Consider the following 112,656-nt stretch of genomic DNA (forward strand, 5'->3'; position numbering starts at 1 on the left):
GCCGCGTGGCGCGCGGCTCGGATCGGCCACGCGGCGACCTCGAAGATCAACGGGCAGAGACCATCTCGGGTAACGCACGGCCGTCGGCACTGCACGGTAACGCCGATGAGCGCGCCCCGCGAGGATTCCCACGCTGAGCGGAACAAATACGGCCATTTGCTTCAAATGCCCTGTGGCCGATCACATCATCCATGCGCGCCCCATTCGAAAGGACGATGCCCGACATTATCGAGTGCGATCGGGCGGGCCGGGCGCATGAGGTTGTTAAGGATCTTGAAAGCTGGCCTGGATACTTTCACTTCGCGTCGGACGGAAGATGTTCGGCTACAACGGAAGTCGCTCCAGATGTTGGTTGCGATGCGGAGGGGAACGATATGAAGAAGTCGCTAGTTACTCGAGTGGGTCAGTCGGCGGACGATTCGTCGGCGCAGCGGGGAAGTCGACAGCCGGTGCGGCTGCTCGGGACAGGAGCCGCGCTGGCCGCCGCGGCAATGGTGATCTGCGCGCCGTCGGCCTCGGCGGCGAGTATGACGCTGGTCAATGGGCTCGTTCAGGGCACGTGTCTGGACGCGCAGACGATGGACGGTGTCACGCTTACGGGGGTCGCTCAAGTCATTACCTGCAACAGTGGACCCGCGCAGCAGTGGATCAGCGGATCCGCCAACAGTCTGCGCAACGGCCTCAACCCGGGTATGTGCCTGGACGCGCAGACGATGGACGGCATCTCCCTGACCGGAGTCGCTCAAGTCATCCCGTGCAACGGCGGCCTCGTGCAGGAGTGGTTCACCGGGCCCGGCAACACTCTCCACAATGGCCTCGACGGAGCCATGTGCCTGGACGGGCAGACGCTCGAGGGTAGGACGCTCACGGGAGTGGTTCAGGTCATCCCCTGCAACGGTGGACCCGCGCAGCAGTGGTGACCGCATACTGCCAGACGTACTCTTCTGCCGCATGGCGCGCTGACCGAACCGGCCAGCGCCGGGAATCGAAAGATCAACTGGCCGTGCCGATCCAAGGCCCGCGGAACGTCCGCTCCTGCCGAATTGCGCGTATCGGACGGGTGTGCTGGTAAACGTGAGTCATGACGGCTGTGACGAGATGACTGCGTGAGGGGCTACCGACCTTGTATTCGCGATGTCGTCATGGTGGTTCGATGAGGCGTTGTCGGCGGGTGCGGCTCGCCCGGTCGGCCGCTATTGCAGACAAGGGGTGGTGGTATCGGAAGCGCTTACGACCATCGTCTCCACCGTCGCATCGGGCGCTCGGAACATGCTGCTGCCCGAGACCAGTTCCGAGCTGCCGAGAAAGGTCAATGTCGAACCGAGTTCGGTATCGTCGCCGGACAGCTTCAAGGTGTGGCGACCCGTCGTGGTGGGCGTCCATTGGACCCAGCCATCCCCGTGGTCGGGGGAGACGATCCGAATCGGCACGCCGTTGTCCGTGAAGGTGAGTTTGCCGTTGCCGGCGTAGCCCTGCGAGTTGTGCGCGATGCCCAGTTCATATGTCTGGTTGACATGGCACGGCCCGTTCTGCACCGCGTAGGTGCGGATCGCGGTCTCCGCCCCAGCCTGCGGTGCGGCAACAACCAACCCTGCTGTAGCGGCAACGAAGGCCGTTACAGCCATTGACTTCACGGAGATCTCCTTGCTTCGGATCCGGCGTCAGTCAACCTAGCATTTGTGAAACATATCTGTTTCGAATTGGAGTTCCGTTGGGGTCGATTGTCGGTGGCGGTTTCGGCGATCGCGTCGACGAAGACGCGCAGGGATGGGCAGCCAGTACCTCGAACACGCGATGTTGCTCCCGCACAAGCGAACTCCACCAGAGGCCATACCATCGTCCGTCTCCAGCACCGACAAGTTCAGCCTCGCCACACGTTTCTGCACCCAACCCAAGTCACTGGCACCAGAGGGCGACTGACAGAATTGGTTAACCAAACCCCCTGGTGTCGACTGGAATCTACCGGAAGTCGCATGCGCGGAACGCACTATCCTGCCGCATACCGCGCTGACCTGATCGGCCAGTCTGAGGACTACGCGGAATGACTTGTCGCCGAGGGCATTGTTGGGCCGAGTAGTCGGCGATGGTGAGAGTGACGACGGTGCGACGGGGCGGCCCGGTCTGGATGGCCGGGCCGCATGGTCAGCGGGTGGTTAAGCGCCGAAGTCGGCGCGGTGGTCTTCGGCCCACTCGGCGAGGGTGCGTCCGGGCTTGCCGGTCACCACGGTGGCGGGACGCACCCGGTCGGGGGTGGTGAGGGTGTCGCTCCAGTAGTCGAGCAGCATCTTCATGATCGGCTCGGGAATGAATTGCGCTGTCTCGGAGCGGAATTCGTCGGCGGTGATCTCGATCAGCGGGATCTCCCGGCCGAGCGCGGCGCTGAGGGTGGCGACCTGCTCGGCGCGGGTGAGCGCCTGCGGGCCGGTGATCGGGATGATCCGGCCGATGTGCTCGTCGGACAGCAGCGTCTCGGCGGCGGCCTCGGCGACGTCGAATTCGTGGATCGGGGCCTGAGCGGACGCCAGGTACGGTGCCCGGATCGGCGCACCCGAGCTGATCTGCCACCGCCATTCGAGCAGGTTGTTGGCAAAGGTGCCGGGGCGCAGGATCGTCCACCCATCGGTGCGCTCGGTGACGGCGGCTTCCACGGCACTGTGGTGCAGGTGGCTCGCCGAGCCGTGGTCACGGGGGAATTCCATCGCCGCGGCCAGCGAGGACAACACCGTGAACCGGCGCACTCCAGCGGCCACAGCCGCGTCCATGAAAGTGTCGACGCCCCGCGCCGGGAATACGAAGGCGCGATCAACACCCTCGAACACCTGCGCCCCGAGGGTCGAGGCGTCAGCGAGATCACCCGCGACAACCTCGACCCCCTCGGGCAGGTTGGCGTCCTCGGGCTTACGGGTCAGCGCGCGGACCGCGACGCCGCGAGCGAGGAGGGTGGAGACAAGGTGACGACCGACGCCCCCGGTCGCTCCGGTGACGAGAACGGTCGGGCGGGAGTTGCGAATCTCTGTGCTGCTCATGACATGAATACTTCCGCTGAAGACCACCCCGCCACATCACGAGAATTCGTTATTTCCCGTACTACCTCGGGGCGCTCAGCTGCACGAGTATCGCGCCGATCAGCATGATCACCGCCCCGGCTATTTGTGTCGGCCCAAGCGACTGGCCGAGCAGTAGCCAGGCCAACGCGGCGGCGACCAGAGGTTCGGCCACGGCCAGCACGCTGGCCGGAGCTGAGGGCAGGTCGCGGAGGGCTCGGAGTCCGGCCAGGTAGGGCAGCACGGTGCCGGCGACGGCGAGGGTCAGCAAGAGCAGCCACACCGGAGCCTGCAGACCGCCCAATACAGCAGGGGCGGTGAGTAAGTGGGTGGGTAGCGTCCACGGCGGGGTGAACACTGACACCACTACTGCGCCGACGGTCAATCCGAGGGCAGTCAACCCGGCCGGGTCGTGCCTGCCGGCACCGTGTTCGCCGAGCAGGAAGTATCCGGCCGAACAGATCGCCGAGCCCAGACCGGCGGCAAGACCGAGCATGTTCAGGTGGGTGCTGTGCCCGAGTTGTGCGACCAGGGCCAAGCCGGTCAGCGCCAATCCGATGCCGAGCCAAACCGGTGCCGGCAGCCGAGTGTGCCGTGTTGTCTGCACCCAGAGCGCGATCAGCACGGGCGCGAGGTTGACCAGCACCATCGCCACTGCGACTGGAATCCGGGCCACCGCAACGAAGAACAACAGTTGCACCCCGGCGACGCCGAGCACCCCATAGCCGAGCAACAACCACAGGTCGGCACGGCGGAACCGCAGCGCCCGCGGCCGCAATACGGCGACGGCCGGGACGAGGAGTATCGCGGCCAATGTGATCCGAACCGACGTCACCGCCTCCGGGGACCAGCCCGTCGCCATCACCGCCTTGGCCACCGGCCCGGAACTCGCGAACAGTGCCCATGAGGTCAGAGCCCACCCGGTCGCCTGGACTCGGATCGGAGGCCGCCCAACCCTTTCCGTCGTCGCCACCGCCGCAGTCTGACCGCGGGATCGCGTACCTGACCACAGAATTTCTGAGGTGCGTCATCGAAGTCGGCCGTTGCGACGCCTACCGGTACGGCCGCTGCTCGACCGAAGGCTCATCGCCGTCGGGCGGGTGGCACCTGCCTGTGGTGGAACTCGGTGACCGGCGGGGCTGGTTCAGACGGTGATGTGGAAGGGCTTGTCGCCCAACGCGTTGTCGGGGGTCAGGGCGTTTGCGAAGGCCGAGGTGACGATCGTGTCCGGAAGCTGAGGCGCGTCGGCCTTGGACTTGCTGCTCTTGATGATCACCGCGATCACGATGATGACGATGACCAGGACCGTGACGATGGCGGCGATCAGCCAGGCCGTCGTGTTCGAATTACGTTGCGGGGGAGTGTAGTTCGGGGGTGGGTTGGTGCGCGGTGCGTAGGCCTGCGGTTGGTTGTACGACGGGGCCGGGGCCACAGCCGGATTCGAAAAGGTTTGCGGCGCGGGTTGATTCGGGTACGCCGGGGTCGATCCCTGCTGATTCGGAGTCGGCTGGTTGGGGAAGGACGGGTTCGACGTGGGCGGGACCGGGTACGCCGGGCCCGGGCTGGGGTAGGACGGGCCCGGGCCCACGAGCGGGCGCGGCGTCGACGGTGTCGGATTCGGCGGCTGCTGGATCACCGGCTGTGGCCGGACGGGAGTCGGTGGGCGCGGGGCGACGACGGGCTGCGGATGCGCGGGGGTCGGCGGGCGCGGGGGCGCGGCGGGGCGGGGCGCCTGGAGGGCGCGTTCGGCGGCGGCGGCGAATTCGACGCAGGAGCGGTACCGGTCGGCCGGCCGCTTGGAGAGCGCCTTGGTGAGGACCGCGTCGATGGTGCGCGGCAGCGCCTGGCGGAGCGGGCTCGCGGGCGGCGGGGGCTGTTGGAGGTGGCCGCGGATGACCGCGGCGGGGCTGGTGCCCTCGAACGGGACTGTGCCGGTGAGGAGTTGGAAGAGCGTGCAGGCCAGGGAGTACTGGTCGGAGCGGCCGTCGAGGGACGCACCGGTCAGCTGTTCGGGCGAGGCGTAGGCGAGCGTGGCGGTGACCGTGCCGGTCTGGGTGAGGTGGCCGGTGTCGTCGCGCAGGCGGGCGATGCCGAAGTCGGTCAGGTAGACACGTTCGCCGGAGCCGGTCTTGGACGACGAACGGGCCAGCAGGATATTGGCCGGCTTCACATCGCGGTGCAGGACGCCCAGACCGTGCGCGTAGTCGAGCGCCTTGGCGGTCTCGCCGATGATCTGGGCCGCGCGCAGCGGCGGCAGCGTGCCGGGGGTGATCGAGGAGGCGTTGATCCCGTCGATGTACTGCATGGAGATCCACAGCTGTTCGCCCTCGTCACCGCGGTCGTACACGGTGACGATATTCGGGTGGTCCAGCCGGGCGACCAGATCCGCCTCGCGGATGAAGCGGGCGCGAATCTCGTCGTCGGCGAACATCTCCTGATTCAGCAGCTTCAGCGCCGTCATGCGCGGCAGCCGCGGATGCTTGGCCAGATACACCGAGCCCATACCGCCGCGACCGAGCTCGCGTTCGATGACGTAACCGGCGAACACATCACCAGAGCGCAAATCAGCCCTCCGAATCTTTTGCCCTCCGCTTCGCTCCGGGCGGGTTCGCGGCGCTGGAGGTCTCGTTCCGCCCTCCTCCGCTCCTCCGCCTCGCTCCCCCGCTCCGTCAGTCCAGAACGAGACGGGCCGCGAACCTTTGGGCTTCCATCATCCAGTGCACCTTATGGCTGGGTCGCCATGTGGTGCGTGCCCATTATGTCTGGCAGTGCAGAGCCTTGTGTGCCCACGTCCCAACATCGCCGCGATCCAGAGCCACCGCGAGCAGGTCGGGGAAGCGGTCCGGAGTGCAGGCGAAAGCGGGCACGCCCAGCGCGGTCAGCGCCGCCGCATTGTCGCGGTCGTAGGCCGGAGCGCCCTCGTCCGAGAGCGCCAGCAGCACCACCACCTGCACCCCGGCCTCCTTCATGGCGCGAATGCGCCGCAGCATCTCCGCGCGGACGCCGCCCTCGTACAGGTCGGAGATCAGCACGAACAGCGTGTCCGCCGGCCGGGTGATGAGCGACTGCGAGTAGGCGATGGCGCGATTGATATCGGTGCCGCCGCCCAGCTGCGTGCCGAACAGCACCTCCACCGGATCCGCCAGCTTCTCGGTGAGATCCACGACGGCCGTATCGAAGACCACCAGCGAGGTGCGCAGCGACCGCATGGACGCCAGCACCGCGCCGAACACCGAGGCGTACACCACGCTCGACGCCATGGATCCCGACTGATCGATGGCCAGCACCACATCCCGTTTGACCGCCTGCGCCTTGCGCCCGTACCCGACCAGCCGCTCGGGCACCACGGTCCGATGCTCGGGCAGATAGTTCGCCAGGTTCTTGCGGATGGTCCGGTCCCAGTCGATATCCCGCAGCTTCGGCCGCGACACCCGCGCCGCCCGGTTCAGCGCCCCGCCCACCGCGGCCACGGTCGCCGCCGCGATCCGCCGCTCGATCTCCTGCACCACCTTCTCCACCACCGTGCGGGCGGTGGCCTTGGTGGTCTCCGGCATCACCCGGTTCAGGCTCAGCAGCGTCCCCACCAGATGCACATCCGGCTCGACCGCCTCCAAAAGCTCGGGCTCGAGCAGCAATTCGGTGAGCTCGAGCCGATCCACCGCGTCCCGCTGCATCACCTCCACCACCGTCGACGGGAAGTACCGGCGGATATCGCCCAGCCACCGCGACACCTGCGGCGCGGAACCCCCCAGGCCGCCCGAGCGCCGCCCGCTCCCGCCCTGCCCGCCGGAATCGTAGAGCGCCCCCAGCGCCCGATCCATCGCCTGATCGTCGGCATTGCCCAGCCCGCCGCCCCCGAGTCCGGCCTCACCGGCGCTGCCGAGCACCAGCCGCCACCGCCGCCCCTGTGCCTCGTCCATCTCGTTCATGACAATCCCCTCGAAAGTTCGGCAACGCCCCGGTTTCGATGTGCGGTCATCCCGCCACTCCGAGGATCTCGGCCGCCCCGCGCATGGCGAGCTCGCCGCGGCCGGTGTCGTAGTCGGTGCCGTGCGCGCCCGAAGCCGTTGGCGCGCCGTGCCGTACAGCCTGGCCGATGGCCTGCCGCTCGCCGGATTCGAACGCTCCGAAGGTCCGGCGCAGCAGTGGCAGGGTCGCGACGAACTGCGCCTCGTCGAGCCCGCACAGCCAATCGTCGATGAGCGACAACAGGTTTCGATCGTGGACCAGGAGCAGCCCGCGCCCGCCCAGGAAGCCGTCGATCCAGGCCGCCTTGTCGGGAGCGGTGCGCCCGACCGACAGCGCCGCGGATAGTCGGCGCCCGGATTCCGCGCCGTCGATGCGCTCGGCATCGCAGAGCAGGCGGACCGCGCGCCCGACGATCCCGCCATTGACGTCATCGCGACCGGCCAGGGTCTCCAGCGTGGACAGCCAAGTCCCGGTGGCCCATTCGTCGTCCCGCGCCGACAGCGCCAGATGCACCGCATCGAGCTGAGCCCGCAGCGCGGCGGACGCGTCGGCATCCAGCCCGGTCACCGCGCCCGGCAGGCCCGCGCAACTGCGAACCAGCAGACTGTCCGCCACCCGCGTCAGCGCCGCGCTGTCCGTGCCGCGCACATCGCCGTAGCGCACGATCCGCAGCAATCTGGGCAGCGCGGACATCAGATGGGTGACGTCGTGATCCAGTGCCGCAACCGATTCCAGCCGCGCGATGAGCCCGTCGGTGGCCCCGCCGAGATCGGCCAGCAGCGCCTCCTCCAGCGCGGACGCCACCTTCCCGACCGTCGCGTCCGGATCCTGCGCCGTATCGAGGATTTTCGCCTCGGCGGCCGACCGCAGCGTGGTGCCCCAGCGCGACGCCTCGACGATCGAGATCGCCAGCTCCGGCCGCCATCGCAGCGTCCAGGTCTCCCGGAAGGTGCCGGTATTGCGCACCTGGCTGTCGGTCAGCTTGCCCCACCCGATACCCAGCAGCCGGAGCCGGTGCAGCAGGCGCGATCTCGCCAGCCCGCCGTCGGTGCGCAGATCCAGATCCACCGTCCGTTCCAGGGCCTGCTGCTTCAGCCGCAGCGTCCTGATCTGGGCCCGCAGATCCGCCTCCAGCGGCACCGTCGGCGTCCCGTCCGGGACCGTCCCCAGCGCCTCGCCCACCACCAGTTCGGTACTGACCAGCCGCAACAACGTCTCGTCACCGTCGCACAGCACCGACCGGGTGGCCTCGGTGACCTCCGACAAACCGGCCAGCGGCCGCCCCCGCAGGGTCGCGAGAGTGTCGGCCAGCCGGACGGATTCGATGATGTGCGCGCTGGACACCGGCAGATCGTGGGCCCGCAGCGTGCCCGCCACCTTGGTCAGCCACCGCGCGATGGGCTGCTCGGTCTCGGTGAACAGGTGGTGGTACCAGCCCGGCGAGGTGATGCCCGCGCCGTAGCCGGACGAGCTCGCCAGCCGCGAATGCGTCCACGGCACCCAGGTCAGCGTGGCCTTGCTCTTCGGCATGCCCTTGAGGATCCGGGCATCGGCCGCGGCCGGGCCCAGCTTGCCCTCCAGTGCCGGCGCGTGCCACGCGCCGCACACCACGGCCAGCCGCCGTGCGCCGTCCTTCAAGGCCTTTCGCATGATCTGCCGCATGTGCGCCTCACGCCGCAACGTGTGCGCGTCCACCGTGATTCGTACCGACTCGATGGAGACCGGTCCGTCCTCCGAGAGCGGTTCGTCCTCCGCCGCTGTCCCGGACCCCTCGACCGGGACAACGGAATCGGATTCCCGGCCGGCGGTCGCGCCGCCCAGGTGCTCGGCGTGCTCCCGCAAGGCGCCCATGGCCTCGTTGACGGCAGCGAAGATATCGGCGTCCGAGGCGGATTCGACGATGGCGTCCCACCAGCGTTCGGCGTCGTCGTACCCGGCGGCGGCCGCCAGGATGGCCAGCGGATCGGTCCGGTCACCGGGCTCGTCCGCGACCGCGAGCGCGACATTCGCGGGCAGATCGCAGAAGCCCACGGCCACATCGTTGTCCACCGCGTACCGCAGCGCCACCCACTCCGGCGAGAAGGTCGCGAAGGGCCAGAACGCGGCCTCGGCCGGGCTGTCGGGCTGATAGGCGAGCAGCGCCACCGGCGGCGACATCCCCTCGGCCGCAAGGTAACCGATGAGCGGATCGGCGTCGGACGGCCCCTCGATGAGGATGGCGTCCGGCCGGAACCGAGCCAGCGCCAACGCGAGCGAGCGCGCCGAACCCGGGCCATGGTGGCGGATGCCGAACACCCGCGTCTCGGTCGATACCGCGACGGCCGTGGTCATTCGTGGACCTCGCGGCAGGCCCGGTAGAAGTCGGCCCAGTCGGGGCGCTGCCGCACCACGGCCTCCAGGTATTCCGTCCACACCACCTGGTCGGCGACCGGATCCTTGACCACCGCGCCCAGCACCGCGCCCGCGATGTCGGCGGGCCGCAGCACGCCGTCGCCGAAGTGCGCGGCCAGCGCGATGCCATTGGTGATCACCGAGATCGCCTCGGCCGTCGACAGCGTGCCCGTCGGCGACTTGAGTTTGGTGCGCCCGTCCTCGGTCATGCCCGAGCGCAGTTCACGGAAGACCCGCACCACGCGCCGAATCTCCTCGGCCGCCGCGGGGACGGCGGGCAATTCCAGTGCGGCGCCGAGCTGTTCGACGCGGCGGGTCACGATGGAGACCTCCTCGTCCTCGCCGGCCGGCAGCGGCAGCACCACGGTGTTGAACCGGCGGCGCAGCGCGGAGGAGAGCTCGTTGACGCCGCGGTCGCGGTCATTGGCGGTGGCGATCACATTGAATCCCTTGGCCGCCTGCACCTCCATGCCCAGTTCCGGCACCGGCAGCGTCTTCTCCGACAGCACCGTGATCAGCGCGTCCTGCACATCGGAGGGGATGCGGGTGAGCTCCTCGAGCCGCGCGATGGAGCCGGTGCGCATGGCGGTCATGATGGGCGAGGGCACCAGCGCGGCCTCGCTCGGACCCTCGGCCAGCAGCCGGGCGTAATTCCAGCCGTAGCGGATGGCCTCCTCGGCGGTGCCGGAGGTGCCCTGCACCAGCAGCGTGGAATGCCCGGCGATGGCGGCCGAAAGGTGTTCCGACACCCACGTTTTCGCAGTGCCGGGCACGCCGATCAACAGCAGGGCGCGATCGGTGGCGAGGGTGGCGACCGCGACCTCCATGAGCCGGCGCGGGCCCACGTACTTGGGGGTGATCACGGTGCCGTCGGCCAGCGTGCCGCCCAGCAGGTAGGTGACCACCGCCCACGGCGACAGCTTCCAGGAGGGCGGACGCGGGCGATCGTCGGTGGCGGCCAGGGCCTTCAGTTCGTCGGCGAAGGCCTGTTCGGCGTGCGGGCGCAGCAGGGCGTCCCGTTCCTGAGTCATGGTCACTGCAGCTCCTCGAGCATTGTCTTGCGGTCGATGAGGTCATGGGCGAGCTGGTCGAAGGCCTGCTCCCAGTACGGATCCGCGCATCGGCGGGCGATGCCGGACACCATGCCCGCCACCGCCACCGGGAAGTGAGCGGACGCCGCGCGGAACAGCGTCCGATAGGAGCCGGGCACCAGGCTTGGCGCACCCGGCCGGTCGGCGCACAGCTGGGCGCGCTCGGTGAGCAGCCGCAGCACGTGCTCGGCCATCGGGCCGGGCCACGGATGCGGCATGGCGCGCAACATGGATTCGATCTCGGCCAGCCAGCTGGAATCCAGGCCACGCAGGTAGCGCACCTGATCGGCCTCCGGCTGGAGCGCGAACAACTCGCGCAGCTTGTCGGTGTCGGCGTCGCGGGCGTCCGAGCCGGAGACGGCCCCGAACAGCGCCCGGGCCCACTCCGGATTCCGTTGTGCCAGCGCGGCATCCGACCAGCCCGCGATCATGGGACCGCGCATGCCCTCGGCCATGGGCACCCGCACCGCCTGCTCGGCCGGGCCGAGCAGCCGCTCCCAGTGCCGCAGCGGCGTGGCGGCCACCACCCGGTGCAGCCATTCGGTGGACAGATCGGGGGCGCCGTCGGCGCGATAGGCGGTGTAGCCGAAGGAATCTCCGACACCGTCGCGCCGGGCCGCCTCGTCGAGGACGCCCGGACCGGTGGTGACCAGCTGCGGCCGCACCGGCCGGGAACCGAAACTCAGCCAGGCCGCGGCCCGGTCGGCCATCCGCCGCGCGAAGGCCGAATCCGGCAGCCGCCCCAGCAGATCCGCGGCCAGCCGGCGCACCTCAGCGCGCCGGTCGTCGAGGGCGGTCTCCAGCAGCGCCTCGTCGTCGAGCGAGAGTCCGTCCGCCAGCACCGCCAGCAGTTCGGCCTTGCCCGGCCCGGACTCGGTGCTCCAGGACGCCGCGAGCGCGGCCCGCGCGGCCGCCGCATCCCGCTGCCGGAGCTGCGACAGCCAGCTGCGCCGCTCCGCGGCCCGGCCGTGCGACCACACGCCCTCGTCCTCGGCGGCGGCCCGCACCAGCGACTTCCAGCCGGGATGCTGTGCGGCCAGCCAGCGACCCCGCGCACCCGCCAGCCGCAGCAGCGGTTCCCGATGCGATGCCAGCGCCTTGGCCCGATCCAGCAGGCCGCTGACCATTCCGTCCGGAGCGCGGAAGTCCCGCGGCCCGGCCAGCGCGAACCACTCGTCGAGGAACGGCGAATTGTCGGCCAGCAGGTGGGTCAGCCGCGCACCCGCCGCGACCGGCAGCAACCGCCGTTCGTCATCGGCCGCGGCCGCACTGCGCTCCGCCGAGGTGGCCGAGACACCGCCGCGTGCGAAACAGTCCTGCAGCGCAATCGATTCCAGCAGGACCGCGGCCCGATCGCCGGTCAACGCGGTCGTCGCGGCGGCGACCGGCGACGCCAATCCCGACAGGTCGGCCTGGCGTCGCGCCGTGCCGACGAGCGCCGCCGAGACCAGCTCGGCACTCGCGGAATCCTCGACGCCACCCCGGATCGGCATCGGATTTCCCTGTGCCACACCAACATCCACCATGGTCCCGGCGGCGAGCGCCGCAACCGGCACCAACCCGCCCACCGTCCACTCGCCGATCACCGTGACCGGATGCCCGCCGGAGAGCCCGAGCAATCGCCACGGCTCGCCTTCGGCGGTCGACACCGGCAGCGCATCGCCACCGGACTCCACGATGTACCAGCCCTTTTCACCCCGAACGGGCACGACCTCGGCAAGGAGCACCGGCCACGACCGCAGGAACGGATCGGCCCCCAGCGCCCGCGCCTGCTCGACGAGAGCACCGGCAATCGTGCCGTTCCGGTCCGGGGGACCGGCCGTGTGCAGCGGGATGGTGGTGAAGGGTTCGGGGATGTCTTCGTGGCGGTCGCCCCAGAGGGCGCGCAGGGGTGTGGCGCTGGGGTAGAAGTGCAGGTTCGCGTCCACCTGGAAGCCGGGGGCCGGGGTGTCGTTCGGGAAGGCGGGGCTGCCGTAGTGGTGGTCGACGAGCAGGGCCCAGCGGCCGGATGTGCGGCCGCGCAACCAGACTCGGCGGGTGTAGAGGCCGTCTTCGGTGGTGATCCGGATGCCCAGGACCAGCCAGCGGTCGCGGACCGCGGGTTCGGCGCGGACCGTGTCGGCCGGCGTGGGGTACCCGATGTGGGTGCGCACGCTGGCCCGCAGGCCGGGGGAGAGGGTGTCGAGGCGGGCGTGCGCGGCGGTCAGCAGGTGCAGGCGGGCGTATTCGCGCAGCAGTAGCCGAGGCCATTCGGAATGGGTGGTGGCGAGCGGCAACTGGCGCAGGGTCGCGGCGATGCCGGGAGCCTGCGCGTCGACCATGCGGGCCGCCACCGTCTCGAAGGCCCGGATCGACCGATCCGACTGCGCGAGGCCGGTGCGCACCTGGTCGGTGAGCCAGATGTCCAGATCGACCAGACCGGCGGCGACCCGGGCGCGGCGCTGATCGGCGGCGGCCCCGGCGCCGCGCGCGGGCTTGGCCTCGGGCGCGGCCTGCTTCTCGGCGCGGGTGGCCCGGCCGGCCAGCCAGTCGGCGGCGAAATCGGCCACGGTGTCGGCGGCGGGCACGTCACCCGCACTCCACGACAACAAAAGGGACAGTGCGTGTTTGCACGGAAACTTGCGACTCGGGCAGGTGCATGTGTACGCGGGCCCCGACAGATCCACGATGGTCTGATACGGTCGGCTGCCGCTGCCCTGGCACCGCCCCCACAGCGCGGTGTCGTGAATGCCGGTGCCGCTCCACTCGCCACGGAGCTTGCGCGCGGCGGTCAGCGATGCGGCGTCCGGTGCGAGCGATCCGACATGATCGGCGGTCCAAGCGGTGGTCATCCATCCCCCCTTCCTCGGTTGAGCAAAGTTGTATCCGAGGGCACCGACAGATCCGAGCCATGAGCGGGCCCGCTCCGACAACCACGAGCGGGCCCGCTCCGACAACCACGAGCGGGCCCGCTCCAACGGCCGCGCGGGGCCCGCCCGGTAAGGTCGCGGACATGCCCCGCGTCGCGATCGAATACTGCACGCAGTGTCGCTGGCTGCTCCGCGCGAGCTGGATGGCGCAGGAGTTGCTCACCACCTTCGCCACCGACCTGTCCGAGGTCGCCCTCATCCCCGGCGAGGGCGGCGTCTTCCGCATCACCGTCGACGGTGACCAGATCTGGGAACGCAAGGCCGACGGCGGTTTTCCCGATATCGCCATCCTCAAGCAGCGCGTCCGGGACCGGGTGGCGCCCGGCCGCTCGCTCGGCCACGCGGACAAGAAGGACACCGAACCGGCGAGCTAGCGGCTCGAGCGGGGTGCCATCGCGAGTTCCCCTCGTCGGGCAGCCCGCCGCCACCGCTGTCCGGAGTCGATGGCACGGCGGATCCTGCGCACCGTGGGTACCTGTGTGAGCAGGTGCAGCTGATACCGCCACGGCATTTGCAGCCCGTGCCGGACCGACATCGCATAGGCGAACTGCACGGCGCCGCGGTCGAGGTACCGGTCGGCGTGTTCGAACCAGACCATGCTGGTACGGGCGGCGGCCTGTATCGGGCGCAGCGCAGCGCGTCGCTGCGCATCGTAATTCTTCAGCGCGTCGGCGACCTCGGCATGCTCGTACAGGTTCTGTGCGAGCACGACAGCGTCGACGATTGCCAACCGGGTGCCCGAGCCGATGGTGAAGTGCGTCGTGTGCGCCGCATCGCCGAGCAGCACCACGTTGCCGTGATACCAGGTCTTGTTGGTCACCTCGGGAAAGCGGCTCCACCTTGCGAATTCGCCTCGTGTCTTGCTGATCAACGAGTGGCCGTCGAGAGGGCGGCCGAATATGTTCTCCAGAACCCGCACGTTCTCCAGGTTGTCCAGAGAATCGAATCCCAGTCCATGCCAAGTCTGCGGTTGGCATTCGACGATGCAGGTGCTGATTCTTCCGGCAATCGACGGGTAGGCATGGAACCAGATCCAACCGGCCGAGGTGTGTTCGAAGGCGAAGGTGAATCGGGTGAAGACCTTGTCCGTACCGAGCCAGATATATCGATTCTCGCCGAGTGTGACCGACGTGCCGAAACGATGATCACCCAGCTGTCGTATCCGGCTGTTCGCGCCGTCGGAGGCGACGATGAGATCGACATCGTCGAAGCCGGTCAGATCATCCACGTCTCGCCCGTGCTGGACGTCGACGCCCAGGTCCCTCGCCCGTCGCGAAAGGACGTCGAGCAAGGCCGCGCGCCCCATGCTGAAGCCGTAGCCCGCGAAATGCGCGGTCTCGTTGTCGCGCACATGGATTGCCTGTTCACGCCATACGACCGACCCGGCACGCACCGCCTGGGCGCTGTCGGGGTCATTCCGATACAGAATGTCGAGCAGGTCGTCCCAATACACGACGCCCCAGCCGTAAGTGGACCCGGGAGGATCGCGGTCGATCACCGTGATGTCATGGGCCGGGTCGCGTCGCTTCATCGAAATAGCGAAGTACAACCCGGCCGGCCCGCCACCGACACACACGATCTTCATCTCGTCACCGGCTTCAGCCGAGTTGGTCGAACCTGGCTTCACAGGGGTGGTACTCGATGCGACCGAGCCCGGCACGCTGTGCGTGTCCGGGCTCGATCACCGGCGCTAGAAGCTGCCCCAGCCACCCCAGCCACCCCAGCCGGGTAGCCACCAGCCGGGATTCCATCCCCAGCCATTGCCGCCACCCCAGCCATTGCCGCCACCCCAGCCGTTGCCGCCACCCCAACCCCAGCCGCCACCGCCACCCCAGCCGTGGCCGCCACCCCAGCCGGGGCCATTTCCCCAGCCGTGGCCGCCACCCCAGCCACCACCGCCACCCCAGCCGCCACCGCCACCCCAGCCGTGGCCGCCGCCCCAACCAGGGCTGTCGACTTGCTGGGTTGCAGACGTTGGCGTCGTTGCTTGCGCGGTAGGCGCTTTTGCCGCGGCTGCGGCGGCCGGAATCGCGGCGAGCACGGCTATACCGGCGGCAGCCGCCAACCGGGTGAACCTTGTGCGTGAACTCTTTCTCTCGGTCATGATAGGGCTCCAGAAATGCTGTCCCGACCTGCTGGAAGTCTACGCGGTTTCGCTGAACTCCAGAAGTCATCGCATTGGCCCATCTATAATGCCCGCCGCGTCCCGCAGGCCGCCGGGTCAGCTACAGCAGCCGCCCCCACAGCAGCCGCCACCGCTCGACGGGGCCGGCGCGGGTGCGGGGGCGGTGCCGCCGCGGGTCACGGTCCCGAAGGTGGTCAGGAGTTTGACGGTGTCATCATGGCCCTCCGGGCACGTCGCAGGGGCGGACGCCTCGGCCATGGGACGGGTCAGCTCGAAGGTGTCGCCGCAGCTGCGGCATCGATACGCATAGCTCGGCACCCGCCCAGCGTAAACGACGCCCGGGCGTACCGGCGGCGCGCTGAGGTCGATCCCGCGGTGCACCGGGGACCACCCAGTACCCTCGATTTACGGAGTACGAGGAGGTGTGGTGTGAGCACTCGATTCTTCGGCAGGCTGTCGGAACGTGATGGCGCGCCGGTTGCGCGGACCGCGAACGGCGAGGTGTCCGGGGTGCTGGACGGTGCAGTGGCGCTGTGGCGCGGCATTCCCTACGGCGCCAGCACGGCCGGGCCCAATCGCTTCCGATTGCCCCAGCCCCCGCAATCCTGGACCGGCGTCCGCGAATGCGTGCGCGTCGGGGACGTCGCCCCGCAGACCCCGGGCTTCGTGCCCGTCGACGCCAACCTGCGCATGGGCGAGAACTGTCTCTGGCTCAATCTCTGGGCCCCGGTCGCCGACGCGGACGAACTCCGCCCGGTCCTGGTGTGGCTGCACGGCGGGGCCTTCTGCTTGGGCACCGCCGCCCAGGCCATCTACGACGGGCGGCGGCTGGCCGAGACCGGTGACGTGATCGTGGTCGCGGTCAACTACCGGCTCGGCGCACTGGGCTTCCTCGACCTGTCCTCGCTCGGTGAGGAATTCGTCCCGAATCTGGGCCTGCACGACCAGATCGCCGCCCTGCAGTGGGTGCGCGACAATGCCGCGGCCTTCGGCGGCGATCCGGGCAATGTCACCGTCTTCGGCGAATCCTCCGGTGCGGGCTGCGTCACCGCGCTGCTCACCTCACCGCTGTCGGCGGGCCTGTTCCACCGCGCCATCGCCCAATCCCCGCCCGCCACCACGGTTTTCGGGCCCGAACGCGCCGCCGTGGTGGCCAAGCGCTATCTGGAACTGCTGGAGCTGACCCCCGACCATTCGGCCGAGCTGCTCACCATGCCCATCGAACGCATCGTGACCGCGGCCGGCGCCCTGCTCGACGAGGTGCCGCTGCGCGAACCCGGCCGGCTGGCCGCCGCGCCCGTGGTGGACGGCAACCTGCTGCCCGCGTACCCGAGCGAGCGCTTCCAGCAGGGCCGTTCGCACCGGGTGCCGCTGATCATCGGCACCAACAAGGACGAGGCCTCGCTGTTCCGGCTGTTCCGCTCGCCCATCATGCCGGTCACCCCGGATGCGGTGAACGCCATGCTGCGCGGGGTGGCCGCCGAACACCCCGGCCTGTCACCGGAGCGGCTGGCCGAGATCGCCTCCGCCTACGAGTCCAGCACCCCGCGCGGCGCGCTCACCATGTCCACCGACGCCGCCTTCCGCATGCCCTCGCACTGGGTGGCCGACGCGCATTCGGCGCACTCGCCGACCTGGATGTACCGCTTCGACCACGCCACCCCGATGCTCAAGGCCGCCCGGGTCGGCGCCGGCCATGCCACCGAATTGCCCTATGTCTTCGGCAATTTCGGCTCCTTCGACTACGACCCCACCTTCTGGCTGGGCGGACGCAAAGCGGCACAGGAGGTTTCGGGCCGGATGATGCGCCGTTGGCTGGCCTTCGCCGAATACGGCGTGCCCGCCGCGATCGACGGCTCCAAGCACTGGCCGCCCTACAGCGCCGCGACCCGCACCACCCTGGTCATCGACAATATGGACCGCGTCATCGACGACCCCGACCGCGATCGCAATACCGTGTGGGGCGACGACGTGGTCGGGTTCTACTGAGCCACAATCGATCACACGGTAGGCCGCAGTCGGTCACACGGTGGCGGTCGCGCGCCGCCCCAGCCGGGCGGGCATGTGCGCGTAGCCGTGCAGGGTGTAGAGCCGGCGGCGTTCGGGCGAGCCCGCCAGGGTGAGGTCGGGGAAGTTGTCGAACAGCGCGCGGAGCGCGTACGCGCCCTCCATCCGGGCCAGGCTCGCGCCCAGACAGGTGTGGATGCCGCTGGAGAACGTCAGGTGCTCGCGGGCGTCGGCGCGGGTGATGTCGAAGCGGTTGGGGTCCTCGAACTTCTTCGGATCCCGGTTCGCGCCCGCCAGCGACATCACGAGCACCGTGCCCGCCGCGAGCCGGAAATCACCGACCTCGGCGTCGCACAGGGCGATTCGCGCGGTCATGGTGACCGGCGGGTCGAAGCGCAGGATCTCGTCCACGGCCTGCGGCCACAGGTCCGGGTCCGCGCGCAGCATGGCCAATTGATCGGGATGCGAGAGCAATTGGACGACGCCGTTGCCGATCAGGTTGACGGTGGTCTCGAACCCCGCGCCCATCAGCAGGCTCGCGGTCGCCTTGAGCTCGCGCTCGTTCAGTTCCCCGGCCGTCACCAGGCTGGAGAGAATGTCCTCGCCGGGCGCGCGCCGCAGCTCGGCCAGGTGCTCGTTCAGATAACTGTCCATGACGCCCATGGCCGTGTAGGCATCACGCCAGGACCGCCAGGAGATGCCGATGTCCAGCAGTGGGCTGGCCGCGTCACCCCAGCTGAGGAACTCGTCGCGGGAAGTCTGCGGGAAGCCCAGCATCTCGGTGATGATGGCGATCGGCACCTGCTGGGCGAATTCCGCGATGAGATCGGCGGAGCCGTTCGGCGGCAGCGCGTCCAGCAGTTCGGCGGTCACCGACTCCACCCGATCGCGCAGCCGGCCGACGGCGCGCGGGGTGAAGGCCGCCGAGACCGACTTGCGGATGCGGGTGTGATCCGGCGGATCGATCATCAGCATCGACGGCGGTTCGACCGGATTGGGCGGGGTCTGCGCCCGCTTCAGCCGATCGCGCAGCCACGCCGGCATATCCACGCCATCGGGCCCGAATGCGCCGAAGCGATTGTCACGCAGGATGGCCCGGGTCAGCTCGTAGTCGGCGGTGGCCCAGGTGTACGGGTTGTGCACCAGGCGGCCGCGGCGGCGAATCTCCTCGATCTGCGGGTACGGGTCGTGCAGCGCGTCCGAGGTGGTGATCAGTTTCGCGAACGGGTTGTCCTGCCGCGCCTGCAGTCGCAGCGCCCACCGCGGGGCGCCGTGCTCGACCAGCCACCGGGTCCAATATCGCGGGCTCATCATCGCGGGACTCCCTCGTCGTCGGATGACTCCACCGTACGGAAATCGCCGCGGACGAGAAACATCCTGAAGAGGGAAAAGGCCCTCCTACCGCGGTAGGAGGGCCGTACTCGGAAAGGCGTGCTCAGCGGCGCTGGGCGGTCACCCGCTCCGACGTCAGGCGGCGTTCCTGGGAGGCCGGGTCGGGATTGGCGACCTGGACCAGCGAGGCGCCCGCGGCCAGCACCGCCACGAACCCGTCGACGAGTTCGGCCGGGGTGTCCCAGGACGCGGTCGACAGCACCCGGTCCTCGGTGGTGAAGCCCTGGCGGGCAGCGGATTTGCGGGCCTCGTCGAGGACGGCGGAGACCGAGGTGCCGTCGAGCGCGCAGCCGATGCCACGCGGATGGAACTGGTCGCCGTGCACGCGCACCGAGGTGGCGTAGTCGGTGACGCCGATCGGCAGATCGCGCACCGGCAGGCCCATCGGATCCAAGGAGAGGGCGGCGACCTCCGCGATCCCGTCGGCCTCGTCGATGCGGTCGGCGGTGACCAGCGCCAGCTCGGCGTCGGGATCGGCGTGCAGCACCACCTCCACACCCGCCCACCAGCAGCCCAGCAGCACGGCCGCGGTCTGCCAGTGCGCCGGGAGCAGCACCGCGACCCGGGCGCCGGAGGACAGCCCGAATTCGTCGCGAATCATATTGGCGGTCTTGGCCGCCCAGTTGGCCAGCGTCAGCGCGGACAGCTCGATTCGCGCGCCGGTGGCGTCGTCGTAATAGGTGATGCGCGGGCCCGCGGGGTCACGGGCGAGGATGGGGTCGAGTACCGCTTCGGTGAGGGTCTCGTTCAGTTCACGCATTTCGGTCCGTTCGTACCGGCGTCGATGGGTGGGGCGGGCGGCACCGGCGTCGCGGTCGTACTGCTTCCGGAGAAGTCGAAGGTGGCGCTGCCGGTCGCCGAACCCGGACCAGCGTAGTCAGTCGCCAGCACCACGCGAACCGCGCCCTCGGGCAGTCCCGACTCCGCCATCACCGGCACCCCGCCCAGCGCCTGCGCCACCGCCCGCGCCTTGGCGTCGCCGCTCGAGGCCGCCAGCACCCGGCTGCTCTGGATCGGGCCGCCGATCCAGTTGTCCACCGTGCCGGTGCGGAATCCCTTGGCCGCCAATGCCTGCGCCGCCTGCGCGGCCAGGCCGGCGGTGCCCGAGGCGTTGTAGACGTCGACGGTCACCGTGAACGGGTCCACCCCGCCCTCGCTCGGGGCGTCGCCGACCGCCTTGGCCACGTACTTGTGCACCGCCGCCGGATCCACCCGGACCACGGATTCGCCGTTCTCGGTCCAGCCGTTGAGGTCCTTGACCGGGATGGTCTCGAACTTCACCTGGCCGCCGGACAGGTCCTGCAGCTCGTGCAGGAAGCCGAGCACATCCCAGCCGTCGTCGAGCACGACGGTGCGGCCGACGGCATCGCTGAGATCCTTCAGCCGGCTGGGACTGGTGAGCGTCTTGGCACTGAGCACCTGGTGCACGAGCTGCGCCATGTACACCTGCTGGCGCACGATCCGGTCCACGTCGCCGCGTGGCAGCTGGTGGCGCTGGCGCACGAAGCTCAAAGCGTGTGCGCCATCGAGCTTCTGCTCCCCGGCGGGGAAGTCCGCGCCCGAAAGCGGTTCGTCCACCGGATTGTTCAGGCACACCTCGACGCCGCCGACGGCATCGGTGAGCAGCACGAACCCCAGCAGCCCGACCTCGGCGTAGTGGTCGACGGTGATGCCGGTGAGGTTGGCCACCGTCTTGACCAGCGCCTGCCGCCCGGCCTGCGTCGACTGACGATCGGCCTCGGCCGGATCGGTGCCCTTGTCGATCAGCTTCTGCTCCGTGGTCGCCTTGGTGATGCCATAGGCGGAGTTGATCTTTCCCAGGCCCAGCCCAGGGATGTCGACGTAGGAGTCGCGGGGGATGGAGATGGCGGTCGCCGAGCTGCCGTCGTTGGGCACTCGGATGAGCACGATGGTGTCGGTGTTGAGCCCGCCCTCGCCGTCGTCGCCGGCGTGCAGCATGGCCAATTCGTCGGCGGTGAGCGAGTTTCCGTGGGCGTCGGTGCGGGAGTCGATGCCGACCATGAGGATGTCGGTCGCGCCGTCGGCCTTGTCGCCGCCGAGTCCCAGATTGCCGATTCGCTCGATGCCCGCCACCAGCTGATCCACGCTGTGCCAGCCCAATCCGGTCACCGTCAGCACCAGCACCGAGAGCACGGCGGCCACCACGCGGCCCGGACCGCCGCCCCATAGCTCGCGCGATCCCCTGCCGGAGCGCGGCGATAGCGGCGCGGATGCCCAGGTGCGGTCCGGCAACCCGATCTCCCTTTCGCGTTTTCGGCCGAGCGGACCCCGACGAGCGAGGTCGCGTCGATGGGAAGGCCCCCGCCAGTCAGGCTAGTGGCGGTAGCGGTGATGTTGCAGTATCGCCGGCTCCGTGAGTCGTGCGGGGTCCGTGCCAGACTGAGAGCCGTGACCGCCCATGACGTGAGCCCGCCCACCGGCCGACCGCGCCCGGATTCCGCGCGACTGCTGGTGACGGGGGCGCGCGGTCAGCTCGGGCGCGCAGTGATGACGCTCGTGCCCGGCGCGCGTGGCGTGGCCCACACCGATCTCGACATCACCGACGCCGATGCCGTGCGCAAGCTGGTGAATCCCGGTGACGTGGTGATCAACTGCGCCGCCTACACCGCCGTCGACCGGGCCGAGACCGACGTGGACGCCGCCTTCGCGGTGAACGCCACCGGGCCGGGCGTGCTGGCGCGGGTGTGCGCCGAGAACGGCGCGCGGCTGATCCACGTCTCCACCGACTACGTCTTCCCCGGCACCGGCACCCACCCGTACGAACCCGACGATCCGACCGGACCGGCCACGGTCTACGGACGGTCGAAACTGGCTGGGGAGCAAGCGGTTCTGGAGTTCGCGCCCGAGGCGGACATCGTGCGCACCGCGTGGGTCTACACCGGCGCGGGCACCGACTTCGTGGCCACCATGCGGCGGCTGGAAGGCGAGCGCGACACCATCACCGTGGTGCGCGATCAGATCGGGTCGCCCACCTATGCGCGCGATCTCGCGGCCGGCCTGCTGGAATTGGCGGGCCGGCCCGGCAATCCCACTACACCCCGAATCCTGCACGCCACCAATGCCGGACAGGCCAGTTGGTTCGAGCTGGCCCGGGCCGTCTTCGCCGGCCTCGGCGCGGACCCGGAACGCGTACTGCCCTGCGGCACCGAGGATTTCCCGAGACCCGCTCCGCGCCCGGCATATTCGGTCCTTTCAGGCAATTCGTGGGCCGCCGCGGGCCTGTCGCCGCTGCGTCACTGGAAGCAGGCACTGAACGACGCACTGACCGCCATCTCCGACTATCCTGGGCCCCCGTGAGCCCCTCGGATTCTGTCGGACAACCCCCCGCCGCGGAGAAAAAACCGCAGCTGGCCGTCGTCACGGTGACCTACTCGCCCGGCGAGCACCTGGAACACTTCATCAGCACACTGGCCACCGCCACCGGTGAGAAACCGCAGGTCATCCTGGCCGACAACGGCTCGGTGGACGGCACCCCGGAAATGGCCGCCGAGGCCAACGCCCATGTACGCCTGTTGCGCACCGGCGGCAATATCGGCTACGGCGGCGCCATCAACCGCGCGGTCGCCGAGATCGACCCGGACATCGAATTCATCGTCATCGCCAACCCGGACGTGCGCTGGGGCACCGACTCCATCGACGAGCTGCTGGCCGCGGCCCGCCGCTGGCCGCGCGCCGGGGCCCTGGGCCCGATGGTGCTAGAGCCGGACGGCAGCACCTACCCGTCCGCGCGCTCGGTGCCCGGCATCGCCGACGGCGCCGGTCACGCCATCCTGGGCAGCATCTGGCCCAAGAACCCGTGGACCCTGCGCTATCGCCAGGACAACGAGGAGATCTCCGAGCGTTCGGTCGGCTGGCTGTCGGGCTCGTGCCTGCTGGTGCGCCGGGCCGCCTTCGACTCCATCGACGGTTTCGACTCCCGCTACTTCATGTACATGGAGGACGTCGACTTCGGTGATCGGATGGGCAAGGCCGGCTGGCACAATGTCTTCGTGCCGTCCGCGGAGGTCACGCACGCCAAGGGGCATGCCGCGGGTCGTCACCCGGAGACCATGCTGCCCGCGCACCACGCCAGCGCCTATCGTTTCCAGGCCGACCGGCATCCGCACTGGTGGCAGGCTCCGCTGCGCATCGCGCTGAAGGCTGGACTTGCGATCCGATGCCGGCTTGCGGTTCGATCCGCACTGCGCGAACGTGATCGAAATGAGAGTGTTTAACATCACGGGCGCGCATTCCTGACAACCTGACAACAGGGGAGAAGATGGCGAACAGCGGTAGTACCGCCGGGTCGACGGACGCGGTGATCCTGGTCGGAGGCCAGGGCACCCGCCTGCGTCCGCTGACCTTGTCCGCCCCCAAGCCGATGCTGCCCACGGCCGGACTGCCGTTCCTGCAGCATCTGCTGGCCCGCATCGCCGATGCCGGCATCACCCACGTGGTGCTCGGCACCTCCTACAAGGCGGAGGTGTTCGAGGAGCACTTCGGTGACGGCTCCGACCTCGGCCTCGAGCTCGAATACGTCACCGAGACCGAACCGCTGGGCACCGGCGGCGGCATCCGCAATGTGCTGCCCAAGCTGCGCGCCGACACCGTCCTGGTGTTCAACGGCGACGTGCTCGGCGGCACCGACCTCGGCAGCGTCCTCGAGACCCATCACACCTCCGGCGCGGACGTCACCCTGCACCTGGTGCGGGTGAGCGACCCCCGCGCCTTCGGCTGCGTCCCCACCGACGAGAACGGCCGGGTCACCGCGTTCCTGGAGAAGACCCAGGATCCGCCGACCGATCAGATCAACGCGGGCTGCTACGTCTTCCGCCGCGAGTACATCGAGAAGATCCCCGCCGGCCGTCCGGTCTCGGTCGAGCGGGAGACCTTCCCGTCGCTGCTCGCCGAGGGCGCGCACATCCAGGGCCACGTGGACATCTCCTACTGGCGTGACATGGGCACCCCCGAGGACTTCGTCCGTGGTTCGGCCGACCTGGTCCGCGGCATCGCCCCGTCCCCGGCCCTGCCGGGTCAGCGCGGCGAATCCCTGGTCCACCCCGGTGCGGGTATCGCCCCCGGCGCCCTCCTCATCGGCGGCACCGTCGTCGGCCGCGGCGCCGAGGTCGGCGCGGGCGCACGTCTCGACGGCGCGATCCTCTTCGACGGCGCGCGCGTGGAAGCCGGTGCCACCGTGGAGCGTTCGATCATCGGCTTCGGCGCCCGCATCGGCCCGCGCGCCCTGGTCCGCGACGCCGTCATCGGCGACGGCGCCAACGTCGGCGCCCGCTGCGAACTCCTCCGCGGCGCCCGCATCTGGCCCGGCGTCGACATCCCCGACGGCGGCATCCGCTTCTCCACCGACGTCTGACCGCCACGAACCCCTCGACCGGCCGTCCACCTCCGAGGTGGACGGCCGATCAGGTTCCGGCAGTTAGACATTCGCGGTGACCGTAAACGTAAGCCGCTGCTGTACGCCGAAGCCGGGATTCCACACCTCTGGCGCGTGGAGAACTGCGACGACCGCGTCGTGGTCTATGTCTGCGAACTTGATCCGGCCATCAAGACGTACGAGCCCACTGGCATCTATCACGACCGGCTCGAGGTCAGCGTCCCGTTCACCATCACGTTGGATCTCGCGCAGGCGTTGCAGCGGAAGGGCTCTCGCGAAAAGTAGTCTTCCGTAGGTGAATTCGACGGACGCTCGCGTCAGGCTTCCATCCGGCTTTCGGCGTTTCTCGTGATCCGCGCGATCTCGCTGGCAGGGAATGCGATGACGCCGGTGGCGTTGGCGCTCGCGGTGCTGGGGGATTCGGGGCCGGTCTGCCGATGCTGCTGGGGTGTGCCGTCCTGGCGGGGGTCGGGTTCACCGCCCTCGATATCGCTTCGGAAGTCTCACTGCAGCAGCATGTTCCGCGTGACGTGCTCTCGCGGGTCACCGTCTACGGCGATCTGCTGTCCTATGCGGCGATCCCGGGCGGGCAGCTGATGGTGGGGCCGCCGGCCGCCCGCTTCGGTGCGTCGCCGGTGGCGCTGGTGGGGGGATTCGCCTTCGCCGCAGTGTCGCTCGGCCCGCTGCTGGTGGCCGAGGTGCGTGACATTCCCGGGTAGGGGCGGGTCAGCGCTCCCACTTGCCGGGGTTGAGGTGGAACTGGACCAGGGCGGTGGCGTGGCCGTGGCCCAGCTCGTGTTCGGTCTTCAGCCAGTTGACCAGGTCCTTGTGGCCGGTGCGGCCGGAGGCGGTCAGTGTGGCGAACCATTCGTCCACGGGGCGGCCGTATTTGGCCTCGATGGAGGGGAAGTACGAGGCCGGGCCGTGGGGCTTGGTGGTCGCCATGATCATCTCCTTGCGCTGTGGTGTCGAAGGGATCGACGGTGCCGCGCGAGCGAATTCATCGCGGTGTGAGGCGGGTCACTCGGTGATGGCGCGGCCTGCCGTGGCGGTGCGCTCGTTCACCAGGAGCAGGCCGGTGGCGGCGACCAGGGCGGCGGTCACGCCGTGGACGCCGAAGGCCGTGGCCGTCGAGCCGTCGTGGCGCAGGATGGTGAGCATGTCGCCGGTGGGGATGGTGGCCATGACCAGCATGACGATGCCGAGTGCGTATCGCTGGCGGGCGGCGAGCAGGGCCACGATGAGCAGCGCGCAGGCCGCATCGCGGACGCCCTTGACGTTCAGGAAGTCGGCGGCTTCGCCGGTGGGGGAGACCCGCATGCCGAAGGTGGGCGCCATGGCCTGCGGGTCGGCCAGGTAGCGGACGCCGATGTAGGCGATGAAGCCGGCTCCGGCGACGGCGAGGGTGGTGGCGATGCGGGAGGTGAGGCGCGAGGTGATCATGTCCGGTGCTCCAAGTTCTAGCAGTGCTAACTGATGAAGCAACGCTAAATCATTCGTCGGTAGTTTGTCTAGCGATGCTAGAGTTTTCGTATGAGCGTTATCCAGACCCGTAAGGAACGCGAGCGCGCCGAGCGCCGGCAGCGCATCGTCGACACCGCCCGCGAGATCGCCGAGACCGACGGCTGGGACGCGGTCACCGTGCGCAAGCTCGCCGAGCGCATCGAATACAGCCAGCCCGTGCTGTACAGCCATTTCGCGGGGAAGGACGCCATCGTGTCGGCTGTCGCCGAGGCGGGCTGCACCGAATTCGCCGCGGTCGTCAAGCAACTGCGCGCCTCCGCCGCCACCCCGGAAGAGGCGTTGCGCGCGGTCGCCCAGGGCTTCCTCGACTTCGCCCGCGACAGCGCCGCCCTCTACGACGCCATGTTCCTGCTGCACACCGACCTGAAGTTCGGCCCCGAGGCGCCGCCGGCGTTGAAGGACGCCTTCGGCGAGCTGCTGCAGACCTTCGCCCCCTTCGCCCCGCCGCACGATCCCGAGACCTTCACCGAGGTCGGCTGGAGCAGCCTGCACGGGCTGGCCACCCTGGATCGCAGTGGCCGCCTGCGGCCCGGCTTCCGGGACCAGCGGCTGGAAATCCTGGTCGCGCAATGGGTTCGCGGTGACTGACCCCATGGTTGCGCCACCACCGGCCGTGTCCGGCCTACCCTGAATTCATGGCTGACGCGGTGGTGGTCGGATCCGGGCCCAACGGGCTGGTGGCGGCGGTGATCCTGGCCCGGGCCGGGCTCGAGGTGGAGGTGTACGAGGCCTCCGACCACATCGGCGGCGGCTGCCGCACCGGCGAGGTGACCCTGCCGGGCTTTCACCACGACCTGTGCGCGGGCGCGCATCCCATGGCGGTGGCGTCCCCGGTCTTCCGGGCCTTCGATCTGAAGACGCACGGCGTCGAACTGCTCACTCCGCAGGTTTCCTACGCGCATCCGCTCGACGGCGGGCACGCCGGTCTGGCCTGGCTCGATCTCGACCGCACCGCCGATGGCCTGGGGCGCGACGGCGGTTCCTGGCGGCGGCTGTTCGGCCCGCTGGTGCGCAAGTGGGAGGACCTGGTCGGGCTGGCCATGTCGGACCTGCGGCATCCGCCGATCGACCCGGCCGGCCTGCTGCACCTGGATCCGGGCATCGAACTGCGCTTCGTCCGCCGGCTGCTCGAACAGTCGACGCCGTTGTGGAACATGCGTTTTCGCGAGGACATCGCGCCCGCCCTGCTGACCGGCGTGGCCGCGCATGCCATCCGGCCCCCGCGGGGCGTGCCGGGCGCGGGCGTCGCGATGCTGCTCGGCACCCTCGCCCATGTGAGTGGCTGGCCGGTCCCGCGCGGCGGCAGCCAGGCCATCGTGGACGCGCTCGCCGATGATCTGAAAACCCATAGCGGCCGCATCTTCACCGGCCACCGCGTGGATTCCCTCGACGAATTCGACGAGGTCCGGGCCGTGCTGCTGGATGTCGCGCCCGCCGAACTCCAGCGCATCGCGACCCTGCCCGCCCGATACAACTTCGCGCTCAACAGGTTCCGCTACGGCGGTGCGGCCTGCAAGGTGGACTTCGCGCTCGCCGGACCCGTCCCGTGGCAGGCCACCGGCTGTGATCGCGCTGGCACTCTGCACCTGGTCGGCACCCGCGCCGAGGCCGTCGCCGCCGAAAAGGCCGTGGCCGCAGGGCGGCACGCCGACCGCCCCTACGTGCTGGCCATCCAGCCCGGCGTCGTCGATCCGACCCGGGCCCCGGAGGGCAAGCACACCCTCTACACCTACGCCCACGTCCCCAACGGTTCCGCCGAGGATCTCACCGAGGCCGTCACCGCCCAGGTCGAACGCTTCGCCCCTGGTTTCCGCGACCTCGTTCTCGGCACCCATGTCCGCACGGCCGCCACCATGCCCGCCCACAACCCGAACTACATCGGCGGCGACATCTCGGCGGGCGCGATGACCTTGCGCCAGACCGTCTTCCGCCCCGCGCCCCGCTGGAATCCGTACGCGACCCCGCTGCCCGGGGTCTACCTGTGCTCCGCGGCCACCCCGCCCGGCCCGGGCGTGCACGGCATGAACGGCTACTTCGCCGCCCGCCACGCCCTGCGCACCGAATTCGACGTCCGCACCGACCCTCTCGAACTACTCACCGACCACTGGCGCATCTGATTGCTACGCTCCGGGGCATGGCCGGATATTCGGGCACGCCCCTGCCGCGCAAGCTCGGCATCAAGGCCGAGAGCCGGGTACTGCTGGCCGGTGCGCCGGCGGGTTTCGAGCTGGGTGAACTGCCCGGCGGGGTCGAGGTGCATCGCCGGGCGGCCGCCGGGCCCTACGACGTGATCCTCGGGTTCTGTCCGGACCGGGCCACCCTGACGCGCCGGTTCCCCGGGTGGCGGCAGCGGCTGGCGGTCGACGGCGGCCTGTGGCTGGCCTGGCCCAAGAAGGCGAGCGGCGTGCCCACCGATCTCGGTGAGAACGCCGCTCGGGAATACGGTTTGGCTCAGGGGCTGGTCGACAACAAGGTCGCCGCCATCGACGACACCTGGTCGGGCTTGCGATTCGTCATCCGCCTGGCCGATCGATAAGTGACAACTGATTTCGTGCCGGTCGGGGTAACTCGTCGGGTACCTCCGAAATCGGTGGGGCCGCCAACCGCCGGCACGGGTTCCCAACTGTCAACGGCACCTGAGCCGTCCGCTAAAGGCTCGGGGAGGCGGGGGAGTGCGTCCGGTACAGATCCGGCTCCAGGTAGATGACCCGGGCGGCCGGGACCTCGGCGCGCACCCGCGCCTCGGCGTCGTCGATCGCGGTGGCGATATCGGCGATCGTCAGGCCGGGCACGATGGAAACCTTTGCGGCCACCAGCATTTCCTCCGGACCCAGATACTGGGTGCGCAGGTGGATGACCCGGTCGATGCGCCGGTCGTCGACCAGTGCGGTGCGGATCGCGGCGTCCTCCTCGGGCGTCGCGCCCTCGCCGATGAGCAGGCTCTGCATCTCGATGATGAGGATGACGGCGATGACGCCGAGCAGCAGGCCGATGGCCAGGGTGCCCACGCCGTCCCACACCGGATCGCCGGTGATCATGGTCAGGCTGATGGCCGCGAAGGCGAAGATCAGGCCGATCAGCGCGCCCGAGTCCTCCAGCAGCACCACCGGCAGCTCCGGTTTGCGCGAGTTGCGGATGAACCGCCACCAGCTCGAATTGCCCTTGAGCGGCTTGGATTCCCGCATGGCCGTGATGAAGCTGAAGCCCTCCAGGCAGATGGCGAGGCCGAGGATGACGATCGCGACGATCGGATTGGACAGTTCCTCGGGATGCTGGATCTTGTGGATGCCCTCCCAGATCGCGTACAGCGAGCCGAGCGCGAAGATGACCAGCGCGACCACGAACGAATAGAAGTACCGGTTGCGCCCGTAGCCGAACGGGTGCAGCTGGTCGGCCTCCTGTTCCGCGCGGCGCTGGCCGAGCAGCAGCAGCCCCTGGTTGGAGGTGTCGGCCACCGAGTGCACGGCCTCGGCCAGCATGGACGCCGATCCGGTGATCGCCGCGCCCACGAATTTGGCCGCCGCGATACCGGCGTTCGCGCTCAGCGCCGCCAGGATGGCCTTCTTACCGCCGCCCGCAGACAATGAACCGCCCCTTCCCGAATCCTCTGTCCGTTTTGTCCTAAAACGCCTTTGACCGGGAGAGCCTACTAGAGCCCGGGCGTCACTCCTCGCCGACGGCCGCGCAGAACAGCTGCGCCGAGCCGTCCGCGTCCCCGTCGCCATCCTCGTCCACCGCGATCGCCTGCGCGCGAATCCCGCCGTCGGCGGCCGAGATCCACGCCGCGCGCCCGCGTTCCACGATCAGCTCGTGATTGCCCTGGGACAGCTTCACCCGCCCGTGCGTGACCACCGCGATCCCCGGTCCCGACTGCAGCACCGGTACCGGCTCGCCCCCCGCGGCCAGTTCGAAACGGCTGAGCGCGAATTCGGGCGCGGGCGTGTGGTAGCGGAACACACTGTCCGACACCCGTTCCGCCGTCACGACCGGCAGGTCCAGCGGCTCGAAGTCCAGCACCCGCAGCAGCTCCGGCACATCCACGTGTTTGGGCGTGAGCCCGCCGCGCAGCACATTGTCGGAGTTGGCCATGATCTCCACACCGACCCCGCGCAGGTACGCGTGCAGGTTCCCGGCGTCCAGGAACAGGCCCTCGCCCGGCTCCAGGGTGATGCGGTTGAGCAGCAGCGCTGCCAGCACCCCGGCGTCGCCGGGATACGCCTCGGCGAGCTCGAGCGCCGTGCGCACCTCGGCCACGAATTCCTTGCCGGCGCCGCCGCTTCGGGCCTCCGACAGATACCGCACGCAGCCGTCGAGCACCTTGGGCAGCAGCATGCTCAGACTGCCCTGCGGCAGCGCGATCCAGGTGGTGAACAGCGTGCGCAGCCCCGCCGAGTCGGGCTGGGCGGCAAGCAGTTCGGCGTACTGGCTCAGTTCCGGCACGTCGAGGGCATTGAGCAGCCGCACGGTCTGGCGCGGATCGCGGAATCCGGCCAGCGCCTCGAAACGGTGCAGCGCCACCACGAGTTCGGGCTTGTGGTTCTCGTCGCGGTAGTTGCGCATGGGGGAGTCGATGGCGACCCCGTTGTGGTTCTCCCGCGCGAACCCGGCCCGGGCCTGCTCGACGCTGGGGTGCGCCTGCAGCGAGAGCGGCTCCTCGGCGGCGAGGACCTTCAGCAGGAACGGCAGCTTTCCGCCGAATTCGCCCGACACCGGCCCGAGTTCGCGCTGCGGGTCGGCGCTGACCAGCTCCAGCAGGGATTCGCTGTGCCCGTTGATCTGCACCCGCGCCGGATCGGCGGGATGTGCGCCGAACCAGAGTTCGGCCTCCGGGTGCGCGGAGGGGACCGGTCGTCCGCACAGCTGAGCGAGCGCGGTGCGCGAACCCCAAGCGTAGGAACGCAGCGCACCAACGAGTTCGTGCACTAGTAATTGCCCCCGTCGTAGCGTCCCGGACCGGTGGCCGGGCGGGAACCGAGTAGTCGGAGATAGGCGGCCGCCATCTCCAGCCGAAGTGCGAGTACCGCAAGCTTTTCCAGCTCACCACCCCGGCCGGCGGGCGCGGTCTGCCCCGCCGCCTCGGCGGCAACGGTGGCTGCGGCGGCCACCTCGGTGTCCAGGGTGATCAGGTCGGTGTCGACCAGCCCGGCGTCGGAACCGAACACGGCCAGTCGCCGGCGCACCGTCACCTCGTCCGGATCGGCGCTCACCACGAACACCCGCACCTGCTCCACCGGCGCCGGCCCGTCCAGCTGCTCGTCGTGGAACAGCGGATCGAATCCGGGGGCGGCCACCCCGGCGGTGGCGACCAACCGGCCGTGCGCCGCAACGGCTTCCGAGAGCGTGACCGCGGTGGCGGTCTGCCCGGCCGTGGCCAGCAGCACCTCGGCGCCGTGCTCGGCGAGCACGGTGGCGGCGCCGGAATCGCCGGCCAGCACCAGGCGCTTGCGCTGCTGCATGCGGGTGGCCAGGGTCTTGGCGGGATTGTGGAAGGCCTCGTGCTGCGGTCCGTCGCGCAGCGCCTCCTCGTCGAGCAGGTCTGCGAGAGCGTTCAATTCGGGCACCAGCGGCCCGATGCGGTGCGGGTCGATGGTGGTCAGCACGGCCAGGCCCGCGGCCAGATAGCGCAGCATGCGGTTGTGGTCGAGGACCCGCACCCGCGGCGCGAGAATGGTGGCGCGCCCGGCGGCGGCCGCCCGGATGGGTCCCTCGTCCGGTGCGGCCACGACCACCTCGGCACCCCGTCGAAGTGCTCGGTCCACCGCTTCGGCCAGTCGCGGATCACCCGCGTCGTCACCCGCCACCAGCACCACGTCCAGCGGCCCGACCCACGGCGGGATCGAAGTCGCCGGTACCAGCGGCATACTCGTGCGGTCGCCGAGGGCAGCGATCAACAGCGCCGCCGCGCGCGCGGCGCGCCCGCTGCCCGACACCAGCACCAGACTGCGGGGCCGCAGATCGGTCAGCCGGGTCAGCGCATCTTCGGAAAGTGCCGCGGCGGTTGCCCTTACCTGGGCTCCCCCCGACGCGGCGGAGCGGAGTACACCCCCGGCGTCCGCCGCCTCCAGCGAGGCGACGTCATCGAGGTCGATTACCGGTGTCCCAGCGATCATCGGGCGTTGCCACCTCCCCTCATCGGGTCACCAGACGGTGAATCCAAGCTCTGTGATTCCACTATTCCAGTCAGGCGCGGACGATGCTCAGGATCTCGGTTACGAGTGCGTCTACTTCATCCTGCGATCGCGCCTCGACGTTGAGTCGAAGCAGCGGTTCGGTATTGGAGGCGCGCAGGTTGAACCACGCGCCGTCGGCCAGCTGCACGGTCACACCGTCCAGCCGATCGACCGATTTCGCCCGCTTGCCGAACGCCTCGAGTACGGCCAGGGTCCGCTCCTGCGCATCCGCCACCGTCGAATTGATCTCCCCGGAGGCCGCGTACGTCGCGTAGGCGGAGGCCAGTTCCGACATGGGCCGGTCCTTCTCGCCCAGCGCGGCCAGCACGTGCAGGGCCGCGAGCATGCCGGAGTCGGCGCCCCAGAAGTCGCGGAAGTAGTAGTGCGCCGAGTGCTCGCCGCCGAAGATCGCGCCGGTGGCCGCCATCTGCTGCTTGATGAACGAGTGGCCGACCCGCGTGCGTACCGGAGTGCCGCCGAGCTCGGTCACCAGCTCCGGCACCGCCCGCGAGGTGATCAGGTTGTGGATGACGGTCGCGCCCGGTTCCTTGGTCAGCTCGCGCTCGGCCACCAGGCCGGTGATGGCCGACGGCGAGACCGGGTCGCCCTTCTCGTCCACCACGAAGCAGCGGTCGGCGTCGCCGTCGAAGGCCAGGCCGAGGTCGGCGCCGGTCTTGCGGACGTGGTCCTGCAGATCCACCAGATTCTTCGGATCCAGCGGATTGGCTTCGTGATTGGGGAAGCTGCCGTCGAGTTCGAAGAACAACGGCTCGACCGTGTACTGCGGCAGCGTGCCCAGCACGGCGGGCACCGTGTAGCCGCCCATGCCGTTGCCGGCGTCCACCGCGATGCGCAGCGGGCGCGAACAGCTCAGGTCCACCAGCTTGTGCAGGAAGTCGGCGTAGGCCGAGAGCAGGTCCTCCCGGGTCTCGGTGCCGCGCGGCCCGTCGAAGGCCGGGACGCCCGCGACAACGTCCTCGGTGATGGTGGCCAGGCCGGTGTCCTGACCGACCGGCAGCGCCTTGGCGCGGCACAGCTTGATGCCGTTGTACTTGGCGGGATTGTGGCTGGCGGTGAACATGGCCCCGGGGCAGTCCAGGTGGCCGGAGGCGAAGTAGAGCTCGTCGGTGGAGGCCAGGCCGATGTGCACCACGTCGAGTCCCTGGGCGAGCACGCCGTCGGCGAAGGCGGCGGCCAATTCCGGTGAGGAGTCGCGCATATCGTGACCGATGACGATGCGCCGGGCGCCCTCGCCGCGCATCAGCCGGGCGAAGGACCCGGCGACGTCCCGGACGAAGTCCGCGTCGATCTGTTCGCCGACAACTCCGCGAACGTCGTATGCCTTGATGACTGCTTGAACGGACTCGGCGGACCGGGCGACTGTCATGCGCACCACCCTAGTAGCTGACCGCGACAATGAGAGACTTCCCCCGACCCTTGCCAATCGGACAACTGATCTCGTGAGGCGCGGGTGACTCGCCGGGTACGTCCGAAATTGTCGGCGGCACCCAGCCGCCGGCACGGAATGTCGATGGATCACGGCTCATAGCCGCTCGCTCAAGTCTCGGAGAGGCGGTCCGGCGGGTCCGGCAGGACACGGAGATGGCCGCGTCTGCCGGTACGACCCGCGCGGGTCGGGCGCTGCGGGGCGGGAGCGTAGTCGGTGTAGCCGCGCGGATCGGGTTCCGGTGTGCGGCGGCGCAATCCGGCCTCGCGGACGGCTTCGGCGAGCGCGGTGAGATCGTCGTCGTCCGGGGTCGAGGAGGAAAACCCGCCCTCGTGGCGGACCAACTCCCATCCCTTGGGCGCGGTGATCCGGGAAGCATGCGTTTCACACAGGTCCCAGGAGTGTGGCTCCGCCACCGTGACCAGCGGACCCACGACTGCCATCGAGTCGGAGTACACATAGGTCAGCGTCGCGACGGCCGGGTTCTTGCAGCCTGGACGGCAGCAACGACGCATGGGGATCACGCCATGCAGGGTAACCCCCCTCACGCCCTCGTGGACACAGACACGCTCAATGAAGCCCGTCTCACTCGCGCCATGAGGGCCTCGGGTAGCTGTGCGCTTTCGTGCCGCGGGCGCGTCGCGACGGCCCCCGGAATGCGGTCGCCGGGTCTCCGGAATGCCGTCGGGGCGGGCCGCCGCACCGGCCGGGCGGCCCGGCGAGGCGGGTGCTCACACCCGCCCGGGGTAAGGGTTAGATTCAAGGTATGACCCGTTCACGTAAGAGGCGACCGCCCACCGCGCGGTCGGTCATCCGCCGCGGGCGGGGTGTGCGCGGGCCGATGCTGCCACCGACCGTGCCCGCCCGGCGCACCCGGGGCCAGGAGTTCGACCGTCTGGTGCTGGAGGCCTTCGCGCCGCTGGAGACCCGCTGGCACGAGCAGCTCACCAAGCTCGACATCGCCGTCGACGACGTGCCGAAAATCCGTCCGCTGCACCCGGATTCGGTCACCTGGCCGGAAGAGGTGGTGGCCGACGGCCCGGTACCCCTCTCCCGCTTGATCCCGGCCGGCGTGGACCGCTACGGCATGGCCACCCGCGCCCGCGTCGTCTTGTTCCGCAAGCCGTTGGAGCTCCGTGCCGGCGACCCCGACGACCTGGTCGACCTGCTGCGCGAGGTCCTCGTACAACAGATCGCCACCTACTTGGGTGTGGAACCCGACATCATCGATCCCGACCCGGAATAGCCAGAACCCATCCGCCCTACCCCGAACTCCGTTTCGCAACAACTGATTTCGTAAGTTCGGGGTCTCCCAAGCCGCCCGCTGAAGGCTCGGGAAGGCGGGGGAGTGTCAGCTGATGCCCCGCTTCAGGCGGCGGCGCTCCCGCTCGGAGAGTCCGCCCCAGATGCCGAAGCGCTCGTCGTTGGCCAAGGCGTATTCGAGGCATTCGTCGCGGACCTCGCAGCCCATGCAGATGCGCTTGGCCTCGCGGGTGGAGCCGCCCTTCTCCGGGAAGAACGCCTCCGGGTCGGTCTGGGCGCACAACGCCCGTTCCTGCCATTGTTCGGCCTCGGTCATCATGCGACCGCCGCGCGAGAAAGTGTCGTACATATCCTCGGCACCGGTGACGATCAGGCTCAGCCGCGGCGGTTCGGGCTGGTAGGCGGCTCGCGCCCACTGTCCGCCCCCCAGTCGCACAGTCGTCATCGGTTCACCCCCCTCGTATCCGTTCCGATCGTCGGCGCAGAAGTCAGGTGCTGCGCCAGTCGTGGAATCGGTTTGCGATACACCGCCCGGAATGCCCGACGGGGCCAGCTCTTCGGCCATCGCTCCGCCTCCTCACTGTGTGTTAGCGCAGAATGATTAATCCGTCGGAGCCGATCCCACCGACGGCCCAACACCGCGGCGTAGTCCCGCGGCCATCCCCGAGCTTGGCGTCACTCCGGTGCGAACGCCTGTTCGAAAACCCGTCCGCGCCTTGCACTCTCACGCGGACCCGGAATGACATGCCTGTGATTAGACACGCCGGGAGCGGCGATGGTCAAGCTGCCGAAGCGATTCCGTTACCATCTGCGACCCCGTCGGGAGGCGTTCCCGCAGTTCAAATAGCAAATTCGCAGCAAATGAGCTGCGGGACGACTTTCCGCTTCGAACGCATAGGCTGTGCGGATGTGACTCGAGAACAAGCGGACACCGCGCCCGGCACCGGCCTGCGGATCGCCGTCCTGGTCGGCGGAGTCGGCGGCGCGCGGTTCCTGACGGGGGTGCGCGAACTGCTGCCCGGAGCCGACACCACGGCCATCGTCAATGTCGGCGACGACGTGTGGATGCACGGGCTGCGCATCTGTCCTGACCTGGACACCTGCATGTACACCCTGGGTGGCGGCATCGACCCCGAACGGGGCTGGGGGCACGCGAACGAGACCTGGAGCGCCAAGGAGGAGCTGGCGAAATACAAGGCTCAGCCCGATTGGTTCGGGCTGGGCGACCGCGATATCGCCACGCATCTCATTCGCACCGAAATGCTGCGTCAGGGATACCCGCTCTCGGCGGTCACCGAGGCGCTCTGCAATCGGTGGCAACCGGGTGTGAAACTGCTTCCGGCAACCGACGACCGATGCGAAACACATGTCGTAATCGGTGACCCGGAGAACCCTGGCGAACGCCGCGCGATCCATTTCCAGGAGTGGTGGGTTCGATACCGGGCGAACGTAGAGACCCATGGATTCGTGACTATTGGGGCAGATGCTGCGAAACCAGCCCCGGGTGTGATCGAAATCATAGAATCGGCGGATGTGATCCTGCTCGCTCCGTCGAACCCCGTCGTGAGCGTGGGCGCCATCCTCTCGGTTCCCGGCATTCGGGGCGCACTGCGCACCACCGATGCCAAGGTGATCGGACTGTCCCCGGTGATCGGCGGAAAACCGTTGCGCGGCATGGCCGATGAGTGCCTGTCGGTGATCGGCGTCGAAACCTCCGCCGAGGCCGTCGGCACCTACTACGGCGCGCGCTCGAGCACCGGCATTCTCGACGGCTGGCTCGTGCACACCGGCGACACCGCCGACATTCCGGGCGTCGAAGTCCGGAGCGTGCCACTGCTCATGACCGACCCGGCCGCGACCGCCGAGATGGTTCGCGAAGCCCTCGACATCGCGGGAGTCAAACCGTGACAACGGATTCCATCGAAGCGCTGGGCGATCACGCGTCCGGTGGCGAACTGCGCATCCTGCCCGTTCCGGGCCTGCCGGAATTCCGCCCGGGCGACGATGTCTCCGAAGCCATCGCGGCACGGGCGCCCTGGCTCCAGGACGGTGACGTGCTGGTGGTGACCAGCAAGATCGTCGCCAAGGCCGAGGGCCGCATCGTGACCGCGCCCAGCGACCCCGAGGAACGCGACGCCGCGCGCCGGCAACTGGTGCTCGACGAGTCGGTGCGGGTGCTGGCGCGCAAGAACCGCACCCTCATCACCGAGAACCGGCTCGGCATCGTGCAGGCCGCCTCCGGAGTCGACGGCTCCAATGTGGAACAGGGCGAACTGGTCCTGCTGCCGGAGGATCCGGACGCCAGCGCCAAGGCGCTGCGCACCGCGCTGGCCGACCGCCTGGGCGTGCAGGTGGCCGTGGTCATCACCGACACCATGGGCCGGGCCTGGCGCAACGGCCAGATCGACGCCGCCATCGGGTCGGCGGGCATCCGGGTGCTGCACGACTACGACGGCGCGGTCGACGGGCAGGGCAACGAACTGCACGTCACCCTGGTCGCGGTGGCCGACGAGCTGGCCGCGGCCGCGGACCTGGTGAAGGGCAAGCTGGGCGGCGTCCCGGTCGCGGTGGTGCGCGGGCTCGACTACACCGACGACGGATCCACCGCCGGGGATCTGCTGCGGCGCGGCGAGGACGATCTGTTCTGGCTGGGCACCGAGGAATCCGTCGAGCTCGGCCGCAAACAGGCGGTGCCGCTGCGACGTTCGGTGCGCCGGTTCGCCGAGACGCCGGTGCCGCCGGAGCTCATTCGCGAGGCCGTCGCCGCCGGGCTCACCGCGCCCGCGCCGCACCACACCCGTCCGGTCCGCTTCGTCTGGGTCCGCAAGCGCGGCCTGCGCGAGCAGCTGCTGGAGGCCATGGCCGAGAAGTGGCGCACCGACCTGACCGGTGACGGCCGCACCCCGGAGAGCGTGGAGAAGCGGGTCGCGCGCGGGCGCATCCTCTTCGACGCCCCCGAGATGATCATCCCGTTCTGCGTGCCCGACGGCGCGCACGACTATCCGGACGAGCGCCGCCGCGCCGCCGAGCAGACCATGTTCACCGTCGCGGTGGGCGCGGCCGTGCAGGGCCTGCTGGTCTCGCTGGCCGTGCGAGGCGTGGGCAGCTGCTGGATCGGGTCGACCATCTTCGCGCCCGAGGTCACCCGCGACGTGCTGGGCCTGGAGGCGGACTGGAATCCGCTGGGCGCCATCGCCATCGGGTACCCGCTCGACGAGGTCGCCCCGCGCGAGGCGCGCGAGCCCGGCCTCGGGCTGGTCGAGCTGTGAGCGCGGAGTCGCTGCACAAATCGGCGACCGAGCTGCTGGAGACCTGGTCTCCGGCAACGGGTCCGGAGTGCTCCATCCGGGAGGCCATGCTGGCCTTCCTGGGCTCCGCGCCGCGCGGCTGCCTGCGCGAGCACGCGGCTGGGCACATCACCGCCTCGGCCATCGTGTTCTCCCACGACGAGCGCGAGGTGCTGCTGACCCTGCACCCGCGGGTGGGCCGCTGGATCCAATTGGGCGGGCACTGTGAGGAATCCGACGATTCGGTCGCGGCGGCCGCCTTCCGTGAGGCGACCGAGGAGTCCGGCATCGACGGGCTGGTGCTCGAGCCCGGCCTCTACGGCGCGCAGGCGCACCCCATCACCTGCTCGCTGGGCGTGCCGACCCGGCACCTGGACCTGCTGTTCAAGATCAAAGCACCGGAAGGGGCTGTGCCGGTGCGCAGTTCGGAGTCGACCGACCTGCGCTGGTGGCCGGTGGACGGGCTGCCCGCCGATTCCGACGTGCTGGTGCGCTGACACCGGCCGTGCTGTCGTGTTGTGCGGTACACGGGGTTCCGGATGCCGGAATCCCCGTGTTACTGTCCGCTACGTACACGTTCTCAGGGCGGGGTGGAATTCCCCACCGGCGGTAATGGCATCCGGGCCGATCCGGAGTGCACGAGCCCGCGAGCGCCACAGTGTCTCTCATCGGCAGTGTGGGTCGAGCAGATTCCGGTGTGATCCCGGAGCCGACGGTCACAGTCCGGATGAAAGAGAACGCGGCACCGGCACGTCCGCACCGCTGGACGGGCCTGTTCGCGTCTTGCCCTGGGTGACATCGCGAACAGGAGGAATCCCCATGTCACCCACTTCCACTCGTATCGCCCTCGTCGCCGCGCGCTGGCACAGCGACATCGTCGACAAGGCCGTCGCATCCTGCCGGGCCGGGCTGCTCGAGCGCGGCTACACCGAGGTCGACGTGATCGAGGTGCCCGGTGCGTTCGAAATCCCGTTGCAGGTCAAGCGTTTGGCCACCCGCGGCTCCTACGCCGCGGTCGCGGGCTGCGCGCTCGTCGTGGACGGCGGCATCTACCGGCACGACTTCGTGGCCTCGACCGTCGTCGACGCGCTCATGCGGGTGCAGCTCGAGACCGATGTGCCGGTGTTCTCGGCCGTGCTGACCCCGCACCACTTCCACGAGCACGGCGAGCACCTGGCCTATTTCGCGCGGCATTTCGAGGTGAAGGGCGCCGAGCTGGCCAATGCCATCGCCGCCACCCTGGCCCTGGACGCGGTCGGCGCCTAGACAACACGGTCGGGGCCTGAACAAAAGGGAAACCCTGCCCGCACGAGCCGGAGGCGGCTGGTCGTGCGGGCAGGGTGCGGGTTCCGCCGGCGCGTACGGGGGGAGAACGCGCCGACGGTCCGGGTTCGGCCTGGGGGTTGGGTTCAGGCCGGAACCAGGTCTTTCTCTTGCGAGCCCGGTGCTTCCGGGGCGGCGGGGGCCGGGTGGTCCTCCACCATGGCCTGCTCGTCGAAGGGGATCTCGCGATCCAGCACCGCGCGGACCCGGGCCGGGTCGATGGTCTTGGTCCAGGTGCCGATCAGCAGCGTAGCGACCGCATTGCCCGAGAAGTTGGTCAGCGCACGGGCTTCCGACATGAACCGGTCGATGCCGACGATCAGGCCGACACCGTCCAGCAGCTCCGGGCGATGGCTCTGCAGGCCGCCGGCCAGCGTGGCCAGGCCCGCGCCGGTGACACCCGCCGCGCCCTTGGAGGCCACGATCATGAACAGCAGCAGGCCGATCTGCTCGTGCCAGGACAGCGGCTTGCCCATGGCGTCCGCCACGAACAGGGTGGCCATGGTCAGGTAGATGGCGGTGCCGTCGAGGTTGAACGAATACCCGGTCGGGACAACCACACCCACGGTGGTGCGGTCCACGCCGACATGCTCCATCTTGGCGATGAGCCGCGGCAGTGCCGACTCCGAGGACGAGGTGGCGAAGATCAGCAGGTACTCCCGCGCCAGGTAGCGCACCAGCTTGAAGATGGAGTTCCCGGCCACCAGCCGCAGCAGCAGGCCCAGCACGCCGAAGATGAAGACGACACAGGTGAGATAGAAGGCCACCATCAACAGCGCCAGCTGTTTGACCGCGTCGAGTCCGGTGCGCGCCACCACGTTCGCCATGGCGCCGAACGCGCCGATCGGGGCCAGCCACAGGATCATGGTCAGAATCCGGAACACCAGCTTCTGCACCGACGCGACCCCGCGCAGGATCGGCTCGCCCGCGGTGCCCATGGCCTGGATGCCGAAGCCCACCAGCAGCGCCACGAACAACGCCTGCAGCACCTTGCCCGAGGTGAGCGACGACAGCAGGGTGGTCGGCACGATGTCCTCGAGGAACTGCCAGGTGCCGCCCGCCGCCTTGGCGTCGGTGGCGTACTTGGTGATCTCCTTCGCGTGGGCGGCCACGTTCAGCCCCGAGCCCGGGTGCAGCAGATTGCCGACCAGCAGGCCGATGGCCAACGCCACCGTGGACATGATCAGGAAGTAGCCGATGGCCAGTCCGCCGACCTTGCCGACCTTGGCCGCCGCCCGCACCGAGCCGATGCCGAGCACGATGGTGCAGAAGATGACCGGGGCGATCATCATCTTGATGAGGTTCACGAAGATCGTGCCGAGCTCGCCGACGCTCTTGCCGGCGCCCGGGGCCAGCCAGCCGACCAGGACGCCCGCGACGACGGCCACGATGACGGCCAGATAGAGCCAGTGGGTACGGTCTCGGCGCTGCCGGGTTGTCGTGTCGCTCATCTCGCTGGTGCCTCCGGGTCAGTGCCCGCATGACGTTTGCTCCACGCGGGTGTTCGGAGAGAATCATGATCCAGGGAGTGACGCGGGTCACTGTTTCGTAAATTATGTTCATGAAGTACCCGGAGGAATCGTGAGAGGTCGAAGAACCCGGGCCCGCCGTACGCTGGCCGGGCAGGTGTTCGTGGTGCAGGTGCTGGTACTGGCGGTGGTGATCACCGCCGCGTCGATGCTGGCGTTCCTGCAGACCCGCCGGGTGCAGGACGACGCCACCCGTGCGGAGGTCATCGATACCTCGATCGCGGTGGCGCAGTCGCCCTCGACGCTGGCCGGGGTGCGGAGCCCGAATCCGACCGCCGCACTACAACCGGTGACCGAGGCCATCCGCAAGGCGACGGGTATGGACTTCATCGTGGTGATGGCCCCGGATCGGACCCGCTACACCCACACCGAGACCGACCGGATCGGAAAACCTTTCAGCGGCAACATCGATCGCGCCCTCGCGGGGGAGACGTTCACCGAGACCTTCACCGGCACGCTGGGCCCGTCGATTCGCGCGGTCACCCCGGTGCGCGATGCCGACGGCCGCATCGTCGCGCTGGTGTCGGCGGGCGTCACCCGCACCCACATCGGCGAACAGGTCCGCGCCCAGCTGCCGCTGATCCTGGCCGCCGCGGCGGGCGGCCTGGCGCTGGCCATGATGAGTTCGCTGTTGTTGCGGCGCAGGCTGTTACGGCAGACGCATGGCCTCGGGCCCGCCGAGCTGCGGGCCATGTACGAACATCACGACGCGGTGCTGCACTCGATCCACGAGGGCCTGCTGGTATTCGACAGATCCGATGAGCGCGCCGAGGTGGTCAACGATCAGGCGCGGCTGCTGCTCGATCTGCCGGACGGGCCGATCACGCGCGCGGATCTGCCGGTGTCGTTGCAGCGCTTGGGAACCGGTGTGGTCCGTGACGAGATGCACGTGACCCCGGACCGGGTGCTGGTCGTCAACCAGGACGTGGTGGAGCACGCCGGCCGCCGCATCGGCACCGTGGTCACCCTGCGCGACCACACCGAATTGCGGGATGTGCTGGGCGAATTGGATTCCGTGCGCGGTTTCGCCGAATCGCTGCGCGCCCAGGCGCACGAGGCCGCCAACCGGCTGCACACCGTGGTCACCATGGTGGAGCTGGGCCGCCCGCGCGAGGCGGTGAACTTCGCGACCGCGGAACTCGAACTGTCCCAGGCCCTCATCGACCGGCTCACCGGCGCGGTGGCCGAACCCGCGGTGGTGGCGCTGCTGCTGGGCAAGGTGGAGCAGGCCGCGGAGAACGGGGTGGAGCTGACCGTCACCGGCGACACGCTGCTCGACACCACCGACCCGCTGACGCCGCACGAGATGGTCACGCTGCTGGGCAATCTCATCGACAACGCCCTGGACGCGGTCGGGCACGACGAGGACGCGTGGGTGGAGGTGACGGTGCGGCGGGACGAGCCGGAGCTGTACGTCCGGGTGGCCGACAGCGGCCCGGGCATGTCGGAGGAGTTGTTCACCCGTGCCACCGAACGCGGCTATTCCACCAAGACCGACCACCACGGGCTGGGCCTGGCGCTGGTACGCCGGTTGGTCGCCAGGCATGCTGGCGAGTTGCGGGCCCGGCGGGAACCGGAATCCGCGGTGATCGTGAGGTTTCCGCGATGAATGCCGCGCCGGCATCGGCGATCCGCGTGCTGATCGTCGAGGACGAGCCGAAAATCGCTGCGGCACATCGCTCTTACGTGGAGCGGGTGCCGGGTTTCACGGTGGTCGCGGTGGCGCACACCGGTCGCGACGCCATCTCGATCGCGAAAAGGTCACAATCTTCCGGCGTCCCCATTGATCTGGTGTTGATGGATATCGGGTTGCCGGATATGAGCGGGCTCGCCGTCGCCGCGGCACTGGCGGGACTGCGGCCGCGGCCGGACGTCATCGCCGTCACCTCGGCGCGCGATCTGGCCATGGTGCGCTCGGCCGTCTCGCACGGCGTGGTGCTGTATCTGTTGAAGCCCTTCACCTTTGCGGCCTTCCGCGAGAAGCTGGACCGCTACGTCGAATACCGGGCGGCGCTGCCGGCCGGGGAGACGGCGGTGTCGCAGCAGGACATCGATCGCGCCTTCGGTGTGCTGCGCACTCCGGATCAGCGACCCACCTCGCCGAAAGGCATTGCGCCGCAGACGATGGACGAGGTGTCGCGGGCGGTGCGGGCCGCGCCGGACGGGCTGTCCGCGGGTGAGGCGGGGCGCGCGGTGGGGGTGTCCCGGGTGACGGCGTGGCGGTATCTGGAGCGGATGGCCGAAGACGGCGTGGTGGAACGGCGAACCGACTACGGCCGGACCGGGCGCCCGCAGGTTCGATATGTGTGGTTTCGCTGAGCCCGGTTTCGCTCCTGGTTTGCGTTCGAGGCCCAGTGGCGGGTACCACGCGGTCGGTTGCGGCAGAACCGACTGCTCATGATGTAACGGTGGCCACCTTTCAGTCCGGCCGGGTGCTGTAACAGGGACTAGGTTTCAAGATATGTAGCTGCGAAGTTCATCGAGGTATTGATTAGCGGGGCAAACGTGCAAATGGTCGGCAAACGGTTGGGTTCGCCGGATCCGAAACGACACCTGTGGGTGCTGGGGTTGATCGCGCCCGGGTGTGCGTTACTGCCGTCGCAGCTGGTGTTGCACACCAAGCTGGAGGTGTTCTGGTGGATCGGACCGATCATCATTCTGATCGCCATCCCGGTCCTGGACTGGTTCGTCGGGGAAGACGGCACCAATCCGCGCGACGAGGATTACGAGTTACTCTCCAATGACCGGTACTACCGGTGGTGCACCTACATGTTCCTGCCGATCCAGGTGGTCGGCCTGATCATCGCCGCGTACATGTGGGCCGGCGACGATCTGTCCGTCGTCGACAAGCTCGGGCTGGCGGCCACTCTCGGGTTCGTCAGCGGCATCGGCATCAACGCCGCCCATGAACTCGGCCACCGGGTGGAGCGATTGGAGCGCTGGCTGTCGAAAATGGCGCTGGCGCAGTCGGCCTACGGGCACTTCTTCGTCGAGCACAACAAGGGCCACCACGCCCGGGTCGCGACGCCCGACGATCCGGCCAGCGCCCGCATGGGTGAGTCGCTGTGGGAGTTCCTGCCCCGCAGCGTGATCGGTGGCTTCCGGTCGGCAATCCATCTCGAAGGAGAACGGTTGCGCCGCAAGGGACACCGCTGGTTCAGTGTCCACAACCACATCCTGCAGGCCTGGGCTATGACCCTCGTGCTGTTCGGCGGGTTGCTGGCGGTCTACGGCTGGCGGGTGCTGCCGTATCTGCTGCTGCAGGCGGTGATCGGCGCGGGCCTGCTCGAAACCGTCAACTACGTCGAGCATTACGGCCTGCTGCGACGCAAGCGGCCCAATGGCAGCTGGACCCGCTGCTCGCCGAGCGACAGCTGGAACAGTGACCGGCTGGTCACCAATATCTTCATGTTCCACCTGCAGCGGCACAGCGACCACCATGCCAATCCGGGGCGGCGGTACCAGACACTGCGCACCTCCGAGGAGGCGCCGCAGCTTCCAGCGGGGTACGCCACCATGATCCTGCTGGCATTGATCCCGCCGCTGTGGCGCTACGTCATGGATCCGCGCTTGCTCGCCCACTACGCGGGCGACGTGAGCCGGGCCAATATCCAACCCCGTAAGCGGGAGCGCATCCTCGCCGCGTACGAGTACCAGGCCGCCGCGTAGGGTTTGGGGGAACCAGCCGACCAGGAGAGGCAGATGACGACCGCTGTGTCCCGCAACATGACCCCTGACGTCCGCAATGGCATCGACTACAAGGTGGCGGACCTGTCACTGGCCGAGTTCGGCCGCAAGGAGATTCGCCTCGCCGAGCACGAGATGCCGGGCCTGATGGCACTGCGCCGGGAGTACCACGATGTGCAGCCGCTGCGTGGCGCGCGCATCTCCGGCTCGCTGCACATGACCGTGCAGACCGCCGTGCTCATCGAGACCCTGGTCTCCCTCGGCGCGGAGGTCCGCTGGGCCTCCTGCAACATCTTCTCCACCCAGGACCACGCGGCCGCCGCGGTCGTGGTCGGCCCGCACGGCACCGTCGAGGAGCCCAAGGGCACGCCGGTTTTCGCCTGGAAGGGCGAGACCCTGGAGGAGTACTGGTGGGCCGCCGATCAGATGCTGACCTGGCCGGGCGAGCCGGCCAACATGATCCTCGACGACGGTGGTGACGCCACCATGCTCGTGCTGCGCGGCGCGCAGTTCGAGAAGGCCGGCGTGGTCCCGCCCGAGGACGACACCCACTCCGCCGAATACAAGGTCTTCCTGAACCTGCTGCGCGCCAGCATCGAGGCCGACAAGGGCAAGTGGGGCACGATCGCCGAGAGCGTGCAGGGTGTCACCGAGGAGACCACCACCGGTGTGCTGCGGCTGTATCAGTTCGCGGCCGCGGGTGAGCTGGTGTTCCCGGCGATCAATGTCAACGACTCGGTCACCAAGTCGAAGTTCGACAACAAGTACGGCACCCGGCACTCCCTCATCGACGGCATCAACCGCGGCACCGACGTGCTGATCGGTGGCAAGAAGGTGCTGATCTGCGGCTACGGCGATGTCGGCAAGGGCTGTGCGGAGTCGATGGCCGGGCAGGGCGCGCGCGTGCAGGTCACCGAGATCGACCCGATCAACGCGCTGCAGGCGCTGATGGACGGCTTCGACGTCGTCACCGTGGAACAGGCGATCGGTGAGGCCGACATCGTCATCACCTCCACGGGCAACAAGGACATCATCACCCTCGATCACATGAAGGCGATGAAGGGTCAGGCCATCCTGGGCAACATCGGCCACTTCGACAATGAGATCGACATGGCCGCCCTGGAGCGTTCGGGCGCGGACCGGCTCAACATCAAGCCGCAGGTCGACCTGTGGACGTTCAAGGAGTCCGGCAAGTCGATCATCGTGCTCTCCGAGGGCCGCCTGCTGAACCTGGGCAACGCGACCGGGCACCCGTCGTTCGTGATGTCGAACAGCTTCTCCAACCAGGTCATCGCGCAGATCGAGCTGTGGACCAAGCCCGACGAGTACGACAACGAGGTCTACCGCCTGCCCAAGCACCTCGACGAGAAGGTCGCCCGCATCCACGTGGAGGCCCTGGGCGGCACGCTGACCAAGCTCACCAAGGACCAGGCCGAATACATCGGCGTGGACGTGGAGGGCCCGTACAAGCCGGACCACTACCGCTACTGAGCGGAAACCGCCTGTAGCGCATGAAGATCCGGCCGGTCACCCGAGAGGGTGACCGGCCGGATCTCGTTGGCGCCGTGCGTCCGCTACTTGAGGCAGATGTCGATCAGGGGGACCCACTTGCCGCCCTGGATGGTGCAGATGGCGGCGCTGAGGAGCTCACTGGCGCTGGAGCCGGTGCCGGCGACATTGCTGGAGCCGGAGTTGCTCGACAGGGAGGACGCCGAGCCGGAGTCGGCCACGGGGGCGGCCTGGTCGGCGCTGGCGGGTTCGAGGGTGACGGGGGCGGCGGTGGCGGTACCGGCCGTGGAAAGAGCGGCGGCGGTGATCGCTACGGCGGCCAGGGCGGCACGCGGACCGTGGTGTGCGAGATGGGACTTCATCAGGGTTGCGCTCCTTGCAGGGGGAGTGTTGCCCGGGACCCTACAAGAGTTGAAGGGCGCGCGTTTCGGATTTGCGTGGCTTATTTGCGGAAAGACCTCGGGAGGGGGTAGCCCTTCTCCTGCATGACGTCGCGCGCGCGGTTCGGATAGTCGGTGATCAGGCCGTCCACGCCCTGGTCGAGCGCCAGTCCGATGGTGGCCTTGTCGTTCACGGTCCAGGGGATCACCCGGATGCCGAAACCGTGCGCTTCGCGGACGTACTCGGCGGTCGTGGTGAGCTTGAAGTACTTGTCGCCGACCTTCGCGTCGATGGCCCAGGGGTCGACGTAGGCGGGGGAGGAAATGTCCGCGCCCAGGGCCTTGATCGCGTCCAGTGGGTCCCCGGCGTGTTCCTCGTATCGAATCGGGCCCAGCCACGGGCTGTTCGGCGCGAAGGTGGTCTCGTCGTACAGCGCGACCGTGGGGATGTTCGCGTTCTGGGCCTTCACCAGCGGCAGGCTGCTCCAGTCGAAGCTCTGGATCTCGACCTTGCCGATGGCCCCGGCCTGTTCGACGGCGCCCAGAATGACGTCGACGAATTCCCTGGGGGTGGCGGACTGTTCGGGGTGGGCGGCCTCGATTTTGGTCTCCACGTTGTAGCGCACGGTGCCGAACGCGCCCGGGTGGCTCTTCACCAGATCGAACAGTTCCGGCAGCGTCGCGATCCTGTTGCCCGGAAGCTCCTGTGCCGCTGGGAATTCCGCGAGCTTCCTGCCGCAGTCGAGGGTGTGGACCTGGTCGTAGGTCAGGTCGTGGACCAGCTTGCCGACGTAGGGGAACCGTGGATCGCCGGGGAAGGCCGGGGCGGTGTCGGCGCACTTCTCGGCCTGGATGACCGGGTCGTGCCAGATGAGCGGCCTCTTGTCGGCGGTGAGCACGATGTCGAGTTCCAGGGTGGTGACGCCCAGTTCGATGGCCTTGGCGAAGCCGGGCAGCGACTCCTCGATGGTCATGCCGCGACCGCCGCGGTGGGCCTGCAGATCGAAGGGGCGGTGGGGATCGGCCACGGCGACCGGGCTCGTGTCGCTGGAGTTGCTGCCGCAGGCTGTTGGACCAATGGCGGCAATCGCTAACGCGAGGATCGCAAAAGCTCTCCTGAGCTGCGTTGACCTCACGTATCCAGCAGTCATGGCCGGACTATAGCAATCGAATGGCTACAAAAATCTGGGCCTTTCGAACAAACGGGATCCCGCCGGGGCGAACCGCGGCCGATTCGGTACTCTCGCGGCATGGGTGCACTGGTTCCGGTGGAAGGGCTCGACGGCTCGGGCAAACGCACGCTCACCGACGCCGTTGTCACCGTCCTGCGCGCCCGCGGGCTGCGGGTCGCCACTCTGGCCTTCCCGCGCTACGGCGTCTCCGTGCATGCCGACCTCGCCGCCGAGGCGCTGCGCGGCGGTCATGGAGATACCGCTCGGTCTGTGAATGCCATGGCGCTGCTGTTCGCGCTCGACCGCGCCGACGCGCGCGACGAGCTCTCGAAACTGCTGGCGGACAACGACATCGTGCTACTGGACCGCTACGTCGCCTCCAATGCCGCGTACTCCGCGGCCCGCCTGGAGCAGGACGCGCACGGCGAAATCGTGGCCTGGGTCGAGGAATTGGAGTTCGAACGCTTCGGATTGCCCGCCCCGGATGTCCAGATTCTGCTGGATGTTCCGGTCGATGTGGCCGAGGAACGCGCGCGCCTGCGCGGCGAAGCCGATGCCGCACGGGCTTTGGACGCTTACGAGAAAGACGGGGGACTGCAGCGTCGCACCGGTACTGTCTACCGTGAGCTGGCCGAAATCAACTGGCACGGACCGTGGTGGGTGCATCGGACCGGTGACGATCCGGCAACACTGGCCGCGCGCCTCGCGGAAATTATTGCTGGATAGGGTTGGATGTGCGCCGACAGGTCACGAGTGTTGGCGTGGCGGCCGAATCAGAGCCGGAGAGGTGACAAACTAGACGTTATGAAGCCGAAGATTCTGGTCGTCGACGACGATATGGCTCTCGCGGAGATGCTCACGATCGTCTTGCGGGGTGAGGGTTTCGACCCCCACGTCGTCGGTGACGGCACGCAGGCGCTGACCGCGGTCCGGGAGCTGCGTCCGGATCTCGTGTTGCTGGATCTCATGCTGCCCGGCATGAACGGCATCGACGTGTGCCGGGTGCTGCGAGCCGATTCGGGAGTGCCAATCGTGATGCTGACGGCGAAGACCGACACGGTCGACGTCGTCCTGGGTTTGGAAAGTGGCGCGGACGACTACATCGTCAAGCCGTTCAAGCCGAAGGAACTCGTGGCCCGGGTGCGGGCCCGCCTGCGCCGCACCGAGGAGGAGCCGCAGGAGCTGCTGTCCATCGCCGACATCGTCATCGATGTGCCCGCGCACAAGGTGACCCGCGGCGGGGCGCAGATCTCGCTGACTCCACTGGAGTTCGATCTGCTGGTGGCGCTGGCCCGCAAGCCGCGCCAGGTGTTCACCCGTGAGGTGCTGCTGGAACAGGTCTGGGGCTATCGGCACGCCGCCGACACCCGCCTGGTCAACGTGCACGTCCAGCGGTTGCGCGCCAAGGTGGAGAAGGATCCGGAGAACCCCGAGATCGTGCTGACCGTCCGAGGTGTGGGCTACAAGGCCGGACCGCCGTGATCGCTGGCTCCAGAAACCGCGTTCAGCGGTGGCTGGCGGTAGCGGTGGCCTGGTTCCGCAATCTGGGCGAGCAACTGGGCCATGTCTGGCGGCGTTCGCTGCAGTTGCGTGTCGTCGTGTCCACACTCACCCTGTCGCTGATCGTCATCACGATTCTGGGCGTCGTGCTCACGAGTCAGATCACCGACCGGTTGTTGGACGCGAAGATCAACGCGGCCGTCGAGGAGATGGGTCGCGCCCGCAACACCGTTCAGAATCAACTGACCGGTGTGCACGATTCGGGTACTCAGCAGAGTCGCCTGGACGACGCCCGCCGCGCGCTGTTCAGCAGCGCCGGCGGGACCCAGACCGGCGGCGCCGCAGGCAGTTACGAGGCGGCCCTGGCCATGACGGGCGACAGCGGGCAGGAGATCACCTCCGGCGCCATCCAGGAGATTCCCGCCGAGCTACGCCAATTCGTCAAGCAGCGGCAGGTCTCCTATCAGTTCGCCACGGTCTCCAGCCCGGACGGGTACAAGGGCTCGGCGCTGATCATCGGCAGCCCCTCGGCCGATATCGACTCGCTGGAGATCTATCTGATCTTCCCGCTCACCAATGAGCAACGGAGTCTGTCGCTCATGCGCGGCACCATGCTCATCGGTGGCATCGTGCTGCTGGTGCTGCTGGCCGCCATCACGGCGCTGGTGACGCGACAGGTGGTGCTGCCCATCAGATCCGCGGCGCGGATCGCGAGTCGGTTCGCCGACGGACGGCTCAAGGAGCGCATGCTGGTGCGCGGTGAGGACGACATGGCGCGGCTCGCCATGTCGTTCAACGAGATGGCCGAGAGCCTGTCCAACCAGATCACCCAACTCGAGGAGTTCGGAAATCTGCAGCGCCGCTTCACCTCCGACGTCAGCCACGAACTGCGCACGCCATTGACCACGGTGCGCATGGCGGCCGACCTCATCCACGGATCCAGCGACGACCTGGACCCGGCGCTGGCGCGCTCGGCCGAACTGCTCGTCAACGAACTCGACCGCTTCGAGGGACTGCTCAACGACCTGCTCGAGATCAGCCGTCACGACGCGGGCGTGGCCGAGCTGCAGGTGGAATCGCTGGACGTGCGCATGTGCGCGCGGGCCGCGGTCTCCACGGTGCGGCACCTGGCCAAGGAGTCCGGCGTCGAACTGGTGGTGGACATGCCCGAGGAACCGCTGGTGGCCGAGGTGGATCCGCGCCGCGTCGAACGCGTGCTGCGCAACCTGCTCGCCAATGCCATCGACCACAGCGAGGGCAAGCCCGTGCTCATGCGCATGCGCGGCGACGTGGACGCCAATGCCGTCGCCATCGTGGTGCGCGACCAGGGCGTGGGCCTGCGGCCGGGTGAGGAGAAGCTGGTGTTCAACCGCTTCTGGCGCTCGGACCCCTCACGCATGCGCCGCTCCGGCGGCACCGGCCTCGGCCTGTCCATCAGCGTCGAGGACGCCAACCTGCACGAGGGCAAGCTCGAGGCGTGGGGCGAGATCGGTGTGGGCGCGAGCTTCCGGCTCACCCTGCCACTGGTCCGCGGCCGCAAGCTCGGCACCAGCCCACTCTCGTTGGAGCCGCCCAAGATTCGCGGCGCGGTCTCGCCCGAGCAGCTGGCCCTCGACATCGCGGGCTCGGACGCCGGCCAGGCGGCCATCGGCTCCATCGCGGCGGCGGTCGAATCCGCGCCCGGCGCAGTGGAACCGGGCACCACGGGCCCGGACGACGTCGGGGCCGAACCCGGCCCCGAAACGCCGACCACGGAAACCGGGGACGAGGAACCGGGATTCGAGGCCATCGCCCCGGAATTCCCCTCCACCACCGGGGCTGGTGACGGAACCACCGCCGGGACCGAGAACGGCACTGCCGCAGGGTCCGAAAACGGCACTGCCGCTGGGTCCGAGAACGGCACTGCCGCTGGGCCGGAAAACGGCGCTGTCGGTGGGTTCGACAATGGCGCTGTCGGTGGGCCCGACAAAGGAACCGCCGCCAAGCCCGAAGCCGCCGCCAACGGGGAAAACCATGCCGCCGACAATGATTCCGCCGGTTCCGGCGGAACCGGTTCCGGCCGCGACACTTCCGGCGGCTCGGTGCCGGCCGCCCAGGGGGACGGCCAATCATGAGGAGGCCGTCCGCGGGCCTGCGCCAGGCCCTGGCGGTGCTCGGCTGCCTGCTCAGTGTCAGTGCGTGCGCGAGCCTGCCGGACTCCTCGGCACCGCAGGCGCTGGGCAGCCTGGACCACCAGCCCACCAGCGCCTCGCCGCTGCCGCCCGTCGCCGGGCGGGAACCCGAGCAGCTGCTGCTGGACTTCATGGCCGCCACGGCCGATCCGTCCGACCGGCATCAGGCGGCCCGGCAGTTTCTCTCGCCCGCGGCGAATGCGCAGTGGGACGACGCCGCGTCCACCAGCGTCGTGGACTCACAGCCCAATACGCTGCGGGAGTCCCGCAACGGCGACTCCGCCACCTATGTGATCCGGGCGCGCAAGATCGGCGAGCTGGCGCCGGACGGCTCCTACCGGCCCGGTGACGGCACCCTGGAGACCAAGGTCGACATGGAGAAGATCGACGGCGAGTGGCGGATCAAGGATCTGCCGCCCGGCGTGATCGTCGAACAGGCCGCCTTCGCCAAGTCCTACCACCGGTATTCGCTGTTCTTCCCGAACCTGGCCGGGCAGGCCATGGTGCCCGACCTGCGCTGGATCTCCGCCCGCAAGGACCAGCTGGCGCAGCGGCTGCTCGGCATGCTCGCCCAGGGACCCCAGTCCGCGCTCGCGCCCGCCGTGCGCAACCCCATGGGCGCGCCGGTCACCCTGCGCGGGCCGATCACCAGGGCCAATGGCGATGTCGACAATATCGGCGTCGGCGGCGGCGGGCTGAGCGCCGACTTCTCCGGCGCCGCCGCCCTCGACCCGCCCACCCGCGACGTGATGGCCGCCCAGATCGTCCTCACCCTTTCCGGCGCCGACGTGCTCGGCCCCTACCTGCTCAACGCCGACGGCAAGCCGCTCGACGACAGGTACGCCGGCGGCTGGCAGCGCGCCGACGTGGATGCCCGCAGCCCCGACAGCATCGCCCGCAACCGGGCCGGCATGCACGCCGTGCGCGACGGGTCGCTGGTGGCGATCACCGACAGCGGAATCACCGCTGCCCCGGGCTTCTTCGGCGCCACCCACACCCTGCAGTCGGTCGGACTGTCGCCGGACGGGCAGCTGGTCGCCGCCGTCGCCAAGTCCGGCCGCCCGGACCCCGAGCCCGAGCGCACGCTGATCATCGGAACCTATGACGGCCAGGGCTTCCCGGTCGCCACCGGGGGCACCTTCACCCGTCCCACCTGGCCCGCCGACGGCAGCTCGGCCTGGTCGGTGGTGGACGGCGACCGGGTGATCCGGGCCGTGCACGACCGCACCACCGGCAATGTCTCGGTGCAGGACGTCGACATCGCCGAACTGACCACGGCGGCGGCCAATTCGACCTCGCCGCGCGCGCCCATCACCGAGCTGCGCATCTCGCCGTCCGGGGCGCGGGCGGCCCTCATCGCCAGCGGCAAGGTGTACGTGGCCGTGGTGGTGCCGCAGCCGAACGGGAAGTTCTCGCTGTCCTCGCCGCTGCCGCTGGCCATCGGGCTGAGCACGCCCGCGGTGTCCATCGACTGGCTCAGCGACGAGAAGGTCGTGGTGGGCCGCGACGGCAATGTGGACCCGGTGGCCGGGGTGCTGGTGGACGGCTCCGAGTTCCGCGCCCAGACCTCCCAGAACCTCACCCCGCCGGTGCGCGTGCTGAGCGCCTCGCCGGATCAGGAGTACGTGGCCGACTCCCGCGCGGTGCTGGAGCTGACCCGCAATCCCGAAGGGCGCGAGGACTACTGGCGCGAAGTTCCGGGTCTGGGGGCCAACGCGGTTCCGGTGCTGCCCGGCTAGGCGCACACTGAGGGGCATGGGGGAACTGCTGGATCTGATCCTGCCGCGCGCCTGCGGCGGGTGCGGGCGGGCCGGGACGGGGTGGTGCGCGGACTGCGCCGCCGAGCTGTCGGGACCGCCCATCCGGATTCGCCCGCGCGCCGATCCGGGGGTGCCGTGCTGGGCGCTGGCCGGCTACGCGGGCGCGCCGCGGCGGGCCGTGCTGGCGATCAAGGAGCAGTGTCGCCGGGACCTGGCGCGGCCGCTCGGCGCCGGATTGGCCAGGGGGCTGGATCATTTGCGGGACACCGCCCGCCCGCTGGTGCTGGTGCCCGCGCCCAGTCGCGGGTCCGCCGCCCGGCGGCGCGGCGGAGATCCGGTGGTGCGTGCCGCGAACGTCGCGGCGAGTTTGCTACCTGATTGCCGACTGGTCCGTCTGTTGCGCATGCGGCCAGGTGTGCGCGACTCGGTGGGCCTGGGACACCGCGATCGCCAGCACAATCTGCACGGGCGGATCATCGTAGCCACCACCCGCCCGCCGGGTGCCCTGTTTCCGGCAAATGCCGAGGTAGTGGTGATCGATGACGTGTTGACCACGGGTGTCACGGTGCGGGAATCGGTGCGTGCGCTGGCCGCTGCGAGGGTGGCGGTTCGTGCCGTGCTGGTTACTTGCGCGGCTTGATTCTCCGAAATTTGCGTGAACACTGGCGGACGGGTCGCTGGCGCACTAGGTTGGCGATCAGACACCCGAACCGCAAGTTTGGAGGTGGCGCCTCGGACATATGTGCCGAGCGAGTTCATCGATCGGCACACGTTTCAATCCCGCCGCACGAGCGGCTTGTGCGGCCAGATCCGGGAGGTACGCGTGACGACTACTTCACGACTCTCAGCGAAGAACGCAGACACCACGGTGCTGCTCGATGACGAGGTCATCTCAGACGATTCATCCACTCGGGCCACCATCGCGGATGTCGTGGTCAAGGGCAGGACCCTAGGCGAGGGCGGAGTGCCCGACCATTTCCGAATTCACGTGGCGGACAAGCTCTCTCGGCTCGAGCGGTTCGACCCCACCATCTACCTCTTCGACGTGGAACTCACCCACGAACGCAACCGTCGTCAACGCAAGAATTGCCAGCGGATAGAGATCACCGCCCGCGGCAAGGGCCCGGTCGTCCGCGCCGAAGCGCGCGCGGACAGCTTCTACGCGGCCCTCGAGTTCGCGGTCGAGAAGCTGGAGAGCCGACTGCGCCGGCTCAAGGACCGCCGTCGCGTCCACCATGGGGACAAGTCACCGATCTCGGTGTCGGAGGCGACCGCCGGTCTCATCGACGAATCCCTGTTCTCCGCCAATGGATCCATCGCGCACGAGCACGCGGCCGACGAGATGGACGAAGCCGCCGGCCCCGGTCATGTGGTGCGCACCAAACAGCACTCCGCGATCCCCATGACGGTCGACGACGCCCTCTACCAGATGGAGCTGGTAGGCCACGATTTCTTCCTGTTCCAGGACAAGGAGACCGACCGACCGTCGGTCGTCTACCGCCGCCACGCCTTCGACTACGGGCTCATCAGGCTCGCGTAACCAGCGGCTGGGGAACATCCACCTTTCGACCGGGGTCACGAACAGGACCCCGGTCGCCTGTTGTGTCCGGGGGCCTCTTGCTGTTACGGCGTGTATCAGTTAAAACTGTGCCATGGCTACCAAGGGCGCTCGCCGTGCTGTCATCGTCGCCGGGGCTCGGACCCCGTTCGTGCGGGCATTCAGCGAATTCACGCGGATGGACTCCATCGACCTCGCCGATAGCGCTGTGCGCGGGCTGCTGGAACGGACCGGGCTGCCGAAGCAGGATGTCCAGGCCATCGTGTGGGGTGGGGTGATCCTGCCCAGCGGCGCGCCGAACATCGCGCGGGAGATCGCGCTCGACCTGGAACTGGACGCGGGCTGCGAGGGCTACACCGTGACGCGCGCCTGCGCCTCCGGGCTGCAGGCGGTGGTGTCGGCGGCGGCCGCCATCGAACGCGGTGAGTACGACATCATGGTCGCCGGCGGCAGCGACTCCACCAGCAATGCCGAGATCAAGCTGCCGCAGAAGCTGGTGCACGCCGCCGCGCCGCTGGCGCTGGGCAAGCCCAAGGCCAAGGACTATCTCACCGCCGCAACCCAATTGGCCCCGTTCTTCGACCTGATGCCGCGCCGGCCCCAGATCGCCGAGCGCACCACCGGTGAGGTCATGGGCGAGTCGGCCGAGAAAATGGCGCGCATCCACGGCATTTCGCGCGGCGCGCAGGACCACTTCGCCGCCACCTCGCATCACCGGGCCGCCGCGGCCATCGCCGCCGGCCGCTTCGACCGCGAGGTGGTGCCGGTCCGCACGCCCGACGGGACCGCGGTGTCGCGGGACGGACTGGTGCGGCCGGACACCAGCCTGGCCAAACTCTCCAAGCTGGCACCGGTTTTCGCCGAGAACGGCACCGTCACCGCCGGCAATTCCAGCCCGCTCACCGACGGTGCCTCGGCGGTGCTGCTGATGAGCGAGGAGAAGGCGCGCGCGCTCGGCTACGAGCCCCTCGCCGCCTTCCGCTCCTGGAGCTTCGTCAGCGTCGACCCGCGCGACCAGGTGCTGATCGGCCCCGCCGTCTCCATGCCGCGAGCCCTCGACCGGGCCGGAATGTCGCTCGCGGACATCGATTTCGTCGATATCCACGAGGCCTTCGCCGCCCAGACCCTGTCCGTGGTCTCGGCGCTGGCCAGCCACGAATGGGCCAAGACCCGCCTCGACCGTGACGCCGCGGTGGGCGAGATCGATCCGGCCCAGCTCAATGTGCACGGCGGCTCGGTCTCCCTCGGCCACCCCTTCGGCGCGACCGGCGCGCGCATGGTCACGACCATGGCCAACGAACTCGCCCTCACCGGCAAGTCCACCGCCCTGCTCGGCATCTGCGCCGCCGGCGGCATCGGGGCCTCGGCGGTACTGGAGCGGGTCTAGCCGACACGCGTCTGTGCCAACGGTTTTCGGCGGCCGGCGCCCAGCGGGTTCCCGCTGGTCAGGAGGATCAGAACCGGCTCGATCGGCCTCTACGGGGACGCGCCCCGCGACCGCTCGACCGGCATTCCGATCGACACCCTGAACCGCGCGGGTGGAGATCTCCGTGGCAGTGCGCTGGTCAGCGCGGGTATGGACGGGGCCATCGGCGGTTACCCGAATGCGCCGCAGCGGTGACGATCGGCGCGAACACGACTTCGTGCAGGTGAGACCCCGGCTCGCGGACGCGGGCCGGGGTCTTTTGCGTGCTGCGCGGAAATGGTTGGTGGTGAGGTGATGTCGAGTGGGTATTCCCGGGGTGACCGAGATGAGCGGAGGTAGGTCATGGTCGCGAGGACGATGGTCGGCGCCGCGGCACTCGTGGTCGCGGCGGGCGGCTGTGGCGTGGGCAGCGCTGGGGTCGGCCCGGGAAGCGCTGGGGCGCTGCCACTTCCGGTGACCGGGTCCGAGGGCGGGCAACCGGTGGCGGACCACGACCTGCATCTGCGACTGCGCAATGCCGAACAGCACGCGGGGGAACGGTATCCCGTGTACGGGCTGGTGTATTCGGATGCGGCGGTGTGGACTCTGGCGTTCGTGAGCGGCGGGCCGACCGACTTCTACACCATCGACGGCGCCCGGGTGGAGCTCGCCGCACCGGCGGGCCGCACTGTGGTGCAGGGCGACGTGTTCACCGGGACCATCACGATCACCGGCAAGCGCGACTCCGGGGATCCGGTGGTCACCCTCGACGATGTCGCGGTCATCGGCCATCGCCCGGCCGAGGCGCTGCGCTGACAGCCGGACGGACCGTGGCGGTGTGCGCGGGTATCCCGTCATCCGAGCAGCGACTCGCCGATCGCGGAAACGGGTCATCGCCGTCAGCCGCACCTATGGTGTGAGTCCGATCGACGGTTCGATCGCGGCCCGATTTCCGATCCGCCGGATGCGCAGCGCGCCGCCGTGCCGAAGGCAGCCCGGCGGCCGTCCCCTGCGCCGCGCAGCGAGACGAATACCAATCCAAGACAACACGATGCGAACGGCTCGGGCGTGGATTGCTGGACGAATCGCGCGCGGCCGCTGGAGGAGCGGATGGAGAGTGTCTTCGCGATCGCCCTCGCGATCACGGCCGCCGTGGTGCTGGCCCGGCTCGCCCTGTGGTGTGACGCGCCGCGGACCCGCCCCATCACCGTGGTGCTGTCGCTGCTGGCGATCGGCGCGATCTTCATCGAACCGCAGTGGCGGGACAGCGTCGATTCCGTCTCCGTCACCCGCGGTCTGGCGGGCCTCGTCTCGGATGCGGTGCTGCTGGTGGCGGTCTGCCTGCTGTGCGCGCACGTCGCGCGGGTGTGGGACAACGAGTGGCTTCACCGGGCGGCGCTGGTGATCGCGGTCGCCGGGGGTCTGGTGCTCGTCGTCGTCCACGCGATCGCCCAGCATGCCGGCGCGCGCCGCGGATACACCGGGCAATTGAGCGGTCCCGCAACGGTCTACGGGATCGTGCTGTCGGTACTGCTGATCGCGGTGAACGTCGCTCCGCTGATCACGGTGGCGCTGGCGCGTCCGGTCACCCGCGGCCAATTCTGGTTCGCCGCTTCGGCTCTGACCTGGATCGGGCTCGCCGGGCTGCGCGGTGCGGCGACCGCCGACCCGGATGGGTTCGCGGACGCGTTCTGGCAGCTGCGGCTGCCGTTGGACACGCTCGTGCTGCTGGCCGGGGCGGGTCTGGGGTTGTCGGATCTGCGGGGCACGCGACGGCGGTTATTCACAGCCAGCGAGCAACGACCTGGCAACTGTGGCCGCGAACGTATACTCGGCAAATGGCCGAGTGGATCTTTTTGATGCATCCGCCCCGCGACAATTTCATCGCCACCATGACCGCAGACGAAAGATCGGCATTCGCGGCGCACAGGGAATGGCTGGCGCGCCTGGACACCGCCGGTGTGCTGCTGGTGGCCGGGCCTACCCTGGGCAGTGTCAATACCGGCGTCGGGATCTTCACCGCCGATGACGAGGCCGCCGCGCGGCGCATCGTCGCCGATGAGCCTGTCACCAGCGCAGGCTTCATGCGCGGCGATCTGCGGCCGATCCAGCTCGGCTACCTCAACCGCCGCACCGAGAGCGAACCCGTCACCTGATCGTCGCGCCAGCAGGATGGCGTGCGCAGTCAGAAGTCCTTCCCTACCATCCGAGGACCGACAATGGCCATCGCGCAGCTGACCGAGCATCACGAGATCATCGATGTGACCCGTGCCCAGCGTCCCCGAGTGCTGATGGTGGTCGCCAACCCGGCGACCTCGACGACGCTGAACATTCCGGTGGGCTTCTGGGCCGCCGAACTCACGCATCCCTATTACGAATTCACCAGAGCCCGTTATGAGATCACCATAGCCAGCCCCGACGGCGGGCGAGTCGAGATGGACGCCATGTCCGACCCGCGCGACGAGAGCAAGTGGTCGGCAGACGATCTGATCACCATGGGCTTCGTCAACACCCCCGAGTTGGCTGCTCTGCTGGACGATACCGCCGTATTGACTGATCTGGACCACGACGACTTCGACGCCATCGTGGTCTGTGGCGGTCAGTCGCCGATGTTCACGTTCCGGGGCCGCAAGGATCTGGCCACCACGATCGGGGCATTCCACGCCGCCGAGAAGCCTACTGCGGTGCTGTGTCACGGTACCTGCGCGCTGCTGGACGTTGTCGCCGACGACGGCACGCCGTTCATCACGGGCAAGACCATGACCGGCTTCGCCAATATCGAGGAGGACTTCTCGGATCAAGCCTTGGGTCGTACCGTGATGCCGTTCCGAATCCAGGACGAGGCCATCACGCTGGGCGCCAACTTCGTCACCGGTGGCCTGTTCCGCGCCTTCGCCGTCCGCGACGGCAACCTCATCACCGGTCAACAGCAGTACTCCGGCGCGAAAGTCGCTCAGATGGTGATCGAGTCGCTGGGAATCTGAACGGATCAGGCCGGTGCGTTCAACTGGATGCCGAGGTCGACGGAGAGGATGCGGCCGATCATGCCGCCGAAGGACGGGCCGACACCGAAGTCGCCGCGGTCCAGGCTGCCGGCGGCGGTGAAGCCGATGCACGGGCGGCCGGTCACGGGATGCGGCCGCAGTCCGTTCCAGGACACGGTCAGGGGCAGCGGCCGCGTGAGCTCGCCGAAGGTGACGTCGCCGTTCACGTCGAAGGATTCGCCGATCCGGATCGGGCCGGGCGTCCGGAAGGTCATGGTCGGCCGGCGCTCCACATCCAGGAAGTCGGCGTGGCGGACGTGGTCGTCGCGTTTGGCATTGCCGGTGTGGAAGGAATCCAGGTGGACGGTGGCCTCGATGGCCGCCGCCCCGGCGTCGTCCACCACGAATCCGGTGTCGAAGCGCCGGAATTCACCGCGCACGCGCAGCAGTCCGAAGCTGCGCAGCGAGAAGCCGACGGTGGAGTTCGCGGCGTCCAGGGTCCAGAGGCCGGGGGTGAGGGCGATACGGGTCGAAGTCGTCATGGCGTCGACTGTCGTCCGGTCGCGGGAGCGTAACCAGACCGGCTTGGTCCAGGGACTGCCGGTCCGTGGCTAATCGTCCGTGCGTGGCGTGAATCGTTCCCAGTGCACAGCCGATTCGAGGGGCCGCCGATGGCGCCAGCCGAAGCGCTCGAGGTCCGGGACCTGCTGGAACTCGTCGACCGGGCCGACACAGAGCCAGGCGACCGGTTTCACGCCCGGCGGCAGCGAGAGCAGGTCGGTGAGGAACGGCTCGTCGTAGAAGCTCACCCAGCCCACGCCCACGCCCTCGGCGGTGGCGGCCAGCCACAGGTTCTGGATGGCCAGGATGGTGGAGTAGATGCCGGTCTCCGGCACGGTCGCGCGACCCAGCACGTGGGTGCCGCCGCGCGCCTGATTGTGGGTCACCACGATGCCGGTGCCGCTCTCCACGATTCCTTCGATCTTGATCGGATTGAAGGTCTCGGCGCGATCGGACGGCAGCGAGTCGTGGAACTGCTGCCGCTTCTCGGCCACATGATCGGCGAACTTGGTCAGCGTGGCCGGATATCGCAGCACCACGAAATCCCACGGCATCGAATTGCCGACGCTGGGCGCTCGATGCGCCGCCTCGAGAATTCGGAGCAGCGTGGTGTCGTCGACGACCTCGCCGGTGAATTCGGCGCGGACATCACGACGCAGTTTGATGGCGTCGTAGACGCTCAGACATTCGGTGGCGCTGACAGGACCTTCGGAACACACGGCGTCCAGTGAACCAGGCCGGAAGTCGACGGGGGTCATCGGCCCATTCCCGCGAAAACGCCCCCCGCCGGAAACTCGGCGGGGGGCGTTTCGGGATGCCGGGTGGCTCAGCCGACCAGGGCCGGTTCGCGCCGGGACAGCTTGCGGCGGCCCTCCCGCAGCGCGGTGCGCAGGCCGCGGCGGCGTCCGGTCATCGGGTCGATGCTGGACTCGCCGCCGAAGATCTTCTCCGACTTGGTTTCCGGAGCGTCGTCGGTGGAGCGGCGCAGGTACTTGTTGGGCAGCGACAGCTTCATGATGGTGCGCCACGACTTGGCGTACTGCACCGGCAGCGAACCGGTGGTGTAGGGCAGGTCGTACTTCTCGCACAGCGCCCGCACCCGCACCGCGATGGTCGACAGGTGGTTGGACGGAATGTCCGGGTACAGGTGGTGCTCGATCTGGTGCGAGAGGTTGCCGGTCATGAAGTGCATGAGCGGGCCACCGGAGATATTGGCCGAACCCAGCATCTGCCGCAGGTACCACTCGCCCTGCGTCTCGTTGTCGCAGTCGAACCTGGTGAACTTCTCGGCGCCGTCGGGGAAGTGGCCGCAGAAGATGACCGCATTGGTCCACACATTGCGGACGACGTTCGCGGCCAGATTGGCGGTCAGCGTGCCCAGGAAGGCCGGGCCGGTGAGCAGCGGGAAGATCAGGTAGTCCTTGGCGGCCTGCTTGCCGATCTTCTTCAGAACGGTCTTGCGGTCCTCCTCGAACTGGATGCGCTCGGGCGAACCCGGGGCCCACTTCTTCTTGGCGACCTTGCCCAGCTCCAAATGCTGGATGGCGACACCGTATTCGAAGAACATCTGCAGCAGCAGGTTGTAGACCGGCTGTCCGAGATAGAACGGCGACCAGCGCTGATCGCGGGTGACGCGCAGCAGGCCGTAGCCGATGTCGTCATCCATGCCCAGCACATTGGTGTACTTGTGGTGCAGGAAGTTGTGGGTGATCTTCCAGTGTTCGGACGGGCCCGCGTTGTCCCATTCCCATTTGGTGGAGTGGATTTCCGGATCGTTCATCCAGTCCCACTGCCCGTGCATCACATTGTGGCCGATCTCCATGTTCTCGATGATCTTGGCGGTACCCAGCAGGGCCACGCCGGCCAGCCACGCAGGCGGGAAGAGACTCGCGAAAAGCACTGCGCGGCCACTGATTTCGAGGCCGCGCTGGAGACGGATCACATTGCGGATGTAACGGGCATCCTTCTCACCCAGGGACGATTCGACCTCACGGCGGATGGCGTCTAGCTCCGCCCCGATCGCTTCGACGTCCTCCGGGGTGAGGTGCGCGTATTCCTTGACATCCGAGATCGCCATGGCGGTTACACTACCGTAGGTTACGGTCGCGTAGGTTGGCGAAGATCGAATCTCTAACGTGTCGAATACCGCATTGTTTTCGTGACTCGACTCTGCTAGCGATTGCGTCGGAGTTTACGCGAGAACCAGCCTCCGCGTTGTGCTTTATCGGCCAATGCGGCCTTTTCCGTCCGCGCCTTTTCCTGCAGTGCGGCCTTGGCCTCGCGCAACACCTGCTTCTCGTGCGCGGCCTTCTCCTTGAGCGCCACCTTGGCCTCCTGCATGGCCGACCGCAGCCCGCGCCGCTCGCCGGTCTCGGGGTCCAGGCCCCAGCTCGGCTGGTGCTCGGCCAGCCACTCGCTCGCGCTGTGCTCGGCCAGCCATTCACTGCCGTTCCACGTCGGCATGGACGGCAGCGAGATGCCCGCGAACTTGCGCTCCGAGGAGGTCTCCGGCGCGTCGTCGGAGGTCCGCTTGAGCCACTGGTCCGGCAGCGCCAGCTTGTGAATCGTGCGGAATGCCAACAGGTATTGCTTGCCCAGCGAGCCGGTGGTGTACGGCAGGTCGTACTTGTCGCACAGTTCCTGCACCTTCACCGAGACCTCGGGATACCGATTGCTCGGAATATCCGGGAACAGGTGATGCTCGATCTGATAGCTGAGATTGCCGCTCATGAACGCCATCACCGGGCCGGCATCGAAATTGGCGCTGCCCAGCATCTGACGCAGGTACCACTCGCCCCGCGTCTCGTTCTCGAACTGCTCCTCGGTGAACTTCTCCGCGCCGTCCGGGAAATGGCCGCAGAAGATGACCGCGTACGCCCACAGATTGCGAATCAGGTTCGCGGTGGCATTCGCCTTCAGCGTCGACTTCCAGGCGCGGCCGGTGAGCGCCGGATAGATCACGAAATCCTTGGCGACCTGTTTACCGGCCTTGCGCCAGAACGCCGTGTTCGGTTCGTTGACGACGTCGCGCGGGGGGAAGAACTGGGTCGGGGGCACACCCATCTGTTCCTTGGTGGCCGCCAGATCGTGCAGCGCGATGCCCCACTCGAACAGCGCGGCCAGAAACAGATTCGCGACCGGCTGCGCCAGGTTGATCGGCTTCCATTCCTCGTCGCGCGTCATGCGCAGGATGCCGAAGCCCAGATCGTCATCCATGTCGAGGATGTTGGTGTACATGTGGTGCGAATAGTTGTGCGCGGCTTTCCACTGCGCCGAGGTGCCCGTCATATCCCACTCCCAGGTGGTGGAGTGGATCTCCGGGTCGTTCATCCAATCCCATTGCCCGTGGCTGATGTTGTGCCCGAGCTCCATGTTCTCGATGATCTTGGCGACCGACAGCAGTGCGGTGCCGGTCAGCCACGCCCAGCGCTTCTTCGACGCGAAGAGCGTGGCGCGGCCGGCGGCCTCCAGAATCCGTTGCGCCGCAATGGTGCGCCGGATGTAGCGGGCATCGCGTTCACCGAGCGAGTGCTCGATATCGCGCCGAACGGTGTCGAGCTCCTGACCCAGGGTCTCGATATCGGCCGCCGTCAGATGGGCGAATGCCTTGATGTCGGTGATGGCCACCGGCGGGTCCTTCCGTGTCTGATTTGCCCCCCGCTTCGCTACGGGCGGGTTCGCGGTCCTGGAGGTCTCGTTCTTCCCTCCCTGCGCTCCCCCGCTTCGCTCCGCTCAGTCCAGAACGAGACGGGCCGCGAACCAGGAGGGGGCTGGTATCGAGAGTAGCGGTGTCTGCGCGTTCAGGTGTCAGGCAGTGGGCGTCAAATTTCGAGGGTGCAGTCACCCGCCGCGGCCGAGATGCAGGTCTGGATCTTGTCCCCGGCGCGGTGCTCCTTGCCGTTGCGCAGATCGCGCACATGGCCCTCGGTGACCGTGACAACGCAGGTCTGGCAGATGCCCATGCGGCAGCCGAACGGCATCTGCACGCCGGCGCCCTCACCGGCCTGCAGCAGCGTGGTCGCGCCGTCCACCTCGGCGGAGCGGCCGGCCTTGGCGAAGGTGACGGTGCCGCCCTCACCGGTGGCGTTGCGCTCGATCTCGAAGCGCTCCACGTGCAGCTTGGACTCCAGACCGGGGGCGGCCCAATGCTTCTCGATCTCGTCCAGCATGGGCAGCGGGCCGCAGGCCCAGACCTCGCGCTCGCGCCAATCCGGCACCACCTCGTCCAGATCGGCGAGTGCGAACTTGCCCTGCTCGCCGGTGAGGTGCAGGTGCGCGGTGAAGCCGGGGTGCCGGTCGTGCATGTCGCGCAGCTCGTCACCGAACATCACGTCGTCGGGGGTGCGGGCGGAGTGGATGTGCATGACATCCGGGACCGCATTGCGGCGATCCATGGTGCGCAGCATGGCCATGACGGGCGTGATGCCCGAGCCCGCGGTCAGGAACAGCACCTTGGACGGCGCCGGATCCGGCAGCACGAACCCGCCCTGCGGCGCGGCCAGCCGCACGATGGTCCCGGCCGGCACCCCGGAGACGATGTGGCTGGACAGGAAGCCCTCCGGCATCGCCTTCACCGCGATGGAGATGAGCCGCCTGCCCTTGTGCGCGCTGTCGCCGGTCCAATCCGGCGGGCAGGTCAGCGAATACGAGCGCCAGTGCCAGCGGCCGTCCACCAGCACGCCGATGCCGATGTACTGGCCCGGCTCGAATTTGAAGTCGAAGCCCCAGCCCGGCTTGATCACCAGGGTGGCCGAATCCGCGGTCTCCTTGCGCACCTCCACGATGCGGCCGCGCAGCTCGCGCGCCGACCACAGCGGGTTCACCAGGTGCAGGTAGTCGTCGGGCAGCAGGGGAGTGGTGATGCGCGCCGCGGCGCCGCGCAGCGCGTCGAGGGGAGTCCGTCCGCCGGTGCCGCCTTCGGCCACGGGGGCTTCCAGCCAGTCCCGCAGTCCTCGCACGGAGAACCCACCACTCTTCGATGCCATATCCCGGAACGCTTCCTGTCGTCGTGCGCGCTGGTCAGCGCGTCGTCGTACGCACGTCGCCCATGTGATGAGCAACCATCACAGCCAGGTTACGGCATCGTAGGTTACGGGGGCGGTGTTGGATTGCCCCTCCGCTTCGCTCCGGGGCGGGTTCGCGGCCCGGAGGTCTCGATTCTTCCCTCCTCCGCTCCTCCAAGGCGCAGGTCTATGGAGCCGTTCGCTCCCCCGCTCCAAGGCGGAGGTCTATTCCAGCCGCAGTCCAGAATCGAGACGGCCGCGAACCTGTGGGTTTACGCGAACCTGCCATGTGGGGTCACAGGAGATCGAGCAGGAAGGGGAGTTCTTGCGCTGCGTACCAGGCGAGCTGGTGGTCCTCGGCGTCGCCGAGTACGAATTCGGCGTCGGCGTCGCCCATGTCGGCGGCGTCGATGACCTCGACGGCCTTGGCGACCTCGGACTCGGCCTCGGCCAGGTCGACGTGGATGGACGCGATGCGGTCGTAGGCGATCGGGCCGGACAGCCGCACCACGGCGTCGTCCAGATCCGGGCGCAGGGTCGCGCCGTCCACGTCGGCGGCGATGACCGCGCGGCGGAAGACCGGTCCGGCCGGGGCGGCCTCGGGTTCGTCGCCGGATTCGTCGCCCGCACGATCGCCGCGGATGTCCGCGGCGGCCTGTTCCTCGGCGAGCAGTCGCAGCGAGGCGCGTGCGGCCTCGGCCATGGCGACCTCGGCCAGCTCCTCGTCGTCGCCGGAGGCATAGGCCTCGCGCAGTGCCGGCGTCACCGCGAAGGCGGTGTCGTTGAGCGCGCGAATCTCGCGGTCGGCGACCAGTTCCCGCAGCATCGGCACCGTGGCCGGGACGTAGACCCGTAGTTTCTTCGAGACGCGGGACGACTCACTGGACGCAGGCACCGAGCATCTCCTCCATCGACTCGTGCACCGAAGCGGTCAGCACCGCGATGTCCGCCATGGCGTCGCGATCGGCGGTGAGTCCGTAGAACACCCGTCCGTCGTAGGACGTGAGCCCGATGCTCAGAGCCTGAAAGCGCAGCAGCGGCGACACCGGGTACATCTCCAGCATCCGCGCGCCCCCGATGTACATGGGCTGCTGCGGACCCGGCGCGTTGGTGATCACCAGATTGAACGTGTGCTCTGCAAAAGTACTCGCCGACCGCACGCTCATGGCATGCAGGCTCGCCGGAGCGAATCCGGCCATGTGCATCAGCGTGCGGGCGCGGACCCCGAGCTGATGCCGGGAATGGGGCTCGGTCGCGTGCTTGATGTGCTCCATGCGGATCACCGGATTCGGTTCGCCCACCGGCAGATCCACCAGCAGCGAGGTGACCTCGCCCGCGGGTTTGAGCTCACCGTTCGGTCCGTCGGCGTAGACCGACATGGGTACGACCGCCCGCAGCGCGTCGGCCTCGGTCAGCACCTGCCCGCGCGAGAGCAGCCAATTGCGCAGCGCGCCCGTCACCACCGCGAGGATCACGTCGTTGATGGAGCAGTCGAACCGCTTGCGGATCTTGCGGTAGTCCTCGAGATCCGTGCGCACCACCTCGAACCGGCGATTGCGCGAGGTGCGGGTGTTCAGGGGGCTGTCGGGCGCGCCGATGGCCGCGGCCCGGACCATGGACACCAGCTTCTGCACCGCCTTGCCGGTGGCGTCGACCATGGCGAAGGCCTCGGCGACGTGGTGGCGGGCCACCTCCAGGCCCTCGCGCGGCTGAGTGGCCAGGTGCAGCACCGCGCCGAGCAGCAGTTCGAGGTCGGCGGGCTCGCGATGGGCGACCCAGGCGTCGTCGGCGACCTCGCGGGGCGCGGTCGAGGTGTCCAGGATCACATGCCCGATCTCGAGCGCGCTGTCCCCGTCGACCAGGGCCGAATGGGTCTTGGTGAAGATGGCGCAGCGGCCCTCGGACAGGCCCTCGACCAGATACATCTCCCACAGCGGCCGGGAGGGGTCGAGGGGGCGTGACGCCAGCCGCGCCACCAGGTCCAGCAGCTGCTCGTCGGTGCCCGGCTCGGGCAGGGCGGAGCGGCGGATGTGATAGGTGATGTCGAAGTGGCTGTCGTCCACCCACACCGGGCGGCCCAGCGTGAACGGGATCTCCCGCACCTTGCGGCGGTACAGCGGCACCAGCGGCAGCCGCGACTCGACCAGGGTTGCCAGCCGGTCATAATCCAGCGGCCCGTGCCCCGAGTTTCCGGCCGGCGCGGGATTGCGCAGGATGGCCAGGGAACCGATGTGCATGGGGTTGCTGCTGGATTCCAACCGGTAGAACGACGCGTCCTGCGGCGTCAGTCTGGTGATCACGCTGCCCGCTACTCCCTAGTCCCTGCCTGCGCCCGCAGTGTCCCCCTGCCTAGGCGCCGGCGGTTCTTCCATCAAATGTTGCCGTGGCATTCTTCGAAGGCAAGCTATCGCAATCCGATCACCTGGGGGAATGGATGGGCCGCATTGCCCGAGATCACACACCGTCAACGGTGTCCCCAGCTCCGGGTACGCGGGCGCAGGCCTCCGCACGCCGGACCCCCTACATCCTACGTCAGGGGTAACGAATCAGCCTCGGACGCAAGATCATTCGCTGAAGGGTCGCTGGCGCCCCCGATCGGCTCCCGGGCAACCGTGCGGGCGGCCCGGTTTCACAGCTTTCCCTCAGCACGCACGCCCTCGCCCGCGCAGTTCAGCACCTACGATGGGCTCCGGATTACCATGGCTAGTGATTGCGCGCCCGCGCGCAGGCTTCCCGCCATGGTGGGGGCTACCGACAACACCGACCAGAGGACTACAAGACCCGTGCCTGCGCTGAGTTTTTCAAGGTTGCTACGGATTGGTGAAGGTCGCACGGTCAAGCGGCTGGCAAGTCTGGCGGACGAGGTCATCGCCCTCGACGAGGAGTACACGGCCCTCACCGACGCCGAGCTGCAGGCCAAGACCGCGGAGTTCCAGCAGCGCTACGCCGACGGCGAGAGCCTCGACGAGCTGCTGCTGGAAGCCTTCGCGACCGCGCGGGAAGCGTCCTGGCGAGTGCTGAACCAGAAGCACTACAAGGTGCAGATCATGGGCGGCGGCGCCCTGCACATCGGCAATGTGGCGGAGATGAAGACCGGTGAGGGCAAGACCCTGACCTGTGTGCTGCCCGCCTACCTCAACGCCATCTCCGGCGAGGGCGTGCACGTCGTCACCGTCAACGACTACCTGGCCAAGCGCGACGCCGAGTGGATGGGCCGCGTGCACCGCTTCCTCGGTCTCGAGGTCGGCGTGATCCTGGGCGGCATGAGCCCGGCCGAGCGCCGCGAGGCGTACGCCGCGGACATCACCTACGGCACCAACAACGAGTTCGGCTTCGACTACCTGCGCGACAACATGACCCACTCGCTGGACGATCTGGTCCAGCGCGGGCACTACTTCGCCATCGTCGACGAGGTCGACTCCATCCTCATCGACGAGGCCCGTACCCCGCTCATCATCTCGGGCCCGGCCGACGCCTCCTCGAAGTGGTACGCGGAGTTCGCGCGCATCGCGCCGCTGCTGAAGAAGGACCTGCACTACGAGGTCGACATCAAGAAGCGCACCATCGGTGTGCACGAGGCGGGCGTCGAATTCGTCGAGGACCAGCTGGGCATCGACAACCTGTACGAGGCGGCCAACTCGCCGCTGGTGAGCTACCTGAACAACGCTATCAAGGCGAAGGAGCTCTACGCCAAGGACAAGGACTACATCGTCCGCAGCGGCGAGGTCATCATCGTCGACGAGTTCACCGGCCGAATCCTGGTGGGCCGCCGCTACAACGAGGGCATGCACCAGGCCATCGAGGCCAAGGAGGGCGTGGAGATCCAGCCGGAGAACCAGACGCTGGCCACCATCACGCTGCAGAACTACTTCCGTCTCTACGACAAGCTCTCGGGCATGACCGGTACCGCCGAGACCGAGGCGGCCGAGCTGCACCAGACCTACGGCCTGGGCGTGGTGCCGATCCCCACCAACAAGCCGATGGTTCGCGCCGATCAGTCCGACCTGATCTACAAGACCGAAGAGGCCAAGTTCGCCGCGGTCGCCGACGACATCCAGGAGAAGCACGAGCTGGGTCAGCCGGTCCTGGTCGGCACCACCTCGGTCGAGCGCTCGGAGTATCTGTCCAAGCTGCTGACCAAGCGCGGTATCCCGCACAACGTGCTGAACGCCAAGTTCCACGAGCAGGAAGCGCAGATCGTCGCCGAGGCGGGTCGCCCGGGCGCGGTCACCGTCGCCACCAATATGGCCGGCCGTGGTACCGACATCGTGCTGGGCGGCAACCCGGACATCATCGCCGACATCCTGCTGCGCCGGCAGGGCCTGGACCCGGTGGAGACCCCGGACGAGTACGAGGCCCACTGGCACCCGACCCTGGAGCGGGTCAAGGAGCAGGTGGACGAGGACGCCGAGGCGGTCCGCGACGCGGGCGGCCTCTACGTGCTGGGTACCGAGCGGCACGAGTCGCGGCGCATCGACAACCAGCTGCGCGGTCGTTCCGGCCGTCAGGGCGACCCGGGCGAGTCCCGGTTCTACCTGTCGCTGGGTGACGAGCTGATGCGGCGCTTCAACGGCGCCGCGCTCGAGTCGATCATGACCCGGCTGAATCTGCCCGACGATGTGCCGATCGAGGCCAAAATGGTCTCGCGTGCCATCAAGTCCGCGCAGACCCAGGTCGAGCAGCAGAACTTCGAGATCCGCAAGAACGTCCTCAAGTACGACGAGGTCATGAACCAGCAGCGCATGGTGATCTACGCCGAGCGCGCCCGCATCCTCGAGGGCGAGGACATGGAGGGCCAGGTGCAGGAGATGATCACCGACGTGATCACCGCCTACGTCAATGGCGCCACGGCCGAGGGCTATGTCGAGGACTGGGATCTGGAGAAGCTGTGGGGCGCGCTGAAGACGCTGTACCCCATCGGCATCGACTACAAGGACCTCACCGGCGAGAGCGACGGCGGCGAGGTGGGCGAGCTGACCCGCGAGGAGCTGCTGGACGCGGTGCTCGCGGACGCGCACGCCGCCTACGACAACCGCGAGTCGGAGATCGACGGCCTCGCGGGCGAGGGCAGCATGCGCAATCTGGAGCGCCAGATCCTGCTGAGCGTCCTGGACCGCAAGTGGCGTGAGCACCTCTACGAGATGGACTACCTCAAGGAGGGCATCGGCCTGCGCGCCATGGCGCAGCGCGACCCGCTGGTCGAGTACCAGCGCGAGGGCTTCGACATGTTCGCGGCCATGCTCGACGGCCTCAAGGAGGAGTCGGTCGGCTTCCTGTTCAACCTCCAGGTCGAGGTGCAGCAGCCGCAGCCGGTCGGCGTGAACGTGGCCGCGGGCCTGCAGTCGCCGGTCGGCAACCGCCCGCTCCCCACCGAGGAGGACGCGGCCGCCAACGGCAATGGCGCTCCGGCGGCCCTGCGCGCCAAGGGCATCGACGAGTCCGGTCCGCGCGGCCTGTCCTACTCCGGTCCGGACGAGGGCGGTCACGCCGCCATCCGCAGCGACCGTGACGAGTACGGCCTCGAGGACGGTCAGGGCGGCACCCGCCGCGAGCGCCGTGAGGCGGCCCGCGCCCAGGGCAAGGCCGACCGCGCCCCGCGCTCCAAGCGCCGCCACTGAGCCAAGCGAAACCCACTGCGCCCCGGGTGTTCACACCCGGGGCGCAGTGTTTTCCGGTCTGGACCAGCGGTTTTCGCGTGGTCATGAAACAGTCACGATCGGTTCGCTGAAATGGGTTCCAGTCCGGTCGCCGTGGGGCGGCCGAGCAGGAAGGAATCACGATCATGCGCAAGACTTTTGCCCTCACCGCCATGGCCCTGGGCATCGCCGGGCTGGGCGCCGCGACCGCGCACGCGGAGACCCTGACCGTCGACGGTAACTACGCCACCGTCGACGCCTGCGCCGCCGACGGCAATGGCGGCCAGTTCCAGGCGGGAGGCGTGCAGCTGCGCGGTGAGGACGGCTGGCAGTGGCGGTGCGATCAGGGCGCCGACGGCCTGTGGTACATGACCATCTTCCGTTGATCGAATGCCGGGTCCCCGGCTCGAACGGAAACCGTGCCCTCGGCGAAATCGTCGGGGGCACTGTCATTTTCGGGAATGAATCAGAGGGCCGATGCCGAAAGAACGGACAATTCGGACGACCGCAGGGCCGCCCGGGTCGGCGTTCGGTGAAATTTCCTGCCGCTCAGGTGTTTCGGCGGCCCAGCAAGGGGTATTCGGACTCTGGGCGCGGTCGTTGCGGCCTGCCGCCGATCCGAATCCCATTCGTACCCTTTTCACTTCGCTGGGATCGCAATCAAGGGCATTTTTATCGCGCGAACCGGGTTGCGCGTTAATTGAATTACTCCCCTCAAATTTGTGATGTGCGTCATTCAAGACATTTTGTGCCATTTACTCGGCGGTAGCTTGGTTGCGCTCTATTAGCTGGGCTAAATTCCCGGATGTGTGGGAGGACCTGAAGTTTTACGGGCGGGAATGTGAACGGAGCCAGTTGGATCGCGCTCTCGCGGCGGCCCGTTCGGGGCGGGGATCGGCGCTGGTGCTGTACGGCGATCCGGCCATCGGCAAGACCGCGCTGCTGCGCACCGCCGTCGATCGCGCCGCCGATTTCCGGGTGCTGCGCTGTCAGGGTATGAGCACCGAATCCGAACTGAATTTCGCTGCCCTGCACGAACTTCTGCTGCCGGTGGCCGACCGGCTGCCGACGCTGCCCACCGCCCAGTCCCGGGCGCTGGGCGTGGTGCTCGGCCTGCACGCCGGTGCGGCCGACGCCTTCCTGGTCGGCGCCGCCCTGGTGCGGCTGCTGTCGGCGCTCGCGGCCGAGGGCCCGCTGCTGCTGGTCGTGGACCAGGCCCGGCTGGTAGATCCGGAGTCGGCGCAGGCGATCGTGTTCGCCATCCGCCGGCTGACCGCGGCGCCGGTGACACTGCTGGTGGCGCTGCGCGACGATCCGGCCGACACGCTCTGGCGGGAACTGCCCGCGCTGCCGGTCACCGGCCTGCCCGAGGCCGACGCCCGCCGTCTCGTCGCCGAGCGGCACGGCCCGCTGGGCGCGTTGCGGCTGGCCCGGATCCTCGCCGTGGCCGGTGGCAATCCGCTGGCCCTGCACGAATTGCCGGATGTCGTCGGTGATCTCGCGGGCACCGCGCCCGAGCCGATGGCGCTGGGGCCCGGACTGCGCGCGGCCTTCCGCGATCGCGTCGCCGCGCTGCCCGCCGGGGTGCGTGTGCTGCTGACCGTCGCCGCCACCGAGACCCGCGGCGTGCTGGGTATCGTGACCACCGCCGCGGCGGCCCTCGGCGTCGATGCCGCCGCGTGGGAATTCGCCACGGCCGCAGGCCTGCTCACGGTCGGCGACGGCCGGGTGGAACGTGCCCACGCCCTGCTGTGCGCCGCCGTTCACGACGCCGCCACGGCCGCCGAGCGCCGCGCCGCGCAGCTGGCCGTGGCGGACGCGCTGACCGGACCGGGCACGGCGGATCTGCGTATCTGGCACCGGGCCATGGCCGCCGAGTGCCCCGACGAGGAGCTGGCCGCGGCCTTGGCCGCGGCGGCCGCCGGCGCGGATCACGGGCACATGACCGCCGCGGCCATGCTGCGGCAGGCCGCCGCCATCACGCCGGATCCGGAGCGGGCGGGGGAGCGGCTGGCCGCGGCCGGTCGATCCGCCTGGGCGGGCGGCGATATCGCCTCCGCGCGCGGCCTGCTCGATCGTGCCACCGCCCGGCTCGGGCCGGAGCGCGCCGCGGTGGCCGGGCGCGGGCTGGCCGGGCTGCTGGAATTCGTTGCGGGAGAACCGGAGCGGGCGAGCCGGCTGCTGCTGCGCGATGCCGAGCTGGTGGATCCCGAGACGGCCGCGCACCTGCGGATCGACGCCGAACGCGCGCGCTGGGTGGCCGGGCACGGCGTCCTCGATCTGGATCCCGCGGAAATGACCGTGCGGGAGGGTATTTCGCGCTTCCACACCATGGTCCGGCCGCTGCCGCCGGCGCCGCTGGTGCTGCTGTGGGGGCTGGCCGACGCGGCCCTGGAGCCGTACACCCAGGCGGCGGCGTACCTGCGGGGCAGTTCGGCGCCCGCCGCGGTGTCGCTACTACCGCAGCTGGCGATCATCCAGTTCGCCAATGGCCGGTTCGCGGCCGCCGAGCAGACCCTGGCCGAGGCGTTCGAGTTGGCCGCGGCGGGCGGGGTGGAGAACGTGCTCGCCCAGTGCTGGGCCCTGCGCGCGAAGATCGCCGCGCTGCACGGTGATTCGGATACGGTGCTGGACAGCGCGGACCGGGTGCTGGCGCTGGCGCGGCCGCGCCGGGCGCATGCGCTCATCGCGTCGGCGCACTGGCATCTGGGCTTCCACGCGCTGAGCCTCGGTGATCCGGAGACCGCGTACCTGCGGCTGCGGACCCTGGCCCAGCCGGGGCACGACGCCCGGCATCCGACCTACGCGCGGCTGGCCGCGGTGGAGCTGGTGGAGGCCGCCACCCGGGTCGGCCGGCAGGCCGACGCGCTCGAATACTACGGGGAGATCCGGGATTGGGCGGTGCGGTCCCGCGCGGATTGGGCGCTCTCGGCCGCCTACACCTGCCGGGCCCTGCTGTGCTCCGGGGATCGCGCCGACCACTACTTCCGGCGTGCGCTGGCCGTCCGGCGCACCCGCCACGATCTGCATCATGTCCGCACCCAGCTGCTCTACGGCAAGTGGCTGCGCCGGGCCCGGCGGCGCGCCGACGCGGCCGAGCAATTGCGCACGGCCGCCGAGGCGTTCGAGGGCATGGGCGCGGCCCGGTGGGTGCTGCGCGCCCGGCAGGAGCTCGAGCTGACCGGCCGCCGGGCCGCACCGGTCACCGCGCACGGCGAGACCTCGGTGCTGACGGCGCAGGAGCTGCGGGTCGCGCGGCTGGCGGCGCAGGGCCTGACCAATCGGGAGATCGGGACCGACCTGTTCCTGAGCCCGCGCACGGTGGGCCATCACCTGTCGCGGGTGTTCGGCAAGCTCGGGCTCAGCGGCCGGACCGATCTGGTCGACGTGGATTTCGACAATGGCATGCGAATTGTGCGGCCGCGCTGAAGTTCTCGTATCGGAGTGACGCTCCTGGGCGTCATTCCAGGTGGACCGACTCGCCCCAGTAGCGCGGGTCCCAGTTGATGAGGATCATCCCGGCCACGCTGCCCGCGCAGCCTCCGCAGGCGTGTACCTGGATCAGGTTGTCCACATCGGTGTCTCCGGCGAGCACGGCGCGGGTGGAAAGCCACACCGCCCGCAGGTGCAGGGCGGCGGGCTTTCCACAGCGCACGCATTCCGGCAGCACGCCTTCCGGATCGTTGCGCCCTATCCGGACTTCCGGGGTGACGGGCGCGCCGGGCCCGAGGGCGTCGTCGAGGAGCGGCGAAAATTCCTTGCGCTCACGGTCTTCCACCTCGGCAGGCTAACTATTTCCGGCGGTGTCCGCACCCCGGGCCGCCGGGATCGGCGACCCCCTTCGGCGTCGATCCGGGACGGCGTGGCAACCGGTCGGATCAGTTTCCGGTGGTGGTGGTCGTGGTCGTGCCCGGGGTGGAGGCGCTACCGGTGATCAGCGCCTTGATGAGGTTGGTGAGGATCTCGGCCGATCCGGTGGTCGGCGTGGCGGGGGTGGTCGGGGCGGTGCCGTCGGCGGCAGCCAGGCCCGCACCGGCGAACAGCAGACCGGTGGCAGCGGCGGCCACACCCAGAACACGGATCTTGCGCATGAAATCTCCTTTGGAATCAAACGAATCAGCGGAAATTCAGCTGAGGACGAATGTTTAGCACGCAATCTTCTGGGAATGCAATGGATATCGAATTGGGCGAGTCGCCCGATTTTGGATCGAATTCGCGCAGCATTTTAGCCGACGGGGTGCGAATCAAAATCGGTCGCTGTATCGGTCATCGTATCGGTCATCGTTGAAAGCTCGGAATCGCATATCTCCCAGGTGATCTCAGTCGATGGGACGGCGGCGACGTCGAGTTTGTCCGGCTCTCGGGGATCGAGGTAGCTTGCAATGTGCGCGATATCCGGGTGCTCCAGGGGAGGGAGCGAGAACAGGCCGAACTGTCTCGCGTATTGAGCGAGGCGCGCGCCGGTCGCGGCGGGGGATTGCTCTTGTGGGGTGAACCGGGAATCGGAAAAACCGCACTGTTACGCGATGCCGAGCTACGTGCCACCGATTTTCGAGTGGTGACCTGCCGTGGATTTCCCGCCGAATCGGAGCGGGATTTCGGCGCGCTGCACGAACTGCTGCTCTCACTGATCGATCGGGTCGCCGCGCTGCCCGTCCCGCAGGCGCGGGCCCTGGCCGCGGCCCTCGGCCGGGACGCCGGGCCGGCCGATCGCTTCCTGGTGGGCGCGGCCCTGGTGACACTGCTGGCGACGGTCGCCCGGGAACGGCCGTTGCTGCTCATCGTCGACGACGCCCAGTGGGTGGATGCCGCGACCGGGCAGGCGCTCACCTTCGCGCTGCGCCGCCTGGGCGCCGGCCGGGTGGCGCTGCTGGCCGCGATACGCGAATGCCCGGCCACCACGGTGTGGCAGCCGCTGCCCGTGCTGCCCGTCGCACCGCTGACCGAGGCGCACGCGCGACGGCTGCTGGCCCTGCGCTCCGGCGGCATCGGCGAGCCGCGCGCGTCGCGCATGCTGCGGCTGGCCGACGGCAATCCGCTGGCGTTGCAGGAATTTCCCATCGACTCCGAGGACGGCGCCGGAATCGGCTGCGGACCGGCGCCTTTCGGTCCGCGGCTGCGTGCCGCCTTCGCCGATCGGCTCGCCGCCCTGGAGCCGCGGGTGCGCACCCTGCTGACCGTGGTGGCCGCGGAAGATCGGGGCACGCTGTGCCCGGTCGCGACGGCCGCGACCGAACTCGGTGTCACCGCGGCGGATTGGGAGTCGGCGGTGGCGGCCGGGCTGCTCACGGTCACCGACGGGCGCGTCGAAATGCGGCACCGTCTGTTCTGCGGCGCGGCCTACGACGCCGCGTCCACGGCCGAGCGCCGCACCGTCCACCTGGCCCTGGCCGATGCCCTGCCCGGCGCCGAGAACGGCGACCTGCGCACCTGGCAGCTGGCCGCCGTCCTCGACGGCCCGAATCCCACGCTGGCACAGTCGCTCGCCGACGGTGCCGAGCGGGTGCGGGCCCGCGCCGGAACGCTGGCCGCGGCCGCGGTGCTGCGCCGCGCCGCGGCCATCACCCCGGACCCGGACACCGCCGGGGTGCGGCTGGCCGGTGCGGCCCGATTCGCCTGGGAGGGCGGTGATATCGAGTCGGCACAGCGCCTGCTCGCCCTCGCCCAGACCCGCACCACGCCCGCCGCGATCGCCACGGCCAGCGGGGGCCTGCCCGGCCTGCTGGAATTCGTCACCGGCGACCCGGCCCAGGCGCACATCCTGCTGCTGCGTGATGCCGAGGCCGTCCGCGCATCCGCCGCCAGGCCGGAAACCGCTGCCGTGAGCCCGGATTCGCCATGGCAGGGCGGCGGCGCCGACCTCGCGGCCGGCCTGCGGCTGCTCGCCGACCGGGCGGCCTGGTCGGTGGGCCGCGCCGCGGACCTGCCGCTGGACGGTCAGCTCGAAGCGGCCGGGGCCGCGCCCTCGCCCATCGCGGCCGCACATCTGCTGCCGCCGGCCGGGCAGTTGCTCGAGTGGGGTCTGGCCGAGCGGGCGCTGGAGCCGTACCTCAGAGTGGCCGGGGGCCTGCGCAATTCGGGCGGTCGGCCGGCCGCGCTCGGCGTGCTGCCGCAACTGGCCGTGGTGCAGTTCGCCACCGGTCACTGGGAGGCGGGGGAGAGCACCCTGGCCGAGGTGTTCGAGCTGGCCGCGGGCGCGGGCGCGGCCAATATCCTGGCCCAGTGCTGGAACCTGCGGGCCCGGCTGGCCGCCCAGCGCGGCGACGCGGACACGGTGGCCGAGAGCGTGGATCGCGCGCTGGCCCTGGCCCGCCCGCACGCGGTGTCGGCGCTGATCGGCGGCGCGTACTGGCATCACGGCTTCCACTCGCTGACCGCCGGGGATTCCGAGTCGGCCTATCGCCGCCTGCGCGCGCTGTACCTGCCCGGCCACGAGGCCGCGCATCCCACGCTGGCCCGGCTGGCCACCCTCGACACGGTCGAGGCCGCCTGCCGCGTGGGCCGTTTCGACGAGGCGGCCGAGTACGCAGAGCTGATCGCGGCCTGGACGCGGCGCACGCGAGCCCGATGGGCGCTGACGACCGCCTACTCCTGCCGGGCACTGCTGGCCGACGAGGACCGCGCCGAGCACTACTACCGCCGCGCCCTGGCGGTCGGCGACACCCGGCATACCAGCTTCGGCCGCGCCCGTACCCAGCTGCTCTACGGCAAGTGGCTGCGCCGGGTCCGCCGCCGCCGCGACGCCGCCGAGCAATTGCGCGCCGCCGCCGACGCTTTCGACCTCATCGGCGCCACCGCCTGGGCCACCCGCACCCGCTCCGAGCTGGAGCTCACCGGCACCGGCGCCAAGCCCGGCGCCGGCTCGACACCGCTCACCGCGCAGGAGTCCCAGGTGGCCCGGCTGGCCGCCCAGGGGCTCACCAACCGGGAGATCGGCGCGGAACTGTTCGTCAGCCCGCGCACGGTCGGGCACCACATGTCCCGGATTCTCGAGAAGCTGGGTCTCACCAGCCGTTCCGAGCTGCGGGGCATCGACTTCGACAATGGCATGCGCCTGACGCGCCCGCACTGAGGCGTGGTTCCGGCTGCCGCGCACGCTGACAGCTAATGTCCAGCAGCAATTTCCGGATCAGGTCCGGGTGAGCTCGAACAGCCGGAAACGGCGAGTGCCCGCGAGTCGCTGCTCCATGGCGTAACCCGGCCAGAACTCCAGCGCCCGCCGCCACGCGCGATCCCGCTCGGCGCCCGTCAGCTGCCGCACCTCGACCGGGAACCGTTCCCCGCGGACCAGCAGTTCGGCCCGTTCGGCGCCGCGCAGATTGGCCGACCAGGACGGCTGTTCGGGCAGGCCCCAGTTCGACGAAACGATCAGGAAGCGCTTCTCGTCGTACGGGTCCGGGACGTAGAGCAGGCTGACCGTGCGCGGCAGGCCGGTGCGGCGGCCGGCCACCGTGAGCTGCAGCGCGGGCAGACCCGCGACATCGAGTATTCCCTTGCGGCCGTGCGTCACTCGCCGCGTCAAGCGTTCGAGCGCGAACACCGCCGGTGCGATGCGCATGACGGTCCGGCGGCGGGCCAGGCCGCGGCCCAGTCGCGGGAGCGGGTTCCAGCGGGCGGGCGCCTCGGGCCGGCGCCGCCATTCAGCGAATGCCATGCCCCGATTATGTTGCTAGGGCGCCCAGCGCGCCCGATCCCAGTCGTCCTGCCAATCGTGCGCGCCGGCCGGGGACCGGTCGTCCGGATGCGCGGGCGCCAGGGTCTCGTCCTGGTCCCGCGGCCCGGACTCGTCCTGTTCCCGCCCCGATCTATCGGGCTCGTCGGGTGCGGGCCGGACATCGCTGTGCCGCTGCCCATTGGCGTGCTGCAACTCGGGAAGTTCTTCGCTCATGACCATCCCTTCGTGCCGGTTATGCACAAAAGGTATCGAATGGGCGATTTCTCAGCTAACTCAGGGCTAGCTTCAGGTGTCGCTACTGCCTCGGAACCACGGATCGTTCGAATTGAGGGCGGTGAGCAGGCGGCGGATGGCCGCCACCCGGAGCTCCTTGCCGGGCAGTTCGTCGAGCACGCACTCCGGGTCGGCGGGCGGGCCCAGGTGGGTGCAGCCGCGTGGGCAGTTCTCGATGGCGTCGGCCAGATCGGAGAACGCCTGGATGACGTCGTCGGGGGTGATGTGCGCCAGGCCGAACGAGCGCACGCCGGGCGTGTCGACGACCCAGCCGCCGTCGGGCAGCGGCAGTGCCACCGACTGGGTCGAGGTGTGCCGCCCCTTGCCGACCCCGGACACCTCACCGACGGCGCGCTCCGCCTCCGGAACCAGCCGGTTCACCAGGGTCGACTTGCCCACCCCGGAGTGCCCGATGAACGCGGTCAGCCTGTCGTCCAGCAGGTCCAGCACCGGCTCCAGCGGGTCCTCGATGCCGCCGTAGACGATGGTCAGATCCAAATCCTCGAAGGCCGAGGCGAATTCGGAGTCGGCGGCCAGATCGTGCTTGGTCAGGCACAGAATCGGTTGCAGCCCACCGACATACGCCGCCACCATGGCCCGCTCCACGAATCCGGTGCGCGGTGGCGGATCGGCCAGCGCCACCACGATGAACAGCTGCTCGGCATTGGCCACCACCACGCGCTCGAACGGATCGGTGTCATCGGCGGTGCGGCGCAAGACCGTTCGCCGATCGACCACCCGCACGATGCGGGCCAGAGTGTCGGGCTTGCCGGACAGGTCGCCGACCACGTCCACCTGATCGCCGACCACGATCGGCGTCCGGCCGAGCTCGCGCGCCCGCATGGCCGTCAGCGGCCGGTCCGGATCCCCGTCCAGCACGCACCCCCAGCGGCCGCGGTCCACCGAAACCACCATGGCCGCTTCGGCATCCAGGTGCTGCGGCCGGGTCTTGGTGCGCGGACGCGAGCCCTTGCCCGGGCGTACCCGGACATCGGACTCGTCGTACTCGCGCCGCCTCAGTGGTCTGCTCCCGACGAGCCGAGCATGCTGTCCCAGAGGTCGACGAAGTTCGGCAGCGTCTTGGCGGTGGTGCCGATGTCCTCGATCTCCACGCCCGGCGTCACCAGGCCGATGATCGCGCCGGCGGTGGCCATCCGGTGGTCGGCGTAGGAGCGCCACTGCCCGCCGGTGAGCGGGCTGGGCACGATGGCCAGCCCGTCCTCGGTCTCGGTGACCTTGCCGCCCAGCCGGTTGATCTCGGTGGCGAGTGCGGCCAGCCGGTCGGTCTCGTGCCCGCGCAGGTGCGCGATGCCGCGCAGCCGGGACGGCGAATCCGCCAGTGCCGCAAGGGCGGCCACGGTCGGGGTCAGCTCGCCCACGTCGTGCAGGTCGATGTCGATGCCGGCCAGGCGCTCGGGCCCGCGCACGGTGAGCACGCTGTCGAAGAAGCGCGCCTCGGCGCCCATGCGCACCAGGATCTCCCGGATCACGTCGCCCGGCTGGGTGGTGAGCCGCGGCCAGTGCGGAATGCTCACCTCGCCGCCGGTGACGGCCGCCGCCGCCAGGAACGGGGTGGCATTGGACAGGTCCGGCTCGACCTCCCAGTCCACCGCCCGGATCGGGCCGGGGGCCACGGTCCAGGTCTGCGCCTTGCGCGGATCGTTGGGCGCGTCCACGCGAACATCGGCCCGCCGCAGCATCTCCACGGTCATCTCGATGTGCGGCATGGACGGCAGCGCCGCGCCGTCGTGGTTCACGGTGACGCCCTGCTCGAACCGCGCCGCCGACAGCAGCAGCCCGGACACGAACTGCGAGGAGCTCGAGGCGTCGATGGTGACCGGCCCGCCGCGCAGTGCGCCCATGCCGTGCACCACGAACGGCAGCTGGTTGCCGTCGATGTCGAGGCCCAGTGCGCGCAGCGCGTCCAGGATCGTGCCGAGCGGCCGCATCCGCGCCTGCTCGTCGCCGTCGAAGGCGACATCGCCGCGCGCCAGCGCCGCGACCGGCGGCAGGAAGCGCATGACGGTGCCCGCGAGCCCGCAATCGACCATGGCGCTGGTGAACTCGGCGGGCGGGGTGACGGTGAGGGTCTCGCCCTCGCCTTCGATGCCGGTGCCCATGGCCCGCAACGCCGCGATCATGAGGTTGGTATCCCGGCTGCGCAGCGCGCCGGTGATGGTGGACGGCCGATCCGCCAGCGCGGCGAGGATCAGCGCCCGATTGGTAATGGATTTGGACCCGGGCAGGGTCACGGTCGCGTGGACGGGAATTCGGACGTGGGGCGCGGGCCAAAAAGTCACAAGGCCATCTTCGCACTCCCGCCTCCCCGAGCCTTTTCGCCGACCGATAATTCTCCCGGGACTTGCGTCGCGGACCGGCGGTCGGGTGCCGTGCCCGACTGAGCCCGTGCCCGATGAGTTACCCCGGACTCGCCAGATCAGTCGTTCCGTCGGGCGTGGACGAGCCTAGACGTATACGTATATGAGTACGTATGCTGATCGGGTGATCGATCCCCTCAGCCTCGTAATCGGTGGCGCGCTCGTCGGCGGCGGCTGGCTCGCGGGCCGATTCGGCTCCCGCCGCAGCAAGGCCGGCGCCGCGGCCGGCCCGGCCGTCTGCGGCTGTGGCCACGACCTCGCCCTGCACGACCGCGAAGCGGGTCATTGCCACGCCGAGACGTTCCGTAAGACCGGCGTCGGTCTCAAGGCCTGGGCGCGCTGCAACTGTCAGCGCTACACCGGTCCCACCCCGCTCGAGGAGTTCTTCGCCCCCACGCCCTTGCCACCGGCTCCTTGAACGCGAAATGCCGGTCTCCGTACGGAGACCGGCTATCCCTGAGAGTCCCGGGGTCGGCTCTCCCTACTTGGCGCGCCCGTGAATCAGCGGCACGATCTTGCGCAGCAGCTTCATGGTCCGGTCGGTACGGGTGTAGGACAGCAGCGCCATGCCGGGAATCGCGAAGCGCTGCACCGCGATCGAGTGCGGACGCGAGAATTCCAGCAGGCCCGGCGCACCGTGGATGCGGCCGATGCCGGAGTCGCGCACGCCACCGAACGGCAGCCCTGAGATCGCCGCGTAGGACAGCACCGAGTTCACCGAGGTGCAGCCGACCTGGAGGCGCCGGGCGATCTCCATGCCCTGGTTCTTCGAGTACACCGCCGACCCGAGCCCGTACTTGCTCTTGTTGGTCAGCTCCACGGCCTCGTCGACGCCGTTGACGGTGCGGATGGTGACGGTCGGCCCGAAGGTCTCCTCGCACACCGCATCCGAGGACTCGTCCACGTCGACCAGCACGACCGGTTCGATGAAGGGCCCCTTGACCGATTCGGGCCCGCCCAGCACGGCCTTGCCGCCGTTCTTCAGCGCGTCGTCGATGTGCCGGCGCACGATGTCGACCTGGCTGGGCATGGTCATCGGACCGTAGGAGGCCGTGCTGTCCGAACCCGGCTTGATGTCGGTGAGGATGCGCTTGACCTCGGCGACGAACTCGTCGGCGACCGCCTTGTCCACGTACACCCGCTCCACGCCCGCGCAGGTCTGGCCGGAGTTGGCGGTGGCGCCCCAGGCGACCGCATCGGCGGCGGCCTTGACGTCGGCGTCCGCGGCCACGATCACCGCGTCCTTGCCGCCGCACTCCAGCAGCACCGGGGTGAGGGTCTCGGCGGCGGAGGCCATGATCTTCTTGCCGGTCGCGGTGGATCCGGTGAAGGCCAGCTTGTCGACGCCGGACTTGACCAGCGCCGCACCGGTCGCGCCGTAGCCGTTGATGGTGATGAAGACGCCGTCCGGCAGTTCCGGATTCGCCTCGGCGAACGCCTTGGCCACGAAATTGCCGATGCCGGTGGAGAATTCGCTCGGCTTGAAGACCACGCAGTTGCCGGCGGCCAGGGCGTAGGCGATGGAGCCGTTCGGGGTGTAGATCGGGTAGTTCCACGGCCCGATCACGCCGACCACGCCGAGCGGGCGGTACTCCAGGTGGGCGGCGAAATTGGCCATGAACGCGCCGGGCGCGACCTTCTTGGGCTTGAGCACCTTCTCGGCATTGGAGGCGGCCCACTTGATGTGCTCGAGGGCCAGCATGAGCTCGAGGAAGGCGTCGTCGAGGGGTTTGCCGTTCTCGGCGTGGATGAGCTCGCTGAGCTCGTCGGACTTCTCGACCAGCTTGCTGCCCCAGCGCAGAATGTGCTTCTTGCGCTCGGCGTAGGTCAGCGCACCCCAGGTGGCGGCGGCGGTCCGGGCCTTGGCGACGGCCGCGCGCACCGCCGCCTCATCATCGATCTTGTAGGTGGCGAGGGCCTCGCCGGTGGCAGGGTTGACCGAAGTCAGCGTGTCGGCCTGATCGAGCGGGGCGGTTTCGGTTGCAGTCATGATTGGCGGCGTCCCTTGATGAGAGTGTGATGAGACGAACGTCTCATACCGTCCAAGTGATGTCAATTGCCATCACATCGCGGGCGATTCACTTCTGGTGACTGTCGGCACCCGATGGCAGCATGGTCGTCATGTGCGGTAGATACGCGACCACGACGAATCCCGCGAAGCTGGCCGTCGAGCTCGACGCTATCGACGAGACCGGCGACCAGGGCTTCGATCCGAATTACAACGTGGCTCCCACCAATAAGGTGCTCACGGTCGTCGAACGCCACGACCGCGACCACCCGGAGGACCCGGCCACCCTGCGCATCCGGGCCATGCGCTGGGGTCTGATCCCGCCCTGGACCAAGGCCGCCGAGCCCGGAATCCCGGTGAAGGGCAAACCGCTGTTCAATGCCCGCGCCGACAAGGCCGCCACCACCGCTTCCTTCCGTGATGCGGTGAAGAAGCGCCGCTGCCTGGTGCCCATGGACGGCTGGTACGAGTGGGTCACCGAGGCCGACGCGTTCGGAAAGGCCGTCAAGCGGCCGTATTTCATGTCCCGCGCCGACGGGGGACGCCTCTATATGGCGGGTCTCTGGTCGGTCTGGCGTGACCGCAGTCAAGGCGACGAGGCGCAGCCCCTGCTGTCCTGCACGATCCTGACCACCGATGCGGTCGGCGATCTGACCAAGGTCCACGACCGCATGCCCCTGCCGATGCCGCGCGAGCACTGGGACGCGTGGCTGGACCCGGACCACCCCGCTCCCGAATCGCTGCTGGAAACGCCTTACCCCGCAGCGGTTTCGGACATTCTGGTGCGCGAAGTGCCGTCGTTGGTCAACAGTGTCAAGAACAACGGTCCCGAACTGCTGGCGCAGGTGGACGAACAGGCCGGTCAGATCAGCCTGATCTGACCGGCTTCTTTCCCGTTCCAGCACTGTGCCCCGCTGCGGAACGCAGCGGGGCACGGGTGCTTCGAGGGTTCGTCTCAACCGCACTTCACGGTCGGCAGCCCGATATTGAGCGTGCACTTCAGGGTGTCGGCCATCGAGTCGATCATCCTGGTGATGATGTTGCCGCCGAGCTTCTCCGCCTTGTCGATGCGCTCGTCCTTCTTCTGCTGCTGCCCGCCGCCCGGGCCGCCCGGGTCGGGGAAGCTCGGATTGACCGGAGCGGCGTGCACCGGCGCGGCCGTCGCGAGCGCGATCGTCAGCGGGGCGGATCCCAGTGCCAGTACCAGCGCTCCGGCGGCGACGGCCGTGCGAATTCGCCGATGGTGAGACATAAACCGCATCACATCCTCGGGTTCGTATAGGACCTTGCGGACAAAAGGTTCACAACAAGCTCACTGCGCGCTCCCAAGTAACTCACAGAAATTCGGCCGAATTGTGAAAGGGCAATGCCCCCGCCGCGTCTCCGCGTCGGGGGCATTGCCGATTCGATTGTCGTCCGGCCGATCAGACCGCCGCGGCGTCCGCCGCCTCGACGGCTTCCTTTCTGGCCTGGATGCCACCTGCGCTGCGCAGCGGCACCTCCTTCCAGAACAGCACCAGGATGAATCCGAGCAGCGCCACGAAGGTGGCCGACAGGAACACCCGGTCCATGGACTTGGCGAAGCCCTCCTTGAAGGGGTGCGCCAGCGTCGGATTCAGCTGCTGGATCACCGAGCTGTCGTTGAGCACCTGGCCCACGACCGCCGGCGCGGTCTCCTGGTTCGACAGGCCGAGGACGACCTTCTTGTCGACCGAGTCGGGGCCCTTCACCGCGTCCGTGGCGGCCTGCGTGTAGGCCTGGTCGCCCCGGACACTCTCCAGCGAGGTGGTGATGTTCGGAGCCAGCTGGGTGAACAGCACCGACAGGAACACCGCCACGCCCAGGGTGCCGCCGATCTGCCGGAAGAAGGTCGCGGCCGCCGTGGACACGCCCATGTCCTTGGGCGGCAACGCGTTCTGCAGCGCCAGGGTCAGCGGCTGCATCAGGTTGCCGAGGCCGAAGCCGGTGATGGCCATGAAGATCATGACGACCCACAGCTCGGTGTCGGCCGACACCAGGTGCAGCAGGAACAGGCCCGAGGTCAGCAGCGCCGCGCCCACCGGCGGGAAGTACTTGTACCGCCCGGTCCGGGCGATCAGCTGGCCGGCCAGGATCGAGCCGGTCATCATGCCCGCCACCAGCGGCAGCATCAGCAGACCCGCCTTGGTCGGGCTCGCGCCCTGCACCACCTGCAGGTACTGCGGCAGCAGGGTGATGCCGCCGAACATGGCCGCACCGACCACCACCGAGATGACCACGCCGAGGGCGAAGGTGGAGTTCTTGAACATGCGCAGCGGGATCAGCGCCGCGTCGCCCTGCTTGGCCTCGACCGCGATGAACGACAGCACGCCGATCGCGCCCAGCACGTAGCAGAGGATGGCATGGCTGCTGGTCCAGCCCCATTCGCGGCCCTGCTCGGCGACCACCAGCAGCGGCACCAGGCCGACGATCAGCACCGAGATGCCCATCCAGTCGATCGGCACCTTGGTGACGGGGCGCTTGGGCAGCTTGAGCACGCGGGTCACCACGGCCAGCGCGATGATGCCGACCGGCACGTTCACCAGGAACACCCAGCGCCAGCCGGTGACGCCCAGGATCTGGTCGGTGCCCGACAGAATGCCGCCGACGACCGGGCCGACCACGCTGGAGGTGCCGAACACGGCCAGGAAGTAGCCCTGGTAGCGGGCGCGCTCCCGCGGGGACACGATGTCGCCCATGATGGTCAGCGCCAGCGACATCAGACCGCCCGCGCCCAGGCCCTGGAAGGCCCGGAAGGCGGCCAGCTCGTACATGGAGGTCGCCATGGAACAGGCCAGAGAGCCGACCACGAAGATGGAGATGGCGGCCAGGTAGAACGGCTTGCGGCCGTACATGTCCGAGAGCTTGCCGTAGAGCGGCGTCGCCAGGGTCGAGGTGATCAGGTAGGCGGTGGTCACCCACGCCTGCGCCGAATAGCCGTGCAGCTCATCGGCGATGGTGCGGATGGAGGTCGACACGATGGTCTGATCCAGGGCCGCCAGCAGCATGCCCATGATCAAACCGCTCATGATGACCAGGATCTGCTTGTGGGTGAAGCCGGCCGAATTGAGTTCCGGCTCCGCCACTTCCGTTTGTGTAGTCACGAATTGCTCTCCGCGGGTGCGTAATAGGACTGAAGGTCTTTGTGGGCCGCGATGTCGGCCAGCATGCGCTGCCGGGTCTCCTCGTAGCCGTCGACGAAGCGCCGCAGCAGGGCGGCGAAGGTCTCCCGTTCATCGGGATCCCAGCCGACCAGCATGTGGCGCAGCGAGTCGTTGCGGCGGGCCCGGATCTGGGCGGCCACGGTGCGGCCGGTGTCGGTCACGTCGAGGACGCTGACCCGCCCGTCGGCCGGATCCGCGCGGCGCTCGATGAGTCCGCGCTTGACCAGGCTCGCGACCTGCCGGCTGATGGTCGAGGCGTCGGAATAGAGGGCCTCGGCCAGCGCGCCCGAGCGTTTCGGGCCGTCGTGGATCAGCTGGAACAGGATGCTGAACGCGGCCGGTTCGATCTCGCCCTGGGTCATGGACGCGACCTGCGCATTGGTGCGGTCGCGCAGTTTGGTGAGCCGGGCGATCTCGTAGGCGATGGCGTCGACAAGGCCGTCGTCGATGTCGGTGGGGGTAGTCGCCGGGTCATCGTCGGTCACGGTCGGTCTCACCTCCTTGCGTCGGTCAACTGCTTGTATGCGTCAACTAGTTGTACGGCGCAAGTATTCCGACATAGTTGTCCCTTGGCAAGCTTTTTCCGGAGGTTGTGTCTCCGCTCACGGGAGAATCGGACAATTCGCCCCTCTTGGGCAGGTCAGGCCACTGCGACCGCGGCCGTCACCGCTCCCGTGAGCCGGACCAGATCCGCCGGGGCGAGCTCGATCTCCAGCCCGCGCTTACCCGCGCTGCACAGCACCCGATCCCACTCCAGCGCCGACTCGTCGACGACGGTCGGCAGCCGCTTCTTCTGCCCCAGCGGCGAAATCCCGCCCAGCACATACCCGGTCGTCCGCTCCGCCTTGGCCTTGTCGGCCATGGCGGCCTTGCCGCCGCCCAGCGCCGCGGCCGCCGCCTTCAGCGACAGCGTGGTCGGCACCGGCAATACCGCCACCGCCAGCCCGCCCGACCCCAGTTCGATCACCAGCGTCTTGAAGATCTGCCCGGCGGTAACCCCGAGCTCGCTCGCGAGCGCCTCCACCGCCTCCGCCCCGTACGAATCACTGCGCGGGTCATGGGTATACGAGTGCACCCGGTGGTCCACCTTCGCCTGCATCAGAGCCTTGATCGCCGGGGTCGGAGCTGCAGCCATGGGCTCACCCTATCCAGCGGACGCAACCGGATTTCCGGTGCTGGGAACAGGGTGAGCGTCACACCTGTTGCACGCGATACGCGCTTCACAGCAACCGCAGGGCCCACGGTTCGCGGGCGCACGCATCCCATTCATCCAAGGAGGAGTCGGTGACCGTTCTGGTCGAAGAGCCCCCGGTGCGGACCGGGCCGCTGCTGTTCCGCAGGGGGGCCGCCGACGTCGCGCCCCCGGCCGGTTTCCTGGCCGAATCCCTGTTCGCGGTAGATTCAAGTGCTACGGCGATCGAAGGGATTAGCGTGACGAGCGACGACGACATGGTCGATCGCCAGCGTGATGACGACGCGGACAGCGAGCGCATCGACGCCGGCGACGATCAAGCGGTCGACTATGACGAGGTGAGTGAATCCGGTGCCAGGAGTACCGAATCCGCGGCGGAACTGGCCGCGCGATTCGAGCGTGACGCGCTCCCGCTGCTGGACCAGCTCTACGGGGCGGCGTTGCGCATGACTCGCAACCCGGCCGATGCCGAGGATCTGGTGCAGGAGACCTTCGCCAAGGCCTACCAGGGGTTCCGCTCGTTCCGCGAGGGCACCAACCTGCGGGCGTGGCTGTACCGCATCCTCACCAATACCTACATCAACTCGTATCGGAAGAAGCAGCGCCAGCCCGCGCAGTATCCGACCGACGAGATCACCGACTGGCAGCTGGCCTCCACCGCCGAGCACACCTCCACCGGTCTGCGCTCCGCGGAGATGGAAGCCCTCGAGGCGCTGCCGGACGACGACATCAAGGCCGCTCTGCAGTCGCTTCCCGAGGAGTTCCGGATGGCGGTGTACTACGCCGACGTGGAGGGCTTCCCCTACAAGGAAATCGCCGAGATCATGGGAACTCCCATCGGTACCGTCATGTCCCGTCTGCACCGTGGCCGCAAGCAGCTCAAGGGCCTGCTCGCCGACGTGGCGCGGGAACGTGGATTCAATCGGTCGGGCAGCGATGCGGCGCGTGAGGAGGTAACCCAGTGAGCGACGAGATGGAAGAACTGGACTGCTCGGCGGTGCTCGCCGATGTCTGGCTGCTCCTGGACAACGAGTGCGACGACACCGTGAAGGCACGGTTGCGTGAGCACATCGACCGTTGCTCGCCGTGCATCGAGGCCTACGGCCTGGAGGAGAAGCTGAAGTCGCTGCTGAATCGCAAATGCGGCGGCGACCGCGCACCGGATTCCCTGCGCCAGCGCCTGACGATGGAGATCCGGACCAGCTACACGCGTGTTGAAACGCGTGTCGTTACGGAGCCGGAGAACTGATTTGGTGGCGACCCGGGTAACTCACCGGGTACGTCCAAAATAGGTTCGGCACTTGGCCGCCGGCACGGGTGTGAGAGTCGGAACGGCAACCGGCTGCCCGCTGAAGTCCGGGAGAGGCGGAACTGAGCGGCACCCTTCCCGATGGGAAGTGGTGCCGCTCAGCAGTTTTCGAGCTTTTCGCTACGGCTCAGGCGTTCGGCCGCTTGCCGTGGTTGGCGGCATTCTTCTTGCGGCCACGCTTCTTACGTCCACGCTTACCCATAGGTAATCTCCCTTCAGTCGGCCGTCATTCTTTCATGTGTGGTTGGCTGTACCTTCAGGGGCTACGGGTCAACGCGAACGCGAGAGGTGTACATGGCTGAGGAAGTGAAGGCCGAGATGGTGTCGACTGTGCTGAACATCGAGGTCGCTGTCGGCGACAAGGTCAGCGTCGACCAGACCCTGGTCCTGCTGGAGTCGATGAAGATGGAGATCCCCGTCATCTCCGAGATCGAGGGCACCGTCGCCTCCATCCACGTCAGCCCCGGCCAGGTGCTGCAGCAGGGTGACCTGATCGCCGTCATCTCCTGAGCGACGAGCCCCCGACCTGCTCCTGAGGCGCCCTTGCCGCGTCGCGTGGGAACATACACGCGACGTGGGAACAGAGGAGCGTGGTGAATGTCGACACTGAGTGAGCTACTGGCCGAGCACACCGATCTACCGGGTGCGGCCGTCGACCATTTGCAGCGGGTGGTGGGGGACTGGCAGTTGCTGGCGGATCTGTCCTTCGCGGATCTGCTGCTCTGGGTGGGCACGGGCCCGGTCAGTGCCGGCGCGGAGGTGGTGTGCGTCGCCCAGTGCCGCCCCACCACCGCGCCTACCGTGCACCTCGAGGATCTGGTCGGCACCCTCGCCACCAAGGAGGCGAATCCGCAGGTGTTCGAGGCCCTGCTGACCGCCGATATCGCTCGGACCGAAACCGATACCGCCCTCACCGGCGTCTATCACCCGCATCCCGTGCACGCCATGCGCGAGGCGATTCCGGTGCGGGTCGGTGACGACATCATCGCCGTGCTCGGCCGTGACACCGATACCCAGCGTCGCAAGATGCGCTCCAGCCTCGAGATCGCCTACATGTCCTGTGCGGACGACCTGTGCCAGATGGTCGCCGACGGCACCTGGCCCGCGCTCGAGGACCGCACCGGCGCGCACTCCAGCCCCCGCGCGGGCGACGGTTTCATCCGCCTCGACACCGAGGGCACCGTCGTCTACGCCAGCCCCAATGCCCTGTCGGCCTATCACCGCATGGGTTTGCAGAACGACCTGGTCGGCCAGGATCTGGCGCTGACCACCCGCTCGCTGATCACCGATCCGTTCGACGCGCAGGAAGTCGTCGGCGACATCCAGGCGGCCCTGGCCGGAAAGGCCGGGCGCCGAATGGAAGTCGAGGCGCGCGGGGCGACCGTGCTGCTGCGCACCCTGGTGCTGCGCCCGCACGGGGAACTCGCCGGGGCCGCGGTGCTGGTCCGCGATGTCACCGAGGTGAAGCGGCGCGACCGCGCGCTGCTGTCCAAGGACGCCACGATTCGCGAGATCCACCACCGGGTGAAGAACAACCTCCAGACGGTGGCCGCGCTGTTGCGGCTGCAGGCCCGCCGCACCGAGAACGAGGAGGCCCGCCTGGCCCTGACCGAATCGGTCCGCCGGGTCACCTCGATCGCCTCGGTGCACGAAATGCTGTCCATGTCGGTCGACGAAGAGGTCGATCTGGACGAGGTGGTGGACCGCCTGCTGCCGATCATGGCCGATGTGGCGACCGTGCACACCGCCCGCATCAAGGTGCGCCGCGCCGGATCGCTCGGCGTCTTCTCCGCCGAACGGGCGACGCCGCTGGTCATGGTGCTGACCGAGCTCGTGCAGAACGCCATCGAGCACGCCTTCGACGCCGGCGAGAACGGTACTGTCACAATCCGTTCCGAGCGTTCGGCGCGCTGGCTCGACGTCATCATCAGCGACGACGGCCGCGGCCTGCCCGACGGATTCAGCCTGGAAGCCTCCGACCGGTTGGGCCTGCAAATCGTCCGCACTCTCGTGACGGCAGAATTGGGCGGGTCCATCGGACTTCATCCCGGCGCCGATGTCGGTACCGACGCGGTGCTGCGAGTTCCCCTCGGCCGTCGCTCCGCTCGCTGAAACATATTGCGCGGCGCACGAGTTCGGGCGTAGTGAAAATTCTGCGCCCGAACTTTCGTTCGAAGAGTCAATCCCGTTGAACGGGAATTCCTCTCGTGATCAGACTCGGGCCGGCCCCTTTACACACTGAAGCCCGGCACCTGAATTGGTGCCGGGCCGAATTGCGTTGCGGCCGCGAGGCTGGGGTCGGCCGTAACGCCTGTCGCCTAGCTGGTTAGACGACGGTGCGGGTACGCGTACGCGCGTTGCGGCGCTTCAGCGCGCGACGCTCGTCTTCGCTCATACCACCCCACACGCCGGCATCCTGGCCCGACTTCAGGGCCCAGGAAAGGCAGTCAGCGGTGACGGGGCAGCGAGCGCAGACCAGCTTGGCATCGGCAATCTGCGCGAGCGCCGGACCACTGTTACCCACCGGGAAGAACAGCTCGGGGTCCTCGTCGCGACAGATGGCCTTGTGGCGCCAGTCCATTCCTCTGCTCCTTTGCTAGGGCGCGCACGGCGCTGCCCCTTGGGTTTGTGGTCCGTTCACTTGTGCGACTCGAATGTTTCCGCACGGTTGCTTGTGAATGCTTTCACGAACACCGTAGATGTCAATAGATACCCGGTGCACCGTGGGGAAGCTCACGCTGTAAGACCCCTACATGGGGATCCGCCGTGTCATTTGTACTCGGTTGAGCCAGTTTTCGCAGCGCAACCGCGATGTTTCTAGGGCGTGTCGAACCGGCTAGGGCTTCGGCGCGACCACATCGAGGATATCCGGGACGGCTGTGAAATTCACCATGTTGCGGCGTCCGATGAAGTCGCCGTCGATTTGCAAGCCGATCGGTTCGGCCGCGGTGACGGTCACGGCCGGCACGTCGTCATCGCGAAACAAGGTGCGGCTCTTGGGATCTCCATGGGCTGCGAGCAACTGCCGGGCGACCAGCAGGGTGGGCAGCACGCCCATGGTGCGCATGGCAAACACTCCGAGACCCGATTCGAATGTGGTCCCCGGGTTGGTGACCACGGGCGTGTTGTCGAGATAAGTCCAGGGACTGGCATTCGTCACGAATGCGTAATGCACATCCGTGACCGGTTCGTTACCTGGAATGTCGAGACGCACTTGCGGGGCATGCCGTTTGGCGCGAAAGAACTGCCGGACCGTGGTGCGCAGATAGCGCGCGGGCGTCGCGGTTTTGCCATCCGCGCGCTTGGCGTCGATGGCCTCGCACACATCCGCGTCGAGCCCGACACCGGCGCTGAAGAGGAACCAGCGATCGTCGGCGACGCCGAGCCCGATACGGCGGTCCGCGTCATCGGCCAACAGATCGATGAGCTGATTGGTGGCGGTCACCGGATCCGGTTCGATGCCCAGCGAGCGCGCGAACACATTCGCCGAACCGCCCGGGATGACGCCGAGCCGCGGCAGCCACTCCCGCTGCGGCTCACCCGGCAGCGGGAGGAAACCGTTGACGGTCTCGTTCACCGTGCCGTCCCCGCCGTGCACCACGATCAGGTCCATCCGGGTGTCGGCGGCCCAGCGCGCCAGCTCGGCGGCGTGCCCTCGGTGCTCGGTGTGGCGAACGGTCAGCTGGGTACGGCTTTCCAGTGCGTGAGCGAGCAGATCGCGAGTGGACCGAGTGGTCGAAGTGGCATTCGGGTTCACGATAAGCAGGGTCCGCACACAAAGCAGCCTACTGGGCTCAAAGTGAGCGCAGCACTCGCGATCACGGCTTCGGTTGACGGCCTCGAATCCGCCCCGGAGCGAAGCGGAGGGGCAAATCGGGCACCGTAGGCTGGGCGGGTGGCTGAGCAGAACAACGGCGAGAACAAGCCCGTGGGCGAGAGCGACGTGGTGCCGGGGACGGTGCGCGTGGCGGGCGCGCTGGTCGCGCTGGAGGGCGCGCTGGGCCTGGTCGCGATGGTCGTGCTGATCATCGTCGGCGTGAACGGGTCGGCGCAGAGCCCCAAGAACAGCTATCTCACCGCCGGGTACGCGGCCATCCTGGGCGGCGCGGTGCTGGCCGCGGGGATCGGGCTGATGCGCGGGAAGCGGTGGGGGCGGGCCATCGCCACGCTGACCCAGCTGCTGCTGCTGGGTGTCGCGTACTACATGTTCACCTCGGACCGGCCCGAGTTCGGGGCGCCGCTGGGATTGCTGGCGCTGGGTGCGCTGGGTGCGCTGTTCGCTCCGGCCTCGAATCGGTGGATGGCCGCGGGCTACGGCTCCGTCGAGGAATAGCCGCGGCGGTTTGCGCAGAGTCGCCGTAATCGTTGCTCAGTGGCCCGTGAGCGAGTTTTCGGACGCTCGCCCACCACTCGGGTGAGCGAGCGCTTTCCAGCGATGCTGCGGCGAATTCGGATGCCGCGGCGAATTCAGTCGTCCGCGTGCGTCGCCAGGCGGGCCAGGGCCGCGCCGCGCAGGCGGTAGCCGGTCCACTCGTGCTGGTGCTCGGCCCCGATGGATTCGTAGAAGTCGATGCTCGGGGTGTTCCAGGTGAGCACCGACCAGTCCACGCGGGCGTACCCCTGCTCGACGGCCTCGCGGGCCAGCGTCGCGAGCAGGCTCTTGCCCAGCCCGCGGCCGCGGACCTCCGGCTTGACGTAGAGATCCTCCAGATAGACCCCGTGCACGCCCTTCCAGGTGGAGAAGTTCAGGAACCAGATGGCGCAGCCCACCACGCCGTGATCGGTCTCGGCCACATGGGCGTACAGCGCGGGCTGCGGCCCGAACAGGGCCGTCTCGAGCTGGGCCGCGGTGAGGGTGCACTCGTCGGCGGCCTTCTCGTACTCGGCCAGATCGTGGACGAGCTGGACGAGCGCCGGGATGTCGGCGGGGGTGGCGCGGCGAATCATTCGGCGGCCCCTTCCTACGGGTTGAGCGGCGGAACCAGATTGTGCGCGAGCACGGTTCGAGCCTGGTGATCGTGTCCCAGCACCGTAACCGCGGCGGTGGACAGGAAGAATCGGCGGCCTTCGATCACCTCGAACTCGGCCCAGCGGGCGATGAGCGCGCGCGAGAAGTGGCCGTGGCCGACCAGCACCACATCGCGGGTGGCCAGCTCGGGAATGACGGTGGCCAGCACGTGGTCGGCGCGCTTGCGGACGTGCTCGGCGGTCTCGCCCTCTGGGGTCTCGCCGGTCCAGATGGTCCAGCCGGGCGACATCCGCTGGATCTCGGGCGTGGTGAGGCCCTCGTATTCGCCGTAGTCCCACTCCACCAGATCGTCGTCGACGATGACGCCGGGCAGCCCGGCCAGCGCCGCGGTGCGCAGCGCGCGCTGCCGGGGGCTGCTCAGCACCAGCGGATTCCGCAATTCCATGTCGTACAGCAGTTTTCCGGCGGCCCGGGCCTGCGCCTCGCCGATCTCGGTGAGGGGCACATCGGTGCGGCCGGTGTGGCGGCGCGCGGCCGACCAGGCCGTCTCCCCGTGTCGCAGCACTACCAACCGGAATTCGCCACCACTCATGAATTCGATCATGCTCCACCGCCTCCCCGAATACCTAGCGGGCCGCAGCGACCCGTCGGAATCGGGCACCCGTGGGCGACCGGGTCAGGCGGCCGCGCCGACGCCGTACACCTGGGTGCCCCGGCGCTCCAGGAAGACGTTGCCCGAGACGCTCAGCCCGATGGGCTCGTTGTGATAGTCGCTGCGCTGCAGCGGGATTCGCGAGACCTGCGCGCCGGTGCCGGGATCCAGGACGGCCAGGCCGTCCGGGACCGGGGCCACCAGCTGGCCGGCCATCAGCGCCGGGGTGCCGAGCACGTGCTGGGCGCCCCACTGGGGGTCGAGGGTGGTGGGGTTGAGGGCGATCAGGCTGTCGCCGGTGAAGACGAAGAAACCGGTGGACAGCCGCGCCACCATGGCGGTGTCCGTGAAAGCCGGAACCTGGTGGGTGGCAAGCAGATTGCCGCTGACGTCATAGATCGTCAGCACCGGCGGGGTGGTCGGCGTGGCGGGGAGGTAGAGCGCGGTCCGGGTGTCGGACACCGCGATCACGCGCGCCCCGTCCACCGCGCCGCCGGGCTCGTTGAGCACGTGCGTGCTGTACTCCTCCGGCACCGTGCCGTCCTTGGGCGCGGGATTGAGGATGGACAGCCGGTCGGCGGGGTCCTTGGGGCAGCGTTCCAGCACCGCCACCCGGCTGGGCGCCGAGCCCGCCGAGAGCAGCCGGCAGTCGGTGCGCGGCTGGGTGTGCGGATTCACCGGGGCGTCCACGTAGCCGTATTCGAGGGTGCGGACCAGATCCGAGCGCCACATCTCCAGGCGGTCGTCGCCCAGCGCGAGCACATAGGTGCCGTCCGGGGCCAGGGTGATCCGCTTGTCCATGTAGCTGGACCGCGCCGCCACCCGGGTCCCGGTCTCGGCGTTGAGCAGGGTGGTCTGACTGCAGCCGCGCTGATCCCGGTAGGTGGCGATGACCGTCCCGAACTGGACCTCCACCGCGCACAACGGCATGTCCCGCTGGTACTTCCAGACCTCGTCGCCGGTGCGGGCATCCCGCCCGGTGACGGTGCCGTCGTCGGCGGTGACGGCCACCGCGCCCACCGTCAGCGAGCGCATGGCCGCGCCGTCCGGGGCGTGCCACAGCTCCTTGACCTGCGCGGGCACCGAGTCGGCCGCCGGCGGCGGGGTGAGGGTGTGGTTCGCGGACTGCGCGTCGGTGCCGCGCACATCGCTGGTCAGCACCACAACCGCTGCCGCGATCGCCACCAGAGCGGCGATCGCGACAGCGGTGAGAATATCGGCGCGCGTCCGCCGCTCGGGTGCGAGCACGACAGCGAGAGTAACCGATCCGCGCGGCTAGGCCGAGGCCGCGACCGCGGCGTCGGTCACCACCACGGCGGCCTCGGCGTCCACGTCGGCCTTCTTCCGCCGCGTCCGCCGCACCGGAGCCGCCGCCGCGGGCTCGTCGGAACCGCTTGCCGCAGTACCCGACTCGACCGCTTCGACCTCCGCCTTGACGGCCTTGCGGACCCGCTTGCGCGGCGCGGCCTTCGGCGCTTCCGCGACCACCTCGGCACCGTCCGCCGCCGCCGCGACCACCTCGGCCGCGCCGTTGGCGTCCACGGTCGCCGCGGCGGCCTTACGAGTCCGCTTGCGGGGCGCGGCCTTCGGCGCTTCCGCACCGTCCGCCGCTCCGGCGGTGGCCTCGACGGCGCCGTTGGCCTCGACGGTCGCCGCCGCGGCCTTGCGAGTCCGCTTGCGCGGTGCGCTCTTCGGAGTCTCCGCGGCGGCCTCGGCGTCGGCGCCGGTGGAGGTCTCGTCGGCGGTCGGCGTGGTGCTCGCGGCGGTCGGCGCTGTGCTCGCGGCGCGGCTGGTGCGCTTGCGCGGCGCCCGCAGGGCGGGCTCGGCCGAGTCACCATCGGTGGCAGCCGATTCCACTGCGGCGGAACCCTCTGCGCCGGTGCCGGATTCGGCCACGGCGGCCTTGGTGCGGCGGGTGCGCTTGCGGGGCGCGGCCGCTTCGGCGGTCACGGGAGCCGATGCCGCCGCGTCGGTCTCGGCGACGACCGTCGACTCCGTGGCGACCGGAGCCTCGGCGGCAGGGACCGTGGCCTCGGCGGCCGCCTTGGTCCGGCGGGTGCGCTTGCGGGGCGCGTCGGCCACGACCGCGTCGGCCACGACCGCGTCGGCCACGACCGCGTCGGCGACCGGCTCGACCGTCGTGGTGGCCACGCTCGCCTCGACCGGCGCGGGCGTCTCGGCGACCGCGGCCTCCGAGACGACCTCGGCGGCGGCTTCGGTCACGCCGGTGCCCTCGGCGGAACCCTTGCCCCCGCGGCGGGTGCGCTTGCGTCCCCGGCGGGCGCCGTCCCCGGCATCCTCGGAGACGACGTCGGCAACCTCGGCGGGGCCTTCGGCGTCGAGTTCCGTCTCGACCGTGGTCGCGACGATGGCGTCGGCCGGGGTGTTGCCGCCCTTGCCGCCGCGGCGGCGACGGCGGCGACGGCGGCCGGACTTCTCCGGATCACCGGCGGCCGAATCGGCCTCGGCGGCGGGAGTTTCGGTGGTCACCACGGCCGTCTCGCCCTCGACCGGCCGGCCACCGCGGGTACGGCGGCGGTTGCGGCTGCGGGCGCCGCGGTGTTCGCGCTCCACCACGACGGCATCCTCGTCGCGCTCGGGCTTGCGCTTGCGGATGACGCCGGTGACGCCCTCCGGAATGCCGAGCTCCTCGTACAGGTGGGGGGAGCGGGAATACGTTTCGACCGGTTCCGGGATGCCGAGGTCGAGGGCCTTGTCGATGAGGCCCCAGCGGTTCAGCTCGTCCCAGTCCACCAGGGTGACCGCGACACCGGTCTTGCCCGCGCGGCCGGTGCGGCCGATGCGGTGCACGTAGGTCTTCTCGTCCTCCGGGCACTGGTAGTTGACGACGTGGGTGACGTCGTCGATGTCGATGCCGCGGGCGGCCACATCGGTGGCGACCAGCACGTCGATCTTGCCCTCGCGGAACTTCTTGAGCGCCTTCTCACGGGCGATCTGCCCCAGGTCGCCGTGCACCGCGCCGACAGCGAAGCCGCGCTCGGCCAGATCGTCGGCGACCTTCTGCGCGGTCCGCTTGGTGCGCGCGAAAATCATTGTCGCGCCGCGGGTTTCGGCCTGCAGGATGCGAGCCACCAGCTCGCTCTTGTCCAGCGCGTGGGCGCGGTAGACCAGCTGGGTGATCCGGTCGTGCACCGCGGACTCGTGGTGCTCCTCGGCGCGGATGTGCGTCGGCCGGTTCAGGAAGGTGCGGGCCAGGGTGATGATCGGACCCGGCATGGTGGCCGAGAACAGCATGGTCTGGCGCTGCTCGGGAACCATATTGAGAATGCGCTCGATATCGGGCAGGAAGCCCAGGTCGAGCATTTCGTCGGCCTCGTCGAGGACCAGCACCTGCACCTTGCCCAGGATCAGATGCTGCTGCTCGGCCAGATCCAGCAGGCGGCCCGGGGTGCCGACGACCACGTCGACACCGGCGCGCAGCGCCTCGATCTGCGAATCGTAGGGGCGGCCGCCGTAGATCGACGTGATGCGCACCGTGGTTCCGGTGCTGTCGTCGAGATACTTGGCGGCGTTCTCCAGATCCTGGGTGACCTGGATGCACAGCTCGCGGGTCGGCACGATGACCAGCGCACGCGGGGTGCCGTCGAGGGCCTTGGTGCCGGAGTCGCCGGTGGCGATGCGGTGCAGCAGCGGCACACCGAAGCCGAAGGTCTTGCCCATACCGGTGCGGGCCTGGCCGATGAGATCCTCACCGGCCAGTGCGAGCGGCAGGGTGAGTTCCTGAATGGCGAAAGTGCGTTCGATGCCGATCTCGGCGAGGGCCCGGACGATTTCCGGCCGCACGCCCAATTCGGCGAAAGTGGGAGCGAGGTGGGTGTCGTCGAGTTCCGCGGTCAGCAGCGTGTCCGCCACACCCGGTTCCTGCTCTACGGTGATCTTGCTCAGGTTCTTGCCTTTCCTCGTTTATCGCGTCTCGCGCGCACGAGGCGTGGGGCGGACCCGGTCGGTCCGCGACGACCACTTGATCCGTGTTTCTCGCCGCTGCGGGATGCCTCTCCAGTGGATGGGCGTCGACCTGGCGCGGCGGTGCAGTGCTGCGGATCGGAGTGCGCGCACATTTTCCGTGGACTACGGGCGTGAATTCCGCCGTCCGCGGAGATTGTAGCGTGATACGGCCTTCGCCCTGATTTCCGCCACCGCTAATGTGTGGCGTTATTGCGCTGGTCGGCGCGCTTATCGGTTGCGAAAGACGGTCTGATCCGGGGTTTCGCATTGCCGTTAATGATTGTGGCGCACCATAATTCGCCCGGGGACAACGGTGTCGGCCACCGCGCGGACAGTTGAGTTGCTCACATAGGTGATACACCGTGTAGCACTATCTGCGAAGGTATTGCGGTGAGCTTGGCAGACACCGTGACCACCGCCGCCCGCAACATGTGGTCGCTGACCTTCGGCGACGGCATCGAGGCCCCCGAACCCACCCCGTCGACGGTGCTGTCCGACGCGCCGCATCGCGAACTGCGCCGCTACGACGGCGCGGGCCCCGACGATCCGGCCGTGCTGCTGGTCCCGCCGCTGGCCGCGCCCGCCTTCTGCTTCGACCTGCGCCCCGATCAGAGCCTGGCCCGGTTCTTGCTGGAGACCGGCCGCGCGCCATACCTGGTCGACTACGGCGACATCACCTTCGAGGACCGGCGCATGGGCTTCGAGACCTGGATCGACGACATCCTGCCCGAGGCCATCCGCGAGGTGTCGGCCGATCGCGGCGGCCGTCCGGTGGATCTGGTGGGCTGGTCCATCGGCGGCGTCCTGGCCCTGCTGACCGCCGCGGCCGATCAGGCGCTGCCCATCCGGTCCATCACGGCCGTCGGCGCGCCGCTGAGCTACGACCACATGCTCGGTGCGCGCGAACTGCGCACCCTGGCGCGTATCGACGGCGGCCGCACCGCCACCGCGGCCATTCGCGCCGCCGGCGGGGTCTCGGCGCAGCTGACCCGGATCGCCTACCGCGCCACCGCCTGGGATCGGGAACTCAAGCGGCCGTTCTTCATCGCGAGCAATCTCGCGGACACCGCGACCCTGGCCCGGATGGAGACCATCGACCGGTTCCAGAATTCGCTGCCCGGCTATCCGGGGCGTTTCTACAACCAGCTGTGGGGCCGCTTCATCCTCAACAACGACATCGGCAAGGGCGTGGTGCACCTGGGCGAGCAGCAGATCGCGCTGGCCGACATCACCCAGCCGGTGCTGCTCGTCGGTGGACCGAACGATGTGATCACCCCGGCCGCCGCGGTGGAGCACGGGACGACGACGCTGACCGGCTCGCCGGAGGTGCGGTACGAGACCGCACCCGGCTCGCACCTCGGCATTCTCGTCGCCCGCGACACCACGTGGACCCAGCTCGACAAGTTCCTGCGCGACCAGCACTGAATTACGTTGTGTCGCAAGGCCTTGCGAACGTATCGAGGGTGCGTCCCGGGTGTCGTCGCCGATGGGTGACTGCGCGTCGTTTCCGGCCGCTAGGGTGGGGTCCCATGGGAGCAAACTCGTCCACTGCGCTCGGCGCTGCCTCGGAGTCTTCCGACGGCCGTATTCCTTCGTCTTCCGACGGCCGCATCTCCGCCGAACATCCTGGAGCCACCGACCTCTTCGCGGTCCTCGCCTACGGTGAGATCTCCGCCTTCTACCGTCTCGCCGAAGAGGCCAAGCTGTCGCCCACCCTGCGCGGCCGGGTGGCCGTCGCCAAGATGGCCGGCAACGAGATGGAACACTTCAAGACCCTGGAGCGGGCGCTGGCCGACCGCGGCGTCGACATCTTCGACGCGATGGCCCCCTTCGTGCGCGCCCTGGACGCCTACCACGCCTCCACCGACCCCTCCACCTGGCTGGAGTCGATGGTCAAGTTCTACGTCGGCGACGGCATCGCCGCCGACTTCTACACCGAGATCGCCGGCGCCCTGGCTCCCGAGGTCGCCGACGTGGTGCGCGACGTGCTGGCCGAGACCAGCCACTCCGAATTCGTCATCGAGGAGGTGCGCACCGCGGTCGCCCAGAACCGGTCCGAACGGGACCGGCTGGCGCTGTGGGGCCGCCGCCTGCTGGGCGAGGCCATCACCCAGGCGCAGTACGTGATGGCGCAGCGCGACGGGCTCACCGAGCTGGTGCTCACCGCCACCGGCGATCTGAACGGCGTCGCCACGCTGTTCGAGCACATGCAGAACAGTCACGCCGAGCGCATGCGCGTTCTCGGCCTGAGCTGACACTCCCGTTCTTCCTGCCGTCTGCGCTGTTCCCCGACAGTGCCGTGGGTGCTGTTCGCTGACAGCGCAGGCGGTCGCGGCCGGACGCTGTCCCGGCTGCGCTAGCGTGATCAGGACAGCACAAGGACTCTAGGTTCGGAGGTTGGCCGTGGAGGTCAAGATCGGCATTTCGGATAGCCCGCGTGAGCTCGTCATCAACAGCTCGCAGACCCCCGCCGAGGTCGAGGCGGCCGTCACCGGCGCGCTCCAGGGTGGGGGCGGCGTCGTCACGCTGACCGACGAGAAGGGCCGCAAGTTCCTGATCCAGGCCGCGAAGGTCGCCTATGTCGAGATCGGCACCCCCTCCTCGGGTCGCGTCGGCTTCGCGGCCGTCTAGCCGAACTCTCGGGGCTTCCTGAAACCCCTAGTGACATAAAAGAATTGCCCCGCCGAGCCGTTCGGCGGGGCAATTCTTTTGTTGTTGTCGGGGATTGAGGGGATTTCTCAATCCATCGGGTGCAGCGGCACGTGCTTCAGGCCGCCCCAGCACAATGCGACAGTGGTGTCGACCGCGTCGTCCTTGCTGATCGGCCGGTCCGCCTCGAGCCAGTAGCGCGCGCTCAGCTGGCTGGCGCCGACCAGGCCGACGGCGAGCACACGGGCGCGGTAGGGCTCCAGGCCGGAGTCGTGGGCCACCAGGTCGAAGACCGCGTCCACACAGGCCTCGGTGGCCTGCTCGACGCGGCGCTGCACCTGCGGCTCATTGGTCAGATCGGATTCGAAAACCAGTCGGAAGCCCTGGGTTTCGTGATCGACGAAGTCGAAGTAGGCCTGCACGGCGGCGCGCACCCGCTGCTTGTTGTCGGTGGTGGAGCGCAGCGCCTGGCGCACGCTCGACACCAGGGCGTCGACGTAGTTCTGCAGGACCGCCAGATACAGTTCGAGCTTGCTCGAGAAGTGCTGGTAGAGCACCGGTTTGCTGACGCCGGCGCACTGCGAGATCTCATCCATGCCCGAGGCGTGATAGCCGCGTAGCACGAAGACCTCGCTGGCGGCCGCGAGTAGCTGCGCCCGGCGCGCCTCACGGGGCAGGCGGGTTCCGCGCTTGCTCGCCGCCATGGCCTCGGATGACATGCGGTGCGACGTCATCCGGTCCACGAGGTCAGTCATTGCCTTTTCTCCCAGTTGATTCCCGGTGGGAAGGATGTCACCGGTATCCCACGAACGATACTCGCTCATGGGGCCCGTGCCGATCCAGGTTCCGAATTTTGGTGTGCTGGTTGTTGTCGATCAGCACCTGTGATGGTCGAGTGGGACTCGCAGTCGATTATGCGAGACCGATCACAACTGTGTAGCACATGTTCTGATTTGTGAGCTCTGCCGCATTGGCGTGAGATATCTCGCAGCAATAGCAGCGCGCGGCGACGGCCCTTCCGTGCGTGGGGGCGGGCTATGAGAGTCTGTCAGTCGTGACCGACCATGGGGGCAGTAGTTCCGGCGGGCCTGATTCGCGCCGCCCCGTGGGGGCGGGTGTGCCGAAGACCGCCGGTAACAAGCGCCGAGGAAGACCCAGCGGGCCGATCCACGATCCGCTCGGTTTGTACACCGGCGCCAGCGCATCGCAGACCGGCCCCTCGGTATCTTCCGGGCTCATCACACCGCCCGAATCCGCATCCGATCCAAGTCGGCCCGCCGGCGATCACCTGCCGCTGCCGCACCAGCCGCTGCGCGCCCGCTGGGATCCCACCGCCCCGCCCGCCGACGCCCGCAACCGGCAGCGCCCCGATCGCGAGACCAAGAAGCAGAGTCCGCTGGGCCGCTTCGTGAGCACCTACGGCTGGCGCGCCTACGCCCTGCCCGTGCTGCTGGTCATCACCGTCCTGGTCGTCGTGGACGCCCTGCGCCACACCGGCGACGCCAGCACCGGACTCCCCGGCTTCGGCCGTCTCAGCGAGCACACCGACAAGCCCAGCGGCATCATCGGCGGCGCCCCCAAGGGCGACGGCAAGTACGCGGCCGATCTGCCCACCGGCGCGGTCCCGCCCGGCGGGCCCTACACCGACACCGGCGCCGGCAACTGGCACGTGGTGCCCGGCAATACCGCGCAGGTCGGCACCGGCTCCCAGCACGTGTTCACCTACACCGTGGAGATCGAGGACGGCGTGGACACCGCCAGCCTCGGCGGTGATCCGGCGATCGGCCAGATGGTCGACGCCACGCTCGCGAATCCCAAGTCCTGGACCCATGATCCGCGTTTCGGCTTCCGGCGCGTGGACACCGGCACTCCGGATTTCCGCATCTCGCTGACCTCCCGTGACACCACCCGCAAGTCCTGCGGTTTCGAGATCCCGGTCGACTCCTCCTGCTACAACGCCGATCTGGGCCGCGTGGTGCTCTCGGAGGTGCGCTGGGTGCGCGGGGCGCTGGCCTTCGAGGGCGATGTCGGCTCCTACCGGCAGTACCAGATCAATCACGAAGTGGGGCATGCCATCGGCTACCACGAGCACCAGCCGTGCGAGGTCGACGGCGGACTGGCGCCGGTCATGATGCAGCAGACCTTCGGGACCAGGAACAACGACATCGCGAAGCTCGATCCCGAAGGCGTGGTGCCGATGGACGGCAAGACCTGCCGCTTCAACCCGTGGCCCTACCCGCGGGCCTGAGCGCCCTCCACCGCGACGGCGGGCACGGATTCCGTTGCGGCCGCAGGCCGGTGCCGGGCGACGCCCAGACCCGCCAGGGCGCCCAGGGTTGCCGCCGCGGCCGCGGTGAGCAGCGCCGCGCGGAAGCCGTGCTGGACGGCCGTCGTCGAGGTGTAGCCGCCGGCGACGGTGAAAACCGCTGAGGTGACCGCGATTCCGAAGCTGCCGCCGAGCTGGCGCAGGGCGTTGTAGATCCCCGACGCGGTGCCGATGGACTCCGGTCCGACCGAACTGATCGCCGCGTTCTGCACCGCGGGCATGGCGGCCGAGATGCCGATGCCGGTCAGCAGCATCGGCCCGATCAGCGCCGGGTATCCGGCCCCGGCCCCGGCGGCCAGGGCGATCCAGAGCAGGCCGATCCCCGCCAGCAGTAGTCCGGCCACGATCAACCGGCGTTCGCCGATCCGGCTCATGCGCGCGCCCGCTAGCGGTGCGACCACGAAAAGCGTTGCGGTCCAGGGCAGCAGGCGCAGCCCGGAGCCGAGCGGGGTGTTGTGCAGCCCGGCCTGCAGGTACTGGGCGAAGAAGAACGCGGTGCCGAAGATCGCGGCGGTCATCAGGAGCCCCGCCAGATTGGCGGCGCCGAAGCCTGGGCGGGTGAACAGCCGCATGGGCACCATGGGCTGCGGGGTGCGCAGCTCCCAGCCGACGAAGGCCGCCAGCAGCGCACCGCCGCCGAGCAGCGCGCCCAGGATCTCGGCGCTGGTCCAGCCGATCGCATTGCCGCGCACCAGTCCGAGCACCAGCCCGAGCACGCCGAGCCCGGACAGCAGGACGCCGACGGTGTCGACCTGGGCGGCGGGCCCGGTGCTCTCCGTGACCCAGCGGCGGACGGCCGGAATCAGGGCCGCGCCGATGGGGACATTGAGCCAGAAGATCCACTGCCAGGTCAGGCCCTGCACCACGGCCCCGCCGACGACGGGTCCGCCCAGGATGGCCAGCCCGGTGACCCCGGCGAAGATGCCCATGGCCCGTCCGCGCTGGGCGGGCGGGAAGGCCACCCCGAGCAGAGCGAAGGCGGCGGGCATGATCATGGCCGCACCGACGCCCTGCACCGCGCGGGCGGCGATCAGCGCGCCGATGCCGGTGGCCAGCGCGCAGGCGGCGGAGGAGACGGTGAACAGCGTGAGCCCGGCGATGAGCAGGCGGCGGCGGCCGATGCGGTCGCCGATCACCGCGGCGGTCAGCAGGAACACCGCGAGTGCGAGCGTGTAGGAGTTGAAGGTCCAGCCGAGCGCCTCGAGCGACGCGCCGAGCTGGACCCGGATGGTGTTGAGCGCGGTGGTGACGACGAGTGCGTCGAGCCCCACCATGAGTGACGCCACCGAGGTGAGGGCGAGCGTCCAGCGCTGGTGAGTGGTCATGGGGGAGTGACCTTTCGGGTCGGTTGGGGTGTCACGGGTACGTACTCACCGGCTCGCGAAAACTCATCGGCCGCTGGTCGGCGGCCTATCGCTCGACGGCTCGGCGACGCCGTGCTAGCAAGGTGGGATGACCGCCACCGTCGACGACGTGGTCGCCGTCGCCGATTCGCACCGCCCCGAACTGCTCGCCTACTGCTACCGGATGACCGGCTCGCTGCACGATGCCGAGGATCTGGTGCAGGAGATCCTGGTGCGCGCCTGGCGGTCGGCGGATTCCTATGACCCGCAACGGGCTTCGCTGCGCACCTGGCTGTATCGGATCGCCACCAATGTCTGCCTGACCGCGTTGAAGAGCGCGCAGCGGCGGGCGCTGCCGGTCGATCTGGCACAGCCGAATCCGGTGGTGGGGGCGGAGCGTCTCGATCCTTCGCCCGAACTGCCGTGGCTGGAGCCGTTCCCGGACGCGCTGCTCGGGGACGGTGATCCGGCGGCGGTGGTGGTGGCCCGGGAGAGTGTGCGCCTGGCGTTCGTGGCCGCGCTGCAACACCTTCCGCCGTTGCAGCGCGCGGTGCTGATCTTGCGGGACGTGCTGGCGCTCCGGGCCGCCGAGGTGGCCGGGCTGCTCGACACCAGCACCGCCGCCGTCAACAGCGCCCTGCAGCGGGCGCACGCACAGCTGTCCGGCGTCCAGGCGGGTCCCGCCGAACTGGGCGACGACGAGCAGCGCGAGCTGCTGAAGCGCTACGTCGAGGCGTTCGAGGCCATGGACATCGACGCCCTCGAGCGCATCCTGCGCGACGACGTCATGCTCCAGATGCCGCCGTTCCTGGCCTGGTTCCAGGGCCGCGACGCCGTCACCGCCTTCCTGGGCCGGGTCTTCGCCCGCGGCGAGGTCTTCCGCCTGCTACCCACCCGCGCCAACAACCGCCCGGCCCTGGCCGCCTACGTCGAGCGCGGCGATGTCTTCGAGGCCGCCAACCTCCACGTCCTCACCCTCGACCGCGACGGCTTCGCCCGCCTGGACCTGTTCCACTCCCCGGACCTCTTCCGTCTCTTCGACCTCCCCGCCCGGCTGTGACGTGACATCCGTAGGCTTGGGGAAGAACGCCCCGCCCTGCGGTGTTGCAGCAATGGCCGCGAGTTTCCGGCGAATTCGATTGAGGAGTCCGAAGACGTGTCATCGCATCCCTCCCTGCCGCCCCTGGTGGAGCCGGCGGCGGAGCTGACCCGGGACGAGGTCGCCCGCTACAGCCGCCACCTGATCATCCCGGACCTCGGGGTGGACGGTCAGAAACGCTTGAAGAACGCCAAGGTGCTGGTGATCGGCGCCGGCGGGCTGGGCTCCCCGGCGCTGCTGTACCTGGCTGCCGCCGGTGTCGGCACGCTCGGCATCGTGGAGTTCGACGAGGTCGATGCCTCCAACCTGCAGCGTCAGATCATCCACGGCGAGTCCGATATCGGCCGTTCCAAGGCGGACAGCGCCCGCGATTCGATTCTGGAGATCAACTCCGGAATCTCCGTGGAGCTGCACAAGATTCGCCTCGAACCCGACAATGCGGTCGAGCTGTTCAGCCGCTACGACCTGATCGTCGACGGCACCGACAACTTCGCCACCCGCTACCTCGTGAACGACGCCGCGGTGCTGGCCGGCAAGCCCTACGTGTGGGGCTCGATCTACCGGTTCGAGGGCCAGGTCTCGGTGTTCTGGGAGGACGCCCCCGACGGCCGCGGCATCAACTACCGCGACCTCTACCCGGAGGCTCCGCCGCCGGGCATGGTCCCGTCCTGCGCCGAGGGCGGCGTGCTGGGCGTGCTGTGCGCCTCCATCGGCTCGATCATGGTGACCGAGGCGATCAAGCTGATCACCGGTATCGGCGACCCGCTGCTGGGCCGGCTCATGGTGTACGACGCACTGGACATGAGCTACCGCACCATCAAGCTGCGCCGCGATCCGGAGCGTCAGCCCATCACCGAGCTCATCGACTACGACGCGTTCTGCGGCGTGGTGTCGGAGGAGGGCCAGGCCGCGGCCATCGGCTCCACCATCACCGCCCGGGACCTCAAGGAGATGCTCGACGCCGGCAAGGACGTCGCCATCATCGACGTGCGCGAGCCCGTCGAATGGGACATCGTCCGCATCGAGGGCGCGACCCTGATCCCCAAGGACCGCATCCTCTCCGGCGAGGCCCTGTCCGAACTGCCCCAGAACACCCCGATCGTCCTGCACTGCAAGACCGGAATCCGGTCGGCAGAGGCGCTCGCGGCGCTCAAGAACGCCGGTTTCTCAGACGCCACCCACCTTCAGGGCGGAATCATCGCCTGGGCCAACCAGGTCGACCCGTCGCTACCGGTCTACTGACCGAAAACGTTGATTTATCGGGACGTGACAACTGATTTCGGAAGGATCCGGGTAACTCCCCGGGTACGTCCGAAATCGGTGACGCGCCCGACCGCCGGTCGCCGACGACACTCCGACGGCTCCCAGTCTGGCCTTAAGTCGCGGGGAGGCGGTACAGCGGTACCGTACGCGCGTGACCATGACTGCTGTGGAACCTCCCGAGCATGTGCGCTCGACCTTCGGGTTGCGCGAGGAAGTGCCGGTTCCGCTGGGGAACTGGGACGGCGGCTGGCGTTGTGGCGATGTGGTCCTGAGCCCGGTGACCGATCACGCGCGAGCGGCGTGGTCGGCGAAGGTGCGTGAGACCCTGCGGGTGGACGGGCTGCGCCTGGCGCGGCCGGTGCGGGCCACCGATGGACGGTATGTCGTATCCGGTTGGCGCGCCGACACCTTCCTCGAAGGCATGCCGGAGCCGCGGCACGACGAAGTGGTGTCGCTGTCCTTGCGCCTGCATCAGGTGACCGCGCGGCTGGAGCGTCCGCGTTTCCTGGCCGCGCAGCCGGTCGCGCCGTGGGTGGATGTGGATGTCTTCGCGGCCGCGGATCGCGCTGCGTGGGAAGCGGTTCCGCTGCGCAGTCTCAAGCTGGGCGGCATCCTGCAGGCCACCTCCCCGGATGGCGAACGCAGCCAGATCCTGATCACCCAGCTGTCCACGCTGCGCAAACCGGTGACCACTCCCGCGCAGCTGGTGCACGGCGATCTGTTCGGAACCGTCCTGTTCTCGGGCGGTTTCGCGCCCGGTCTCACCGATATCACCCCGTACTGGCGGCCGGCCCCCTGGGCGGCGGCGGTCATCGTGGTCGATGCCCTGTCCTGGGGCGGCGCCGACGACGGCCTGCTGGAACGCTGGGGCGATCTCCCCGAATGGCCGCAGATGCTGGTGCGCGCGGTCATGTTCCGCCTCGCCGTGCACGCCCTGCACCCGCGATCCACCCCCGAGGCGTTCCCGGGCCTGGCCCGCACCGCCGACATGATCCGCCTGCTGCTCTAGGGGGATGAACAGGCGGAAAGGCCGCGCCGGGCGACGAATCCGGCGCGGCCTTTCTGCTCCCCTGAGGATGGGGAACTCTGGAAGGGCGCGCTTCCAAAGTCATTGCCCGAGCATTGCGTGTGCTCAGACGTTGGCGTGGGCCAGGGAGGGTGCGCGTCCGACCGCGAAGGACGAGCGCAGGTAGAACCACCAGCAGATCGCGCCCATGGCGAGGTAGGCCACCACGTAGCCCCAGAAGGCCGGATTCATGCTGTGGTAGTGGGTGTTCGACAGTCGCAGGGCCTGCTGCAGGATCCAGCCGCCCGCCGCGCCGATCGCGCCGATGACGCCGATGGCCGCACCCGCCTGCCGTTTCGCGGAGATCAGGGCCGCCCCGATGTCCTGACCGGTCTCCGAGGCGTGCCGCCGCGCTTCGGCGGTGAAGATCATCGGGATCATCCGGTAGGTCGACCCGTTGCCGACGCCGCTGAACACGAACAGCAGCAGGAACGAGATCAGGTACAGCGGAAAGTTCTTGGCCGACAGCGACGCCACGATGAGCGCGGCGGCCACCGCCATGCCACCGAAGACGTACAGCGTGATCTTCGCGCCGCTGAGCTTGTCGGCGATCCAGCCGCCGAAGGGCCGGCTCATGGAACCCACGAGCGCGCCGAGGAAGGCCAGGTTGCCCAGGGTGCCCATCCAGCCGATCTTGGCCAGGCTCGGGAAGTTGGCCTTGAGCAGGGTGGGGAAGGCGAAGGAGAAGCCGATGAAGGAGCCGAAGGTGCCGATGTAGAGGATCGCCATCACCCAGGTGTGCCGGTTCTTCAGGGCCAGTTTGTAGGACTTGCCATCGGATTTCGCGCCGGACAGCGAGTCCATGTAGCGCAGCGCGCCGAACAGGGCGACGAGGATGAACGGAATCCACACCAGCACAGCGAGAGTGATGCCGAACCGGTAGCCGCCCGGGTTCTTGGCCATGATGTGGGTGCCCAGCGTGATGATGAGCGGCACGAACAATTGTGTCTGTGCCACACCGAGATTGCCGCCCGCGGCATTGATGCCCAGCGCCGCGCCCTTCTTACCCTCGGGGAAGAAGAAGTTGATATTGGCCATCGATGACGAGAAGTTGCCGCCGCCGACACCCGCGAGTGCGGCCAGCACCATGAACACCCACATGGGTGTGCTCGGCTGGTTGATGAAATACGCCAGACCCAGCGTGGGGATCAGCAGCATGGCCGCGCTGAAGGCGGTGAAGGCGCGGCCGCCGAAGCGCGGGATGGCGAAGGTGTAGGGCACACGCAGGGCCGCGCCCACCAGGGTCGGGGTGGAGGTGAGCAGCAGCGCGTTGTTGACCGCGTCGGGATTCTTCGCGCTCAGGAAGGCGAATCCGGCCGAGCCCATGGCGGTGACCACGCTGGCCCACAGCACCCAGACGCTGAATCCGAGGTTCTCCGCGAATACCGAGAAGATCAGATTTTTCCGGGCGGTTTGTTTACCCCCGTTTTCCCAGAATTCATTGTTATCTGGTTCCCAGCGGTCGATCCACCGTCCGCGTCTTTGGAAGGCGAAGGTCGTTTCCGGTGCCTCTACTACGGTTGCCATGAGCAGCTGTCCTCTCGGCTGTCGCGACCGCCCTCATCATGGGTTCCCGGTCGTCGGGGAACCGCTGCGGTCGCGTCCAACCGTAGGAAGCGCTTTTTACATCCGAGTGTTTTTCCGTGACGGAGACGGTAATTCGACCTCACCCGGCGGCGTGTCGCGTGGTGACCTTTCGGTTACTCGAATTTCGTATCAAGCGTCCGGTATTCGGCCATGAGCGAGTCGAGGAAGCAGTTGGCGGTGCGGGCCGCCCGTTCCGGATCGCCGTCGATGACCGCCTGCACCAGTTCGGCGTGCTCGTCATGGTACGTCTCGCCCTCGCGCTCGGACCGGAACCTGATGCCGGCCGCGATGACTGGCAGCAGCGAGTCGTAGAACTCCAGGTATACCGCATTGTGGCTGGCGACCACGATGGCGCGGTGCAGTTGCACGTCGGCCTCGATGGCGGCATCGAAGTCGGTGTCCCAGTAGCGGTTTCGTTCTTCGAGCACGCGTCGCAGGGTCGCGATGTCGGTGTCGTCGCGGCGCTCGGCGGCCAACCGGGCGGCGGTGGTGTCGAGGGCCCGCCGCAGTTCCAGGACATCGCGCTGCTGGGCGTCGGCCAGGTACTCGGTGAGGGTGCCGCCGAGGGTGGAGGTGGAGATGACGTAGGTGCCCGAGCCCTGTCTGCGCTCGAGCATGCCGGCGTGCACGAGGGCCTGGACGGCCTCGCGCACGGTATTGCGGCCGGTGCCGGTGAGTTCGGTGAGCTCGGGTTCGGTGGGGATACGCGAGCCGACGGCCCAACGGCCGGAACGGATTTCGGCACGAAGCTGCTCGGTCACCTGGGCGATGAGGCTCGTGCGCCGGACTGGTTGCACGGGTGACAGCGTACCTTGCCTCACATTCGTTGCATCACATCATCGGGTCATCCTATGATTTCTGGGTGACTGCGACGATGGATGAGACGATGGCCCCGGTGCGGGGCCCTTCCAATGCCCCGAGCGAGACGACCGGGTTCCGCCTCGAAATGTCGAAGCGCGCCCAAGCGCGGAGAGGCGGAGCGGTCGAGGGCCGCCTGCTCGTGCTCGTCGCCATCGTCATGTCCGCGCTCACCCTTCGCGTCGCCGTCACCGCATTCACTCCGCTCGCCGCCCGCATCGGGCAGGACATCGGCTACTCCACCGCGGTGGTCGGCGTGTTCGGCATGCTGCCGACCGCCATGTTCGCCCTCGGCGGGCTGCTGACCCCGGTGCTGTCGCGTCGCCTGGGCCTGGAGACGACCGCCCTGGTGGCCATGCTCATGACCGGTGTCGGCTCGGTGATCCGCGCCCTGGTGCCCGCCACCTGGGAGCTGCTGGCCTTCTCCGCGCTGGCCCTGGCCGGCATGGGCATCGGCAATGTGGTGATCCCGCCCCTGGTCAAGCGGTACTTCTCGGATCGCCTGGCCGCGCTCAGCTCGGTCTACATCGTGATGGTGCAGCTGGGCACCGTGTTCCCGGCCCTGATCGCGGTGCCGGTCGCGGACGCGCACGGCTGGCGGCTGTCGCTGGGCATGTGGGCCGCGCTGGCCTTCGCCGCCGCGCTGCCGTGGATCGCGGTGCTGCGGGTGCGGCGCGACCACGCCCGCGTGGACACCACCGAATTGCCTTCGGAGGCGGCCGAATCCACCGGCAAGGTGTGGCGTTCGCCGGTGGCCTGGGGCATGGCCTTCATGTTCGGCATGACCTCGCTGATCACCTACTCGCTGTTCACCTGGATGCCGACGATCTTCAGCGACGCCGGCGCCAGCGCCTCCTTCGGCGGCAGCATGGTCGGCATCTTCGCCCTCATCGGCCTGGTGGCGGCGTTGAGCGCGCCGATCGTGGTGGGCCGCATGGCCAATCCGTTCCCGGTCGTCATCGGCTGCGCGGTGTTCTTCTTCATCGGCTTCGCCGGTCTGCTGCTCGCGCCGATGAGCGCCCCGCTGCTGTGGGTGCTGGCGGTGGGCCTGGGCCCGTCGACCTTCCCGATGGCGCTGACCCTGATCAACCTGCGGACCCGCACCGGCGCCGGTTCGGCCGCGCTGTCCGGCTTCACCCAGGGTGTCGGCTACTCGGTGGCATGCGTGGGCCCGCTGCTGTTCGGCGCGTTGCACACGATGACCGGGGGTTGGCTGGCGCCGTTCGGCTTCCTGGTGGTGGCGGTCCTGATTCTGATGGCGGGCGCCTGGGTGGCATGCAAGCCGCGGATGCTGGAAGACACCTGGAAATAAATTCACCGTTCGAGTTGCCGAGCCGTGAGGTTGGGGCCATGCTTTGTGGCAAGGCTCTCAACTTCCGGCTCGGTTACGCATTTTCTGGCGTTTCCTGGCGATTTGTGGCTGCCGGAAACCCTTGTGTCACATAGCTGAAACATGAGGTCACTTCTCACGCCGGCTGCCCGATATTCGTGAGCAACCGTTGATTTGCCGGTCATTTCGCGCAGCATCGACGCAATACCGATTTCCTACCTTGAGGCCATCCAGATTTCAGGAGGGCCTCTTGTTGACGACGCTGACCCGCAAGCGCGACATCGAGCATTGGGATGCCGAGGATGTCGCGGCTTGGGAAGCCGGTGGTAAGGACATCGCTCGCCGCAACCTGATCTGGTCGGTGTTCGCCGAGCACGTCGGGTTCTCGGTGTGGTCGATCTGGTCGGTCATGGTGCTGTTCATGCCGACCGACAAGTTCGGCATCGACCCGGCCGGCAAGTTCTTCCTGGGCGCGATGCCCACCCTGGTCGGCGGCTTCATGCGGATTCCGTACACCGTCGCCACCGCGAAGTTCGGCGGTCGCAACTGGACCATCGTGAGCGCGCTGCTGCTGCTGATCCCGACGCTGCTGACGCTGTACTTCGTCAACCAGCCGGGCACCTCCTACACGACCTTCCTGGTCGTGGCGGCCTTCGCGGGCTTCGGTGGCGGCAACTTCTCCTCGTCGATGTCCAACATCAACGTCTTCTTCCCGCAGCGGCTCAAGGGCTGGGCGCTGGGCGTCAATGCGGGTGGCGGCAATATCGGCGTGCCGGTGGTGCAGCTGGTCGGCCTGGCGGTGATCGCCACCCTGGGCAACCACTACGGCAATGCCTCGGTGGTGTGCGCGGTCTACCTGGTCCTGATCGTGGTGGCGGCGCTGGGCGCGGCCCTCTACATGGACAACGTCAAGAACCAGAAGGCCGACCTGTCCTACATGCTCAAGGCGCTGCGGGTGCCGCAGTCCTGGGCCATCGCCTTCCTCTACATCGGCACCTTCGGTTCCTTCATCGGCTACAGCTTCGCCTTCGGCCAGGTGCTGCAGATCAGCTTCAAGGCCGGCGGCGCGAGCGTCGCCGCGGCCACCCTGCACGCCGCGCAGATCGCCTTCATCGGCCCGCTGCTGGGTTCGCTGGCCCGCCCCTACGGCGGCAAGTGGGCCGACCGCATCGGCGGCAGCAAGGTCACGCTGTACACCTTCGGCGCCATGACCGCGGCGGCCGTGCTGGTCGCGGTGGCCTCCACCATGGGTGATCACGCCGGGCACCCGAAGGGCGGCGTGCTGGTGGCCCTGATCGTCGGATTCACCGCGCTGTTCGTCATCTCGGGCTTCGGCAACGGG

At 68.8% G+C, this 112,656-nt stretch carries 104 protein-coding genes, 2 pseudogenes and 1 riboswitch (1 of these 107 only partly in view); of the genes and pseudogenes, 51 read left to right on the plus strand and 55 right to left on the minus strand.

What is annotated here, in order from left to right; genetic code table 11:
* The first annotated feature begins 215 nt into the window (after window positions 1-215).
* Complete coding sequence (locus ACWEQQ_RS36860; protein ID WP_452351486.1) at window positions 216-920, plus strand: RICIN domain-containing protein; 705 nt, start codon at window positions 216-218, stop codon at window positions 918-920.
* A gap of 273 nt (window positions 921-1,193) precedes the next feature.
* Here ACWEQQ_RS36860 and ACWEQQ_RS36865 read toward each other — a convergent pair whose 3' ends face one another.
* The 8 genes from ACWEQQ_RS36865 to ACWEQQ_RS36900 all read right to left on the minus strand — a co-directional run bounded on the left by ACWEQQ_RS36865 (window position 1,194) and on the right by ACWEQQ_RS36900 (window position 13,326).
* A complete protein-coding gene (locus ACWEQQ_RS36865) occupies window positions 1,194-1,634 on the minus strand; it encodes a hypothetical protein (protein WP_452351487.1) in 441 nt (146 codons plus the stop codon).
* Window positions 1,635-2,153: 519 nt separating this feature from the next.
* Entirely contained in the window at window positions 2,154-3,026 is an 873-nt protein-coding gene (locus ACWEQQ_RS36870) for an SDR family oxidoreductase (RefSeq protein WP_452351488.1), read from the minus strand.
* A gap of 61 nt (window positions 3,027-3,087) precedes the next feature.
* Window positions 3,088-4,017, minus strand: coding sequence for an EamA family transporter (locus tag ACWEQQ_RS36875; RefSeq protein ID WP_452351489.1), 930 nt, complete (start codon window positions 4,015-4,017; stop codon window positions 3,088-3,090).
* Window positions 4,018-4,188: 171 nt separating this feature from the next.
* Window positions 4,189-5,607: a protein kinase domain-containing protein gene (locus tag ACWEQQ_RS36880; RefSeq protein ID WP_452351490.1), complete on the minus strand. Its 1,419-nt coding sequence runs from the start codon at window positions 5,605-5,607 to the stop codon at window positions 4,189-4,191.
* 193 nt (window positions 5,608-5,800) lie between these two features.
* Window positions 5,801-6,973 (minus strand): VWA domain-containing protein, encoded by a 1,173-nt coding sequence (locus ACWEQQ_RS36885; RefSeq protein WP_452351491.1) that lies wholly within the window; start codon window positions 6,971-6,973, stop codon window positions 5,801-5,803.
* A gap of 46 nt (window positions 6,974-7,019) precedes the next feature.
* Window positions 7,020-9,344 (minus strand): DUF5682 family protein, encoded by a 2,325-nt coding sequence (locus ACWEQQ_RS36890; protein WP_452351492.1) that lies wholly within the window; start codon window positions 9,342-9,344, stop codon window positions 7,020-7,022.
* Entirely contained in the window at window positions 9,341-10,435 is a 1,095-nt protein-coding gene (locus ACWEQQ_RS36895; RefSeq protein WP_452351530.1) for an ATP-binding protein, read from the minus strand. The genes ACWEQQ_RS36890 and ACWEQQ_RS36895 overlap by 4 nt, the downstream gene beginning before the upstream one ends.
* Before the next feature lie 2 nt (window positions 10,436-10,437).
* Complete coding sequence (locus tag ACWEQQ_RS36900) at window positions 10,438-13,326, minus strand: DUF5691 domain-containing protein (RefSeq protein ID WP_452351493.1); 2,889 nt, start codon at window positions 13,324-13,326, stop codon at window positions 10,438-10,440.
* A gap of 161 nt (window positions 13,327-13,487) precedes the next feature.
* Between ACWEQQ_RS36900 and ACWEQQ_RS36905 the strand changes: the two genes are divergently transcribed.
* Window positions 13,488-13,778, plus strand: coding sequence for a SelT/SelW/SelH family protein (locus ACWEQQ_RS36905; protein ID WP_354833890.1), 291 nt, complete (start codon window positions 13,488-13,490; stop codon window positions 13,776-13,778).
* Here the strand turns inward: ACWEQQ_RS36905 and ACWEQQ_RS36910 are convergent.
* The 3 genes from ACWEQQ_RS36910 to ACWEQQ_RS36920 all read right to left on the minus strand — a co-directional run bounded on the left by ACWEQQ_RS36910 (window position 13,775) and on the right by ACWEQQ_RS36920 (window position 15,847).
* On the minus strand, window positions 13,775-14,935 hold the full coding sequence (locus ACWEQQ_RS36910) for an FAD-dependent monooxygenase (RefSeq protein ID WP_452351494.1): 1,161 nt from the start codon (window positions 14,933-14,935) through the stop codon (window positions 13,775-13,777). The genes ACWEQQ_RS36905 and ACWEQQ_RS36910 overlap by 4 nt on opposite strands.
* Window positions 14,936-15,094: 159 nt before the next feature.
* Window positions 15,095-15,508: a hypothetical protein gene (locus tag ACWEQQ_RS36915; protein WP_452351495.1), complete on the minus strand. Its 414-nt coding sequence runs from the start codon at window positions 15,506-15,508 to the stop codon at window positions 15,095-15,097.
* Window positions 15,509-15,625: 117 nt separating this feature from the next.
* Window positions 15,626-15,847 (minus strand): FmdB family zinc ribbon protein, encoded by a 222-nt coding sequence (locus ACWEQQ_RS36920; protein ID WP_354833894.1) that lies wholly within the window; start codon window positions 15,845-15,847, stop codon window positions 15,626-15,628.
* A gap of 111 nt (window positions 15,848-15,958) precedes the next feature.
* On the opposite strand from ACWEQQ_RS36920, the gene ACWEQQ_RS36925 reads away from it, so the two are divergent.
* Window positions 15,959-17,518: a carboxylesterase/lipase family protein gene (locus ACWEQQ_RS36925; protein WP_452343339.1), complete on the plus strand. Its 1,560-nt coding sequence runs from the start codon at window positions 15,959-15,961 to the stop codon at window positions 17,516-17,518.
* Between the two features lie 33 nt (window positions 17,519-17,551).
* Here the strand turns inward: ACWEQQ_RS36925 and ACWEQQ_RS36930 are convergent, their stop codons facing one another.
* The 3 genes from ACWEQQ_RS36930 to ACWEQQ_RS36940 form a co-directional block, all read right to left on the minus strand.
* The gene (locus ACWEQQ_RS36930) at window positions 17,552-18,847 is read right to left on the minus strand and encodes a cytochrome P450 (protein ID WP_452351531.1); all 1,296 of its coding nucleotides are present in this window, start codon (window positions 18,845-18,847) and stop codon (window positions 17,552-17,554) included.
* Window positions 18,848-18,971: 124 nt separating this feature from the next.
* On the minus strand, window positions 18,972-19,688 hold the full coding sequence (locus ACWEQQ_RS36935; protein WP_452351496.1) for a TIGR03089 family protein: 717 nt from the start codon (window positions 19,686-19,688) through the stop codon (window positions 18,972-18,974).
* Window positions 19,676-21,094: an LCP family protein gene (locus ACWEQQ_RS36940; RefSeq protein ID WP_452351532.1), complete on the minus strand. Its 1,419-nt coding sequence runs from the start codon at window positions 21,092-21,094 to the stop codon at window positions 19,676-19,678. Before ACWEQQ_RS36940 ends, ACWEQQ_RS36935 begins: the two co-directional genes overlap by 13 nt.
* Window positions 21,095-21,337: 243 nt before the next feature.
* On the opposite strand from ACWEQQ_RS36940, the gene rfbD reads away from it, so the two are divergent.
* The 5 genes from rfbD (at window position 21,338) to ACWEQQ_RS36965 (ending at window position 25,039) form a co-directional block, all read left to right on the plus strand.
* Entirely contained in the window at window positions 21,338-22,246 is a 909-nt protein-coding gene (rfbD, locus tag ACWEQQ_RS36945; protein WP_452351497.1) for a dTDP-4-dehydrorhamnose reductase, read from the plus strand.
* Window positions 22,243-23,163, plus strand: coding sequence for a glycosyltransferase family 2 protein (locus ACWEQQ_RS36950; RefSeq protein WP_379394200.1), 921 nt, complete (start codon window positions 22,243-22,245; stop codon window positions 23,161-23,163). The genes rfbD and ACWEQQ_RS36950 overlap by 4 nt, the downstream gene beginning before the upstream one ends.
* A gap of 44 nt (window positions 23,164-23,207) precedes the next feature.
* Entirely contained in the window at window positions 23,208-24,299 is a 1,092-nt protein-coding gene (locus tag ACWEQQ_RS36955; protein WP_354833902.1) for a mannose-1-phosphate guanylyltransferase, read from the plus strand.
* A gap of 135 nt (window positions 24,300-24,434) precedes the next feature.
* A complete protein-coding gene (locus ACWEQQ_RS36960) occupies window positions 24,435-24,605 on the plus strand; it encodes a hypothetical protein (RefSeq protein WP_452351498.1) in 171 nt (56 codons plus the stop codon).
* Between the two features lie 152 nt (window positions 24,606-24,757).
* Window positions 24,758-25,039 carry a hypothetical protein gene (locus ACWEQQ_RS36965; protein ID WP_452351499.1) on the plus strand — a complete coding sequence of 94 codons (282 nt, stop codon included), beginning with the start codon at window positions 24,758-24,760 and terminating at the stop codon, window positions 25,037-25,039.
* 7 nt (window positions 25,040-25,046) lie between these two features.
* Here ACWEQQ_RS36965 and ACWEQQ_RS36970 read toward each other — a convergent pair whose 3' ends face one another.
* Both ACWEQQ_RS36970 and ACWEQQ_RS36975 read right to left on the minus strand, forming a co-directional pair.
* Complete coding sequence (locus ACWEQQ_RS36970) at window positions 25,047-25,265, minus strand: DUF4287 domain-containing protein (protein ID WP_452343334.1); 219 nt, start codon at window positions 25,263-25,265, stop codon at window positions 25,047-25,049.
* A gap of 75 nt (window positions 25,266-25,340) precedes the next feature.
* Window positions 25,341-25,763: a DUF4267 domain-containing protein gene (locus tag ACWEQQ_RS36975; RefSeq protein WP_452343333.1), complete on the minus strand. Its 423-nt coding sequence runs from the start codon at window positions 25,761-25,763 to the stop codon at window positions 25,341-25,343.
* A gap of 90 nt (window positions 25,764-25,853) precedes the next feature.
* Between ACWEQQ_RS36975 and ACWEQQ_RS36980 the strand changes: the two genes are divergently transcribed.
* From ACWEQQ_RS36980 to ACWEQQ_RS36990, 3 genes are read left to right on the plus strand one after another with little or no spacing between them, the layout of a single operon-like run.
* The gene (locus tag ACWEQQ_RS36980) at window positions 25,854-26,432 is read left to right on the plus strand and encodes a TetR/AcrR family transcriptional regulator (protein ID WP_452343332.1); all 579 of its coding nucleotides are present in this window, start codon (window positions 25,854-25,856) and stop codon (window positions 26,430-26,432) included.
* 47 nt (window positions 26,433-26,479) lie between these two features.
* Window positions 26,480-27,961, plus strand: coding sequence for a phytoene desaturase family protein (locus tag ACWEQQ_RS36985; RefSeq protein WP_452351500.1), 1,482 nt, complete (start codon window positions 26,480-26,482; stop codon window positions 27,959-27,961).
* A 17-nt stretch (window positions 27,962-27,978) separates the two neighbouring features.
* Window positions 27,979-28,380 (plus strand): DUF3052 domain-containing protein, encoded by a 402-nt coding sequence (locus tag ACWEQQ_RS36990; RefSeq protein WP_354833914.1) that lies wholly within the window; start codon window positions 27,979-27,981, stop codon window positions 28,378-28,380.
* Window positions 28,381-28,492: 112 nt separating this feature from the next.
* Here ACWEQQ_RS36990 and ACWEQQ_RS36995 read toward each other — a convergent pair whose 3' ends face one another.
* The 5 genes from ACWEQQ_RS36995 to ACWEQQ_RS37015 form a co-directional block, all read right to left on the minus strand.
* Entirely contained in the window at window positions 28,493-29,428 is a 936-nt protein-coding gene (locus ACWEQQ_RS36995; protein WP_452351501.1) for a cation diffusion facilitator family transporter, read from the minus strand.
* A gap of 79 nt (window positions 29,429-29,507) precedes the next feature.
* Window positions 29,508-30,767: a mannose-6-phosphate isomerase, class I gene (manA, locus tag ACWEQQ_RS37000; protein WP_452351502.1), complete on the minus strand. Its 1,260-nt coding sequence runs from the start codon at window positions 30,765-30,767 to the stop codon at window positions 29,508-29,510.
* Window positions 30,767-31,954 (minus strand): tobH protein, encoded by a 1,188-nt coding sequence (locus tag ACWEQQ_RS37005; protein WP_452343329.1) that lies wholly within the window; start codon window positions 31,952-31,954, stop codon window positions 30,767-30,769. Before ACWEQQ_RS37005 ends, manA begins: the two co-directional genes overlap by 1 nt.
* A 70-nt stretch (window positions 31,955-32,024) precedes the next feature.
* Window positions 32,025-33,401 (minus strand): phosphomannomutase/phosphoglucomutase, encoded by a 1,377-nt coding sequence (locus tag ACWEQQ_RS37010; protein WP_452351503.1) that lies wholly within the window; start codon window positions 33,399-33,401, stop codon window positions 32,025-32,027.
* A gap of 170 nt (window positions 33,402-33,571) precedes the next feature.
* A complete protein-coding gene (locus ACWEQQ_RS37015; RefSeq protein ID WP_379394368.1) occupies window positions 33,572-33,976 on the minus strand; it encodes a DUF3499 domain-containing protein in 405 nt (134 codons plus the stop codon).
* 251 nt (window positions 33,977-34,227) lie between these two features.
* Between ACWEQQ_RS37015 and ACWEQQ_RS37020 the strand changes: the two genes are divergently transcribed.
* A complete protein-coding gene (locus tag ACWEQQ_RS37020; RefSeq protein ID WP_354833925.1) occupies window positions 34,228-34,707 on the plus strand; it encodes a metallopeptidase family protein in 480 nt (159 codons plus the stop codon).
* Between the two features lie 105 nt (window positions 34,708-34,812).
* On the opposite strand, the gene ACWEQQ_RS37025 is transcribed toward ACWEQQ_RS37020, so the two are convergent.
* Window positions 34,813-35,073: a WhiB family transcriptional regulator gene (locus ACWEQQ_RS37025; RefSeq protein ID WP_354834123.1), complete on the minus strand. Its 261-nt coding sequence runs from the start codon at window positions 35,071-35,073 to the stop codon at window positions 34,813-34,815.
* Window positions 35,074-35,672: 599 nt separating this feature from the next.
* On the opposite strand from ACWEQQ_RS37025, the gene cofD reads away from it, so the two are divergent.
* The 4 genes from cofD to ACWEQQ_RS37045 all read left to right on the plus strand — a co-directional run bounded on the left by cofD (window position 35,673) and on the right by ACWEQQ_RS37045 (window position 39,277).
* Window positions 35,673-36,632, plus strand: a complete 960-nt coding sequence (cofD, locus tag ACWEQQ_RS37030; RefSeq protein WP_452343352.1) for a 2-phospho-L-lactate transferase — start codon at window positions 35,673-35,675, stop codon at window positions 36,630-36,632.
* Window positions 36,629-37,993 (plus strand): coenzyme F420-0:L-glutamate ligase, encoded by a 1,365-nt coding sequence (locus tag ACWEQQ_RS37035; RefSeq protein ID WP_452343327.1) that lies wholly within the window; start codon window positions 36,629-36,631, stop codon window positions 37,991-37,993. The genes cofD and ACWEQQ_RS37035 overlap by 4 nt, the downstream gene beginning before the upstream one ends.
* The gene (locus ACWEQQ_RS37040; protein ID WP_354833929.1) at window positions 37,990-38,508 is read left to right on the plus strand and encodes an NUDIX hydrolase; all 519 of its coding nucleotides are present in this window, start codon (window positions 37,990-37,992) and stop codon (window positions 38,506-38,508) included. The genes ACWEQQ_RS37035 and ACWEQQ_RS37040 overlap by 4 nt, the downstream gene beginning before the upstream one ends.
* Before the next feature lie 75 nt (window positions 38,509-38,583).
* A riboswitch (FMN riboswitch) is annotated at window positions 38,584-38,754 on the plus strand.
* 76 nt (window positions 38,755-38,830) lie between these two features.
* A complete protein-coding gene (locus ACWEQQ_RS37045) occupies window positions 38,831-39,277 on the plus strand; it encodes a 6,7-dimethyl-8-ribityllumazine synthase (RefSeq protein ID WP_364607442.1) in 447 nt (148 codons plus the stop codon).
* Between the two features lie 143 nt (window positions 39,278-39,420).
* Here the strand turns inward: ACWEQQ_RS37045 and ACWEQQ_RS37050 are convergent, their stop codons facing one another.
* A complete protein-coding gene (locus tag ACWEQQ_RS37050; protein WP_452343326.1) occupies window positions 39,421-40,785 on the minus strand; it encodes a cation:dicarboxylate symporter family transporter in 1,365 nt (454 codons plus the stop codon).
* 226 nt (window positions 40,786-41,011) lie between these two features.
* Here ACWEQQ_RS37050 and ACWEQQ_RS37055 point away from each other — a divergent pair, with 226 nt between their 5' ends.
* The 4 genes from ACWEQQ_RS37055 to ahcY all read left to right on the plus strand — a co-directional run bounded on the left by ACWEQQ_RS37055 (window position 41,012) and on the right by ahcY (window position 46,041).
* Entirely contained in the window at window positions 41,012-42,472 is a 1,461-nt protein-coding gene (locus ACWEQQ_RS37055) for a sensor histidine kinase (RefSeq protein ID WP_452351533.1), read from the plus strand.
* Complete coding sequence (locus tag ACWEQQ_RS37060; protein ID WP_354833936.1) at window positions 42,469-43,182, plus strand: response regulator; 714 nt, start codon at window positions 42,469-42,471, stop codon at window positions 43,180-43,182. Before ACWEQQ_RS37055 ends, ACWEQQ_RS37060 begins: the two co-directional genes overlap by 4 nt.
* A 192-nt stretch (window positions 43,183-43,374) precedes the next feature.
* Window positions 43,375-44,532 carry an alkane 1-monooxygenase gene (locus ACWEQQ_RS37065; RefSeq protein ID WP_452343324.1) on the plus strand — a complete coding sequence of 386 codons (1,158 nt, stop codon included), beginning with the start codon at window positions 43,375-43,377 and terminating at the stop codon, window positions 44,530-44,532.
* Window positions 44,533-44,565: 33 nt separating this feature from the next.
* The gene (gene ahcY, locus ACWEQQ_RS37070) at window positions 44,566-46,041 is read left to right on the plus strand and encodes an adenosylhomocysteinase (RefSeq protein WP_452343323.1); all 1,476 of its coding nucleotides are present in this window, start codon (window positions 44,566-44,568) and stop codon (window positions 46,039-46,041) included.
* Between the two features lie 83 nt (window positions 46,042-46,124).
* Here the strand turns inward: ahcY and ACWEQQ_RS37075 are convergent, their stop codons facing one another.
* Both ACWEQQ_RS37075 and ACWEQQ_RS37080 read right to left on the minus strand, forming a co-directional pair.
* The gene (locus ACWEQQ_RS37075; protein WP_452343322.1) at window positions 46,125-46,421 is read right to left on the minus strand and encodes a hypothetical protein; all 297 of its coding nucleotides are present in this window, start codon (window positions 46,419-46,421) and stop codon (window positions 46,125-46,127) included.
* 80 nt (window positions 46,422-46,501) lie between these two features.
* Window positions 46,502-47,590 carry a glycerophosphodiester phosphodiesterase gene (locus ACWEQQ_RS37080; RefSeq protein ID WP_452351504.1) on the minus strand — a complete coding sequence of 363 codons (1,089 nt, stop codon included), beginning with the start codon at window positions 47,588-47,590 and terminating at the stop codon, window positions 46,502-46,504.
* A 99-nt stretch (window positions 47,591-47,689) separates the two neighbouring features.
* Between ACWEQQ_RS37080 and ACWEQQ_RS37085 the strand changes: the two genes are divergently transcribed.
* The 11 genes and pseudogenes from ACWEQQ_RS37085 to ACWEQQ_RS37135 all read left to right on the plus strand — a co-directional run bounded on the left by ACWEQQ_RS37085 (window position 47,690) and on the right by ACWEQQ_RS37135 (window position 58,989).
* Window positions 47,690-48,337, plus strand: coding sequence for a dTMP kinase (locus ACWEQQ_RS37085; protein ID WP_452343320.1), 648 nt, complete (start codon window positions 47,690-47,692; stop codon window positions 48,335-48,337).
* Between the two features lie 78 nt (window positions 48,338-48,415).
* The gene (mtrA, locus tag ACWEQQ_RS37090) at window positions 48,416-49,093 is read left to right on the plus strand and encodes an MtrAB system response regulator MtrA (RefSeq protein WP_033090495.1); all 678 of its coding nucleotides are present in this window, start codon (window positions 48,416-48,418) and stop codon (window positions 49,091-49,093) included.
* Window positions 49,090-50,757: pseudogene (gene mtrB, locus ACWEQQ_RS37095) on the plus strand (MtrAB system histidine kinase MtrB); the annotation flags it as partial. The gene mtrA and the pseudogene mtrB, both read left to right, overlap by 4 nt.
* A gap of 464 nt (window positions 50,758-51,221) precedes the next feature.
* Window positions 51,222-53,021, plus strand: a complete 1,800-nt coding sequence (gene lpqB / locus ACWEQQ_RS37100) for an MtrAB system accessory lipoprotein LpqB (protein ID WP_452351505.1) — start codon at window positions 51,222-51,224, stop codon at window positions 53,019-53,021.
* A 16-nt stretch (window positions 53,022-53,037) separates the two neighbouring features.
* Complete coding sequence (locus ACWEQQ_RS37105) at window positions 53,038-53,682, plus strand: ComF family protein (protein WP_452351506.1); 645 nt, start codon at window positions 53,038-53,040, stop codon at window positions 53,680-53,682.
* 228 nt (window positions 53,683-53,910) lie between these two features.
* The gene (hpf, locus tag ACWEQQ_RS37110) at window positions 53,911-54,582 is read left to right on the plus strand and encodes a ribosome hibernation-promoting factor, HPF/YfiA family (protein WP_452343349.1); all 672 of its coding nucleotides are present in this window, start codon (window positions 53,911-53,913) and stop codon (window positions 54,580-54,582) included.
* A 112-nt stretch (window positions 54,583-54,694) separates the two neighbouring features.
* Window positions 54,695-55,987 carry an acetyl-CoA C-acyltransferase gene (locus tag ACWEQQ_RS37115; protein ID WP_452343318.1) on the plus strand — a complete coding sequence of 431 codons (1,293 nt, stop codon included), beginning with the start codon at window positions 54,695-54,697 and terminating at the stop codon, window positions 55,985-55,987.
* Between the two features lie 381 nt (window positions 55,988-56,368).
* A complete protein-coding gene (locus ACWEQQ_RS37120; protein WP_452351507.1) occupies window positions 56,369-56,821 on the plus strand; it encodes a hypothetical protein in 453 nt (150 codons plus the stop codon).
* A 294-nt stretch (window positions 56,822-57,115) separates the two neighbouring features.
* Window positions 57,116-57,865, plus strand: coding sequence for a hypothetical protein (locus tag ACWEQQ_RS37125; RefSeq protein ID WP_452351508.1), 750 nt, complete (start codon window positions 57,116-57,118; stop codon window positions 57,863-57,865).
* Window positions 57,844-58,161 carry a YciI family protein gene (locus ACWEQQ_RS37130; protein ID WP_452351509.1) on the plus strand — a complete coding sequence of 106 codons (318 nt, stop codon included), beginning with the start codon at window positions 57,844-57,846 and terminating at the stop codon, window positions 58,159-58,161. Before ACWEQQ_RS37125 ends, ACWEQQ_RS37130 begins: the two co-directional genes overlap by 22 nt.
* 63 nt (window positions 58,162-58,224) lie before the next feature.
* A complete protein-coding gene (locus ACWEQQ_RS37135) occupies window positions 58,225-58,989 on the plus strand; it encodes a type 1 glutamine amidotransferase domain-containing protein (RefSeq protein ID WP_452351510.1) in 765 nt (254 codons plus the stop codon).
* Between the two features lie 5 nt (window positions 58,990-58,994).
* Here ACWEQQ_RS37135 and ACWEQQ_RS37140 read toward each other — a convergent pair whose 3' ends face one another.
* The 7 genes from ACWEQQ_RS37140 to ACWEQQ_RS37170 all read right to left on the minus strand — a co-directional run bounded on the left by ACWEQQ_RS37140 (window position 58,995) and on the right by ACWEQQ_RS37170 (window position 66,853).
* The gene (locus ACWEQQ_RS37140; protein ID WP_452351511.1) at window positions 58,995-59,531 is read right to left on the minus strand and encodes a YceI family protein; all 537 of its coding nucleotides are present in this window, start codon (window positions 59,529-59,531) and stop codon (window positions 58,995-58,997) included.
* Window positions 59,532-59,600: 69 nt separating this feature from the next.
* The gene (gene bluB, locus ACWEQQ_RS37145) at window positions 59,601-60,233 is read right to left on the minus strand and encodes a 5,6-dimethylbenzimidazole synthase (protein WP_452351534.1); all 633 of its coding nucleotides are present in this window, start codon (window positions 60,231-60,233) and stop codon (window positions 59,601-59,603) included.
* Window positions 60,234-60,376: 143 nt separating this feature from the next.
* Complete coding sequence (locus ACWEQQ_RS37150) at window positions 60,377-61,627, minus strand: fatty acid desaturase family protein (protein WP_452343311.1); 1,251 nt, start codon at window positions 61,625-61,627, stop codon at window positions 60,377-60,379.
* Window positions 61,628-61,722: 95 nt separating this feature from the next.
* Window positions 61,723-63,177 (minus strand): fatty acid desaturase family protein, encoded by a 1,455-nt coding sequence (locus ACWEQQ_RS37155; RefSeq protein ID WP_452351512.1) that lies wholly within the window; start codon window positions 63,175-63,177, stop codon window positions 61,723-61,725.
* A gap of 194 nt (window positions 63,178-63,371) precedes the next feature.
* Window positions 63,372-64,535 carry a ferredoxin reductase gene (locus ACWEQQ_RS37160; protein WP_452343310.1) on the minus strand — a complete coding sequence of 388 codons (1,164 nt, stop codon included), beginning with the start codon at window positions 64,533-64,535 and terminating at the stop codon, window positions 63,372-63,374.
* Window positions 64,536-64,848: 313 nt separating this feature from the next.
* Window positions 64,849-65,448, minus strand: coding sequence for a DUF6912 family protein (locus ACWEQQ_RS37165; protein WP_452343309.1), 600 nt, complete (start codon window positions 65,446-65,448; stop codon window positions 64,849-64,851).
* The gene (locus ACWEQQ_RS37170) at window positions 65,432-66,853 is read right to left on the minus strand and encodes a WS/DGAT/MGAT family O-acyltransferase (RefSeq protein ID WP_452343308.1); all 1,422 of its coding nucleotides are present in this window, start codon (window positions 66,851-66,853) and stop codon (window positions 65,432-65,434) included. The genes ACWEQQ_RS37165 and ACWEQQ_RS37170 overlap by 17 nt, the downstream gene beginning before the upstream one ends.
* A gap of 483 nt (window positions 66,854-67,336) precedes the next feature.
* Here ACWEQQ_RS37170 and secA point away from each other — a divergent pair, with 483 nt between their 5' ends.
* Together secA and ACWEQQ_RS37180 are read left to right on the plus strand one after the other, a co-directional pair.
* A complete protein-coding gene (gene secA, locus ACWEQQ_RS37175; RefSeq protein WP_452343307.1) occupies window positions 67,337-70,171 on the plus strand; it encodes a preprotein translocase subunit SecA in 2,835 nt (944 codons plus the stop codon).
* 164 nt (window positions 70,172-70,335) lie between these two features.
* The gene (locus tag ACWEQQ_RS37180; protein ID WP_354833969.1) at window positions 70,336-70,575 is read left to right on the plus strand and encodes a hypothetical protein; all 240 of its coding nucleotides are present in this window, start codon (window positions 70,336-70,338) and stop codon (window positions 70,573-70,575) included.
* A gap of 63 nt (window positions 70,576-70,638) precedes the next feature.
* Here the strand turns inward: ACWEQQ_RS37180 and ACWEQQ_RS37185 are convergent, their stop codons facing one another.
* Window positions 70,639-70,944: a hypothetical protein gene (locus ACWEQQ_RS37185; RefSeq protein ID WP_452351513.1), complete on the minus strand. Its 306-nt coding sequence runs from the start codon at window positions 70,942-70,944 to the stop codon at window positions 70,639-70,641.
* A 52-nt stretch (window positions 70,945-70,996) separates the two neighbouring features.
* On the opposite strand from ACWEQQ_RS37185, the gene ACWEQQ_RS37190 reads away from it, so the two are divergent.
* The gene (locus ACWEQQ_RS37190) at window positions 70,997-73,618 is read left to right on the plus strand and encodes an AAA family ATPase (protein WP_452351514.1); all 2,622 of its coding nucleotides are present in this window, start codon (window positions 70,997-70,999) and stop codon (window positions 73,616-73,618) included.
* A gap of 31 nt (window positions 73,619-73,649) precedes the next feature.
* Here ACWEQQ_RS37190 and ACWEQQ_RS37195 read toward each other — a convergent pair whose 3' ends face one another.
* Together ACWEQQ_RS37195 and ACWEQQ_RS37200 are read right to left on the minus strand one after the other, a co-directional pair.
* Window positions 73,650-73,967 carry a hypothetical protein gene (locus tag ACWEQQ_RS37195; protein ID WP_379427423.1) on the minus strand — a complete coding sequence of 106 codons (318 nt, stop codon included), beginning with the start codon at window positions 73,965-73,967 and terminating at the stop codon, window positions 73,650-73,652.
* Window positions 73,968-74,067: 100 nt separating this feature from the next.
* A complete protein-coding gene (locus ACWEQQ_RS37200; RefSeq protein ID WP_452343304.1) occupies window positions 74,068-74,280 on the minus strand; it encodes a hypothetical protein in 213 nt (70 codons plus the stop codon).
* Between the two features lie 308 nt (window positions 74,281-74,588).
* Here ACWEQQ_RS37200 and ACWEQQ_RS37205 point away from each other — a divergent pair, with 308 nt between their 5' ends.
* Window positions 74,589-77,261 carry an AAA family ATPase gene (locus ACWEQQ_RS37205; protein WP_452351535.1) on the plus strand — a complete coding sequence of 891 codons (2,673 nt, stop codon included), beginning with the start codon at window positions 74,589-74,591 and terminating at the stop codon, window positions 77,259-77,261.
* Between the two features lie 57 nt (window positions 77,262-77,318).
* Here the strand turns inward: ACWEQQ_RS37205 and ACWEQQ_RS37210 are convergent, their stop codons facing one another.
* The 4 genes from ACWEQQ_RS37210 to aroA all read right to left on the minus strand — a co-directional run bounded on the left by ACWEQQ_RS37210 (window position 77,319) and on the right by aroA (window position 80,437).
* The gene (locus ACWEQQ_RS37210; protein WP_452343302.1) at window positions 77,319-77,843 is read right to left on the minus strand and encodes a nitroreductase family deazaflavin-dependent oxidoreductase; all 525 of its coding nucleotides are present in this window, start codon (window positions 77,841-77,843) and stop codon (window positions 77,319-77,321) included.
* A gap of 15 nt (window positions 77,844-77,858) precedes the next feature.
* Entirely contained in the window at window positions 77,859-78,077 is a 219-nt protein-coding gene (locus tag ACWEQQ_RS37215; RefSeq protein ID WP_452343301.1) for a hypothetical protein, read from the minus strand.
* A 72-nt stretch (window positions 78,078-78,149) separates the two neighbouring features.
* Window positions 78,150-79,193 (minus strand): ribosome small subunit-dependent GTPase A, encoded by a 1,044-nt coding sequence (gene rsgA / locus ACWEQQ_RS37220; protein WP_452351536.1) that lies wholly within the window; start codon window positions 79,191-79,193, stop codon window positions 78,150-78,152.
* Window positions 79,154-80,437 (minus strand): 3-phosphoshikimate 1-carboxyvinyltransferase, encoded by a 1,284-nt coding sequence (gene aroA, locus ACWEQQ_RS37225; RefSeq protein WP_452343300.1) that lies wholly within the window; start codon window positions 80,435-80,437, stop codon window positions 79,154-79,156. Before aroA ends, rsgA begins: the two co-directional genes overlap by 40 nt.
* Before the next feature lie 202 nt (window positions 80,438-80,639).
* Between aroA and ACWEQQ_RS37230 the strand changes: the two genes are divergently transcribed.
* Window positions 80,640-80,933: a hypothetical protein gene (locus ACWEQQ_RS37230; RefSeq protein ID WP_452351515.1), complete on the plus strand. Its 294-nt coding sequence runs from the start codon at window positions 80,640-80,642 to the stop codon at window positions 80,931-80,933.
* 63 nt (window positions 80,934-80,996) lie between these two features.
* Here ACWEQQ_RS37230 and ACWEQQ_RS37235 read toward each other — a convergent pair whose 3' ends face one another.
* A complete protein-coding gene (locus ACWEQQ_RS37235) occupies window positions 80,997-82,505 on the minus strand; it encodes an aldehyde dehydrogenase family protein (RefSeq protein WP_452351516.1) in 1,509 nt (502 codons plus the stop codon).
* Between the two features lie 131 nt (window positions 82,506-82,636).
* Here ACWEQQ_RS37235 and ACWEQQ_RS37240 point away from each other — a divergent pair, with 131 nt between their 5' ends.
* Window positions 82,637-83,404 carry an SOS response-associated peptidase gene (locus ACWEQQ_RS37240; protein WP_452351517.1) on the plus strand — a complete coding sequence of 256 codons (768 nt, stop codon included), beginning with the start codon at window positions 82,637-82,639 and terminating at the stop codon, window positions 83,402-83,404.
* A 74-nt stretch (window positions 83,405-83,478) separates the two neighbouring features.
* On the opposite strand, the gene ACWEQQ_RS37245 is transcribed toward ACWEQQ_RS37240, so the two are convergent.
* From ACWEQQ_RS37245 to ybaK, 4 genes are all read right to left on the minus strand, one after another.
* Window positions 83,479-83,775, minus strand: a complete 297-nt coding sequence (locus tag ACWEQQ_RS37245) for a hypothetical protein (protein WP_452351518.1) — start codon at window positions 83,773-83,775, stop codon at window positions 83,479-83,481.
* Window positions 83,776-83,947: 172 nt separating this feature from the next.
* The gene (locus ACWEQQ_RS37250; RefSeq protein WP_452351537.1) at window positions 83,948-85,570 is read right to left on the minus strand and encodes an MDR family MFS transporter; all 1,623 of its coding nucleotides are present in this window, start codon (window positions 85,568-85,570) and stop codon (window positions 83,948-83,950) included.
* A 71-nt stretch (window positions 85,571-85,641) separates the two neighbouring features.
* On the minus strand, window positions 85,642-86,190 hold the full coding sequence (locus ACWEQQ_RS37255; RefSeq protein WP_452343296.1) for a MarR family winged helix-turn-helix transcriptional regulator: 549 nt from the start codon (window positions 86,188-86,190) through the stop codon (window positions 85,642-85,644).
* A gap of 155 nt (window positions 86,191-86,345) precedes the next feature.
* Entirely contained in the window at window positions 86,346-86,840 is a 495-nt protein-coding gene (gene ybaK / locus ACWEQQ_RS37260) for a Cys-tRNA(Pro) deacylase (protein ID WP_452351519.1), read from the minus strand.
* 314 nt (window positions 86,841-87,154) lie between these two features.
* Between ybaK and ACWEQQ_RS37265 the strand changes: the two genes are divergently transcribed.
* Window positions 87,155-87,862, plus strand: coding sequence for a sigma-70 family RNA polymerase sigma factor (locus ACWEQQ_RS37265; RefSeq protein ID WP_452351538.1), 708 nt, complete (start codon window positions 87,155-87,157; stop codon window positions 87,860-87,862).
* Window positions 87,863-87,870: 8 nt separating this feature from the next.
* Window positions 87,871-88,146: a mycothiol system anti-sigma-R factor gene (rsrA, locus tag ACWEQQ_RS37270; RefSeq protein ID WP_452351539.1), complete on the plus strand. Its 276-nt coding sequence runs from the start codon at window positions 87,871-87,873 to the stop codon at window positions 88,144-88,146.
* Window positions 88,147-88,333: 187 nt separating this feature from the next.
* On the opposite strand, the gene ACWEQQ_RS37275 is transcribed toward rsrA, so the two are convergent.
* The gene (locus ACWEQQ_RS37275; RefSeq protein WP_153805149.1) at window positions 88,334-88,408 is read right to left on the minus strand and encodes a 50S ribosomal protein bL37; all 75 of its coding nucleotides are present in this window, start codon (window positions 88,406-88,408) and stop codon (window positions 88,334-88,336) included.
* 92 nt (window positions 88,409-88,500) lie between these two features.
* On the opposite strand from ACWEQQ_RS37275, the gene ACWEQQ_RS37280 reads away from it, so the two are divergent.
* Window positions 88,501-88,716 (plus strand): biotin/lipoyl-binding carrier protein, encoded by a 216-nt coding sequence (locus tag ACWEQQ_RS37280; RefSeq protein ID WP_452343293.1) that lies wholly within the window; start codon window positions 88,501-88,503, stop codon window positions 88,714-88,716.
* 87 nt (window positions 88,717-88,803) lie between these two features.
* Window positions 88,804-90,318: a sensor histidine kinase gene (locus tag ACWEQQ_RS37285; protein WP_357002128.1), complete on the plus strand. Its 1,515-nt coding sequence runs from the start codon at window positions 88,804-88,806 to the stop codon at window positions 90,316-90,318.
* A 214-nt stretch (window positions 90,319-90,532) separates the two neighbouring features.
* On the opposite strand, the gene ACWEQQ_RS37290 is transcribed toward ACWEQQ_RS37285, so the two are convergent.
* Both ACWEQQ_RS37290 and ACWEQQ_RS37295 read right to left on the minus strand, forming a co-directional pair.
* A complete protein-coding gene (locus ACWEQQ_RS37290) occupies window positions 90,533-90,787 on the minus strand; it encodes a WhiB family transcriptional regulator (protein WP_011211115.1) in 255 nt (84 codons plus the stop codon).
* Window positions 90,788-91,042: 255 nt separating this feature from the next.
* The gene (locus ACWEQQ_RS37295; RefSeq protein WP_452343292.1) at window positions 91,043-91,981 is read right to left on the minus strand and encodes a diacylglycerol/lipid kinase family protein; all 939 of its coding nucleotides are present in this window, start codon (window positions 91,979-91,981) and stop codon (window positions 91,043-91,045) included.
* A 120-nt stretch (window positions 91,982-92,101) separates the two neighbouring features.
* On the opposite strand from ACWEQQ_RS37295, the gene ACWEQQ_RS37300 reads away from it, so the two are divergent.
* Window positions 92,102-92,539 carry a hypothetical protein gene (locus tag ACWEQQ_RS37300; protein WP_452351520.1) on the plus strand — a complete coding sequence of 146 codons (438 nt, stop codon included), beginning with the start codon at window positions 92,102-92,104 and terminating at the stop codon, window positions 92,537-92,539.
* A 134-nt stretch (window positions 92,540-92,673) separates the two neighbouring features.
* Here the strand turns inward: ACWEQQ_RS37300 and ACWEQQ_RS37305 are convergent, their stop codons facing one another.
* The 4 genes and pseudogenes from ACWEQQ_RS37305 to ACWEQQ_RS37320 form a co-directional block, all read right to left on the minus strand.
* A complete protein-coding gene (locus ACWEQQ_RS37305; RefSeq protein WP_364607563.1) occupies window positions 92,674-93,153 on the minus strand; it encodes a GNAT family N-acetyltransferase in 480 nt (159 codons plus the stop codon).
* A 14-nt stretch (window positions 93,154-93,167) separates the two neighbouring features.
* Complete coding sequence (locus ACWEQQ_RS37310) at window positions 93,168-93,767, minus strand: acid phosphatase (RefSeq protein ID WP_452343290.1); 600 nt, start codon at window positions 93,765-93,767, stop codon at window positions 93,168-93,170.
* 84 nt (window positions 93,768-93,851) lie between these two features.
* The gene (locus tag ACWEQQ_RS37315) at window positions 93,852-95,075 is read right to left on the minus strand and encodes an Rv3212 family protein (protein ID WP_452351521.1); all 1,224 of its coding nucleotides are present in this window, start codon (window positions 95,073-95,075) and stop codon (window positions 93,852-93,854) included.
* 1,253 nt (window positions 95,076-96,328) lie between these two features.
* Window positions 96,329-97,700 (minus strand): annotated as a pseudogene (locus tag ACWEQQ_RS37320) (DEAD/DEAH box helicase); the annotation flags it as partial.
* Window positions 97,701-98,183: 483 nt separating this feature from the next.
* Between ACWEQQ_RS37320 and ACWEQQ_RS37325 the strand changes: the two are divergent.
* From ACWEQQ_RS37325 to ACWEQQ_RS37335, 3 genes are all read left to right on the plus strand, one after another.
* On the plus strand, window positions 98,184-99,218 hold the full coding sequence (locus tag ACWEQQ_RS37325; RefSeq protein WP_452351522.1) for an alpha/beta fold hydrolase: 1,035 nt from the start codon (window positions 98,184-98,186) through the stop codon (window positions 99,216-99,218).
* Between the two features lie 104 nt (window positions 99,219-99,322).
* Window positions 99,323-100,048, plus strand: coding sequence for a ferritin-like fold-containing protein (locus ACWEQQ_RS37330; protein WP_452343287.1), 726 nt, complete (start codon window positions 99,323-99,325; stop codon window positions 100,046-100,048).
* A 148-nt stretch (window positions 100,049-100,196) separates the two neighbouring features.
* Complete coding sequence (locus ACWEQQ_RS37335; RefSeq protein ID WP_452343286.1) at window positions 100,197-100,424, plus strand: DUF3107 domain-containing protein; 228 nt, start codon at window positions 100,197-100,199, stop codon at window positions 100,422-100,424.
* 107 nt (window positions 100,425-100,531) lie between these two features.
* Here ACWEQQ_RS37335 and ACWEQQ_RS37340 read toward each other — a convergent pair whose 3' ends face one another.
* Window positions 100,532-101,197 carry a TetR/AcrR family transcriptional regulator gene (locus ACWEQQ_RS37340; RefSeq protein WP_354834016.1) on the minus strand — a complete coding sequence of 222 codons (666 nt, stop codon included), beginning with the start codon at window positions 101,195-101,197 and terminating at the stop codon, window positions 100,532-100,534.
* A 533-nt stretch (window positions 101,198-101,730) separates the two neighbouring features.
* Between ACWEQQ_RS37340 and ACWEQQ_RS37345 the strand changes: the two genes are divergently transcribed.
* Entirely contained in the window at window positions 101,731-102,690 is a 960-nt protein-coding gene (locus ACWEQQ_RS37345) for a DUF3152 domain-containing protein (protein WP_452343344.1), read from the plus strand.
* On the opposite strand, the gene ACWEQQ_RS37350 is transcribed toward ACWEQQ_RS37345, so the two are convergent.
* Complete coding sequence (locus ACWEQQ_RS37350) at window positions 102,675-104,093, minus strand: DHA2 family efflux MFS transporter permease subunit (RefSeq protein WP_452351523.1); 1,419 nt, start codon at window positions 104,091-104,093, stop codon at window positions 102,675-102,677. The two genes, ACWEQQ_RS37345 and ACWEQQ_RS37350, sit on opposite strands and share 16 nt — an antisense overlap.
* 127 nt (window positions 104,094-104,220) lie before the next feature.
* On the opposite strand from ACWEQQ_RS37350, the gene ACWEQQ_RS37355 reads away from it, so the two are divergent.
* The 3 genes from ACWEQQ_RS37355 to ACWEQQ_RS37365 all read left to right on the plus strand — a co-directional run bounded on the left by ACWEQQ_RS37355 (window position 104,221) and on the right by ACWEQQ_RS37365 (window position 107,482).
* The gene (locus ACWEQQ_RS37355) at window positions 104,221-105,171 is read left to right on the plus strand and encodes a sigma-70 family RNA polymerase sigma factor (protein ID WP_452351524.1); all 951 of its coding nucleotides are present in this window, start codon (window positions 104,221-104,223) and stop codon (window positions 105,169-105,171) included.
* A gap of 96 nt (window positions 105,172-105,267) precedes the next feature.
* On the plus strand, window positions 105,268-106,452 hold the full coding sequence (moeZ, locus tag ACWEQQ_RS37360) for an adenylyltransferase/sulfurtransferase MoeZ (protein WP_452343283.1): 1,185 nt from the start codon (window positions 105,268-105,270) through the stop codon (window positions 106,450-106,452).
* 178 nt (window positions 106,453-106,630) lie between these two features.
* Entirely contained in the window at window positions 106,631-107,482 is an 852-nt protein-coding gene (locus ACWEQQ_RS37365) for a TIGR02569 family protein (RefSeq protein ID WP_452343343.1), read from the plus strand.
* Window positions 107,483-107,605: 123 nt separating this feature from the next.
* Here the strand turns inward: ACWEQQ_RS37365 and ACWEQQ_RS37370 are convergent, their stop codons facing one another.
* A complete protein-coding gene (locus tag ACWEQQ_RS37370; RefSeq protein WP_452343282.1) occupies window positions 107,606-109,066 on the minus strand; it encodes an MFS transporter in 1,461 nt (486 codons plus the stop codon).
* Between the two features lie 173 nt (window positions 109,067-109,239).
* Entirely contained in the window at window positions 109,240-109,923 is a 684-nt protein-coding gene (locus tag ACWEQQ_RS37375) for a FadR/GntR family transcriptional regulator (RefSeq protein ID WP_354834026.1), read from the minus strand.
* Window positions 109,924-110,072: 149 nt separating this feature from the next.
* On the opposite strand from ACWEQQ_RS37375, the gene ACWEQQ_RS37380 reads away from it, so the two are divergent.
* Both ACWEQQ_RS37380 and ACWEQQ_RS37385 read left to right on the plus strand, forming a co-directional pair.
* On the plus strand, window positions 110,073-111,296 hold the full coding sequence (locus ACWEQQ_RS37380; protein WP_452351540.1) for an MFS transporter: 1,224 nt from the start codon (window positions 110,073-110,075) through the stop codon (window positions 111,294-111,296).
* 268 nt (window positions 111,297-111,564) lie between these two features.
* Window positions 111,565-112,656 carry the 5' portion of a nitrate/nitrite transporter gene (locus ACWEQQ_RS37385; protein WP_452351525.1) on the plus strand. It continues 399 nt past the right edge of the window, so only the first 1,092 of its 1,491 coding nucleotides appear in the window; it begins with the start codon at window positions 111,565-111,567; the stop codon falls past the right edge of the window.

The organism is Nocardia sp. NPDC004123 (assembly GCF_053603795.1).

What these genes read in the sequence shown, in the direction of transcription:
- ACWEQQ_RS37340 (WP_354834016.1), bottom strand. Translation starts at nt 101,197, where the DNA reads ATGACTGACCTCGTGGACCGGATGACGTCGCACCGCATGTCATCCGAG.
- ACWEQQ_RS36900 (WP_452351493.1), bottom strand. Translation starts at nt 13,326, where the DNA reads ATGACCACCGCTTGGACCGCCGATCATGTCGGATCGCTCGCACCGGAC.
- ACWEQQ_RS36890 (WP_452351492.1), bottom strand. Translation starts at nt 9,344, where the DNA reads ATGACCACGGCCGTCGCGGTATCGACCGAGACGCGGGTGTTCGGCATC.
- lpqB (WP_452351505.1), top strand. Translation starts at nt 51,222, where the DNA reads ATGAGGAGGCCGTCCGCGGGCCTGCGCCAGGCCCTGGCGGTGCTCGGC.
- ACWEQQ_RS36955 (WP_354833902.1), top strand. Translation starts at nt 23,208, where the DNA reads ATGGCGAACAGCGGTAGTACCGCCGGGTCGACGGACGCGGTGATCCTG.
- ACWEQQ_RS37350 (WP_452351523.1), bottom strand. Translation starts at nt 104,093, where the DNA reads ATGACCACTCACCAGCGCTGGACGCTCGCCCTCACCTCGGTGGCGTCA.
- ACWEQQ_RS37085 (WP_452343320.1), top strand. Translation starts at nt 47,690, where the DNA reads ATGGGTGCACTGGTTCCGGTGGAAGGGCTCGACGGCTCGGGCAAACGC.
- ACWEQQ_RS37215 (WP_452343301.1), bottom strand. Translation starts at nt 78,077, where the DNA reads ATGAGCGAAGAACTTCCCGAGTTGCAGCACGCCAATGGGCAGCGGCAC.
- ACWEQQ_RS37245 (WP_452351518.1), bottom strand. Translation starts at nt 83,775, where the DNA reads ATGTCTCACCATCGGCGAATTCGCACGGCCGTCGCCGCCGGAGCGCTG.
- ACWEQQ_RS36910 (WP_452351494.1), bottom strand. Translation starts at nt 14,935, where the DNA reads ATGAAGCGACGCGACCCGGCCCATGACATCACGGTGATCGACCGCGAT.
- ACWEQQ_RS37065 (WP_452343324.1), top strand. Translation starts at nt 43,375, where the DNA reads ATGGTCGGCAAACGGTTGGGTTCGCCGGATCCGAAACGACACCTGTGG.
- ACWEQQ_RS36905 (WP_354833890.1), top strand. Translation starts at nt 13,488, where the DNA reads ATGCCCCGCGTCGCGATCGAATACTGCACGCAGTGTCGCTGGCTGCTC.
- ACWEQQ_RS37120 (WP_452351507.1), top strand. Translation starts at nt 56,369, where the DNA reads ATGGTCGCGAGGACGATGGTCGGCGCCGCGGCACTCGTGGTCGCGGCG.
- ACWEQQ_RS37235 (WP_452351516.1), bottom strand. Translation starts at nt 82,505, where the DNA reads ATGACTGCAACCGAAACCGCCCCGCTCGATCAGGCCGACACGCTGACT.
- ACWEQQ_RS37055 (WP_452351533.1), top strand. Translation starts at nt 41,012, where the DNA reads ATGCTGGCGTTCCTGCAGACCCGCCGGGTGCAGGACGACGCCACCCGT.
- ACWEQQ_RS37005 (WP_452343329.1), bottom strand. Translation starts at nt 31,954, where the DNA reads ATGATCGCTGGGACACCGGTAATCGACCTCGATGACGTCGCCTCGCTG.
- ACWEQQ_RS36980 (WP_452343332.1), top strand. Translation starts at nt 25,854, where the DNA reads ATGAGCGTTATCCAGACCCGTAAGGAACGCGAGCGCGCCGAGCGCCGG.
- ACWEQQ_RS36860 (WP_452351486.1), top strand. Translation starts at nt 216, where the DNA reads ATGCCCGACATTATCGAGTGCGATCGGGCGGGCCGGGCGCATGAGGTT.
- ACWEQQ_RS37355 (WP_452351524.1), top strand. Translation starts at nt 104,221, where the DNA reads ATGACCGCCACCGTCGACGACGTGGTCGCCGTCGCCGATTCGCACCGC.
- ACWEQQ_RS37305 (WP_364607563.1), bottom strand. Translation starts at nt 93,153, where the DNA reads ATGATTCGCCGCGCCACCCCCGCCGACATCCCGGCGCTCGTCCAGCTC.
- ACWEQQ_RS36975 (WP_452343333.1), bottom strand. Translation starts at nt 25,763, where the DNA reads ATGATCACCTCGCGCCTCACCTCCCGCATCGCCACCACCCTCGCCGTC.
- mtrA (WP_033090495.1), top strand. Translation starts at nt 48,416, where the DNA reads ATGAAGCCGAAGATTCTGGTCGTCGACGACGATATGGCTCTCGCGGAG.
- ACWEQQ_RS36985 (WP_452351500.1), top strand. Translation starts at nt 26,480, where the DNA reads ATGGCTGACGCGGTGGTGGTCGGATCCGGGCCCAACGGGCTGGTGGCG.
- ybaK (WP_452351519.1), bottom strand. Translation starts at nt 86,840, where the DNA reads ATGGCTGCAGCTCCGACCCCGGCGATCAAGGCTCTGATGCAGGCGAAG.
- ACWEQQ_RS37045 (WP_364607442.1), top strand. Translation starts at nt 38,831, where the DNA reads ATGTCACCCACTTCCACTCGTATCGCCCTCGTCGCCGCGCGCTGGCAC.
- ACWEQQ_RS37105 (WP_452351506.1), top strand. Translation starts at nt 53,038, where the DNA reads ATGGGGGAACTGCTGGATCTGATCCTGCCGCGCGCCTGCGGCGGGTGC.
- ACWEQQ_RS36895 (WP_452351530.1), bottom strand. Translation starts at nt 10,435, where the DNA reads ATGACTCAGGAACGGGACGCCCTGCTGCGCCCGCACGCCGAACAGGCC.
- ACWEQQ_RS36870 (WP_452351488.1), bottom strand. Translation starts at nt 3,026, where the DNA reads ATGAGCAGCACAGAGATTCGCAACTCCCGCCCGACCGTTCTCGTCACC.
- ACWEQQ_RS37280 (WP_452343293.1), top strand. Translation starts at nt 88,501, where the DNA reads ATGGCTGAGGAAGTGAAGGCCGAGATGGTGTCGACTGTGCTGAACATC.
- ACWEQQ_RS36885 (WP_452351491.1), bottom strand. Translation starts at nt 6,973, where the DNA reads ATGAACGAGATGGACGAGGCACAGGGGCGGCGGTGGCGGCTGGTGCTC.
- ACWEQQ_RS37330 (WP_452343287.1), top strand. Translation starts at nt 99,323, where the DNA reads ATGGGAGCAAACTCGTCCACTGCGCTCGGCGCTGCCTCGGAGTCTTCC.
- ACWEQQ_RS37180 (WP_354833969.1), top strand. Translation starts at nt 70,336, where the DNA reads ATGCGCAAGACTTTTGCCCTCACCGCCATGGCCCTGGGCATCGCCGGG.
- ACWEQQ_RS37130 (WP_452351509.1), top strand. Translation starts at nt 57,844, where the DNA reads ATGGCCGAGTGGATCTTTTTGATGCATCCGCCCCGCGACAATTTCATC.
- ACWEQQ_RS37075 (WP_452343322.1), bottom strand. Translation starts at nt 46,421, where the DNA reads ATGAAGTCCCATCTCGCACACCACGGTCCGCGTGCCGCCCTGGCCGCC.
- ACWEQQ_RS37060 (WP_354833936.1), top strand. Translation starts at nt 42,469, where the DNA reads ATGAATGCCGCGCCGGCATCGGCGATCCGCGTGCTGATCGTCGAGGAC.
- ACWEQQ_RS37200 (WP_452343304.1), bottom strand. Translation starts at nt 74,280, where the DNA reads ATGCGCAAGATCCGTGTTCTGGGTGTGGCCGCCGCTGCCACCGGTCTG.
- ACWEQQ_RS37290 (WP_011211115.1), bottom strand. Translation starts at nt 90,787, where the DNA reads ATGGACTGGCGCCACAAGGCCATCTGTCGCGACGAGGACCCCGAGCTG.
- ACWEQQ_RS37370 (WP_452343282.1), bottom strand. Translation starts at nt 109,066, where the DNA reads ATGGCAACCGTAGTAGAGGCACCGGAAACGACCTTCGCCTTCCAAAGA.
- ACWEQQ_RS36970 (WP_452343334.1), bottom strand. Translation starts at nt 25,265, where the DNA reads ATGGCGACCACCAAGCCCCACGGCCCGGCCTCGTACTTCCCCTCCATC.
- ACWEQQ_RS36915 (WP_452351495.1), bottom strand. Translation starts at nt 15,508, where the DNA reads ATGACCGAGAGAAAGAGTTCACGCACAAGGTTCACCCGGTTGGCGGCT.
- ACWEQQ_RS37285 (WP_357002128.1), top strand. Translation starts at nt 88,804, where the DNA reads ATGTCGACACTGAGTGAGCTACTGGCCGAGCACACCGATCTACCGGGT.
- ACWEQQ_RS37080 (WP_452351504.1), bottom strand. Translation starts at nt 47,590, where the DNA reads ATGACTGCTGGATACGTGAGGTCAACGCAGCTCAGGAGAGCTTTTGCG.
- ACWEQQ_RS36935 (WP_452351496.1), bottom strand. Translation starts at nt 19,688, where the DNA reads ATGCGTGAACTGAACGAGACCCTCACCGAAGCGGTACTCGACCCCATC.
- ACWEQQ_RS36965 (WP_452351499.1), top strand. Translation starts at nt 24,758, where the DNA reads ATGCTGCTGGGGTGTGCCGTCCTGGCGGGGGTCGGGTTCACCGCCCTC.
- ACWEQQ_RS37010 (WP_452351503.1), bottom strand. Translation starts at nt 33,401, where the DNA reads ATGACAGTCGCCCGGTCCGCCGAGTCCGTTCAAGCAGTCATCAAGGCA.
- ACWEQQ_RS37140 (WP_452351511.1), bottom strand. Translation starts at nt 59,531, where the DNA reads ATGACGACTTCGACCCGTATCGCCCTCACCCCCGGCCTCTGGACCCTG.
- ACWEQQ_RS37115 (WP_452343318.1), top strand. Translation starts at nt 54,695, where the DNA reads ATGGCTACCAAGGGCGCTCGCCGTGCTGTCATCGTCGCCGGGGCTCGG.
- ahcY (WP_452343323.1), top strand. Translation starts at nt 44,566, where the DNA reads ATGACGACCGCTGTGTCCCGCAACATGACCCCTGACGTCCGCAATGGC.
- ACWEQQ_RS37310 (WP_452343290.1), bottom strand. Translation starts at nt 93,767, where the DNA reads ATGAGTGGTGGCGAATTCCGGTTGGTAGTGCTGCGACACGGGGAGACG.
- ACWEQQ_RS37380 (WP_452351540.1), top strand. Translation starts at nt 110,073, where the DNA reads ATGTCGAAGCGCGCCCAAGCGCGGAGAGGCGGAGCGGTCGAGGGCCGC.
- ACWEQQ_RS37125 (WP_452351508.1), top strand. Translation starts at nt 57,116, where the DNA reads ATGGAGAGTGTCTTCGCGATCGCCCTCGCGATCACGGCCGCCGTGGTG.
- ACWEQQ_RS37050 (WP_452343326.1), bottom strand. Translation starts at nt 40,785, where the DNA reads ATGAGCGACACGACAACCCGGCAGCGCCGAGACCGTACCCACTGGCTC.
- ACWEQQ_RS36930 (WP_452351531.1), bottom strand. Translation starts at nt 18,847, where the DNA reads ATGAGCCCGCGATATTGGACCCGGTGGCTGGTCGAGCACGGCGCCCCG.
- ACWEQQ_RS37265 (WP_452351538.1), top strand. Translation starts at nt 87,155, where the DNA reads ATGGTCGATCGCCAGCGTGATGACGACGCGGACAGCGAGCGCATCGAC.
- ACWEQQ_RS37020 (WP_354833925.1), top strand. Translation starts at nt 34,228, where the DNA reads ATGACCCGTTCACGTAAGAGGCGACCGCCCACCGCGCGGTCGGTCATC.
- ACWEQQ_RS37160 (WP_452343310.1), bottom strand. Translation starts at nt 64,535, where the DNA reads ATGGCATCGAAGAGTGGTGGGTTCTCCGTGCGAGGACTGCGGGACTGG.
- ACWEQQ_RS37250 (WP_452351537.1), bottom strand. Translation starts at nt 85,570, where the DNA reads ATGAGCGGTTTGATCATGGGCATGCTGCTGGCGGCCCTGGATCAGACC.
- ACWEQQ_RS37185 (WP_452351513.1), bottom strand. Translation starts at nt 70,944, where the DNA reads ATGGCACAAAATGTCTTGAATGACGCACATCACAAATTTGAGGGGAGT.
- rsrA (WP_452351539.1), top strand. Translation starts at nt 87,871, where the DNA reads ATGGAAGAACTGGACTGCTCGGCGGTGCTCGCCGATGTCTGGCTGCTC.
- ACWEQQ_RS37210 (WP_452343302.1), bottom strand. Translation starts at nt 77,843, where the DNA reads ATGGCATTCGCTGAATGGCGGCGCCGGCCCGAGGCGCCCGCCCGCTGG.
- ACWEQQ_RS37015 (WP_379394368.1), bottom strand. Translation starts at nt 33,976, where the DNA reads ATGCGTCGTTGCTGCCGTCCAGGCTGCAAGAACCCGGCCGTCGCGACG.
- ACWEQQ_RS37025 (WP_354834123.1), bottom strand. Translation starts at nt 35,073, where the DNA reads ATGTACGACACTTTCTCGCGCGGCGGTCGCATGATGACCGAGGCCGAA.
- ACWEQQ_RS37135 (WP_452351510.1), top strand. Translation starts at nt 58,225, where the DNA reads ATGGCCATCGCGCAGCTGACCGAGCATCACGAGATCATCGATGTGACC.
- ACWEQQ_RS37150 (WP_452343311.1), bottom strand. Translation starts at nt 61,627, where the DNA reads ATGGCGATCTCGGATGTCAAGGAATACGCGCACCTCACCCCGGAGGAC.
- ACWEQQ_RS36990 (WP_354833914.1), top strand. Translation starts at nt 27,979, where the DNA reads ATGGCCGGATATTCGGGCACGCCCCTGCCGCGCAAGCTCGGCATCAAG.
- ACWEQQ_RS37240 (WP_452351517.1), top strand. Translation starts at nt 82,637, where the DNA reads ATGTGCGGTAGATACGCGACCACGACGAATCCCGCGAAGCTGGCCGTC.
- ACWEQQ_RS37365 (WP_452343343.1), top strand. Translation starts at nt 106,631, where the DNA reads ATGACTGCTGTGGAACCTCCCGAGCATGTGCGCTCGACCTTCGGGTTG.